Source organism: Nocardiopsis sp. CNS-639 (assembly GCF_000381685.1).
In the GTDB taxonomy this organism is placed as follows: domain Bacteria; phylum Actinomycetota; class Actinomycetes; order Streptosporangiales; family Streptosporangiaceae; genus Nocardiopsis; species Nocardiopsis dassonvillei.
The window spans coordinates 60,796-175,287 of the sequence record NZ_KB906867.1 but is presented as its reverse complement, the minus strand read 5'-3'; the positions used below and the strand labels follow the sequence as shown (position 1 = coordinate 175,287).

Sequence of the window (114,492 nt, the reverse complement as noted above, 5' to 3'; positions counted from 1 at the left end):
CGAGTGCAGGCGGATCCCGGTGAGCTGACGGCCGCTGAGCAGGGCGACCAGGGCGTGTCCGCCCTCGTGGGCGATGGTGACGACGTTGCGCCCGATCCGCCAGGGCGGTCCGAGCAGCACGGCCGCCAGGGCCAGCACCGCCGCGGTGACGATGGTCCACCGCTCCGGTTCGGGCTGGACCGACAGCACTTCCCGCCAGACGTCGCCCAAGGTTGTTCCCACGTGTGCCCCCGACTGTGGTTCGACCCGATCGTGCACGGGCCCACCGGTGCGCGCCGCGGTTGCCGGGAGACGCGTGGAACAGGGGCCCTTGCCGAACTTTAGGGCATGTGGGGAAGTTCCGTGTTCTGTCGCGGAATGCGAACGCTCCCCGAGAACAATGTGACTTCCTTGCGCCGATGAACTGGCCAAACGAGGGTCGCCAGCTTACATTCATCACTGTCAGTGATTTTCTGGCTACTCAAAGCAAGGATTATTGTGAAGCGTATCGCTGGACTCGCCCTTATGGCCCTGACCGCCGGCGCCGTCATCGGCGCTGCTTCCCCCGCCGTCGCGGACGAGGAGCACAACGGCTACCACGGTCACCACGACAACGGCTGGCACCACGATCACGGTGACAACGGGCACGACCACGGCGACAAGGGCAGGGACCACAAGGGCGAGGACGACGACGAGGGCAAGAAGGACAAGCGCGGGAAGGGCGACCGCGAGGGCCGCGACGGCCGCGACGGCGACGACCGGCGCAAGGGCGACCACGAGGACCGCGAGGGCCACGACCGCAAGAAGGGCGACCACGAGGACCGCGAGGGCGACGACCGCAAGAAGGGCGACCACGAGGACCGCGAGGGCGACGACCGGGGGAAGGGCGACCACGAGGACCGCGAGGGCCACGACCGCAAGAAGGGCGACCACGAGGACCGCGAGGGCGACGACCGGCGCAAGGGCGACGACCACGGCGACGAGGACCACAAGGGCAAGGACCACAAGGACGGCTACCACGAGGACGACGAGGACGAGGACAAGGACCACGACCGGCGCTAGTCGCCGGGTCCGCGCGTCCGGCTGAGCACGGCGCGCCCGCGCAGGAGGGGGCGCGCGGCGCCGACGCGGCGGACCCGCTCTCCTCATCGCAGCGCCGCCCGCGGCCCCCGATCCGCGGGCGGCGTCTGTCGTGTCGGCGTCCGGCCGGACAGCCGCTCAGTCCTCCCGCGACTCCGCCGCGGCCTTGAGGCGCACCAGGGTCTGCTCGATGCTCCGCGCGTTCCTCGCGGGCATCCCCATGAGGACGTAGAAGGCCGGCAGGCCCCTGGAGTAGTCGAAGGTCTCCGTGACGCGGGTGCCCCCCTCCGCCAGTTCCTCCAGCTCGTAGCGCCAGCGGTGCGGACCGAAGTGCCGCCAGGCGATGAGGCGGTCCTCCTCGTACTCCACCACCCGGTTGGTGATCCGGTAGCCGACGCCGAACATCCTCATGTCCATGCCGAACTCGCTGCCCCGCTCCAGCCGCTCCGGGCCGAAGAGGTTGGAGAGGACGGTGTCGGAGCCGTCGAACTCGGCGTGCCGCTCCGGCGCCGCGATGATGTCGAAGATCCGCTTGGCGGGAGCGTCGACCACGACGCTCCGCGCAACCCTGTGTTTGGCCATGACCGCATCATGGCAGCGCCGCGCGGACCGGCCCCGGCCACCCCGCCGGATCCGGGTTCAGGCCCGGACGGCGTGCCGCTCCACCGCCGCGAGCCCTCCGCCCTCCGCGGTGACGTGCACCACCCAGAAGGAGCCCTTGCGCAGCCCCAGCTGCTGGGAGAAGGGCGCGTCCAGCCGCGTGAGCGCCTCGGCCATGAGCTGCGGGACGAGTTCGCCGTGCGTGCACACGACGGTCGGCCTTCCCTCGGCCAGGACGCGCGCGAACGCTTCGCGGGCCTCCTCCACGCCGTACGGGGAGCCGTTGGAGGACGAGCGGATCGTGAACGCCCGCTCGGTGCGCGTGGGCACGTCGTACTCCACCGTGTAGGGCAGCAGCGACTCGGTGCACCGCGCCGCCGCCGACGTCACCACGCGGGGCCGCCCGTAGGCGCTCAGCACCCGGGGCAGGGCCAGGGCGTCGGCACGCCCGGTCCCGTCCAGGGGCCGTAGGAGGTCGTCGTCGGTCCAGGCGCCCTTGTCCCCCGCCGACAGGTGCCGCAGCAGGATGACGGGGAAGGTGGTCGCGGGCCCGGCCAGGAAGTTGTCGACCACCCGCACGTCGTGGTCGTAGGTGAGGCGGTCGCGGGCCTCCTCCACCGGCACCCACTCGACCAGGTCCACCTCCTCGTTGGGCGGGTAGTCGATCCCCGCGGCCGGGTCGGCGGTGGTGGCCGCCCACCACTCCACCTGCTTGGGCCAGCCGTCCTTGAGGTAGCGCTGCGGGGGGAGCCTGCGGCCCAGCACGGGGGTCAGGCCGGTCTCCTCGACCACCTCGCGGACCGCGCCGGTCACGGGGTGCTCGCGGCTCTTGAGCTTGCCCTTGGGGAGGGACCAGTCGGCCCGGTCGGGCCTGCGGACCAGGACGATCTCGGTGCCGCCCGGGCCCTCGCGCCACAGCAGGGCGCCCGCCGCGCGGATGGGTTCGAGGTAGCCGCCGACCGCCGTCTCGCGCAGGGGCCCGGCCCCGTGGGCCCCCTCGACCGATCCCTCCACGTCTCCCCCGTTCTGTACGGTGCTCACCCGCCCTCCACCACGCGCAGGTGGCGGTCGCCGCGCAGGCTGTCCTGGAGGTCGGTGAGCGGTCGTCCGTCGTCGTCGCGGGTGCACCGGGTCCACGTCCCGTCGGGTTCGAGCCTCCAGGACGAGGTGCCGTCGTCCATCGCCAGGTCCATGAGGCGCACCAGCCTGCGGCACTGCTCCGTGTCGGCCACGCGTACCAGGGCCTCGACCCGGCGGTCGAGGTTGCGGGGCATCAGGTCGGCGCTGCCGATCCACACCTGGGGCCGCCAGCCGTTGGCGAAGACGAAGATGCGGGAGTGCTCCAGGAAGCGGCCCAGGATGCTGCGCACCCGGATGTTGTCGGACAGTCCGGGCACCCCGGCGCGCAGGACGCAGCTGCCGCGCACCCACAGGTCGACGCTCACCCCGGCCTGGGAGGCCCGGTACAGGGCGTCGATGATCTCCAGGTCGACCAGGGAGTTGACCTTGATCCGGATGCGGGCGGGCTCGCCCTTGAGGCTGTTGTCGATCTCGACGGCGATCTGTTCGAGCAGGCTCTCGCGCAGGGCGCCGGGCGCCACGAGCAGGCGCTGGTAGTGCTTCTTGCGGGAGAAGCCGGTGAGGCTGTTGAACAGGTCGCTGACGTCCTCGCCCACCTCGGGGTCGGCGCTGAACAGGCCGAGGTCCTCGTACATGCGGGCGGTGCTCGGGTTGTAGTTGCCGGTGCCCACGTGGCAGTAGCGGCGCAGCAGCCCGTCGTCGTCGCGGCGCACGACCATCGACAGCTTGCAGTGGGTCTTGAGGCCGACGACGCCGTAGACGACGTGGCAGCCCGCCTGTTCGAGCTTGCGGGCCCACTGGATGTTGTTCTGCTCGTCGAAGCGGGCCTTGATCTCGACCAGGACCACGACCTCCTTGCCCTCGCGGGCGGCCTCGATGAGGGACTCCACGATGGGCGAGTCGCCGCTGGTGCGGTACAGGGTCTGCTTGATCGCCATGACCTCGGGGTCGGTGGCGGCCAGGGCCAGGAAGCGCTCGGTGGTGGTGGCGAAGGACTCGTAGGGGTGGTGGACGAGGACCTCGCTCTCGCGGACGGCGGCGAAGAGGTCGCCGGAGGTCAGGGCGCGCGGTTCGACGGGGACCATGGGCGGGTAGCGCAGCTCGGGCCGGTCGGTGTCGGCGATCTGGGACAGTCCGGCGAGGTTGAGCGGGCCGGGGACCCGGTAGATCTCCTCCTCCTCGGCGCCCAGCTCCTCGGTGAGTATGGCCAGGGCCTCGTCGCTGATGTCGTGTTCGACCTCCAGGCGCACGAGCGGGCCGAAGCGGCGGCGCAGCAGCTCGTTCTCCAGGGAGGTGACGAGGTCGTCGGTCTCGTCCTCGTCGACCTCCAGGTCGGCGTTGCGGGTGACCCGGAAGGCGTTGTGCTCCAGGATCTGCATGCCCTCGAAGAGCTGGGGCAGGTGGGCGGCGACGATGTCCTCGACGGGGACGAACCGGCCGCCCTCGCGGTCGCCCAGCTCGATGAAGCGGGGCAGGGAGCTGGGGATCTTGACCCGGGCGAACATGCGGCGCCCGTCGTGGGGGTCGCGGACGGCGACCGCGAGGTTGAGCGAGCGGCCGGAGATGTAGGGGAAGGGGTGCGCGGAGTCGACCGCGAAGGGTGTCAGCAGCGGGTAGACCGAGCGCTGGAAGTAGCCGCGCAGGTTCTCGCGCTCGACGGTCTCCAGCTCGTTCCAGCGCACGACGCGGATGCCGACCTCGCGCAGGGCGGGCGCGACGCTGTCATGGAAGCAGGCGGCCTGGCGGAGCATGAGTTCGCGGGTGAACCGGGAGATGCGCCCGAGCAGCGCGCGGGGGTGGTGTCCGCTGGAGGAGGCGACGGACAGGCCGGTGGCCAGGCGGCGTTTGAGCCCGGCCACGCGCACCATGAAGAACTCGTCCAGGTTGCTGGAGAAGATCGCCAGGAACCGCGCGCGTTCCAGGAGGGGGATGTCCTCGTCCTCGGCGAGTTCGAGCACGCGCTGGTTGAAGCGCAGCCACCCCTCCTCCCTGTCCATGAACCTGTCGGCGGGAAGCTCGGGCGTACCGGCGGCGGGCCCCTCGGGTGTTGGCGCTGTTTCCGTGCTCACAGTGGGCAGAATCCCCCTTTTCCATGACCGCAAGGTGACAACCCCGTGAGGGGAAAATGACCGCGACACGACTGGTGTGGTCCCTCTGTAGCCCTATGCCCTTTCCTGCCGCGGTTTCCCCTTCCGACCGCGGGTTTTACCGTTCGTCCGGTGGTCTGGCCCGGTCACATGACGCCGGTCTGGAGATCGGGTGGCATGAGCATCAGGAACATGCCGACGCGCATCACCACCTGGATCCACGTGTTGCGGAAGCACGTCCACAGGTAGCCGTAGAGGAGGCTGGCCGTGGCGTAGGTGAGCAGGGCCAGGCCGGTGTTGTACACCAGGTCGGCCCCCGGCAGCTGGGACACCGCGTCGTAGGGCTGGATGAGGGCGTAGGTGAGGGCGAAGACCACCGAGGTGGTGACGATGCCGCCCCAGCGGCCCATGAGGATCTCCAGGCGGGTCTGCACCATCCCCCGGAAGAAGATCTCCTCGCACACCGCCATGACGGTGAACGCGAGCACGTAGCCCAGCAGTTGGAGGGAGGGCCCCGGCAGCCCCAGGCGCGGGATGAGCAGGTAGCCGATCAGGACCAGCGCGATGGCGATCGGGACCATCCCGAGCCAGCGCCAGGGCTCGGACACCTTCAGCGCGACCGCGGGCATGGCGGTGCCCTTGCCGTCCAGGGTGATGCCGGAGCGGTCCATGACCAGCAACGGCAGGGTGAACAGGAACAGCAAGCGCGAGACCAGGGCCTCGGACATGGCCAGGTCGGCCCCGAACACGGCCTCGTAGGTGGCGAAGACCATCGACAGCAGTGCCATGGACACCACGAAGCCGGCGAGGAACAGTCCCAGCCAGCCCAGTTCCCGGCCGATGGGGTGGCCGTCCATCGCCTGGACGACGCGGCGGTCCAGCTGGTCGCGGGCGCCGAAGCCCCTGACCATGGCCCAGGCCAGGATGCCGCCGATCAGCATCGGGGACCAGGAGATCAGGAAGAGGACCAGGGAGTCGTCGAGGATGTCGGAGCGCAGTACGGGGTGGGCGAGCATCGGCACCGCGACGAACACCAGGGCGGCCAGCACCCCCCAGACGAGCCCCCATCTTCGCACCATAGTCACAAGAGTCCCCCCTGTCTCAGAACTCTCATTCTGCCCAAGGGGAAACTAAAAGCTACTTAATGACTACGGTATGTCGCCACTCGCCTCGACATGTCCCGTCGCGCCGAGGGGCCGCTCCCAAGGAGCGGCCCCGGCGGTACGCGGGTGCGGGGCCCCTTCAGAAACCGTTGTCGAGCACCGAGCGGAGGAAGGACTTGGTGCGCTCCTCCTTGGGGTCGCCGAAGATCTGCTCCGGTGTGCCCTCCTCGGCGATCTGGCCCTGGTCGAACATGAGCACCCGGTGCGAGACGTCGCGCGCGAAGCCCATCTCGTGCGTCACGCACAGCATCGTGATGTCCGTGGTCTCGGCGACCTCGCGCAGCACGTCCAGGACCCCGGCCACCAGCTCCGGGTCCAGGGCCGAGGTGACCTCGTCCAGGAGCAGGATCTCCGGCTGCATGGCCAGCGCGCGGGCGATCGCCACGCGCTGCTGCTGGCCGCCCGAGAGCTGGGTCGGGTGGGCGTCGATCTTGTCGCCGAGCCCGACCAGCTCCAGCAGTTCCTCGGCCTTGGCGTTGGCCTCGCCCTTGGAGGTGCCCAGCACGTGCACGGGCGCCTCGGTGACGTTCTGCCGGACGGTCATGTTCGGGAACAGGTTGAACTGCTGGAACACCATGCCGACACGCTTGCGGCGTGCGCGCAGGTAGGACTCGTTCGCCCGGGTCAGGCCCTGCCCCTTGCGCATGTGGCTGAAGGGCTCGCCGCCCACCCAGATGACGCCCTCGGTGACCTTCTCCAGGGTCATCAGCAGGCGCAGGATGGTGGTCTTGCCCGAACCGCTGGGGCCGATGAGCGTGACCCGCTCGCCGGGGGCGACGGAGAAGTTCAGGTGGTCGAGCACCGTGAGGTCGCCGAAGCGCTTCACCACGTCGTCGAAGACGATCAGGGACTGGTCCCGGGGGCCGCTGCCGACACCCTGGGGTTCTTCGTTCACGGGGGTGTCAGACGGCGGCATAGCGTCGCTCCAGTCGTCGGATGAGGATGGCGGACGGGATACTCACGAGCAGGAACAGGATCCCGACCAGGGTGTAGGCCTCCACGATGCGGAAGTCCGCGCTGCCGACCTGCTGGGCCTCGGTGAGCAGCTCGGGCACGCTGATCGCCAGCAGCAGCGGCGTGTCCTTGAACATGGCGATGAGGTAGTTGCCCAGTGCCGGGATGGTCCTGCGGATCGCCTGCGGCAGCACGATCGCGCCCCAGGTGCGGCTGGCGGGCAGGCTCAGCGCCCGGGCCGCCTCCCACTGCCCCTTGGCCACGCCCTCGATGCCCGAGCGGTAGACCTCGGCGGTGTAGGCCGCGTAGTGCACGCCGATCACGACCACGCCCACGGTCATCGCGGAGATGTCGGCCGGGGTCAGGAGGAAGACGAACACCAGCTGGATGATCAGCGGGGTCGTCCGGATGAACTCCATGACCGCGTGCAGGACGGGGCCGAAGAACGGCGTCCGGCGGGCGATGGCGATCGCCAGGCCCAGGACCAGCGCGATCAGGTAACCGAGCACGGTGATCTGGACGGTCACCCACAGTCCGCCCAGCAGGTCCGGCATGACCTCGAAGGTCCACTCGAAGTCCCAGAACATCACTTAGCCACCCCCGCCTTCGCGTCGACGGCCGGGGGCCGCAGGAGGGACACCAGACCTCCGCCGCCCGGCGCGGCGCGGCCCAGCTTGCGGTTGGCGCGGCGTTCGAGCAGTCGCATGCCGAGGATGAGCACCTGCGCGATCAGGTAGTAGAGGACGAAGGCGCCGATGAAGGCGATCACCGTCTCACCCGTGGCCTGGCGCATGTTCTGCGCCACGGCCGTCAGGTCGGCCACACCGATGAGGTAGGACACCGCGGTGGCCTTCATCAGCTCGATGTTGAGGTTGCCGAACGTGGGCAGCATCTGGGCCCAGGCCTGGGGCAGCACGACCAGGCGCGTCCGCTGGAACCAGGAGAGGTTCAGCGCGATGGTGGCCTCGACCTGCGGCCTGGGCACGGCGTTGATGGACGAGCGCACGACCTCGGCCCCGTAGGCGCCCAGGTTGAGCCCCACGGCGAGGATCGCGGCGAAGTTGTCGGCCAGCTGGTAACCGGTCAGCTGGGGCAGGGCGAACGCCATCCAGAACATCAGCACCAGGGCGGCGATGCCCCGGAACACCTCCACGTAGACCGTGGCGACGGCCCGGGGGAGCCAGTGGCGGATCGTCCCCATGATCCCGAAGACCATGGCGAGGACGAAGGCCAGCGCGATGCCTCCGAGGGTGAGCTGGATGGTGACCCACGCGCCCTCGGCGTAGAGCGGTAGCCGCTGGATCAGGAAGTCCACTGCGGGTTCATCCCTCGCAGAGTTCGGCGGTGGTCGTGTCGTCGGGCAGGTCGGCCTCGGTGAAGCCCCACTCCTCGCCCAGTTCCAGGAGGCGTCCGCTCTCCTTGAATTCGGCGATCACCCGGTTGACCTCCTCCAGGAGCTGGGTGTCCTGCTGGCGGAAGCACAGCCCGCCCCAGCCCTTCTCCTCCCGGCCGTCGATCTCGGGGAAGAAGGGCTCGGTGACCTCGAAGGGGCCGCCCCGGTCCTGGAGGAGGTAGGTGTGGGACACGCTGAGCATGGACATCGCGTCCACGCGCCCGGCCTCCAGCAGCTCGTAGCCCGCGGTCTGGTTGGGGATGAGCTCCATCTGGCTCTCGGGGACCTCGAAGTACTCGGCGTAGGTCTGCTCGACCGAGCCGTTGAGGACCGCGAGCACGAGGTCGGGGTTGTCCACGAAGTCCGTGAAGTGCTGGATGTTCTCCGGGTTGCCCTCCGCGACCATGAAGGCCTCGGGGGAGGTCGCGGTGGGTTCGCTGAAGGCGACCTGGCCGCAGCGCTCGGGGGTGATGAACATGCCCGCGGCGATGACGTCGAAGCGGTTCGCGTTCAGGCCGGGGATCAGTCCGTCCCAGTTCACCGAGGAGGCCTGGATCTCGGGGACGCCCAGCTCCTCGAAGACCGCCTTGGCCACGGCGGGGGACTGACCGGCCGGGTTGCCGGAGTCGTCGACGAAGCCGAAGGGGATCTCGTTGGCGAGGCCGACGGCCACGAAGCCCTGCTCGCGCAGCCGGTCCAGGGTCGAGGCGCCCTCCTCCCCCTCTCCCCCGCCGTCGACGCGGGTGCAGGCGGCCAGCCCGAGGGTGGCCAGTCCCACTCCTCCCAGGCGGAGTGCGTCACGGCGTCCCCAGGCTCCTCTGCGTACGGCGGGTACCTGCTTCTTCACGACTGCTCCTCGAAAGACTCGCGGGAGCGGCGCCCTCGCCTGGCTGGACGACAGCGCCGCGCATTCGGATCGGAATGCCTGGTGTGGGCGGTGCGCGGCACCGGGCCGCGGCTGGGGCCGCCGCCCGGGACAGGGTGCGGCGGCACAAGTACGGGGGTCTCCCTCCCCGGGCAGGACCGGCAGTAACGAGACCCGATTAGTCCGTTATGCACTGGTTATTCACGTGCACTCTCGGGGTGACCCGGCCTTTGACCTGCTCAGGGCGGGTTACCTGCTGATCGTGACTTTGGGTCCGATTGTCCGTCACCCTGGGGCGTCGCCCGCGCGACACTCCGGGGACACTCCGATGTCGCCTTCCGCGAACGCGAACGGGCGGGGCCGACCGGCCCCGCCCGCGTGGTCCGACAGTCCTGGGATCAGGCCTCAGACGTCTTCCTCGACGACGAGGGGGTAGACGCCGTTCTCGTCGTGCACCTCACGACCGGTGACGGGCGGGTTGAACACGCACAGCACGCGGAAGTCCGTCTTGGGGCGGACGGTGTGCCTCTCGTGGCCGTCGAGCAGGTAGAGGGTGCCCGGGGTGATGATGTGCTTCTCCCCGGTCTCCTCGTTGGTCAGCTCGGCCTCGCCCTCGATGCAGTGCACGAGCTCGACGTGGTTGGCGTACCAGAAGGTCGACTCGGTGCCCGCGTACAGGACGGTCTCGTGGAAGGAGAAGCCGACCTTGTCCTTGGCCAGGACGATCCGGCGGCTGCGCCAGTTCTCCGTCTTGATGTCGGCGTCGGTGTCGTTGACCTCGTCCATGCTGCGAACGATCACTGTGCTCCCCCTCTACGCGCTCTCGGCGCTCCTGTGGTGGTACGGCACACGGGGAGGGGCCGGACGACGTCCCGAGGGTCGCCGCCCGGCCCCGCACCGTGTGGTGTGGAAATCCCCCTGTGGGAGTCCCTAGGCGGGCTGGGCCGCCTTGACCGCGGCGCGGGCCGCGTCAGCCATGATGTCAAGACCGGCCGTGAGTTCCTCCTCGCTCGCCGTGAGCGGCGGCAGGAGTTTGGCCACCTCGTCCTCGGGGCCGGAGGTCTCCAGGAGCAGGCCCCGGTCGAAGGACTCGGCGGCGACCTTCTTGGCGATGCCGGTCTGCTCGAAGGCCAGGCCCCGGGCCAGGCCGCGACCGCGCACGTGCGCGCCGAACTCGGCGTGCTCGGCGGCCATCTCGGCCAGGCGGGCGGCGACCATGTCGCCCTTGGCCTTGACGGAGTCGGAGAAGGCCGAGTCGCTCCAGTAGCGGCGCAGGGCCTCGACGGCGGTCACCATGGCCGGGTTGAACCCGCGGAAGGTGCCGTTGTGCTCACCCGGCTCCCACACGTCCAGCTCGCGCTTGAACAGGGTGAGGGCCATGGGCAGACCGTAGCCGCTGATGGACTTGGACAGCGTGACGATGTCCGGGGTGATCCCGGCCTCCTCGAAGCTGAAGAAGTCGCCGGTGCGGCCGCAGCCCATCTGGATGTCGTCGACGATCATGAGGATCTCGTACTCGCGGCACAGGTCCGAGAGCTCGCGCAGCCACTGGGCGCTGGCGGCGTTGATGCCGCCCTCGCCCTGGACCGTCTCGACGATGACGGCCGCGGGCTTGTCCAGGCCGCTGCCGCTGTCGTCCAGCAGGCTGCGCAGCCACAGGAAGTCCGGCGTCTTGCCGTCCAGGTAGTTGTCGAACGGCATCGTGGCGACGTGACCCAGCGGCACGCCCGCGCCGCCGCGCTTCATCGAGTTGCCGGTGACGGCCAGGGCGCCCAGGGTCATGCCGTGGAAGCCGTTGGTGAAGTTGACGATGGTCTCGCGACCGGTGTACTTGCGGGCCAGCTTGAGCGCGGCCTCGACCGCGTTGTTGCCCGCGGGCCCGGGGAACTGGACCTTGTAGTCGAGGCCCCGGGGTTTGAGGATGATCTCCTCGAAGGTCTTCAGGAACTCGCGTTTGGCCACGCTGTAGGCGTCGAGGCTGTGCACGATCTTGTCGTCGGTCAGGTACTCGATGAGCGAGGTCTTCAGCTCGGGGTTGTTGTGCCCGTAGTTGAGCGACCCCGCCCCCGCGAAGAAGTCGAGGTAGGGCTTGCCGTCCTCGGAGTAGACGTGGCTACCGACGGCCCGGTCGAACACGACCGGCCAGTTCCGGCAGTATCCGCGGACTTCGGACTCCAGGCGCTGGAAGGTCTCCATCGTGTGTTCCTCGGTTCCTTTATCCCAGGTTCGTGGGCTCATGGCTTGGGCGACGGGGTGGGTCGAACGGGTCCGGTGCGGACGGTCGGTCATGCTCCGGGCCCGGCTCCGAGAGGTCCGATGCGTACGAGGTCCTCGGGGTCGTGGGGGGTGTCCTCCTGAGGGAAGTGTTCCCCGGTGAAGAGCGGACTCCACACCGCCTCGGCGCCCCGGTCCCGGGCGAACGAGGCGAACAGGGCGCGGGAGGCGGTGTTGTCGGCGGTGACGGTCGCTTCGAGGTAGCGCAGGCCGCGGTCGGTGATCCGGTCGCCGACGAAGTCGAGCATCCGGCGGGCCAGCCCCTGTCCGCGGTACGCGGAGTCGACGGCGACCTGCCAGAGGAAGTAGGTGTCGGGGTCGTCGGGCCGCACGTAGCCGGTGACGTAGGCCGCGACACGGCCCTCGTCGTCGCGGGCGACGACGCTGGTCGTGGCGAAGTCCCGGCACCAGAGCGCGTAGGCGTACGGGGAGTTGGCGTCCATGCCGTTCTCCCGCGCCAGCCGCCACATGTGCGGTCCGTCCTCCGGGGACGGGTGCGACAGGCGCACGCCTCCACGGCCCGCGGCACCTGGATTTTCCGAGGCCGTGGCCCCGGTGTCAGTCCGGTCGCGTGCTTGGAGGTTCGTTCGTAGATGTGGCACGTCGATCGAATTTAGCGAACGAATGTCAATGACATTTCGTGGAGGCCGCTCGCGGATGTTTGGGCAGACCGCCCACGGGTATGGCCTGTCCATTTAGCGGTGCCCCAAAGCTCTGACCTGGACTTTCGGGGGACGTCCGGGAGCGGACGGGACACACGCTCACGCCCCGCCCAACAGGGGGTTCGGCGCCGCGGCCGTGTGGAGCGGGCTCGGGGCTCCGCCGGGGAGGGCGGTCGCCGGTGCTCGGGGGACCGACAACCGTCAGGGTCAAACATAGATCCTCGCGGAGCAATATTAAGCGTGCGTTAAGTCACATCAATTCGGTGGAAAGCTCGCGACATAACGCCACTTGAGGGCTCCGCGCCCGCGCCACACGGTACGCCGGAAGGGGCTCCCGGCACACCCGAAACGCCGACACGCGCGAGGACGCGGCCTTTGGCGCGGCCGCGTGGGGGCAGGGGGAGGGTCGGGCCCCCGCCCCCACCCGGAGCGCACCCGCGGGCGGGGCGGCCCGCACCCCGGAGGCGCCCTTGAGATTTCCGGTCTTTTCGCGCAGACTCCGTGTAGTACTACGTTGGGTCGTACTACAATTGGTCGCATCGCCGCGCCGCAGTTCCCGGGTCGATCACCCGTGGGCGGTGGGGCGGAGAACCCCCCTGACCCGGCCGTGGTGACACGGCACCGGGACAGGGACCACCAGCCACGGATCGGAGGCGCCCGTGAACCGCCTGTACCACGAGAGCGAGGACTGGGTCCTGCAGGGCAACTGCCGCTCGCAGGATCCGGAGATCTTCTTTCCGGTGAGCAGCACCGGGATCGGGCGCGCCGACACCGAGCAGGCCATCGCCGTCTGCCGCAGCTGTACTGTTCGCCAAGAGTGCCTGCGGTGGGCCCTGCGGGCGGGAGAGGCTCACGGAGTCTGGGGTGGGACCACCCCCGAGGAGCGCCGCTACATGCGCCGCGAACTCGTCCCCGCCGGTCGTCACTGACGAGGGCGACGGGGACCGCCGGAGGGCGTCGGCCCGCCCGGCGGTCCAGCCCCTCGTTCCCTCCCCGGTCCGGCCCCGCCTCGTCCGCGGCCCGAGCGGCCGCGCCCCGCGCCGGTCCGCCCGCGCCGCGCGTCCGCTGCCCCCAGGGGATCTTGCGACCCTCCGGGGCACGGCCTAGGTTCTTTCTCGTGCGACCCGCTCACGGCACACTCCGCCTCCTGCGCACGGCCCTTCTGGCCGCTGCGTGCACGGGGCTTGCCTGGGGCGGGCACAACCTGTGGGCCGCGGCGCCCGCCTCCCTCGGAGGGCTGGCCGCGGCGACCGCGGTCCTGTTCCCCCTGCTGTGGTACTTCACCCGCACGATGCGCGGGTTCGGCGACATCTTCGCCGTCATGGCCTGCGTGCAGATCCTCCTGCACCTGGTGTTCCAGGGTTCGGGCGAACCCGTCCCCGGCGTCCTCGACACCGGCGCCGACCACACCGGGCACGGCCTGCTCACCCACACCCTCGGCCTCGCGCCCGGCATGCTGTTCGCGCACCTGTGGGCGGCCCTGCTGGCGTCGGCGCTGCTCGCCCACGGCGAGGCGGCCCTGTGGTTCCTGACCGCCCTGTTCACCCGGGCCCTACCGCCGCTGCGTGTGCCCGGCATCGCGTTCAGCGCCCGCGTACCGGTCTCCTGCGCCGCCTCCCGTACCGCTCCCCCGCCCGTCGCGCTCCCGGCGCACGGCCCGCGCGGACCTCCCCTCCCCCGGGGCGTCCTTCCACGACGCCCCCGCGCGCACGCCGGAACGTACCGAGAACTGAGGGAAGACATGACCACCACCCGCACCCCCGACACCGCGGCCCCCGCACGCGCGCTTCCGCGCGCGGCCGCCGCCGTACTCGCCCCCCTCGCCGCGGCCGCCCTGGCCCTGGCCCCCTCGCCCGCGCTGGCGCACGACGTCCTGACCGGGTCCAACCCGGAGGACGGGGCCACCCTGGACACCGTGCCCGAGGAGGTCGTGCTGAGCTTCAACAACTCGCCGATGGAGGGCGGCAGCGGCAGCGCCGTCGTCGTCACGGGGCCGGACGAGGAGACCACCTACGAGGAGGGGGACCTGACCTTCGACGGCACGGACGTGTCGGTGGGTCTGGCCCCGCTGGACCAGGCCGGTGAGTACACCATCGGGTTCCGCGTGGTCTCCTCCGACGGCCACCCGATCCAGGACACCCTGACGTTCTCGGTGACCGAGGAGGCCGTCGCCGCGGCGGCGCCGGAGCCCGAGGAGAGCGAGACCGAGCAGGAGCCCGCCGGGGAGACGGCGCAGGAGCAGGCGCCCTCCGACGAGGCGAACGCGGACGAGGCCGCGGCAGAGGAGGAGTCGGGCGGCGTGTCACCGGTGGCGCTGGCGGTCGTGGCCGTCGTCGCGGTCGCCGGCATCGCCGCGGTCGTGCTCGTGGCCGTGCGCATGCGCAGGCGCCCGGGCGGGGACGCCGGGCAGAAGTAGTACCGGAAGGCCGAGGGGCCCGTACGCGCCTCCCCGCGGGGAGGGCGTGCGGGCCCCTCGTCGTGTTCGGTGCCCGGTCCGCCCGCCCTGCGACGGGGAGGGCGGACACGGGGGCGTCGGCGGCGTCCGCTCGCGCGGGGGCCGTGCGTCGGGGGAGGCTGGTGGGTGGAGGGGGCGGGGGCCGGTGGGCGGAACCGGCTCGGTCGGGAACGCCGGCCGACCGTCGGGGCCGGCCCGGTCGGGACGGGTCAGACGCGGCGTGCCAGCAGGATGCTGATGTTGTCCTTGCCGCCCGCCTCCATGGCGGCCTGCCACAGGGCGTACACGGCGGCCTCGTCGCTGCCCGCCTCGGCGATCATCCGCTCCATCTCCTCGGGCAGGACCAGGTCGGACAGGCCGTCGCTGCACATGAGCCAGGCGCTGGGGTCGGCCGCGTCGTCCCGGCCCACGTGCGGGACCATCGTGCCGCCCGAACTGCCGCCCAGGGACTGGGTGATGAAGTTCGTGGTGACCGGACGGCCGTCCTCGGACGGGGGCAGCGCGGGCGAGTCGTCCTCCGAGAGCTGGCGCAGGCGGCGCCCCTCCAGGCGGTAGGTGCGGGAGTCGCCGACGTTGAACCAGAAGTTGCCGTCGTTGTTGAGCAGGACGCCCGCGACCGTGGTCCCCATGCCGGAGAACTCGGTGTGCTGGGTGGCGTGGTCCTTGATCTCCTCGTCGATGTTGCTCAGCAGCTGGGCTATCTCCTCGGGGCCGCTGAGCCGCGGCCCCATCTCGGCCATGCGGTGCACGGCGTGCTCGGAGGCGATCTCCCCCGCGGCCTGACCGCCGATCCCGTCGGCGACCGCCAGGATGACGGGCTCCCCGACCGGGAGGACGCAGCGCACCGGCGAGGTCATGTTCGCACTGGCGACGGTCAGGGCACCCATGACGACGGCGTCCTCGTTGGCGGGGCGGATAGCGCCCCGGTGCGTGAGGGCCGTGACAATGACTTCCCCACCAGCGACACCCATACGCCCTTCCTCCCGTTTCATCGGCCGTGGCCGGTTGCCCGGCGCCCCGCGCCGGGCCTTGGTCGAGTCCCGTTCAACGTCTGGATTCTGTCACCGTACCGAGCCACCGCCGGAGTGGGTCAAAATCCGCGTACATCATGGCGGAAAACACCCGGATACGCAGTTCCCGCCCCGGTTCCCGCCGCCGAACGTGTCGTGCCGGGCGATCCGCGGTGCGCGCCGGGCACTCCCGGTGTTCCGGTCTGACAGTAGCGGCGGTGCGGCCGACCCGACAGGGGCCACCCACGGGTACCGCGAAACCGCAGACCAACCGGGAGAACTCCGGGGTTACGGACAGCACCGAACCCCCGCGGTTCTTGGTGTCGGATTCGCGTCACGTTGTCGAGACGCGAACCGTCTGGCAGAATGAACCCCGTTGGGTGTCTAAGACGCAGACACACACGACCAGCCCCGTGCGGCATCATCCTGTCACGCACGGTGGCCCCAGTCTTCCCCGACCGGTCGTTTGGTGTGATCTCCGTGCGTCTTCCCTTCTTTCTTCCTCTCCCCCCTCCGTTCAGCCGCAGCCGTACGCGCCATGCGCCTACGGCTCCTCGTGCTGCCGGGAGGCCTCCACCGGCGCGCCGTCCGGCACCGTGTGCCGCCCTCCCCTGACCGCGCCCCGCCTCCCCCCGCAGCCACCTTCCCGCCGGACCCGGCCCCACGGCCCGGGAACCGGCGCCACGGCCCCAGCCCCGCCCGTGAGGACTCCGATCCCCGCTCCGGAGTCGCCTCGGGCACACCTACGACGGACACCGGATGAGACCGTGTCCAAGGAGTTCAGCCCAGTGAAGATCGCGATGGTCGCCGAACACGCCAACCCCCTTCCCGCCCACAGGGGCGAGCCCGCCTGCCCCGCCAGCCTGCACGTGTGCGCCCTGTCCCGGCAGCTGGCCAAGCGGGGCCACCGGGTGACGGTCTACGCCCGCCGCAGTGACCCCGACCAGCCCGACGGCCGCACCCGCATGGCGCGCGGCGTCTCCGTCGCCTACCTGGACGCCGGCCCGGCCCGGCCGCTGACCCCCGAGGAGCACGCCGAGCACACCGGCGCCTTCGGCAGCGCCCTGGCCTCCGTCCTGGACGAGGACCACCCCGACGTCCTGCACGCGATCGGCTGGACCAGCGGCCTGGCCGCCCTGCACGCGCAGGCGCACAGCGAGAGCGACCAGACCGGCACGCCCCTCGTGCAGACCTTCCACTCCCTCAACGCCAGCGAGCAGCGCTCCGGCCTCGGCCACCACCCCGAGCGCGCCCGCATGGAGACCATCCTCGCCTCGCGCGCCGACCGCGTGCTGGTCAACTCCACCGACCAGCAGGTCGAGCTGGCCCGCCTGGGCGTCCCCCGTCACCACGTCAACGTCGTGCCCTTCGGTGTGGACCCCGACCACTTCAGCGTGGAGGGCAGCGCCTCCGCCGAGCACTGGCACTCCCGGCGCGAGGAACGCGCCCGCCTGGTCTCGGTCACCTCCCTGACCGAGGCCGGCGGCGCCGACCGGCTCGTGGAGGCCATGACCCGCCTCCCCGAGGCGGAGCTGCTGCTCGTCTCCACCGCCGAGGACCTGGACGTGGCCCTGGACGAGAACGCCCGCCGGATCGAGCTCCTGGCCAAGGAGGCCGGGGTGAACGACCGCGTCCACCTGGCCGGGCCCGTGGAGCGCAAGGAGCTGCCGCGCCTGCTGCGCTCCGCGGACGTGTACGTGTCCGCCGCCTCCTACGACCCCTACGGCGGGGCCGTGCTGGAGGCCATGGCGTGCGGCCTGCCCGTGGTGGCCACCGCCACCGGCGCCACCCCGGGGGCCGTACTGCACCGCACCAGCGGTGTGCTGATGCGCTTCGGCCGCCCCGACGAGGTCGTGCGCTCCGTGCGCGCGGTCCTCAACACCCCGACCATGAGCACCGCGTACGGCATCGCCGCCGTGGACCGGGCCCGCTCCCGGTTCACCTGGCAGCGGATCGCCGTCGAGACGGAGCTCGCCTACGAGCGCTCCCGCCCGCAGCGGACGGAACAGGACCGCGCCGACGAGGACGAGGCGGACGGTCTGCTACTGTCCGGGACCGCGCACTGAGCCGTGCCCGCCCTCACAGCGTGCCCGGCCCACCGGCCCCCCGGGGTTCCCTCCGAGGGGCCGCAGCGGGTACACAGACAGTGGCGCCCGGCGGCCGGACGGTCGGCCCCGGGCGCGGACACCACGTACCGATGACCTTCGAACACCAGGGACTGCTCTTCCGCCGCGAGCAGCGGTTCCACGAGGTGGCCCGGCAGCGGTTGCGCTCAGCCGTACGCGAAAACGCCCACACGGTGCTCGCGGTCTCCGGCGAACGCGCGGCGGCGCTCACCGGGGCGCTGTCGGCCTCCGAGCGCGAGCGCGTGCACGTCCTGGAGCGGAACCGGTTCTACGACGCCCCGGGGCGCACCCTGGCCGCCCTGCACCGCCTGGCGCTGGTCAACGGCCCCGTGCCGGTGGTCGTGGTGGCCGAGCCGCCGCTGCCGGCCTCGGGGATGGAGCTGCGCGAGTGGCACCGGCTGGAGTCGGTGCTGTCCACGGCGCTGGCCCCGCAGCGGCTGAGCCTGCTGTGCGTCCACGACGACCGCGACCTGACCACGCGGACGCGGTCCGCGGTCGTGGCCACCCACCCGGTGCTGGTGGAGTCCGACGGGCCCCGCCCCAACCCCGCCTACCTGGGCACGGCCGCCTTCGGCACCCGGCCGGTCGCCCCGGAGCCGCTGCCGGTCAGCGGACCCGCGCACCGGTTGGAGATCGGGCTGTCCCTGCCGCGGCTGCGCGCCGACCTGGCGGCGCTCGGCGAGTCCATGGGGTTCCCGCCCGAGCGGATCGACAGCCTGGTGGTGGCGGTCAACGAGCTGGCCGCCAACGTGCTGGAGCACGGGGCGGGCAAGGGCACCGTGCAGGTCTGGCGCGCCCCCGGGCGGTGGGTGTGCGACGTGTTCGACGAGCGCGGCGGGCTCTTCGACCCGCTCACCGGCTACCGCCCGGCAGACAGCATGCGCCCGCGCGGGTACGGGCTGTGGATCACCCGGCAGACCTGCGACTTCCTGGAGATCAGCGGCAGCGGCGAGGGCTCCCTGGTACGGCTGCACTTCATGGACGGGGCCGGAGAGGCCGGGGCCGTCCGGGAGACCGGGACGCGGGCCCCGCTCAGCCCCTGAGGGAGTCCGCGGCGGCGCCGGTGCTGGCCGCGATCGGGATGACCTGGTCGATCCCGGCTATCACGAACAGGCGGTTGACCTGCGGCTGGGGCTCGGCGACCATCAGGCCCACGCCCAGGTCGCGCGCCTGCCGGTAGGCGGCGACGAGCACGCCGATGCAACGCGAGTCGCAGAAGGACACCTTGGCGAGGTCGACCACCACCCCCCGGGGCGGCTCGGCGGCCAGGAGGCCGTCGAGGACGTCGGCCAGCGCGGGAGAGGTCACCGCGTCCATCTCCCCCGCGGGGGTGACGACGACGACGTCATCCTCGCGACGGATCGAGATGTCTGACGTCACGGTCACTTCTCCTTCTTGTTCCGGGAGGGCCCCGAGCCCTCATCATGGCGCTTTTCGATCACGCTCGGGACTCATCGCCCGGTGTTGCCCGCCCGTTCACCTTCGGTCGGGGCGCATCCGGGGCTGGGGACCGGTGTTCTCCGCCACGAGGTCGCGGGCCACGTCCACCACCCGTTTGCGGTTGCGCTGGGCGACCTCGCGCAGCGCGGCGAAGGCGGTGTCGGCGTCGCAGCCGCGGGCGTGCATGATGATGCCCTTGGCCTGGTCGATCACCGTACGCGCGGACATGGCCCGGCGCATGTGGGCGGTCTCCCTGGCCACGTCGGCCTGGCGTCCGGCACTGTACAGCGACACGGCGGCGTGCTCGGCGAGCAGGGCGGTCAGCGGGGCGACGACCTCCTCGTCGAAGGCGTCGGCCCGGCCGGAGTGCACGCCGAAGGTGATCACCCGGTCGTCGCCCTCGCCGGGCAGCAGGCTGGGCAGGGTGATGGAGGAGCGGTCCCCGCACTGGACCGCCATGCTGGTGTAGCGGGGCCAGCGGTGGGGTTCGCGCAGGATGTCGCCCACCCGCACCCGGCCCATCTCGCGGACGGCCTCGACCGTGGGCCCCTGGTCGGTGGTGTACTGGTGCTCGAAGGCCGCGGACAGGTCCGCGTGGGAGGCTCCGTAGTCGGTGACCACGTGCCGCACGGAGCCGTCGGCCCCCTCGACCTCGCGCCAGACCACGACGAGCGCGGCCGAGCAGCCGGGGACGCCCAGGGCCGCGGCCCTGCTCATCTGGTCCAGGGCCCGTTCCAGGGTGGTGCCATCCGCCTGTCCCAGCGCGCCGATATCCCGGGCCAGGCGTTCGATCCACACAGTCGGGGCCTCCTTGCCGTTTCCGGGCTCGGACTAACCGTAACCTTGGAAGACCGCGGCAGCGGACATCCGCCCGCTTCGGGAAGACGCCATCCACGACGGGAGACCTGAGCGTGTCGGAGAACCTCGCCGGGTTGCAGCGTGAGATCACCGCACTGGGTGAACGCATCGCGGCCCTGCGCAACACGCACACCATGTATCCCGACGACGCCCAGGACACCGCCGAGGCGGCCCTGGCCGAACTGGAGTACGCCGAACGCCTGCTGGGCGACGCGGGGGCCGAGCTGGCCCGGGCCCACGCCCAGCCCGAGCCGCGCCGCCAGGGCGACGACGGCGACCGGGCCCTGCTGCGCGCGATGTTCCAGGAGCTGAGCGTCCCCACCGTGCTGCTGGACCACGAGGGCTACATCCGGCGCATCAACAACTCCGGGGCCACGCGGTTGGGCAGCGCGCCGGGCTACCTCACCGGCAAGCCCTTCGCCCACTTCGTCGACCTGCGCAAGCGCGCGGCCATGCAGTCCTGGCTGGCCGCGGTGCTGCGCGGCGACGGCGACGCCGCGCTGGAGTCCCGGCTGGCCCAGCGCGGCTGGGCCGAGGACGTGCACCTGACCCTGACGCGCCTGGAGCTGCCCACCGAGCCCAACCCGCTGGTGCTGGTGGCGATGTCGCCGCCGATGAACGGCGCCGAGGAGGAGGGCCCCGCCCCGCTGGAGACGGAGGTGGAGGACCAGGTGGTGGTGCTGGCCGCGCGCAGGCTGGACGTGCTGACCCGGATGACGCGGCTGCTGCTGCGCTCGGCCGGCCCGGGCGGTGCGGGCGAACCGCTCGCGCTCGCGGACGCGGCCGACCTGCTGGCCGACTCCTACGCCGACTGGGTGGTCGTGGACGTGTGCGACCTGCCCACCTCCTCCGTGGCGCCCCGCCGCGCCGTGGTCGCGGGTCCGGCCGACGCGCTCCCGGCGCAGAGGGAGGCGGTGGCCTCGGCGGCGCCCGGCGACTCCGACATCCCGGGGGAGGTGCTGGAGCGGGGCCAGTCCCTGCTGTTCCCGTTGATCGAGGACGAGGCCGTGCTGGGCCACGCCCCGTCCGGGGCGCCGTTGCTGTCGATGCTGGGCGCGGGGTCGCTGTTGTCGGTCCCCCTGCGGGGCAGCCGGGGCGTGCGCGGCGCGCTCACCCTGATCCGCCGCAGCAACCGGGGCAGCTTCCGCCTGGCCGACCTGGGCCTGATCGAGGAGATCGGCGAGCACATCGGCCTGGCGCTGCCGCCCCGGCCCTCCGCCTGAGGGGTGTCTCCTGGGGGCTCCGCTCCGCTTCTCCCACCCGTCGCCCGCCACCACCCTCAAACGACGCCTACGGCGCAGCCCTCCCGCGGAAACCCGCCTCCGCCCCCTCCAGGGCCCCGCGGGCGCCCGAGCCACCCCCCAAGGGGAATCCTCCCGGGACGAGGGCCCTCGTCATTCGGGGCCGTGGAGGGTGTCCACCAGGGTGGACAGGCGCGAGACCGCCCTGTCCACCCGGCGCACGCCGTCCACGAGGCTCTGGTCCACGTCCTGGTAGTTGGTCACGATGTGCTCGCGCAGCTGGGCGAGGTCGGTCTGGACCTGACGGGAGCGCTGCGCAAGCTGCTCGGCCAGGACCTTGCCGGGCTCGCCCGTCTCCTGGCCCAGGCCGCGCTGGAGGGCGCGGGCCTGTTCGCGCATCTGCGCCTTGAGCTGGTGCAGCTCCACGAACACCTCGACCTTGGAGCGCAGCACCCAGGGGTCGAACGGCTTGAGCAGGAAGTCCACCGCGCGTGAGGCGTAGCCGCGGAAGACCTGGTGCCGGTCGACCTCCTGGGCGGTCAGGAAGATGATCGGCACGTCCTTGGTCTTCTCGCGCTGCTTGATGTGCGCGGCGGTCTCGAAGCCGTCCATCCCCGGCATGACCACGTCGAGCAGGATGACCGCGAAGTCGGTGCCCAGAAGGTGCTTGAGCGCCTCCTCACCGGAGTTGGCCCTGACCAGGTTCTGGTCGAGTGAGGTGAGTGCGGCCTCCAGCGCGATCAGGTTCTCGTCGCGGTCGTCGACGAGAAGGATGTTGGCCTTCTGGGTCACGTCGGGTTACTCCAGGTCTTCGCTCGGGGTGCTGGTGCCAGTCTCCCCGTTCGGATCGTTGTCATGCCCGGCACCGGCCTCCTCCGGCCCGGACGTCGCGCGGCTGTGCCCGTCCGGGACCGCGCCGCCCCCGCCGTCGGCCGCCGCTCCGGCGATGGTCTCCTCGCGTCCCGCGGTGAGCCAGCGCCGCATGACGTCCAGCAGGTGGTCCAGGTCGACCGGCTTGGTCACGTAGTCCGTGGCGCCCGCCGCGAGGCTGCGCTCGCGGTCCCCCTGCATCGCCTTGGCGGTGAGCGAGATGATCGGCAGACCGGCGAACTGCGGCATCTCCCGGATCCGCTGGGTGGTCTGGTTGCCGTCCAGCTCGGGCATCATCACGTCCATCAGGACGAGAGCGATGTCCTCGTTGGCCTCCAGCTTGGCGATTCCGGCGTGTCCGTTGTCAGCGTAGAGGACCTCCAGACCCTGCGCCTCCAGGGCGCTGGTGAGCGCGAAGACGTTGCGGACGTCGTCGTCGACGATGAGGACCCGCTGGCCGCTCAGCACGGCCCGCCGCTCGGGGTCGGTGCGCGGCTCGGACTCGGCCGGCTGCTCGGGCGCCTCGCCCTCGGCGGCGGCCGCGTGGGTCTCGGGCGCCTTGAGCACCGGGACCGTGGGCAGCGGCTCGTCGCTGATGTCGGTGAGGGCGGCCAGTGCCGCGTCGAAGTCCTCGTCCGGCATGGAGAAGCCGTCGTCCAGCGGGGAGGAGTCGAAGCCGCCGGTGTCCGCACCCCGGCCCGAATCGAGCATCGACGCCGAGTCCATGCCGCTCAGGCTGCGGATCGGGGACCCGGCCTCCTCGGCCCGCTCCCCCGCGTCGTCGGGCAGGCGCACCGGGAGCAGCAGCGTGAAGGTGGAGCCCTGGTTGGGCACGCTCTGCACGCGGATCTCGCCGCCCAGCAGCCGGGCGAAGTTGCGGCTGATGGACAGGCCGAGGCCGGTTCCGCCGAAGCGCCGCGAGGTGCCGCCGTCGCCCTGGTGGAAGGCCTCGAAGATGACCTGGAGCTTGTCCTCGGCGATCCCGATGCCGGTGTCGGCGACGGTGAACGCGATGACCTCCTCGTTCTCGACGAACATCTCCAGGTCGGCGTCCTCCAGCGCCCACGCGGGCTCGATGAGCAGCCGCACCTCCCCCTGCGGGGTGAACTTGACGGCGTTGGAGAGCAGGTTGCGCAGTATCTGCTGGAGCCGCTGCTCGTCGGTCCACAGCGTGCCGGGGATGTCCGGCGACACGTCCACGGCGAAGGCGAGCCCCTGGTCCCCGGTGACCGGGCGGAAGGTGGCCTCGACGTAGTCGACCAGCTGGGCGATGGAGACCTCGCTGGGCTGCACCTCGGCGCGCCCGGCCTCCACCTTGGACAGGTCGAGGATCTCGTCGATGAGCAGCAGCAGGTCGCTGCCCGCCTTGTGGATGGTCTGGGCGAACTCGACCTGCTTGGCGGACAGGTTCTGCTCGGCGTTGTCGGCGAGCAGGCGGGCCAGGATCAGCAGGCTGTTGAGCGGCGTGCGCAGCTCGTGGGACATGTTCGCCAGGAACTCGGACTTGTACTTGGAGGAGACCTGGAGCTGGTGGGCGCGCTCCTCCAGGGCGTTGCGGGAGCGCTGGATCTGCTGGTTCTGGAGCTCGATCGCCCGGTTCTGGTTGGCGAGCTGGGTGGCCTTCTGGCGGAGCTCGGCGTTCTTGCCGCGCAGCTCCTCCTGCTGGCGCTGGAGCTCGTTGGAGCGTTCCCTGAGCTGGCTGGTGAGCTGCTGGGACTGTTCGAGCAGGTCCTCGGTGCGGTTGTTGGCCAGGATGGTGTTGATGGTGGTGCCGAGCAGGCTCACCAGCTGGCGCAGGAAGTTCTTGTGGCTCTCGCGGAAGTCGTCGTAGGAGGCGAACTCGATGGCGCCCAGCGAGCGCCCCTCGGAGACGATGGGCAGGATGTACAGGTTGCGCGGGGAGGCCTCGCCCAGGCCCGACCGGACCTTGATGTAGTCCGGCGGGATGTTGGAGACCTGCTGTTCCACCTGCTGGGCGAGGGCCTCGCCGACCAGGCCGATGCCCGCGCGGACGCGGCGGCGGTCCTCGTCGGGGTCGAAGCCGAAGCCCGCGTAGAACAGGAAGTTCTCCTGGTCGTCCTGGTCCTCGGGCAGGTAGCAGGCGCCGTGCTGGGCGCCGATGAGCGGCGTCACCTCGGTCATGATGAGGCGGGCCAGCTCCTTGAGGTCGCGGTGACCCTGAATGTGGCCGGAGATACGGGCCACGTTGGACTTGAGCCAGTCGGCGTCGCGCTGGGTGGCGGTGGTCTCGCGCAGGTTGGACACCATCAGGTTGATGTTGTGCTTGAGCTGCTCCATCTCACCGCGGGCGTCGACCTGGATGTTGCGGGTCAGGTCGCCCTTGGCGACGGCGTTGGCGACCTCGGCGATCGCCCGCACCTGCGTGGTCAGGTTGCCCGCCAGGCCGTTCACGCTGTCGGTGAGCTGCTTCCAGGTGCCGGTCACGCCCTCGACCTTGGCCTGGCCGCCCAGCTGGCCCTGGCTGCCCACCTCGTGGGCCACTCGGGTGACCTCGGTGGCGAACGCCGACAGCTGGTCGACCATGGTGTTGACCGTCGTCTTGAGCTCCAGGATCTCCCCCTGGGCGTTGACGTCGATCTTCTTGTTGAGGTCGCCCGCCGCCACCGCCGTGGTCACCTCGGAGATGTTGCGCACCTGCGTGGTGAGGTTGTGCGACATCGAGTTGACGTTCTCGGTGAGGTCGTTCCAGATGCCGGAGACGCCCTTGACGTCGGCTCGGCCGCCCAGTTTGCCCTCGGTGCCGACCTCGCGGGCCACACGGGTGACCTCGTCGGCGAACGCGGAGAGCTGGTCCACCATGACGTTGATGGTGTCCTTCAGCTCCAGGATCTCGCCCTTGGCGTTGACCGTGACCTTCTTGGTCAGGTCGCCCGCGGCCACCGCGCGCGTGACCATGGAGATCTGGCGCACCTGGTAGGTCAGGTTGTTGGCCATGGAGTTGACGTTGTCGGTCAGGTCCTTCCAGACCCCGGACACGTCGCGGACGTGGGCCTGTCCGGCCAGCTTGCCCTCCGTGCCCACCTCACGGGCGACCCTGGTCACCTCTCCGGCGAAGGAGTCCAGCTGGTCGACCATCTTGTTGATGGTGTCCTTGAGATCGAGCATCTCCCCCTGGGCGTCCACGGTGATCTTCTTGGTGAGGTCGCCGGTGGCGACCGCCGTCGTCACCTGGGAGATGTTGCGGACCTGGTAGGTGAGGCTGTTGGCCATGGAGTTGACGTTGTCGGTCAGGTCCTTCCAGATACCCGACACGCCCTTGACGTTGGCCCGGCCGCCCAGCTTGCCCTCCGTACCGACCTCGCGCGCCACGCGCGTGACCTCGTCGGCGAAGGAGTCGAGCTGGTCGACCATGGTGTTCACGGTGTTCTTCAGGGCGAGCATCTCGCCCTGCACGTCGACCTGGACCTTCTGGGTGAGGTCGCCGCGGGCCACGGAGGTCGTCACCTGGGAGATGTCGCGCACCTGGTTGGTGAGGTTGTCCGCCATCGAGTTGACGTTCTCGGTGAGGTCCTTCCAGATGCCCCGCACGCCGCGCACGTTGGCGCGGCCGCCGAGCTTGCCCTCGGTGCCCACCTCGCGGGCCACCCGGGTGACCTCGTCGGCGAAGGTGGACAGCTGGTCCACCATCGTGTTGACGGTGTCCTTGAGGTCGAGCATCTCGCCCTGTACGTCCACCGTGATCTTGCGGCTGAGGTCGCCGCGGGCGACGGCGGTGGTCACCTCGGAGATGTCGCGCATCTGGTCGGTCAGGCGCGAGGACATCTGGTTGACCGACTCGGTCACCTCGCGCCAGGCTCCGGAGACCCCCTCGACCTGCGCGGTGCCGCCGAGCTTGCCCTCGGTGCCCACCTCGCGGGCCACCCGGGTGACCTCCCCGGCGAAGCCGCTCATCTGGTCGGCCATGCGGTTGACCGTGGTGGCCAGGCGCAGCAGGTCGCCCTTGAGCTCGCCGCGGCGGCCCTCGGTGGAGGCGCGGCGGCTGAGCTGGCCCTCCGCGACCGAGTCCAGGACCCCGGCGACGTCGGTCACGGGTTCGGCGACCTCGTCGAGCAGGAGGTTGAGCGCCTGGGCGCTCTCGCCCCAGGCGCCCCGGGCGGGGTTGACGTTGACGCGCTCGTTGAGCCTGCCCTCGTTGCGGACGACGTCGCCGACGCGCTGGAGTTCGTCGCTGAGCTGTTCGCTGTGGTCGACCACCTCGTTGAAGACGGACGCGATCTCCCGCATGGTGCCGCCGCCGCGCTTGCGCAGACGGACGCTGAAGTCGCCGTCGCGCATGCGGTACAGGGCCCGCAGAATCTCGTCGAGCTGGTCGTCGGCCGCCAGTTCCTTGACCGCCTCGGGCATCGAACCCCCTCCTCAGCCTGCTCCGCCACCTCGGCCTCCCGTCCCGGCCCCCGTGGGCCGGGCGCCCGCGGGCGGATCGGCCCGCGGAGCGCGCACGGGACAGGGGGGCCACGCGGTGTCCGCCGCGCCGGCCCCCTGGTGGCACCCCGTCACGCTACCGGTGAGAGGTACCACCCGAAAGAAGCGCATGTGTCGACTTACACTAACCGCCCGGACCGCCCCGCACAGGTGGCTTGGTGATGTTGTCCGCCCGTCGCCGCGTCCGGAGGCGGGCCGGTTCTGCGCGGCCCCGGGCGCGCGGTCCGCCGGGCGGCCCCGGGAGCGCGGCCCCCGGGAGCACGGACCGTCGGGCGGAAGTGACGGTTCGCGCGGCACCGGTCACCCCGGCACGCGTATCGTGGCAGTGACCACCACCCCCCGCGCACGCACCCAGTGACGAAGGACACCGACGGCTTGCCAGCACACGACGCGTCGAAGGTCGCTCGACGAGAGTTCCCTCCCGCCCCGGAGACCGCGGCGGCGGCCCGCGAGTTCGTTCACGACACCCTCCTGTCCTGGGGTGTGACCGACCCCTCCGACGACGTGATCCTGCTGGTGAGCGAGCTGGTCACCAACGCCGTCATCCACGCGCGCTCGTCCCTGGACGTGACGGTGCGCCGGTCGGAGGGTGCGACCGAGGTGATGGTCACCGACTCCGTGCCCGAACGCGCGGTCCCGCAGGCCGGGCCCCTGTCGGTGGACACCTCCCCGTCCCGGGAGAACGGGCGCACCGGCGGTCTGGGGCTGGCCCTGGCGTCGGCGATCGCGTCGAGCTGGGGCGTGAGCTACGGGCGCAACGACAAGGCCGTGTGGTTCCGGATCGAGGACGACTCGGGGGAACGCGCCTCCCTGGAGTCCCCGCCGGTGCGCAGGAGCCCCTCCCGTACCGGGCGCCCCGCCCCGTGGTCGGCGCTGGACTCCGCCCTGGGCTCGCGGCTGTCCCTGCCGCAGCTGCTGGAGCGCACCGTGGAGCACTCGGCCACGGCGCTGGGCGCGGACGCGGCCTACATCACGCTGGCCACGTCCGACGAGACCATGTGGGAGGTGCGCGCCGCGGTCGGGCTGACCCGGGGCGGCGCCCCGTGGCGGCCGCTGCGCGTGCGCACGGAGGAGATCTTCCCGTCGTCGGCGCCGGAGCCGGGCGCGGTGATCAACGACGACCTGATGATCGCCCGCGCCAGCCGGGGGCGCCTGTCGCGGGCGGGGATGCGTTCGCTGGTCACGGCGCCGCTCATCGTGGACGGGCGGGTGGTCGGCCTGCTGGGGGTGGCCTCCCGGCGGGCCCGGCACTTCGGGGCGTCGGCGGCCAAGCGGCTCCAGGAGGGCGCGAACCTGATCGCGCTGCCGGTGGAGCGGGCCCGGCTGGCCGAGGTGGAGCTGAGCAGGCGGGCCTCGCTGAGCTTCCTGGCCGAGGCCAGCGACCTGCTCGCGGGCACGCTGGACGAGCGGATGACGGGCGCGCTGGCGGCGCAGCTGATCACCTCGCGGCTGGGCCGGTGGTGCGCCATCGAGACGATCAACGAGATGGGCGTCTCGCAGCTGACGCACGTGGTGCACAGCGACGAGAACTACAACGACATCCTGCGCGCGCTGCTGACCGGGCTGCCGCCGCACGAGCAGAGGGAGCCGCAGCCGCTGTGGTCCCCGGCCGAGCTGGCCAAGGAGGGACTGGACGAACAGCTCGTCCGGGAGCTGGCGAGCGGTCCGGCGATCTGTGTCCCGCTGGTGGCGCACGGGCGCGCGCTGGGGCGGATGACGATCGGCAAGAACGAGTCGGACGACTTCACCCGTGAGGAGGTGGACGTCGCCGACGACCTGAGCAGCCGGGTGGCGTCGGCGATGGAGAACGCGCGGCTGCACGAGAAGCAGGCCGCGATGAGCGACGCCCTCCAGCGCAGCCTGCTGCCGGCCAAGGAGAAGGAGCCGGTGATCCCGAACGTGGACCACGCGGTGTTCTACCGTCCGGCCGACGAGCGCAACGTGGTGGGCGGGGACTTCTACGACGTGTTCGCGGCGAGCGGCCGGTGGTGCTTCGCCATCGGCGACGTGTGCGGGACGGGCCCGGAGGCGGCGGCCGTGACCGGTCTGGCGCGGCACACGCTGCGGGCACTGGCCAAGGAGGGGTTCACGCCCTCGCACATCATGCAGCGGCTGAACATGGCGATCCTGGACGAGAACACCTCGACCCGGTTCCTGACGATGCTGTACGGGGAGATGACCCCGGCCACCGACGGCGGGGGCGGGATGCGGCTGCGGATGGTCTCGGCCGGGCACCCGCTGCCGCTGCGGCTGAACCAGAAGGGCGAGGTGCTGCCGTTCGGCACCTCGCAGCCGCTGCTGGGCGCGTTCGAGGACGTGGGGTTCACGACCGAGAACGTGGACATCCGCCCCGGCGAGGTGGTGCTGGCGGTGACCGACGGCGTGACCGAGCGGCGCAGCAACACGGACATGCTCGGCGACGAGGGGCTGATGGAGATCTTCTCCGGCTGCGCGGGGCTGACCGCCCAGGCGGTGATCAGCCGCATCGACCGTGAGCTGGAGGAGTACGCCCCGGGCGGGCGCAGCGACGACACCGCGATGCTGGTGCTGCGCTTCCTCTAGGCCGGGCCCCTTCGGGGCGGCCCGGCCGGGGGTGAGGGGACCCGCGCTCCGCACCGGCGACCGCTCCGGCCGGCGCCCCGGGCTGCCGGGACCCCGGCGGGGCCTACAGCCAGCCCATGTCCTGGGCGGTCCGGATGGCGGACATGCGGTTGTCGGCGCCGGTCTTGCCGATGGCGTTGGAGAGGTAGTTGCGCACGGTGCCCTCGGTCAGGTGGAGGGCGGCGGCGATCCTGGCGACGGTGGCGCCGTCGGAGGCGGCGCGCAGCACCTCGGTCTCGCGGTCGGTGAGCGGGCTCTCGCCGCCGACCATCGCGGCGGCGGCGAGGTCGGTGTCGATGTAGCGCCCGCCCTCGTGCACACGGCGGATGGCGCCCGCGAGCTGGTCGACGGGGGCGTCCTTGGCCAGGAAGCCGCGCGCGCCGGAGGACAGGGCGCGGCGCAGGTAGCCGGGACGGCCGAAGCTGGTGAGGATGACGACGCCGCAGTCGGGAGCGTCCGTCCGCAGCCGCGCGGCCACCTCCAGCCCGGTCGCGCCGGGCATCTCGATGTCCAGGACGGCGATCTCGGCGCCGTGCCGGAGGACGGCGTCGACCACCTCGTCGCCCCGGCCGACCTCGGCGACGACCTCCAGGTCGTCCTCCAGGCCGAGGAGGGCGGCGATGGCCCCCCGCACGAGGTGTTCGTCATCGGCCAGCACGATCTTGATCAAGGTCGGCTCTTCTCCGGTGTCTCGCTTGGGCTTCGGCACGATATCGTTTCGGGCATTGTGGTGCATACGGCGCCTACGGGAAGCGCGCCGGGGTAACGGGCGACGTGTCGGGTCGCAGTGTCGGGGTTCGGATGCTCTCACGGACCTCGGGGCCGGTCACCGACGGCCCGGTCCGACGGCGCTGGGCCACGGGACCGCCGACGCGGACCGGACGGGGGCACGGCAGGGGCGGAAGGACTCGAAACCCCGGCATATCGCGCTCTCACCCTGTTCTAACCCATGCGCCGCATGATGGAACACGTCACTGAACATCGTCCCGTCAGCCGGAGGATGAGTTGAACCCCAACGAACCGAGTGCAGGTACCGAGCCCGGTGCGGCGGCCGGGAACGGGCTTCCCGAGCACCGTCCCGCCGAGCCCGCCGACCAGGCGGGGCCATCCGGCCCGCACGAGGGCGGCTCCTCCACAGGTGACGGGACCGATGTCCGTGACACGTCCGGCGGGGAGCACGGGGGTGTCCCCGCCGGACAGGACGACCGGACCCACGGGGCCGAGCACGCCGGGCCCCAGCAGTCCTTCGGGGGCTCTGAGGCGCAGGGGACCGGTGGGGAGTCCGGGGCCGGGGAGCCGGGCGAGCACGTGGAGCGGCCCGCGCAGCACGAGCCCGGTGGGTACACCGGCGTATGGCAGAGCGGCGAGCAGCCCGGCGGCTACCCCGGCGCCGAGCGGAGCGGCGGGTACGCCGCGGCCGGACAGACGGGTGAGGGATTCCCGTCCCAGCAGGGCGGGCACCCGGGGGCCGAGCGGCACGGGTGGCCGGAGACCGGCCCCGCGGGGACGGGGCCGACCTTCTCCCCGCCCGGACAGCCGCCGAGGTGGGCCACCGGGCCCAACGACCCGGAGCACGCCTCCTACACCTTCCCGCCGCCCGGGGGCGGCTACGGCGCCGCCGCAGGCGGCCAGCACGAGCAGTTCTCCGCCCACCACCCCGCTCCCCCGCACGGCGGGCAGAACGGCCCCCACGGCCCGGTCGGGCACGGGCAGCCGCCGTACGGTGACGGCGGCGCGTTCGGGACGGGCGGCCCCGGCGGCCCCGGGGACCACGGCGGCCACGGGGGGCAGCCCCCGTTCGGCGGCGCCTTCCCCGGGTCGGTGCCCCCGCAGGGAAGCGGCGGGAAGCGCGGCTCCGGCAGGATCGTGACCGTCGCCGCGATCACCGCCCTGGTCACGAGCCTCATCGTGGGCCCGATGACGGCCCTGGGCACCGCCTACCTGTTCCCCAACGGTCTGAGCGGGCCGATCAGCTCTCTCAACCAGGAGCAGGAGAGCACGCAGACCGAGGGCGAGGTGGGCGAGGTCGCCGACACGGTCCTGCCGAGCGTGGTGTCCATCCGCACCGCCAACGGCGGCGGCAGCGGTGTGGTCATCTCCTCCGACGGCCAGATCCTCACCAACGCGCACGTCGTGGCCGCCGCGGAGGGCGGTCCGATCGAGGTGCTGTTCAACGACGGCAGCTCCGCGCGCGCCGAGGTCCTGGGATCGGACCCGGTCTCCGACATCGCGGTGATCCAGGCGGAGGGGCGCAACGACCTCACCCCGGCCACCCTCGGCGACTCCGAACAGGTCGGCGTGGGCGCCGAGGTGGTCGCGATCGGTTCCCCGCTGGGGCTGTCGGGCACGGTGACCACGGGTGTGGTCAGCGCGCTGAACCGTCCGGTGAACACCGGGCAGTCCGGGCAGACGTCCACGGTGATCAACGCGATCCAGACGGACGCGGCGATCAACCCCGGCAACTCGGGCGGCCCGCTGGTGAACATGAACGGCGAGGTCATCGGGATCAACACCGCGATCGCGGGCGTCTCGCAGGACAGCGGCTCGGTGGGGCTGGGCTTCGCCATCCCGATCAACCAGGTCCGCCCCATCGCGGAGCAGCTGGTCGAGGACGGCAGCGCGAGCTACCCGGCGATCGAGGCGACCATCACCAACTCCCGTGTCGGGGGCGCGGAGATCGTGGAGGTCACCGAGGGCGGCGCGGCCGCCGAGGCCGGGCTCCAGGCCGGTGACGTGGTGGTGTCCGTGGACGGCGAGCAGGTGTCCACGCCGGACGAGCTGATCGCGCAGATCCGGATCCGCCAGCCCGGCGAGGAGGTGACCCTGGGGGTCGTCCCCGACAGCGGCAGCGGCTCCGAGGAGGAGGTCACGGTGACGCTCGGGGAGCAGAGCGTGGAGGCGGCCCAGAACGAGGAGGGCGGGAACTGACGGGCGCGACCCCGGTTTCCCGCACACGGGCGGCCTCGGACCCTCGGGTCCGGGGCCGCCCGTCTTGTGCGCGGCGGCGGGCGGGGCGGTCACGGACCGAAGGCGCGGCGGGTCGGGGCCGCGTGGCGTGTGCGCGGCGGAGCGGGTCCGGGGCACGCGAGCCGCGGTCCGTTGTCTGTCGGCGCGGCCGGACTTGCGGGTAGGTGGAAGGGGCGCGGGGGTTCCCTTCCCCGCGCCGCGTGCCACCGAGCGGTCGCCCCGCGGCCACCGAGAGGTCGGCGGGGGTCAACGCGGGTGACCCACACTCGGGCGTACGCGGCGACCCGACAAAGGAGATCAGGTCATGTCCACGTCCTTCGCCTCCCCCGCGGTGGCGGCACCGCCCCGGCCCGCCGTCGGCGCGACGCGCCGCACCCGGGTCCTGATCGGTACCGACACCTATCCCCCCGACGTGAACGGCGCCGCGTACTTCACCGCCCGCCTCGCCCGCGGTCTGGCCGCGCGCGGCGCGCGGGTGCACGTGGTGTGCCCCTCCCCCGAGGGCGCCCCGTACACGGCGGAACGCGGCGGGGTGGTCGAGCACCGGCTGCGCTCGGTGTCCTCCCTGGTCCACGACAGCGTGCGGCTCGCGGTCCCGCTGGGCGTGCGCGGCCACCTGGACCGGCTCCTGGACCGGGTGCGCCCGGACGCCGTCCACATCCAGAACCACTTCCTCGTCGGCCGGATGCTGGCCGCCGCCGCGCACGCCCGAGGCGTGCCCGTGGTCGCCACCAACCACTTCATGCCGGAGAACCTCTTCGACTACGTGCACGTGCCCGCGCCGCTGCGCCCGCACGCGGCCCGGCTGGCCTGGTGGGACCTGGGCGCGGTGCTGTCCCGGGCCGAGCACGTGACCACGCCCACCCCGGCGGCGGCGCGGCTGCTGGTCGACCAGGGGTTCACCCGGCCGGTCGAACCGGTCTCGTGCGGGATCGACCTGGACCGGTTCAGCCCGCTGGACGGCGGCGCGGCCACCCGGCGGCGGCTGCGCGCCCGGCTGGGCGTGCCGGACCGCAGGACGGTGCTGTTCGTGGGGCGGCTGGACGAGGAGAAGCGCGTGGACGAACTCGTGCGCGCGGTGGCCCTGACCGACGGGGTGCAGCTCGTGCTGGCCGGGCACGGCGCGCACCGGACGCTGCTGGAGGAGCTGGCGGCGGAGGTGGGCGCGGCCGACCGGGTGGTGTTCCTGGGCTTCGTGCCGCACGCCGACCTGCCCGACGTGTACCGGTGCGCTGACGTGTGGGCCATCGCCGGGACCGCGGAACTCCAGAGCATCGCCACCCTGGAGGCGATGGCGAGCGGCCTGCCGGTGGTGGCGGCGGACGCCATGGCGCTGCCGCACCTGGTGGAGGAGGGCGGCAACGGGTACCTGTACCCGCCCGGCAGTCCGGGGGCGCTGGCCGCCCGCGTGGAGTCGGTGGTCGCCGACGAGGGCCGACGGCTCGGGATGGGCGCGCGCAGCCGCGACATGGCGGAGCTGCACCGGCTGGAGGACTCGCTGGAGCGGTTCGAGCGGATCTACCGCGAGGCGTCCGCCGGTGCGGGGGTCGGCGCCGGAGCCGGTGCGGCGCTCAGCGGGCGGTGACCGGCGGTTCCGACACGGCGTCCGCGTGAGCGCCGGATCCTCACCCCCGCGCCCTCGGCTCCTCGTCCCGCGGCGGTGTGAACAGCGGCAGGTGGAAGCCGATGGCGGTGCCGCCGCCCTCCCTGTTGCGGGCGAACACCCTGCCCCCGTGCGCCTGCGCGATCTCCCTGACCATGGACAGGCCGAGCCCCGAACCGGGCAGGCCGCGGGCGACGGCGGCCCTGTAGAAGCGCTCGAAGACGTGGTCGAGTTCGGCGGGGTCGATGCCGGGCCCCCGGTCCAGGACCTCCACCGTCCCCGCGCGCACGCGGATCTCGATGGGCGCGGTGCCCTCGGGGTCGAACTTGGCGGAGTTCTCGACCGGGTTGGAGACGGCGCGCTCCAGGGAGCCGGGGCGTCCCCACACGACGCTGTCGTCGGCGTCCACGACGATGTCGCGGCCGGTGCGGCGGCGGGTGCGCTTGGCGACCTTCTCGGCGATCCCGGCGAGGGGGACGGCGCTCATCTGCTCGTCCTCGTGGTCGCCGGTGGCCAGGCCGACCAGTTCGTTGACCAGGGCGGTGAGTTCGCGGGTCTCGCCGCGCAGGTCCTCGATGAGGCCGGCGCGCGCCTCCGGGCTGAGCCGGTCCACCCTGTCGAGCACCTGCACGTTGGTGTACAGGCTGGTCAGCGGGGTGCGGAGTTCGTGCGCGGCGTCCTGGACGAGGCGGCGCTGCTCGTCCTTGGAACGGGCCAGCCGGGCGAGCATGGCGTTGAACGCGCTGGTGAGGCGGCCTACCTCGTCGCGGCCGACGTCCTCCTCGCGGCTCTCGCCGCTCCGGCCGGGGTCCACGGGGTCGAGCCGCCCGGTGGAGCTGACGTACTCGGCCGCCTCGGTGAGGCGCACCAGGCGCCCGGTGGTGCGGTGGCCCACCAGCCAGCCCGCGGCGGCCGCGCACAGGGCGACGAACAGGCCCACCCACAGGATCTGCGTGGCCAGCCGGTCGATCATCAGCTCGGTCGGGGACAGGCGCTGGAGGAGCTGGAGGGCCCCGGCGCCGTCGCCGAGGGAGACCGTGGCCAGCCGGTACTCCTGTCCGCCGATGGCCTGCTCGCGCATGTCGACGATGCCGGGCCGGGCCTCCTCGGCGACCTCCAGGTCCCTCTGCGACGGCGCGAACAGGATGATCTCGGACGGGTCGGCGATGTTGACCGTCCTGCTGCCGTCGGGTTCGAGGAGCTGGAGCTGGAACTTGTCGCTGGGCAGGAACGGGCCGGGACCGGCGGAGCCGCCCCGCCCCTGCTGGTGGTAGTCGACGAGCTGGTCGGACAGGGCGGTGACGGTGCTCTCGAACTCGGTACGGGCGTCGGAGCGGATGAGCGCGGCGGCGGTGGTGTAGGCGAGGGTGCCGACCAGGGCGATCACGACGGTGGCGACCAGCGCGAAGATCACCGCGAAGCGGGTGCCCAGCCGCCAGTCGCCCGGTTGGAGCAGCGTCCGGCGCCACCTCGGGACGGCGGTGCGCGCGGCGGACACGAGGGCCCTGAGACCGGACGCGGCGCCAGAGCCGTGCGGGGCGCCGGGGCCGTGCGGGGCACCGGAGGCGGGCGGGACGCCGGCGCCGGATGGTGTCCCCGGGCCGGGCGAGGCGCCGCCGGAACCGGGCGGGGTTACAAAACCGTGCGGGGCTCCAGAACCATGCGGGGAGCCGGATGCGGGCGAGGCTCCAGGGCCGTGCGGAGTGCCGTGTCCGGGTTCCCGCGGGGTGCCGTCGTCGGGTCGCACGGGGCTCAACCCTGCGGCCGGAGCGTGTAGCCGACCCCGCGCACGGTCTGGATCAGCGGCGGACCGCCGTCCTCCAGCTTGCGGCGCAGGTAGCTGATGTAGACGGCGAGGTTCTTGGACTCGGGGCCGAAGTCGTAGCCCCAGATGCGGTCGTAGATGGTGGAGTGGTCCAGGACGATCCCGGCGTTGCGCACCAGGAGTTCGAGCAGGTCGAACTCGGTCTTGGACAGCTCGACCTCGCGGTCGCCGCGCCAGACCCGGCGGGAGGCCGGGTCCAGGGACAGCTCGCCGACGCGCAGCGGTCCCTGCTCCGAGGCATCCTCGGGAAAGGGCGCGGCCCGGCGCAGCAGGGCGCGCAGCCGGGCGAGGAGTTCCTCCAGCTCGAAGGGCTTGGCGAGGTAGTCGTCGGCCCCCGCGTCGAGCCCCGCCACACGGTCCGGCGTCTCCACGCGCGCGGTGAGCATGAGGATGGGCGTGCGGTCGCGCTCGGCGCGCAGCACGCGGGCCACCCCGAGCCCGTCCACTCCCGGCATCATCACGTCGAGGACGAGCAGGTCGACGGGGTCGGCGTGCACGGCGGCGAGTGCCTGGACCCCGTCCGGTACCGTCCTGACCCTGTAGCCCTCCAGTTGGAGCGCGCGTTCCAGTGAGTCCCTGATCGCGCGGTCGTCGTCGGCGACCAGAACCGTGGCGGTGGCTTCCATGGCGCCCATGGTTCCGTATGAGGGTGAGAGCGCGGTAAGAGCGGGGTGGGGCGCGTGTCAGACTCCGCGCCGGTCAGAGTCCGCGCGGACCGGGCGGGCCCGCACGGGCCCCGCCCGCCCTCCGCCGGGGTCCGGGTTCAGGACCCGGGGTCGAACGCGCGGGTCCGGGCCATCCCGGCCGCGCGCCCCTTGCCCGCGACCACGAGCGCCATCTTGCGGGAGGCCTCGTCGAGCATCTCCTCGCCGAGCATGACGGCGCCGCGCCGGTCCACGGTGGTGGCGTGGGCGTAGGCGTCCAGGATCAGCTCGGCGTGGTCGTAGTCCTCCTGGGAGGGCGCGAACACCTCGTTGGCGGCCTCCACCTGGAGCGGGTGCAGGACCCATTTGCCGTCGAAGCCGAGGGCGGCCGTGCGCCCGGCGGAGCGGCGGAACGCGTCCACGTCCCGGATCTGGAGGTAGGGGCCGTCGATGGCCTGGAGCCCGTGGGCGCGGGCGGCCGTGAGGATGCGCATGAGCACGTAGTGGTAGGCGTCACCGGTGTCGTAGCCGGGCGGCTGCTCGCCGACGACCAGGCTCTTCATGTTGATGGAGGCCATGAAGTCGGCGGGCCCGTAGACGAGGCTCTCCAGGCGGGGCGAGGCGGCGGCGATCCCGTCCACGGCCACCAGGCCGCGGGCGTCCTCGATCTGCGCCTCGATGCCGATCCGGCCGACCTCCAGCCCGACGGCGCGCTCGATCTGGGTGAGGAGGGTGTCGAGCCACTGGACGTCGCGGGCCGAGGTGACCTTGGGCAGGACCAGGGCGTCGAGTTCGGCCCCGGCTCCCTCGACGACGGTGATGACGTCGCGGTAGGCCCACTCGGTGGTGACGTCGTTCACGCGGACGGACCGCACCTTGCCGTCCCAGCCGCCGTCGTTGAGCGCCCGGACGACGGCGTGGCGGGCGGAGTCCTTCTCCAGGGGCGCGACCGCGTCCTCCAGGTCCAGGAAGAAGGCGTCCGCGTCCAGTTCCCGCGCCTTGTCCACGAACCGGGGGTTGGACCCCGGCACCGCGAGTACCGACCGCCGCGACCTGAGTTCGCCCATCGCTGTCCGTCCCCCTGCTCCACTCGTCCGCCTGCGCGCGGTCCGCACCGGTCGGCCGCCTCCGCCGGGCGGGACCGCGCCGCCCATCATCGCACCGTGCGGTGCATAGAGTGAGTCCGGGCCCCTGGTGGGGCGCAGGGGAATTCCAGGGGGGAAACGAGCATGTCCGGCACGTCGTCGTATCCGACCAGCGCCCACTGGGGCAGTTACCGGGTGGTCGTCGAGGACGGCCGGGTGGTCGGAACCCTCCCCGACCCGGACGACCCGGCGCCGTCCCCGGTGATCGCCAACACCCCCGCCGCCCAGCACCACGCCTCGCGGGTCGCGCGTCCGGCGGTGCGGCGGCGCTGGCTGGAGAACGGACCCGGCCCGGACCCGCTCCGGGGGGACCCGGACGACGCCTACGTCGAGGTGGAGTGGTCCACGGCGCTGGACCTGCTCGCCGGTGAGCTGGACCGGGTGCGCGGCGCGTACGGGAACGCGGCGATCTACGGCGGTTCGTACGGCTGGGGCAGCGCGGGGCGAATCCACCACGCGCAGAGCCAGCTGCACCGGTTCCTCAACGTGATCGGCGGGTACACGCGCTCGCGCACCACCTACAGCCACGGCGCGGTGGAGGTGCTCTTCCCTCGGATCATCGGCGTCCCGGCGGCGAACCGGCTGCTGCACCGGGCCCCGTCGTGGACGCGGATCCGCGAGCACACCGAGCTGCTGGTGAGCTTCGGCGGGCTGCGGGTGTCCAACACGTGGACCTCCTCGGGCGGGCGCGCCGCCCAGACCGCCGGTCCGGCGATGCGCGACGCGTCCGGGGCCGGGGTGGAGTTCGTGTCGGTGTCGCCGCTGCTGGACGACACCCCCGAGGACGTCAAGGCCGAGTGGGTCTCCCTCAACCCGGGGACCGACACGGCGGTGATGCTGGCGCTGATGCACGTGCTGTTCACCGAGGGCCTGGCCGACACCGCCTTCCTGGACCGCTACACCGTGGGCGCGGACGTGCTGCGCGCGTACGTGCTGGGCGAGCGCGACGAGCGGGGCGGCCCGGACGGGACCGCGCGGACGCCGGAGTGGGCCGAGCGGATCAGCGGGGTCGCGGCCGACGAGCTGCGGTCTCTGGCGCGGCGGATGGCGGCGCGGCGCACGCTGGTCAACGTGGGGTGGTCGGTGCAGCGGGCCCGGTACGGCGAGCAGCCGTTGTGGGCCGGGCTTGCGCTGGCGTGCTGCCTGGGGCAGGTGGGGCTGCCGGGCGGCGGTTTCGCGTCCGGGTACGGGTCCATGGGCAACTACGGGGGCGGCGCGACGCCGCTGGGGCTGCCGAGGATGCCGCAGGGCAACAACGCGGTGGACTCGTTCATCCCGGTGGCGCGGGTGGCCGACATGCTGCTGGAGCCGGGCGGGCGCTACGACCACGACGGCGAGGAGCGGCGGTACCCGGACATCCGGCTGGTGTACTGGGCCGGGGGCAACCCCTTCCACCACCACCAGGACCTGAGGCGGTTGACCGAGGCGTTCGGGCGGCCGGAGACGGTGGTGGTGAACGAGACGCACTGGACCGCGACGGCGCGGCACGCCGACATCGTGCTCCCGGCCACGACGGTGCTGGAGCGCGACGACGTGGCCGCGAGCCAGGGCGACCTGAGCGTGCGGGCGATGCCGCGCGCGGTGGCGCCGCACGGGCAGGCGCGCGACGAGTACGACACCTACGCCGACCTGGCCGAGAGGCTGGGGGTGCGCGAGGAGTTCACCGAGGGGCGCACGAGCGGCGAGTGGATGCGCGTGGTGTACGGGCGCTGGCGGTCGCTGGTGGCGCGGCGGGGCCTGGAGGTGCCGGAGTTCGAGGAGTTCTGGGAGCGCGGGCGGGTGGAGATGCCCGGCCGGGTGGAGGACGAGGCGCTGCTGGGCGAGTTCCGCGCCGACCCGGAAGGCCACGCCCTGCGTACGCCGAGCGGGCGGATCGAGCTGTTCTCGGAGACGATCGCGTCGTTCGGGTACGAGGACTGCCCGGGGCATCCGGTGTGGCTGGCGGGACCGGTGGTGACCGGTTCAGGACGTGGAGCCGGGGAACCGGTGGTGACCGGTTCCGGCGCCCAGGCCGGGGTTGGGGCCGGTGCCGGGGAGTCCGTGGCGACGGACTCGGTGCCTGGGGCCGGAGGGTCGGTGGTAGCGGGTTCCGGTGCCCACGCCGGAGCCGGAGAACCGGAGGCGACGGGCTCCACGTCTGGGGCCGGAGGGTCGGTGGCGGCGGGTTCCGGAGTCGGGGCACCCGTGGTGGACGGCTCCGCTGACCGGGCCGGGGAGTTCCCCCTGGTGCTGATCGCGAACCAGCCGAGCGGCAGGCTGCACAGCCAGCAGGACATGGGCGCGCACAGCATGTCGCAGAAGGTGCGCGGGAGGGCGCCGTTGCGGATGCGCCCTGAGGAGGCGCAGGCGTGCGGTGTGGCTGACGGGGATGTGGTGCGGGTGTCCAGCGCCACGGGCTCGTGCCTGGCGGGCGTGGTGGTGAGCGACGCGCTGCGGCCGGGGGTCGTGCAGCTGTCCACGGGGGCCTGGTACGACCCCTCGTCGGAGGACGTGACGTGCGTGCACGGGAACCCGAACGCGCTGACGGAGGACGTGGGGACGTCCTCGCTGAGTCAGGGGTGCACGGGTCAGCTGGTGCGCGTGCGCGTCGAACCGTTCACCGGAGAAGTGCCGCCCGTGCGCGCCTTCGAGCCGCCGAGGGGCGTCACCGCGGTCTGAGCGTGGCGGGGCCCTCCCCGAGCGCTTCGCGACGCGTGCCCGGCTCCACGACGTCGGAGGCCCTGTCCCCTCCCCGCGCGTCTCCCCGGGCCCCGGGGCCGCCCCACCCGCGTACCCACGCGGGCTTCCGGCGCCCCGGCCGCCGGAGTCTCCCACCCCGGCGGCGCGGGCACACGTGAGCGGCGCGGCCGGGAGAACGGGCCCGGGGCCGGGGGCAGGGTCCGTCACCGTACGAGGAACCGGTTCACGCGCCCGGGCAACAGCAGCCCCGCCCAGCCCAGGAGCGCGTACCCCACCTGGCCGGGCGCGAGCATGCCGAGGATCGCCCCGGTGTTCGCGGTCGGCGCGCGCAGGAACTCGCGCATCCGCGGGTGCGCGTGCGGCACCCCGTTCCCGGACAGCAGCAGCGTGAGCACCGCGACCAGCACCACGGCCGCCCAGATCACGTCCACGCCGGCCAGGCCGCCCAGCCACCCCTGGATCCGGTCGAGGGCAACGAACGCGTAGGCGGGCGTACCGGTCGCTTCCGGGCCGGGCGCGGTGGCGGCGGCGAACACCGCCGCCGCGCCCATCGCCGCCATCGCCCCGGTGACCCCTCCGGTGGCCGCCAGCCCCAGCCGCATCGCCAGTTCGCGCGCCTGCCGGGTCAGTTCCTCCTGTGAGGGGTAGCGGCGCCAGGGCCGCCCCGCCGACCGGGCCTCGCCCATGGCGTTCGCCCGCCGCCAGCGCAGGAACCGCCAGGTGTCGCAGAGCACCGAGGGGCCGCGCCGCGCCGCGATGGCCGCGACGGCCAGCTCGTGGGCGATCGTGGACACCGTGGTGGCCAGGGTGATCGGCAGGTCCACCCAGGACAGCGCCGTCCGGCGGAACAGCGGCGCGATGTCGGCGGGCACGCGGACCCGCATGGCCACCGAACGCCCCCGCGCCCGGCGGCGCAGGCGGGCCAGCGGCGGCTGCCCGGGCAGCGGCGGCGTGGACTCGGCCGCGGTCGCGATCATCCGGTAGTCCATGGCCACCGCGCACAGCAACAGCAGCACCAGCAACCACGGGGTGAGCACCCCGCCGCCGAGGAGGCCGTGCACGAGGTCGGAGGCCGGGTGCAGCTGGGCGTTGGCCAGCCGTGCGTTCAGGTTCAGGTGCTCCAGGAACGCCAGGGTCAGCGCGACCGGCGGCAGCAGCCACAGCCAGGCCCCGTAGCGGCGACCGACGACCGCCAGGCCGATCGCGGCGCCGACCAGGCCGGTGGTGACGGCGTGACCGGAGAAGACCGCGAGCACGGTGCCCGCGGGGTCGGTGACGGTGCTGCCGCCGGGCAGGAAGATGCCGGTCCCGGCGGACGGGCCGGCCCCTCCGAGGGCCACCTGCGTGAGCAGGCGCTCGGCCAGCTGGAACCCGGCCCCGGAGGCCGCGGCCAGCAGCAGGAAGTCCACCGCGGCCAGGCGGCGCAGCCTTCGGCGGGCCGCCAGGGCCAGGATCAGCAGCGGGAGGAGCTTGCCGACCTCCTCCACGGTCACGGCGACGTAGGTGTAGCCGAGGACGCCGTAGGGGTCGCCGCCCAGCAGCCCGGTGACGGCGGACTCGGCGAGCGCCAGGGGCCACAGCAGCAGCGCGCCGAACGCGGCCATCCGCAGCAGCGAGGCGAAGGAGACCGTGCGGGAGCGGGCCAGCAGGGCCAGCTGGAACAGCAGGACGAAGGAGGCGGCCAGCACGGGGAACGCGGCGCCCAGACCGGGGACGGCCAGGGGCGCCACGAGCAGCGCCGCCACCATGAGCCACCCCCAGGCCCCGCGCAGGGCCCGCAGGGAGCGGACCGCGCGCGGCGAACGCCGCCGCGCGCGTTCGGCGCTGCGGGCCAGGAGTTCGGCCGGGTCCGGGCCGGGCCCGCGCGAACCGCGGGCGTGGCGCGCGCCGGTCTCGGCGCAGTGGTAGAGCTGGGCGGCTCGGGTGAGGACCGGGCCGCCCTCCCGTCGGGCGCGCGCGGCGAAGTGGCTGCGGGCCTGGGGGATGTCGGCGCCGACGAGTTCGCGGACGAAGTCGGCGGGACCGGCCGCGACGGTGAGCTCGTCCGCGGTGACCAGGACGGCGGCGGAGAAGTCCTCGACGCAGACCAGGAAGTCGGTGGGCGCGGGCCCCCAGCCGCGGATGAGGTCGATGAGGGTGTCGGTGTCGAGGGGGACCTCGGTGACGGGGTCGTAGGAGAACTCGGGCCTGGTCCGGCACACCAGGAGCCGGTCCACGCCCATGGCGCGGCCCGCGGCGACGACCGCGCGGATGAGGTTGCGGTCGCGGGGGACCAGGAAGGGGGTGGTGACCTTGCCGTCGACCCGGATCCAGTGGGGGTCGAACTCGGTCGCTCCGGCGCAGACGCGCAGCACGAGGTCACGCGCGAGCATGGCCTGTTCTTCCATGGGTCACCTCGTGCCTGGGGGCTCACTCGGGGGCGGATAGGTGCTCACTCGGGGGCGGAGACCACGGGCCCGTTTCCGCCGCCTTCCGGACGGATCGGCCCGACCGAGCATAACGGTGGGCCGCCCGGCCGGGGAGGGCGCCGTGGGCCCTCCCCCGGCGGCGGAGGTCGGCGGCGGTCCCGTCGGCCGGGGGGCGTGTCGCTCATTCGTGTTCCTCGCGTCGTCGCTGGTCGACGCGGTGGCTGCGTCCCGGCGGTCTTCTCTCGGGACCCGGTGTGTTTGACAGGGCCCAACCCTTGGTATCTACTTTCCATATAGAAAGTAGATACCAAGAAGGAGATGACATGGCCAGCAACCCCGAGCTCGACCAGGTCGCCGACGCCCGCCGCAGGCTCGCCGACCACACCAACCCGCCCGCCGCCTTCTGGGTCCTCCTCGCCGCCGCGAGCGTGCTCATCGCCGGCCTGCCCATCTGGTCCGCCGTCCTGCCCGGCAGCGGCCCCTACTTCCAGTGGGCCGTCCTCGGCGTGGTCGTCATCGCCACCGCCTACTCGGTCGTCCAGCGCCGCCGCAGCGGCGTGTACATGCCGCGCTACGTCTTCTCCTACCCCGGCGCCCGACTGATGTGGATCGCCGCCCTGGCCGTCACGGGCGTGGGCTACATCGGCATCACCCTCCTGGTCGACCAGGGCATGACCGGCTTCGCGCTCGCCGCGCTGGTGCCCGTGTCCGCCCTCGTGCTCGCCGGACAGATGATGGTCCGCTCGGCCATGCGCCGCAGCATCGAGAACGGCAGGGTCAAGTAGTGACCACACTGCACCGCCCCGGCGGCGGCGCCTCCGGCGGAGGCGCCGCCGCCGCACGCCAACCGATCCTGGAGACCGGCCCGCGCCTGGCCATGTGCGCGCTGTTGCAGAGCGCCAAGTGGGTCGACTTCGCCACCGTGCGCGACCTGCTCGGCGTCAGCGATCCGATGGTCTCCAAGCACAGCCGCACCCTGGAGGACGCCGGACTGCTCGAAGTCCGCAAGGGAGCGGTCGGGCGCCGGCCCAAGACGTGGTTCCGCCTGACCCCGGTCGGACGCGCGGCCCTCCAGAGCCACCTGGCCTGGCTGACCGAACTGGGTTCGGCGGTCGAGCCCGACCCCGACACCTGAACCGGGGCGGGGGTCCGGACCGGCCGCAACCTCGGCGGCCCGCGCCGACTCCGACGCCGGGGAGGAGGGCCCCGGCCACGAAGAACACCAGGTGCCGCCCGCGCTCGACGCGGGCGGCGCTCTCCGCCGACTCACACCCGCGCGCCGGGCGCGGGCGCCCCGCCGCCGCGGGGAGCGCCCGCCTCCTCCCCTCCCCCTCCTTCGCCGAGGGGTTCGCGCGAGGGCCGCGGTCCGGCTCCGAAGGCATCCGCGCACAGCTGCGCGAAGTGCCGCACCCCCGGCAGGTCGAGCGCCCAGCCCGCGAGCGCCCACCCCAGGTGCAGGTGCTCCAGCGCCCGGGCCAGCGCCGACACCCCGCTCCAGCGCAGTCCCTCGGAGTTCTCGTAGGTGAGGCGGTACAGCACCTCGGGGTGCTCCGCCGCCGGTCGCGGCTCCAGCGCCACCGGCGCGCGGGCGGCCAGCCAGCCGCCCAGGCCCCGGCACATGGCGCAGTCCGCGGCCACGTACAGCGTGCCCGGCGCGCGGCCGGGCCACGGGCGCCACCGGGGCAGCCAGGACCGCACGCCCGCACGGTAGGCCTCCCAGTCCCCGCCGAACGCCGCCCGCAGCTGACCGCCCTCGTGCCAGGCGGCGAACCCCGCGCCGTAGGCGAAGGCCACGAGCGCGCCGAGCAGCAGCCACGGGTCGCCGGTCACCGGGGCCAGGACCAGGTACACCCCGGCGACGGTGGCCTGCATCGGGTTGCGCAGGTAGGCGTAGGGGCCGCTGGTGACCAGCCGCGACGGCGGGTCGAAGGGCAGCGGGGTGCCGCCGCCCACCCGCGCGAACTCGCGGGCCGCCGCCAGTCCCGGCAGACACACCGGGGCCAGGACCTGGGCGGCCACGAAGGCCGTGCCCGGACCGGGCAGGGCGTCCAGCGCGGCCAGCGGCAGGACCACCATGGCCCCGAAGGCCAGGAGCGCCTGCGCCCACATCCGGGCGTGCACCAGCTGGCCGGTGCGCGTCCAGTAGGCCAGCATCAGCGCGGGGATCAGGCACAGCGCGGAGCCGACGAACTCGCCGAGCAGCCAGAGCGGGCCCAGCACCACGACGGGTTCGGCTAGCGGCATGACGATGACGTCCACCCACACGAGCAGGCCGCTGAGCAGCGGCACCGGCAGCAGGCGCAGCAGCAGCGCGGGCAGCGCGCCCCACAGCACCGCCCAGGCCAGCAGCAGGTCCACGGGCATGCCCAGCCACACCGCGCCCTCGGCGTGGAAGGACCACCAGCCCGCGCGCAGCGCGTACAGGTTGAGCGGGACGAGCGTGAGCAGGGCCCACGCCCCGGCCACCAGCATCGCCGCAACCTCGCGCGGGCGGGGCGCGCGCCACAGGCACAGTCCGGCCAGCAGGAGCAGCGGGGCGAACAGGCCGACGCCGCGGACCAGCGCCGCGGGCAGTTCCGGGATCATCGGGAGCCCTCCAGGGCGGCGGCGCCGAAGGTGGCGGCGAGGTACTCGGCGGCCAGGTCGGTCGTATAGGACTGGATCGGCCCGAAGTACCACGAGGGCTCGTAGGTGCGTTCGTAGTCGATGGACCAGGCCAGGCGGGTTCCGTCGCCCTCTGCGCGCCACACGGCCTCGGCGCGGCGCATGTCCATCCAGTTCGCGAAGGCGGTGTCCTCGACCACCTCGAACACCACGCGCCCGCCGTCCCCGCGGACCTCGCTCCCGGTGATCCGGAGCTCCATGTGGCGCGGCGTGGGCTCGGCGCCCGGCTCCAGCGTGCGGCGCGGGGTGAAGCGGACGTGCCGGGTGTCGCCGACCTCCAGGCCCCCGCCGGAGGCCGAGACGGGCTCGGGGAAGGGCACGGCCCGCAGGAAGAGCGCGTCGGGAGCGGCGTAGGCGGGAGGGGCGGCCAGGGCGGCGGCGACCTCGTGCGGGGCGGCGGGAACCAGGACGTGGCCCTCGCCGCGGTCCCCCCGGGGCAGCAGGGAGGTTCCGGCGACGCCCTCCAGGGCGAGCACGAACAGCAGCGGCACCGCGAACAGGGCGTGCCGGGAGCGGTCCCGCCAGGCGACGAGCGCCCCGGCCGTCCAGGTGACCACGGCGACGACCCCGTAGATCAGCGGCGCGGCGATGAGCAGGCAGACCATGCCCTCACCGAGCAGGGGTCCGGCCAGGGCCAGGCAGAGGGTGGTGACGGCCATGGTGACGCCCATGGCGCTGCGGGCCCGCACGGTGAACACCACGAGCAGGGCGATCGTCGCGGGCAGGCCGACGTAGAACAGCGCGGTCTGGTCCAGGCCGCCCCAGTGGTGGATCCGGAGCGCCAGCAGGGCGGCGAAGGCGGCCAGGACCAGGGCCGCGAGCAGCAGGCGCGCCCTGGAGGGTGCGGGGGAGTCGCTTCGGGGCACGGGGGAACTCCTTCAGCATGCGATTAAATCGCTTGGTTTAATCACTCGATTAAACCGTATGCTGAAAACCTCCCCGAGAGCAAGGAGGGCCATGGCCAAGGGCGGCGGAGGACGGCGCACGAGCGAGGAGACCAGGGAGCGGCTCCTGGCGGCGGCCAGCGAGGTCGTGCGCGAGGAGGGCTACGCCGGGGCGTCGGCGCGCGCCATCGCCGCGCGCGCGGAGGCCAACTCGGCGCTGGTCTTCTACCACTTCGGCGGGGTCGACCAGCTGCTGCTGGCGGCACTGGACCGCTCCAGCGCCGAGCGCATGGCCATGTACCGGGAGATCGCGGCGCGGGCGAACACCCTGGAGGAGCTGGTGGAGGCGGCGATGCTCATCTACCGGACCGACCTGGAGCGCGGCTACATCACCGAGTTCTCCGAACTGGTGGCCGCCGCCGTCACCAAACCGGAGCTGCGCACGCAGATCCGGGACCGCTCGGAGCCGTGGATCGCCTTCATCGAGCAGGAGTGGAACCGGGTCCTGGGCGGATCCGCCCTCGGGAAGCTGCTGCCCGCCCGCGAGGTGGCCTACGGGGCGATCACGTTCTACCTGGGGGTGAACCTGTTCTCGGTGCTCGACGAGGACCACTCACGCACCGAGGCGGTGTTCGACCTGGCCCGCGGGCTGGCCCCCCGGGCCAGGCTCCTGACGCTGCGCCTGCCCCGCCGCGACCGGGGGGTAGGCTCGCCCGCGGACGAGGAGGACGCATGAGCACAGGCATCACGGTGGCCCCCGGGATCGAGTTCCCCGACACCGCCGACGGCCGGACCCACGTGGCGGCCGCGGTGATCGCCGACGACCGGGGAAGGGTCTTCGCCCAGCGCCGGTCCCCCACGCGCAAGGTGTTCCCGCACTGCTGGGACATCGTCGGCGGACACGTCGAGCAGGGCGAGACCATGCTGGAGGGGTTGGCGCGCGAGGTCGAGGAGGAGACCGGCTGGCGGCTGACCGGGGTGCTGGCGGAGCTGTTCCGGCTGGACTGGGACCCCGGGGACGGCTTGACCCGGCACGAGGTGGACTACCTGGTGCGGGTGGAGGGCGACCTGGACGCGCCCCGCCTGGAGCCGGGCAAGCACACCGAGTTCCTGTGGGTGGACGACTCCCTGGTGCACCGGTTGCACGACGACCGAGACCCGGGCGACTACTTCATCACCGACATCGTGCAGCGGGGCATCGACGCCGCCCGCGCGCTGAGCACTCGGACGACGCGGGATCGGGGTTAGTGCGTCAGGGCCTCGGTGACGTGGAGGGCGAGGGCCAGCCACAGCGCGCCCGCGCCCGCGCCCCAGGCTCCCCCGGGACTCACCATCACTTGGCGCCGCACCCCCTGGGGGAGGTTCCGCGGCATCTCGGGCACGTCGGGACGGACCCGGTCCACGAAGCGGATGATGCGTTCCGCACGGCGCCGATCCGCTTCGCCGCTGGTCCACCGGCCGTTCCGGGAGCCGAACAGCGAGAAGGCCGGATACACCCCGCCGTCGTTGGTGTGGATCAGCAGACCGCGCTCGGCACTGACCCCGCTGATCCGCTCCACCGGAATGACCACGAGGTTCCCGTCTCCGCGAGTGACGACGTGGGTCCCTTCCAGACGTACGTACACGAACAGGCTGCGGCCGAGCAGCCAGCCCCCGACCGCGGGCAGCGCGATGACCGCCACGAGGACTCCCAGCATCAGCAGCAGCGGTTGGAAGAACCCCTCCTCAGGGAGACGCACCCGGCCGAGCTGGAGGGTGAGCACAAGCAACGGCAGCGCCAGGAGTACGCCGCCGAGCATGCCCCACCAGCTACGCAGAACCACCGGTCGCGAACGGGGACGGTCCTCCCCACGGGGATCTGACCTGCCGTCAGGCCCCAGGCCGCGCCGGTGGCAGTCCAGAGGACGCTTGGAGCGATACGCCCCGATCATCCCCAGGATGGCGGCGGGCATCCATGCTCCGGTCTCCATGAACGCCAGGGACACCATGAGCACCACGCCCAGACCGACCCAGAAACGGACCAGCGACCAGGGCATGACGGAGGCGGTGAGGGTGTAGCGCACCAGCGCGGACCGGTTCGCCCACACGCCGATCCTGCGCTTACGCGCGATCAGCCAGAGTTCGCTGCCGAAGGCGACGGCGCATCCGGCCAGGGCGACGGACAGGAAGACGACCGCGGCCGTGCTCACACGGCACCGACCGGGGGTGCGGAGGCGGGGAACATGGGGGATGCCCGTCGTGTCCGGAGGAGGGGACCCCAGCATCCCACGGCGGTCCGGCACCCCTCCCCCGGCCCCGCACGCGAACGGCGGACAGACAGCGCTTGAGCCCGCACCCTTCTGCCTCGCCCCGCGCGCGGACCGCACCGGAGCGAACCCATGGGGGCTCGGCTGTGCGTGTTCCGGGGACGGCGTCCCGCGGCCGGGCGGGCGGCCCGATTCCACCCCGGTTCCGCCCCGGTTCCGTCCCGGCTCCGTCTCAGACCGCCCGGCGGACCTCGGCCACCGCGAGCGGCAGCGCGTCCAGCAGGTCGGACGCGCTGATCGGGGCACCGTCCCGGGCCAGCGAGGCGGCGCGTCCGTGCAGGTAGGCGCCGCACATCGCCGCCTCCCTCGCGGGCAGCCCGGCGGCCAGGAGCGCGCCGACCACCCCCGACAGCACGTCTCCGGTCCCGGCGGTGGCCAGCAGCGGCGTTCCGGTCGGGTTCACGACCACCGGGGCCCCCGGGTGCGCGATCACCGTGGTCGACCCCTTGAGCAGGACGGTGCACCCGAGACGGTCGCGGGCGCGGGCCGCGTGCTCCAGACGGCGCGCCTCGACGTCCCCCCGGTCCGCGCCCAGCATCCGGGCCAGCTCCCCGGCGTGCGGCGTCAGGAGCGTGTGCGCCTTCCGCTCCCGCAGCAGCTCGCACAGCGGTTCGCCCCACTGCCCGGTGAGCAGGGTGAGCCCGTCCGCGTCCACCAGCACCGGGACGTCGCTGTCCAGGACCGCTCGGAGCTCGTCGGCGTTGGCCGGGTGCGTGCCCCGGCCGGAGCCGACCACGACGGCGGACACCCGCCCGGGCGACAGGTCGGTGCTGTTCTGCGGGTCGAGGAGGCTGGCGACGGTCTCCGGCCAGCGGGCGAGCACCTGGTCGACCACGGCCGGGCCGCCCCCGTAGCGCACCATGCCGACCCCGGTGCGCAGCGCTCCGCCCACGCACAGGACGGCGGCGCCCCGGTAGCGGTCGGAGCCCGCGCGGACGGCGAGGACGCCCCGCCGGTACTTGTCCGACTCCGCCCCGGCGACCGGCAGGAGGGAGGCGATGTCCGCAGCCTGTGGACTGACCAGGTCGGGCCCTGGCAGTTCCGGGGTCAGCCCGATGTCCACGAGACGGACCCGGCCCGCGCGTTCGGCGCCCGGATCGACGAACAGGCCGGGCTTGTGGGTGCCGAAGGTGACCGTGACGTCGGCGCGGACGGCGTGCCCGGCCACCTCGCCGGTGTCGGCGTCCACCCCGCTGGGCAGGTCCACGGCGACCACGGGGACGGGCGCGTTGGCGGCGAGCAGGGCCAGGGTGGAGTGCGGCCTGCGCAGGCCTCCGCTGCCGCCGATGCCCACGAGCCCGTCCACGACGAGGTCGGCGTCGAACAGGTCGCTCTCGTCGGCGAGGGCGTCGGTGAACCAGCGGACCCGCCCGCCCGCCGACCGCAGGGCGGCGATCCCGCCCTCGTGGACGCGCCGCCCGGCGATCAGGGCGCGCACGGCCGCGCCCCGGGCGGCCAGCGCGGCGCCCGCGTACAGCGCGTCGCCCCCGTTGTCGCCGCCGCCGACCATGAGGACGACCCGCGCCCCGTACACGCGGGGCAGCAGCCGTGCGCACTCGGCGGCGAGTCCGGTGGCCGCCCTGCGCATGAGGGCCCCCTCGGGGAGGCGCGCCATGAGCGCGCGCTCGGCCTCGCGGACGGTGTCGGCGGTGTGTGCGGAGCGCACGGGTTACCTCCCAGGTTCGGGTCGGCCACCATCGTGCCGCAGAGGGCTCCGGGTACGGGGGCTCCGCCACACCGGGTGGCCGACAACAAGGAATTTTCTACACAAAGTGATCACCCCTCTACCCTTCGGAGTGTCGACTTGACACAATGGGGGGCATGCCTCGACCGAGCAAATACGTCTCTCGGTCCGATCTGGGATGGGGTTCCTCGCCCGCGACCCGGGCCAATCCCCGATCCGGACTGGTCATCCACTACGACAGCACCGATCAGGGGCTGGCCGCGAAGGACCACTCGGCCTGCCTCAAGTACTGGCGCGACACCCGCTCCTTCCACACCGGCCCCTCCCGCGGCTGGGCCGACGTCGGATATTCCTTTATGTCCTGTTCGCACGGATATGTCATTGAAGGCCGGGGGCTGTACAAGACCCAGGCCGCGCAGCCGGGGGGCAACACCTCCCACTACTCGGTGACCCTGGCCACCGGTCCCACGGACACCATCACCCCGGAGCAGATCAACGCCGTGCGCGCGCTCCGCCAGTGGCTGATGGAACCGGACACGTCGATCGCCGGAACGGTGCTCGGGCACCGCGACTTCGTCTCCACCTCGTGCCCGGGCGACAAGGCCTACGCCCTCGTCCGCGACGGCACGTTCGAAAAGCCCCCCGGGGAGATCACGGAGGTAAACGACATGCTCGGACTCGCGATCGGCAGTACGGGGGACGCGGTCAAGCTCCTCCAGCTCAAGGTCACCCGGGCGGGCTTCGGCGACACCCTGGGCGCGGGCGGAGTCGACGGCGACTACGGGGAGGCCACCGCCGAGGCCGTGCGACTGACCCGCAAGTACGTCGGCAGCCGCGCCCTGCCCGGGTACGGCGACAAGATGACCGCCCACGCCGTCGACCAGGTGGAGGCCGCCGTCATCAAACGCGCGCTGGCGGGGGGCGCCGCGAAGGCGGAGGCCCCCGCGGAGGAGGCCACCCCGGCGTAGGGGGAGCACCGACGGGTCGGGGCGCTCCGCGCTCCGGCCCGCTCCGACGCCGCCCCCGGAACCGGTCCCGGGCCGACCCCCTGTCACTCGCAGGCGACGCCGTCGCCGTCGCGGTCCAGGTGGGAGCCGTAGCCCGGGTCGCCGCGGCGTACGGGCGCCGCACCCGCGGCGCGCGCCGCGTCGCAGTTCTCGTAGTAGGCCGGGGCGCCGCCGGTGTCGCCTCCGCCGCCCCCGCCGCTGCCGCCGTCGTCCGGGCGCTCGGTCACCGTCTCCGTGACGGTCTCCGTGGCGGTGACCGTCACCTCCACCTCGACCTCCTCGGTCGCGGTGGCGGTCGGCTCCACCGTCTCGGACACGGTCGCGGTCACCGTGGCGGCCGGGGGCGGCGGCCCCGCCTGGTCGGAGCCGCCTCCGGCCAGCGCACTGGCGCAGGAGCCGATCATCACGGTCAGGACCAGGGCGCCGAGGCACCCCAGGCACCCGAGGCCGATCTTGCCGCCGGTGGACACGGTGGCGGGGGAACGCGGGGGCAGGGACATGGCGAGGCTCCGGGGGATGCGCAGGGAGCGGCGGAGCGGGAACCGCGCTGGACGGGCGCGTGCGGGCGGGGGCGCGCGCGTGCGGCGACGATATCCGAGCCAGCCGCGAAAAGGATCCCTTTTGCGGTAAAAAGCGGCTTCCGCCGGAACCGACCGCTCTGCCGCCGCCCCCGGACGCTCCGTCGTCGGGCCCGGACGCCCCACCGGAGACCACCGCACGCCCGGACGGACACCTCGGGAGACCCGACCGGGCACCGACGGAGGCCACCGAACACCGGACACCGGCGAACGCCGGGAACACAGCGCGAAGCCCCGGCCGCGGGGCGCGCGGCCGGGGCTTCGCGGTGCGTGTGTGGACTACTGGACCGTCGTGACGATCGGGTCCTCCATGCCGAAACTGGGGTCGTAGCGGACCTCGGTCACCACGACCTCGCCGACCACGGCGATCTGCCCCGAGACCGAGGAGCCGGGCGCGAGGGTGCCGACCTCGATGTGCTGGATGTCGGCGAAGATCGCGTCGGCCCAGTCGGTGCGCTCGGTTCCGTCGGAGAGCACCGTCGTGAAGTACAGCGGGTTGATGTCGAGCGGCTCGTCGCCGTTGTTGGTGAGCTCGACGTCGAGCACCGTGTAGACGGTGTCGTCGATGGTGTCACCGGCGGTGCCCGCGGCGGTGGCGGTCAGGGTGACGCCCTGCTCGTTGGCGGGCTCCTCGGCCGCGCCGCCCTCGGACTCCTGCGTGCCCTCCTGCTGGGTGGGGGCCGAGGACGTGGAGGTCGACGTGCTGTCGTCGCCGCCCGCCATGGAGGCGATGATCACGATGACGATGACCACGATGAGCACCAGGCCGAGGCAGCCGCCGCCGATGCCGAGGCCGACCTTGGCGCCGGTGGACATGCCCTTCTTCGGGGGCTGGCCGCCGGGCGGCGGGCTGTAGGGGTCTCCGGGACCGCCGGGGGGCATGCCGCCGTAGGGGGGCTGGCCGGGAGGCGGTCCGCCCGGGCCGCCGTAGGGCGGCTGGCCGCCGGACGGGTCGCCGTAGCCCCCGCCGGGAGCGCCGTAGCCGGGCTGGCCGCCGTAGGACTGGTAGCCGCCGGTGCCGTCACCGTGGGGAGGCTGCTGGGGGCCGGAAGGGTACTGGGGATAGGACAACGGGGTGCTCCGGTCTTCGTACACGATGCCTGAGGGAATGTGCCGCGGGCCTGAGCCGTGTACCGGCTGGAACACATGCGGCTTCGAGGACCATATCCGACGCGGGTGTACCGCCGCCTCGCAAGCCCCGTGTCAGAGTTGTCCGGAATCGGACGTTTCCGCTGGCGGCCGGGCCTGGACCCGGCCGCCGCCGGGGGACGGTGCGATCCGGTGACCCCGACGTACTACGCTGTGTCGTAGAAGCCCGCCGGCATGGCGTGAGGACGACGAGCGGAGGCGGCGTGGTCGACTGGCTGACCATGACGATTCAGATGGTGGCACTGGCGTTGGCCGGGTGGTGCCTCGTCTCGACCTTCCGCGACCAGCCCATGGTGGTCCCGCACCTGGTCGGCATGGCGGTCCTGTGGCTGCTCGTGCTCGGACAGGTGGCCGCCACCGTCGTCACCATGGTCGGCGGCGAGCGGCCCGCCGAGACGGCCATGTTCGTGTCCTACCTGGCCACGGTCGCCCTGCTGCCGCCCGCGTGCGCCGTGTGGGGCTTCATGGAGCGGAGCAGGTGGGGCCCGGCGGTGATCGCCTTCGCCTGCCTGATCCTGCCCGTCCTGTTCGTCCGCCTCGAACAGCTCTGGAGCCCCGTTGTCTGAGTCCGCCGCGACCCGGGACAGAACCCTGCGCACCGGCCCCGGCCGCCTGCTCGTCGCCGTGTACGGGGTTTTCGCGCTCGCCGCGACCGCGCGCGGGGGCTACCAGCTGGCCACGAGGTTCGACGAGGCACCGCTGGCCTACGGGCTCTCGCTGCTCGCCGGGGTGATCTACCTGGTGGCGGCGGTGGGCCTGGCCCGGGCCGGGCGGACCTCGCGCAGGGTCGCGCTGGTCTCGTGCAGCGTCGAACTGGTCGGTGTGCTGGCGGTGGGCACGGTCAGCCTGCTCCTGCCGGGGGTCTTCCCCGACGACACGGTGTGGTCGAACTTCGGCGCCGGGTACCTGTTCATCCCGCTGGTGCTGCCGGTGCTGGGCCTGTGGTGGATCCTGCGCGTCCACCGCATGGACCGGGGCGACGGGGTCCGCGGCGCCTGAACGGCGCCCCCGGGCCCGCTTCCGGCTCCCGCGTCCGGGCGCCCTCCCGCGGGCCGGTACGGCGGCGGACACCGGGCACACCCCTCCCCACCTGCCGGGACGGAACGCCTAGTGTGGTGCCCATGTCCGAACTCCTGACCCTGCCGGTGGCCGTGTCGGCCGACTGGCTCCGCGAACACCGCGACCGCGTGGTCCTCGTCGACTCCCGGTGGTACCTCGACGGGCGCTCCGGTCGCGACGCCCACCGCGCCGGACACCTGCCCGGCGCCGTCTTCACCGACCTGGACACCGACCTGGCCGCCCCGGCCAGTCCCGAGGGCGGACGCCACCCGCTGCCCTCCGCGGCCGACTTCGCCGACGCCCTCGGCCGCCTCGGCGTCGGCGACGACTCCTCCGTGGTGGTCTACGACGACGCGGGCGGTTCCGTGGCCGCCCGCCTGGTGTGGATGCTGCGCGTGCTGGGCACCCCGGCGGCCTTCCTCGACGGGGGCATCCAGGCGTGGACCGGCGAACTGGAGGAGGGCGACGTCACCCCCCGGCCAGTGCACCGCACCCCGCTGCCCTGGCCCGCCGACCGCGTCGTGCACACCGACACCGTCCGCGCCGAGACGGGCGATCCGGCGCACCTGCTGGTCGACGCACGCGCCCGCGAACGCTACACCGGTGAGCGGCCCGCACCCGTCGACGCCCGGCCGGGGCACGTGCCGGGCGCCCGCAGCGCCGAGTGGACCGCGAACCTGGGCGATGACGGGCTCCTGGCCGCCCCGGGAATCCTGCGTGAACGCTTCGCCGCCCTCGGCGCCGACTCCGCCGACACCATCACCGCCTACTGCGGGTCGGGGGTCACCGCCTGCCACGATCTGCTCGCCCTGGAGCACGCCGGGTACTCCGGTGCCCGCCTCTACCCGGGGTCGTGGAGCCGCTGGGGAGGCGACGACACCCTCCCGGTGGAGACCGGCGACCCCCGGGCCTGAGAACCCCGCGCACCGGGGCGTGGGCGCCTCGGCCCGAGCCGCCGGACGCGGGGCGCCGGTGTCCCGGGGACGGTTCCGGGAGCGCGCCGAGGCGCGCTCCCGAACACGGGTCCGTTCTCAACGACCACCGTCCGTGAGAGGTTCCCGGGCGGGACGTCTTTCGTGTCCTGATCTGGTCACATGTGGAACCGGCCCCTCGCACGCGGCGTCAGAGCGTCAGTAGGATTGCCCGGCCCCGGGGAACACGCAGGCAGGGGACGTACACGGCCTCGCTCCCCCATGCCCCACCGCGAAACGAGGAACATTGGCCATCGAACTCCTGCTGCTGCTCATCCTGATCGGCGTCGCCGTCGTGATCGGCGTCCTGGTCTACGCGCAGCGCGCCAAGAAACCGAAAACGGCCCCCGAGCCCCCCGCGCCGCCGCGGGACCCCTTCGCCGACACGGGCGACAGCACCGCGGGCGACCCGCGCGCCATCAAGGCGGGCGACATGATCGACTGGGGCACCGAGCGGACCTGGATCCGCGGCACCCTGCGCCTGTCCGAGGGCGGCTTCACCTGGTCCGAGCACTTCCTGGAGGTCGAGGGCGGCAAGCGCTGGCTCTCGGTGGAGGAGGACCCCGACGTGGAGCTGGCCCTGTGGACCGGCCGCCCCGACCTGGACATCATCCCCCAGGGCAAGAGCATCGAGCTGGAGGGCACCGTCTACCGGCTCCAGGAGAAGGGCACCGGCTCCTACCGCTCCGAGGGCACCACCGGGCTCAAGGCCTCCGGGGGCCTGGACTACGCCGACTACGAGTCCGACGACGGACGGCTGCTGTCCTTCGAGCGCTTCGACCACGGGCGCTGGGAGGCCAGCACGGGCACCAAGGTCGCCCCGGGCACCTTCACCATCTACCCGGGGAGCTGACCGGAACGTGCGCGCGAGCATCAGCGCCCCCTTCGTCGACACCAGCGCCGACGACCTGGTCTGGGCCCTGCGCCACCCGCTGGTCGACCCCCTGGCCGCCCGCACCGTCCGGGTGCCGGGAGCCCGGGTCGAGCTGAGGGTGCTCGGCGCCTCCCACCAGGTGGTCGTCACGCCGGAGCCGTCGCCCGGGGCCCTGGTGCCCGAGGAGCCGCTGGTGGAGACGGTGGCCTGCCTGCCCGGCCTCCCCGGCGGTCTGCCCGGCAGCGCCGACCGCCCCGACCTGGGCGGCTACCGTTTCGGCTCGCGCGTGGAGTCCCTGTCCCGCACCGAGCTGGCCCGCCGGGTGGAGGGGATCCACCGGGAGGTGGACGACTCCCCCGGCGGCCTGCTCGTCGCCTTCCCCGGCGATCCGCTGGCGGTCACCGCGCTGCACCTGGTCCCCGGCGGACCACTCGGCTGGCGCACCTGGCACGCCTACCCCCAGAGCGGCGAGCTGGTGACGACCACCTCGACCGTGACCCTTCCCCCCACTTCCGGGAGAACCGCACCATGAAGGCATACGAGGAGCCCGCGAACAACGGCAACAGGAACGTCATCATCACGGTGTTCGTCGTGATCGGCGTCATCCTGCTGCTCCTGATCCTGCTCAGCGCCTGCTCCAACAACAGCAACAACTACTGCCCGGACGACGACGTGGTCCAGATCGAGGGCTATGACGACGACGACTGCGACGGGTCCTCGGGATCCTCCGGCGGAGGAGGGTTCTTCTTCTTCGGCGGGGGCACCGGCGGCGGCAGCAGCTACAGGGACAACAACAGCAGCAGCTACAGCGGCGGCAGCAGCAGCAACGGCAGCGGCAGCAACTACCGCGGCGGCGGCAGCGGCTTCGGCAAGTAGTCTCCTTCCCCACACGTCACGAACACGTCAACCGAAATCCCCTACCTGCGAACAGGACCATGAACGAGATCCTCCTCAACGCGCTCGGAGCCCTCGCCTACGGCGGAGTGGGCATCGTCATCCTCGTGCTGGGCTACCTCCTCACCGACCTCCTCACCCCCGGCAAGCTGCACGTGCTGATCTGGGAGAACCGCAACCGCAACGCGGTCCTGCTCGTGTCGGCGAACACGCTGGGCTCGGCCATCGTCGTCACCTCGGCGATCCTCTCCAGCGAGTCCGAGATCGGCCTGGGCGCGGGCCTGCTCTCGACCGCCGTCTACGGCCTGATCGGCCTGGGCGTGATGGCGCTGTCGTTCGTGCTGATCGACCTCCTCGTCCCCGCCAAGATCGCCCAGATGATCAGCAACGACGAGCCGCACCCGGCCACCTGGGTGAGCGCCTCCGCGCACGTGGCGATCGCGGTCGTCATCGCCGCGGCCCTGACCTGACGCCCCTCCCCCCACCGGCCCCCTGCCCCGGGCAACCGCACCACCGCACCACCACACGAAGGCAGTTCCGTTGACTGAGACCACCGCCCGCACACGGCCCCGACTGCCGGTATCCGCCAGGGCGGCCCGGTTCCTCGTGTTGCTGGCGGTGTTCGTCTGCGCCGCCTGCGGCCTGGTGTACGAGCTCGCTCTGGTCGCCATCGGCAGCTACCTGCTGGGCGACAGCATCACCCAGGCCTCCGTGGTCCTGTCGGTGATGGTGTTCGCGATGGGCGTGGGCTCCCTGTTGTCCAAGCGCTTCCAGGCGCACCCCGCCGCGGCCTTCGCGGTGATCGAGGGGCTGCTCTCGCTGGTCGGCGGACTGTCCGTGCTGCTGCTGTACGGGGCGTTCGCCTGGTTCTCCGCCTACCAGCCCGCCCTGGTGGTGCTGTCGTTCCTCATCGGGCTCCTCATCGGCATGGAGATCCCGCTGCTGATGACGCTCATCCAGCGCATCCGCAGGCAGGAAGCCTCCGACGCGGTCGCCGACCTGTTCGCCGCCGACTACGTGGGCGGCCTGATCGGCGGCCTGGCCTTCCCGTTCCTGCTGCTTCCGCTGCTGGGCCTGCCCAAGGGCGCGCTGATGGTGGGCGCGCTCAACGCCGTCGTCGGCGTGGCGGTGGTGCTGTGGCTGTTCCGCTCGGAGCTGACCCGGCGGGCCTACGCGGGCCTGAGCGTGGGCCTGGCGTTCATCATCGCGGTGCTCGGTCTGGCCTACGCCTACGCCGACCAGTTCGAGGTGGACGCGCGCCAGGCGCTGTACCGCGACCCGATCGTGCACGCCGAGCGCTCGGAGTACCAGGAGATCGTGCTCACCCGGTCCCTGGACGGCCAGGACGTGCGCCTGTTCCTCAACGGGAGCCTCCAGTTCTCCAGCCTGGACGAGTACCGCTACCACGAGTCGCTGGTGCACCCGGCGATGGCGGGACCGCACGAGGACGTGCTGGTGCTGGGCGGCGGCGACGGCCTGGCCCTGCGCGAGATCCTGGCCTACGACGACGTGGCCTCGGCCACCCTCGTGGACCTGGACCCGGCCGTGATCGAGCTGGCCTCGACCGACCCGGTGATCAGCGGCCTCAACGGGGACTCCTTCGAGGACCCGCGCGTGGACGTGGTCAACGCCGACGCCTTCCAGTGGCTGCGCGAGAACCGCGAGGAGTTCGACGTCATCATCGCCGACCTCCCGGACGGGGACTCCGTGGGCACCGCCAAGCTCTACTCGGTGGAGTTCTACGCGCTCCTGCGCCACGCCCTGTCCCAGGAGGGCCGCATGGTCGTGCAGGCGGGTTCCCCCTTCTTCGCCCCGGAGGCCTACTGGGGCGTGGGCGACTCCCTGGAGGCGGCGGACCTGGCGGCCACCCCCTACAACGTGGACGTGCCGAGCTTCGGCAACTGGGGCTTCTACCTCACCTCGCCCGGGTCCGCGCCCGAGCTGCGCGTCCCCGACGACGCGCCGCCGCTGAGCTTCCTCGACCCGGCCCTGCTGGAGGCCGCGCAGGTCTTCCCCAAGGACCGCCGCGAGGAGGACGTGGAGGAGTCGACCCTCATGCACCCGAGGATCATCGGCTACCACCAGGGGGCCTGGCGGGGCTACTGACGCCGGTCCGCGGACCGGCGCCGCCCCGGCGAGAAAACACCGCGCGGCCTGAGGACTTGGGCCAGTGGGCGGCCACGCGGTGTGTCTGGGGAGGGGCTGTTCGGGGGCCCGGTCCCGTCCGGGGGACGGCGGTCGCGGGTGGAGAGGCGGACGGAAGGTCTGCGGCGCCGGACGGGGCAAGGGTGCGCTCCCCCGCGTTCCCCGACGACCTGGGCCCATCCTGACCTGCCGGTCGAAGTCGGCGAAACCGCCACGCCGCATCCGACACCGGCCCAGCCAACCCCTTACCCAGACTTTCCCGCCCTTTTCCGGCTTCCCGTCCGCCCCCGTGGCGGCGGGTCCGCGGAGCTGCCCGCGGGCCGTGTGCCGCGTCGGAGCCCCTGATCCGGAGCCACCGGCCCCGGTCCCCGTGGCGGGCCCGCTCAGGCGCGCTCCAGGGCGGCGAGGGCGGTGACGGCGCCCAGCTCCCAGCAGGCCTCGCGGTCCCGTGCCTCCGGGCGGCCGGTCACGATGACCGGCGGGCGGTGCCGCAGCCACCCCATGCCCTTGGCGATCGACTCGACCGCCCGGACCGCGCCGGAGGCGTCGTCGTCCCCGTGCACGTACAGCGCGTAGGGCAGTCCCTCGGTCGTCCCCTGGGCGGGGTAGAAGACCGTGTCGAAGAAGACCTTGAGGGCGCCCGACATGTACCCGATGTTGGCCGGGGTCCCCAGGACGACGGCGTCGGCGCCGAGCAGGTCGCTGGCCGTGGCCGACAGAGCCGCCTCCGCCCGCACCTCGACCCCCTCGATGTCGTCGTCGCGGGCGCCCTCCAGGACCGCCTCCAGCAACTGCCGGGTCGCGGGCGAGACCGTGTGGTGAACGATGAGCAGTCGTGCCATGTCCCCCACACTAGGAGGCGGCGGCGCGCCACCGCCGCCTCCCGCACGGCGCCACCCGGCGCCGGCGCCCAGCCGACGCCCGCAGCAGAAAGCCAGGCCCCGCCATGAGCCAGCCCCCGCACGGTCCCGGTGACGGATCCGCGGACCGCGACCAGCCGCCCACGGGCCCTCCCCCCGCAGGCATGCCGCCCACCGACTGGCAGCCGCCCCCGGGGCCGACGCCCGCGCCCGGCTTCGCCCGTTCGGGCCCTCCCTCCCCGGGAAAGCCAGGCGGCGCCGGGGAGTACTCCCCCTGGCTGTTCCTGAGCCTGGGCTGCGGCGCCCTGTTCCTCATCGGGATCCTCCTGGTGCTGCTCATCGTCCTCGTCTTCGACGACCGCGCCGAGCGGAGCGAGGGCGCGCTCGGGCACGGCGGCGCGTCCGTCACCGGGGACCGCACCACCGCCTGACCGCGCGGCGGCCGGGAGGAGTATGTGTCCTCATCCGAAATTCAGCGGGAAAAAGCCGGAAAACATGTCCTTTCCTCCGAATTCTCCGCGCCACAGAAAGGACACCGCACCCCGTAAGGGCATGATCGCGCAATTCCTTCACCCGGTCGCGCGCGGAGAACGCGGATGTCGGACATTGACCGGCCATTCGACGTTACCTAAGGTGCGACGGCACGCGCACCACCCGCTCGCACCACCGTGCCAGCAGGACATACGCGGACGTAACAACCGTTCTCGCCCGCCCCGGCGGCGCACACGCAGGAACGAGGAACACATGCCGCACAACGTCCGTGCCGCACTCGTCCAGACCGAATGGACGGGCGACACCGAATCCATGCTCGCCGTCCACGAGGAGCACGCGCGCGACGCCGCCGCACAGGGCGCGCGGGTGATCGGTTTCCAGGAGGTGTTCAACGCCCCCTACTTCTGCCAGGTGCAGGACCCCGAGCACCACCGCTGGGCCGAGGCCGTCCCCGACGGCCCCACCGTCACCCGGTTCAGAGCGCTGGCCCGGGAACTGGGCATCGTCATGGTCCTGCCGGTCTTCGAGGTGGAGTCCCCCGGCTTCTACTACAACACCGCCGCGGTCGTCGACGCCGACGGCAGCTACCTCGGCAAGTACCGCAAGCACCACATCCCGCAGGTCCACGGCTTCTGGGAGAAGTACTACTTCCGCCCCGGCAACCTCGGCTGGCCGGTCTTCGACACCGCCGCCGGGCGCATCGGCGTCTACATCTGCTACGACCGCCACTTCCCCGAGGGCTGGCGGGCCCTGGGGCTGGCCGGAGCCCAGCTGGTGTACAACCCGTCCGCGACCAGCCGCGGCCTGTCCGCCCACCTGTGGAAGCTGGAGCAGACCGCGGCGGCCGTGGCCAACGCCTACTTCGTCGCCGCGATCAACCGCGTGGGCGTGGAGGAGTACGGCGACAACGACTTCTACGGCACCAGCTACTTCGCCGACCCGCGCGGGCAGTTCGTCGGCGACGTCGCCTCCGACACCTCCGCCGAGCTGGTCGTGCGCGACCTGGACCTGGACCTGGTCGACGAGGTCCGCCGGCAGTGGGCCTTCTACCGCGACCGCAGGCCCGACGCCTACGGCCCGCTGGTCCAGGGCTGAGGGGGCACGGCATGGCACGACGCACCGTCATCCGCGGCGGCCTGGTCGTCACCGCGGCCGAGGAGACCGAGGCCGACGTCCTGGTGGAGGGTGAGAGGGTGGCCGCGCTCGCGCTGCGCGGCAGCGACGCCGCCCGCTCCTGGGCCGACAGCGGCGCCGAGGTCATCGACGCCGCCGGACACTACGTCGTCCCCGGCGGGGTGGACGGCCACACCCACATGGAGATGCCCTTCGGCGGCACCTCCTCCTCCGACACCTTCGAGACCGGTACCCGGGCCGCAGCCTGGGGCGGCACCACCACGATCGTCGACTTCGCCATCCAGCGGCCCGGGGAGTCGGCGCGCGCGGGCGTGGACGCGTGGATGGCCAAGGCCGAGGGCAACTGCGCGGTGGACTACGCCTTCCACGCGATCCTCTCCGACGTCAACGCGTCCTCGCTCGGGGAGATGGACGCCCTCGTCGACGAGGGCGTGACCTCGTTCAAGCTGTTCATGGCCTACCCGGGCGTGTTCTACAGCGACGACGGCCAGATCCTGCGGGCCATGCAGCGCGGCGCCGCCAACGGCGCGCTGACCATGGTGCACGCCGAGAACGGCATCGCCATCGACGTGCTGGTCGAGCAGGCCCTGGCCGAGGGCAGGACCGACCCGAGGTACCACGGCGAGGTGCGCAGGGCCCTGCTGGAGTCGGAGGCCACCCACCGCGCCGTCCAGCTCGCCCGGGTGGCGGGCGCGCCGCTGTACGTGGTGCACGTCTCGGCCCGGGAGGCGGTGGAGGAGCTGGCCCGGGCGCGCGGGATGGGGCTCAACGTGTTCGGCGAGACCTGCCCCCAGTACCTGTTCCTGTCCGCCGACAACCTCGCCGAGCCCGGTTTCGAGGGCGCCAAGTACGTGTGCTCCACACCTCTGCGGCCCCGGGAGCACCAGGAGCACCTGTGGCGGGCGCTGCGCACCAACGACCTGTCCGTGGTCTCCACCGACCACTGCCCGTTCTGCTTCGCCGGGCAGAAGGACCTGGGCCGGGGAGACTTCTCCAGGATCCCCAACGGCGTGCCCGGGGTCGAGCACCGCATGGACCTGCTGCACCAGGCCGTGGTGGAGGGCCGTATCGGCAGGCGCCGGTGGATCGAGATCGCCTGCGCCACCCCGGCCCGCATGTTCGGCCTGTACCCGGCCAAGGGCACGATCTGCCCGGGCTCGGACGCCGACATCGTGGTCTACGACCCCCGCGCCGAACAGGTCCTGTCGGCCGAGACGCACCACATGAACGTGGACTACTCGGCCTACGAGGGCAGACGGGTCACCGGCCGGGCCCGCACCGTGCTCTCGCGCGGCCGGGTCGTGGTGGACCGCGGCGCCTACCTGGGCGAGGCCGGGCACGGCCGGTACGTGCCCCGGTCCACCTGCCAGTACCTGGTCTGAACGAGAGGGCAGCACATGGACATCGGACTCGTCCTCCAGACCGACCCGCCCGCCGACCTGCTGGTCGAACGGATGGTCCGCGCGGAGGGCTACGGCTTCACCCACGGGTGGACCTTCGACTCGGTCGTGCTCTGGCAGGAGCCCTTCGTCGTCTACAGCCGGATCCTGGAGCGCACCAGCGGCCTGGTCGTGGGGCCCATGGTGACCAACCCGGGCACGCGCGCCTGGGAGGTGACCGCCTCGCTGTTCGCCACCCTGAACGACATGTTCGGCAACCGCACGGTGTGCGGGATCGGCCGGGGCGACTCGGCCATGCGGGTGGCGGGCCGCCGACCCGCCACCCTGGAACGCCTGTCCCGGGCGATGCGCGCGATCAAGGACCTGGCCGAGGGCCGGGAGGCCGACGTGGACGGCGCGGCCCTGCGCCTGCCGTGGGTCCGCGACGGCGCCCTGCCCGTGTGGATGGGCGCCTACGGGCCCCGGGCCCTGGAGCTGGCGGGCCGCCAGGCGGACGGTTTCATCCTCCAGCTGGCCGACCCCTACCTGACCGAGTGGATGGTCAGGGCGGTGCGCACGGCCGCGGCCGACGCCGGGCGCGACCCCGACGCGGTGACGGTGTGCGTGGCGGCGCCCGCCTACGTCACCGACGGCTCCGAGCGGGGTCTGGCCCACGCGCGGGAGCAGTGCCGCTGGTTCGGCGGGATGGTGGGCAACCACGTGGCCGACCTGGTCGCCCGCTACGGAGACTCCTCCGACGCGGTCCCGCGGGAGCTGACCGACTACGTCAGGGCCCGGCGGGGTTACGACTACAGCCACCACGGCCGGGCGGACAACCCCGACACCGCGTTCGTCCCGGACGGCATCGTCGACCGGTTCTGCCTGGTCGGACCGGTGGAGGAGCACGTGGAGAAGCTGGAGCGGCTCCGGGAGGCGGGTGTGGACCAGTTCGCGGTGTACGCGATGCACGACGACGTGGACGGGGTCATCGAGGCCTACGGGCGCCACGTCGTCCCGGCCGTGTCCTGACCCCCGCCACGGGGCCGCCGGGACGCGGGCGACCGCGCCGCGGCGGCCCCGTCCCCGGGGCGGAGAGCCGGAGAAGGCCGGGACGGGGAAGGCCGCGGCCCGGGACCGGCGCGCAGGTGGGGGACCGTCCGGACGGGACGGGCGTCCGGACGGTCCCCCGCCGCACGGGCGCGTCCTTGCCCGGGGCCAGGCGCATACCGTCGTGCAGGGGCGGCCCCCGCCGCACGGGGCCTCCCTTCGGGGTGCGCGGTCCCGTGGTAACCCTCCCGACCCGCCCGCGACACCTGTGCGCCCTGTGACGTGCGAGGATATTCGGCGGCCCGGAACGAATCCGGACTTTTCGCCGCCCTCCCCGGGGGTCCCCCGGTGGGTCCGGCAGCGCTCGTATCCCCCGCCCTCCCCGTCCGCCCACCGAGACCAGGTGACCCGTGACCCACAGCCCGACCCCGGCGGAACCCGCCGCCGTCACCCACCCCGACAGCCGGGTGTCCCTCGCCGAGGGGACCTCCCTGCCCGAGGGCCCCTACGTCAACGCCGACCTCCAACCCGTCCCGATGTCCCGGCGCACCTGGGGCACCGGCAGCTTCGGCGCCCTATGGGTGAGCATGTCGGTCAGCATCCCGGCCTGGACCCTGGCCAGCGGCCTGATCGCGGCGGGCATGGACTGGCGCCAGGCCATGCTCGCCGTGGTCCTGGGCAACCTCGTCGTCCTGCTGCCCATGGTGCTGACCGGCCACGCGGGCGCCAGGTACGGGATCCCCTTCCCCGTGTTCGCGCGCGCCTCCTTCGGCCTGCGCGGCGCCAACCTGCCCGCGCTGCTGCGCGGCGCGGTCGCCTGCGGCTGGTACGGCATCCAGACCTGGGTCGGCGGCCAGGGGGTGTACATCCTGCTCGGGCGGCTGCTCGGCGACGGGTGGACGGGGGCGGCGGCGCTGGGCGGCCAGCCGTGGACGCTGTGGCTGTCCTTCGGCCTGTTCTGGGTCGCCCAGCTCGCGATCATCCTGTGGGGCATGGAGGGCGTGCGCCGGACCCAGGTGTGGGCCGCGCCGCTGATGATCCTCGGCGGCGTCGCGCTGCTGGCCTGGATGGCCGTGGAGGCCGGGGGCCTGGCCCCGATGCTGTCCCTGGACTCGGGCGAGCCCCTGGACTGGGGGCCCTCCTTCTGGGCGCTGTTCTTCCCGTCGCTGATGGGCGTGATCGGCTACTGGGCGACCCTGACCCTCAACATCAGCGACTTCACCCGCTTCTCGTCCTCCCAGCGCGCCCAGGTGGTGGGCCAGACACTGGGCCTGCCCACCACGATGACGCTGTTCTCGCTGCTGGCCGTCATGGTCACGGCGGGCACCGCGGCCGTCTACGGCGAACCCCTGTGGAACCCGATCGACGTCGTGGCGCGGATGGACAGCGGGATCGGCCTGCTCTTCGCGGTCTTCGTCGTGCTGCTGGCCACGGTCTCCACCAACATCGCGGCCAACCTGGTCGGTCCGGCCTACGACCTGTCCAACCTCAGGCCCCGGCTGATCAGCTTCCGCGCCGGGGCGATCACCACCTGCGTGCTCAGCGTGCTGATCATGCCGTGGCGGCTGCTGGAGAACGAGAGCGTCTACATCTTCACCTGGCTGGGCACGGTGGGCGGCCTCCTGGGCACCGTGGCGGGCATCCTGCTCGCCGACTACTGGCTGCTGCGCCGCACGCGGATGAACCTGCCCGCGCTGTACGAGCGCGGCTCGGAGTACTGGTACCGGCACGGGTGGAACTGGCGCGCCCTGGTGGCCTTCGGCGTCGGCTCGGTGCTGGCCGTGGGCGGTTCGCACTCCCCCGAGGGGTCGGGCCCCTTCCCGGCCGAGGGCCTGGTCCCGTTCCTGGCGCCGCTGGCGGACTACGGGTGGCTCGTGGGGCTGGCCAGCGGCCTGCTGCTGCACTGGGGCCTGGGCGTGCTCCTGCCCCACCGGGACGCCGGGGAGCGGGCCGCGAGGAGGACGGAGGGGGCCGCCGCCCGCTGAGCGGACCCCGGTGACGGGCCCCCCGGGGTCAGTCCCGCCGGGTCCACTCCTCATGGGCGGACCCGGCCGTCAGCGGGAGCCCGACGCCGAAGGCGCCCTCATCGTCGTAGAAGTGCTCTTCGCCTTCTTCGTACTCTTCGAGCTCTTCGTCCCAGTCGTGTTCCATGCCCGGCTTTGCCCTTCTTTTGGCATCGTCTCATCGACGCTCGGCGCTTGGAGAAGGTTGTCCCGGCGGCGGGGCGCACCGGCGGTCCGGGAGCGCGGAGGGCGGCCTCACTCCGCGCTCCGCGGGGTCACCTGTAGCCGTCGGGGTTGGCCGACTGCCAGCGCCAGGCGTCGGCGCAGGCCTCGGCCACCGTGTGCTCGGCCTTCCAGCCCAGTTCGCGGTTGGCCAGCCCCGGGTCGGCGAAGCAGGTGGCGATGTCGCCGTCGCGGCGCGGACCCACCCGGAAAGGGATGGTGTGGCCGCAGGCCGCCTCGAAGGCGCGGATCGCCTCCAGGACGGAGGTGCCCCTCCCCGTCCCCAGGTTGAAGGCCCTGAGCCCCTTCTGCGAGGCCAGGTGGTCGAGCGCCGCGACGTGCCCCCGGGCCAGGTCCACCACGTGCAGGTAGTCCCGGACCCCCGTGCCGTCCGCGGTGTCGTAGTCGTCGCCGAAGACCGTCAGCTCGGGCAGCCTGCCCGCGGCGACCTTGGAGATGTAGGGGAAGAGGTTGTTGGGGATGTCGTTGGGGTCCTCCCCGATCAGGCCGCTGGAGTGCGCGCCGACCGGGTTGAAGTACCGCAGCACGGTGATCCGCCAGTCGGGCGCGCTCACCGCGAGGTCCTCCAGGATCCTCTCGCCGAACAGCTTGGTCGCGCCGTAGGGGTTGGTCACCCGCAGCGCGCTCCCCTCGGCGATCGGCACCGTGTCGGGGTCGCCGTAGACGGTGGCCGAGGAGCTGAACACCAGGTCGCGCACCCCGACCCGGTCCATCGTCTCGGCGAGCGTGAGCAGGGCGTCCAGGTTGTTGCGGTAGTACCGCAGCGGCTGGCTGACGGACTCCCCCACCGCCTTGAGCCCGGCGAAGTGCACCACGGCCTCGATGCCGTGCTCCACCAGGACGCGCTCGACGACGCCCTGCTCGGTGCAGTCGCCCCGCACGAACGGGATCCGCGCGCCGGTGATCTTCTCGACCCGGCGCACGGCCTCCTCGCTGCTGTTGACCAGGTTGTCCAGGACGACCACCTGGTGCCCGCGCGCGACCAGCTCGACCGCCGTGTGGGAGCCGATGTACCCGGCTCCTCCGGTGAGCAGAATCCTCAAGGCCCTCTTCACCCTCCCTGTCGTGGGGCCGCGCCGTCCGGCGCGGCCCCTGCCTTCCCCCGAACCGCCCGGTTCAGAGGAGCTTGCCGAAGACCTGCTCGACCACCCGGGCCGCGGCCTTGCCGTCGTCCAGGGGGCAGAACTGGTTCACGAAGGCCTCGTACCGCTCCCTGTGGGCCTCCTGGACCCCGTCGATGTCGCGGATCGAGTCGATGACCTCGTCGGAGGTGCGCAGCAGCGGGCCCGGGGCGGTCTCGGCGAAGTCGAAGTAGAACCCGCGCAGGCTGTCGCGGTACTCCTCCAGGTCGTAGGTGAAGAACAGCATCGGGCGGCCGGTGTTGGCGAAGTCGAACATCAGCGACGAGTAGTCGGTGATGAGGATGTCCGTGACCAGGAACAGCTCCTGGATCTCGGGGTAGGCCGAGACGTCGAAGACGAAGTCCTTGCCCACGTTCGGCACCCGGTCGACGATGTTGGGGTGCCTGCGGAAGAGCAGTACGTGGTCGTCGCCGAGGGCGTCGTACAGCCGCCGCAGGTCCAGGTGCAGGTCCAGCTTGTACTTGCCGACCGAGTAGAACTTGTCGTCGCGCCAGGTGGGCGCGTAGAGGATGACCTTCTTGCCCTCCGGCAGGCCCAGGCGCTCGCGGACCGTCTCCGTCACCGCCTCGCGCTCGGGGCGGTGGAAGATGTCGTTGCGCGGGTAGCCGGTCTCCAGGATCTCGTTCTCGAAGCCGAAGGCGCGGCGCAGGATCGGGGTCGCCCAGGGGCTCGGGGAGACCAGGTAGTCCCACTGGTTGGTCTCGTGCCGGAGCCGGTCGTGGTAGTTGCGGCCCGCGAACTGGACGTGCTCGATGTCGAAGCCGATGCGCTTGAGCATCGACCCGTGCCAGGTCTGCACGACCTTCTGCCCGGGCTGCTTCTCGAACCACATGGGCAGGTGGGCGTTGGAGACGATGAACTCCGAGCGCGCCAGCGCCTCGAAGTACTCGCGGCTCGTGTGCCGGACCTCGGTCAGCCCCGGGGGCAGCGTGATCTGGCGGTTGCGCACCATCCACGACATCGGCGTCTCCACGCCGCGGCGCCGCAGTTCCTCGTACATGTCCCGCGGGCTGTCGGAGAACTGCTTGCCGGTGTAGCTGTCGAAGACGATGCCCGGCTGCACCGGCTTGCGGCGCAGCTTGGGGTAGACCTCCTCGCGCAGGACCTGCTGCGCGTAGGACCCCTGCTCCTCCGGACGCAGCACCGAGCCCAGGCGCAGCACGGGCCACCCGCGGCCGTCCGGCTTGAGCTCCAGGTCGAAGCCGCCCTCCTTCTCGGGGGCGGGGAACTTGGCGGTGCGCAGCTCCTGCGAGAAGCCGATCCGGCGGTCGTCCCACTGGTTGTCGCCGGTGGCGGTGCGCAGCAGGAAGCGGTAGTTGCCGGGCGTGAGGGGCACCTTCGTGCCGAAGTTGGGGATCGCGGTGGGCGGGACGGAGGCCGAGAACCGGCCGTCCGCGGCCTCCACCGGGAACAGGTGCTCCTCCATACGACCGACGGCCTTGACCACCAGGGAGAGCTCTCCCGTGGAGGTCTCGGGGAAGTCGCCCCGCAGGTCGAGGACGTCGTCGTCCCAGGAGACGGCGGTGAGCAGGGGCTGGGGCCGCTCCACCCGGACCCTGGTCCGCCCGGCGAAGTCGGGGAGCACCCGCACGCTCAGGCCGGAGTGCGCGTAGCGGCCCTCGGGACCGTCCTCGGCGAAGGGGATCCACCGGGAGTGGCCGGAGCCGTCCCGGAGGTGGACCGACCAGTCCTCGTAGGGGTCGCTGCCCGCGATGGCGTCCCGGTCCTGGTAGCCGTCGGTGAGGGCGGCCAGGTCGACGAGCACGCGCACGGACGCGCCGTCGGTCTCCACCTTCGCGGGGACCTCGACGTCGCCGGGGAAGCGCTGGACGTAGGCGCTCAGGCCCTCGGACGGGGTTCCCGTCGCCCGGCCGCTCAGGACCAGGGAGGAGCCCTCGACCGCGGAGCCGTCCAGGACGACCGCCGGGCGCTCGACGGTCAGGCGGAGTTCGAAGTCGTCCACCCAGTGCGGGCGGGCCCACACGCCCGGCCGGACCTGCTCGGGGCCGAGCATCCGGACGTCGGCCGCGGCGGGCTTCTTGAGGCGGTCCACACGGCGGAAGCCGCGGTTGACCACGCCCAGCTCCACGTACCAGTCGCCCTCGTCCCCCAGCTCGGCGGGGTCGATGACGATCCGGTAGCCGCCCCAGTCCTTGCGGGAGGTGGCCACCGTCGGGGCGAGCCGGAACTCGTTGGCCTGGTGCGTGGTCGTGTTCAGCCGCACGCGCCTGCCGTCCTCGGCGTTGACCGCCCAGGCGCGGACCTGCTGTTGGAGGCGCTTGTTGGGCCGCAGGTACTTCAGGCAGACCCGGCCCCCGACGACGAGCTTGCCGTCGACCCAGGTGAGCTCCTCGGCCTTCTGGCGGAGCTTGAGCTCCGAGCGCACGCGGTAGACCGAGCGCGGCACGCCCTGGGCGGGGTCGTCCTTGAACGGGTAGTCCGCGTAGTAGCGGATCCCGTGCCGGACGATCTTGGCCTTCTTGTGCTCGGCGCTCTTGTTGAAGACGATGACCTCGCGCAGCTGCTCGACCTTGCGCTGCCGGATGAGGTGCCACTTGAGGCGCTCGATGGCGGGGAGGTCGCGCAGCACCTTGTCGTCCACCTGGTCCAGGTAGGCGTTGCCGAGCTCGACGAGCCGCCGGGTGAAGTCCGCGTCGGCCCGGTCGAGCACCTGGAGGAAGAGGCGCAGGTCGCTGCCGAGCGCCACCGCGTCCCACCGGCGCTTCTGGAGGGGCGGCTGGTTCTCCCTGAGGAAGTCGCTGACCTTGGTGACCGCGCTGACGCGGTCCTCCAGGGCCTGGGGTCGCAGCCGGTCCTGGGTGATGGACTTGTCGTCGCTCGGGCGCTCGCGCCAGAGGTAGACGGGCGCGGAGAGCACGTCCACCGACTCGGCGAGGAAGTGCAGGGGGATGGCCACGGGGATGTCCTCGTGCAGGACGCCGACGGGGAAGGTCATCCCGTGCCTGTCCCAGAAGGAGCGGCGCCAGACCTTGTTGGTGGCCAGCCGGTCCACCAGGAGCGTGTCCTCGCGCGTGATGTGCGTGCCGGTCTTCGCGGTGCGGAAGATCCTGCGGTGCATCGGCGACTGGCGCGTGCCCAGCTCGTTGAGGCGGTGGACGTTGCCGCTGGAGAAGTCCGAGCCGCTCCGGCGCAGGCTCTCCAGGTGGTAGCCGAACGCGTAGGACGGGATCACGTCGTCGCTGTCCACGAAGGTCAGGAAGTCGCCGCGCGCGTGCTCGATGCCGGTGTTGCGGGCGGCGCCCAGACCGCCGTTCTCCTGCTGGATCAGCCGGAAGCGGGGGTCCTGCTCGGCGTACCGGGCCGCGATGGCCGCGCTGCCGTCCGGGGACCCGTCGTCCACCATCACGACCTCGAGATCGTCCCACGTCTGCACCTGAAGGGAGCGCAGGCACTCGTCGAGATACCTCTCGACGTTGTAGATGGGTACGACGACACTGAGTGCGACCACAAATGACTCCAAGGCTCCGCGGATCCGAACACACCCGTCGCACAGCGGAGGTCGCGCCAGCGCGCGCCCGGTCTACCGGGTGTGGGGGGAGGGTGGATCAGGCTCCCGCTCCTGTCAGCCCGCAGAGACGGGACGACTGACAGGACAGGACAAGGTGGGCAAAGTAGAACCCAGGTTAACCCATGACTTCAAACCGTCTGGAATTGCGTGAACTTCCTCCCCGCCCGGACGGGAGGGGGCGCGGGGGAGGCCGCCGGGTCGGCGCGGGGGAGGCGAACCCTTCGCCTGCGGGCGCGAGGACGGGGGCACACGCCCGCGAAAGCGCTCCCACCTCGGATGTGTCGGCCTCGGCAGGGCCCGGCCGCGGTGTCCGCCGGGAACGCGTCGGGGGCGTCCGCCGCGGCGGTCCGCGGCCCGTACGCCCGGGGGCGGCGGCGCGCCTTGGATCCCGTCACTCCCGGCCGTGACGCACGACACTCCACGGCGGTTCGGGGTCCTCGGCAGGTCAGGACCCCCGAAAGCCCCGGAATCCCGCGGGGCCGGGGCGCGGGCGCGCACCGGCTCCCGTCGCCCCCGACAGCGGACGGCGGTCGTCCCCCGGACGGGGGGACGACCGCCGCACGACGCCCGGGGGCCTACTCACCCCTCCACACGGGGGCGCGCTTCTCGGCGAAGGCCGCCGCGCCCTCCATGGCGTCGTGGCTGACGAACACCGGGCCCGTCAGCTCGTTCTGCTTCTCCCACATCCGCTCGGTGGACCAGTCGCCGGAGGAGGTGATGACCTCCTTGGACACCCGCACCGCCAGCGGGCCGTTGGCGGTGATGCGGGCCGCCAGCTCGCGTGCGCCCTCCAGGGCCCCGCCACTGGCGGTGACCCGGTTGACCAGCCCGAGTTCGGCCAGGCGCGGGGTCTCGACGAAGTCGCCGGTCAGTGCGAGCTCCATCGCGATGTTGCGCGGGATGCGGTGCTGGAGGCGCAGCAGGCCGCCCGCACCGGCGACCAGGCCGCGCTTGACCTCGGGGATGCCGAACCTGGCGTCCTCGGCGGCCACGACCAGGTCGCAGGCCAGCACGGCCTCGAACCCGCCCGCGAGGGCGTACCCCTCCACGGCGGCGATCAGCGGCTTGCGCGGCGGGCGCTCGGCGAAGCCGCCGAACCCGCGCCCCTCCACCAGCGGGACCTCGCCGCGCATGAAGGCCTTGAGGTCCATCCCGGCGCAGAAGGTGCCGCCCGCGCCGGTGATGATGCCGACGCTCAGATCCTTGCGCGCGTCGAGGTCGTCGAGCGCCTCGGCGACGCGTGCGGCGACCGCGGCGTTGACCGCGTTCCTGGCCTGGGGCCGGTTGATGGTGATGACGGCGACGCCGTCCTCGGCGGTGTAGAGAACCTCGTCGGACACGGTGCCCTCCCTACTTCGGCGGCATGCGCAGCGCGCCGTCGATGCGGACGACCTCGCCGTTGACGTAGCTGATCTCCAGCAGGGCCCGGGCGAGCCGGCCGAACTCCTCGGCGGTGCCCAGGCGCTTGGGGAAGGGAACCGGCGCGGCCAGGCGCTGCTTGAACTCCTCGGCGGCCTCGCCCTCGCCGTAGATGGGCGTCTCCAGGATGCCGGGGGCGATGGTGTTGACGGTGATGCCGACGGCCGCGAGGTCGCGGGCGGCCGGGAGGGTCATGCCGATGACGCCGCCCTTGGAGGAGGAGTAGGCGATCTGGCCGATCTGGCCCTCGATGCCCGCGAGGGAGGCGGTGTTGACGATGGAGCCGCGCTCGCCGTCCTCGTTGACCGGCTCCGTCTTGGCGATCTCGGCCGCGGCCAGGCGCAGCACGTTGAAGGTGCCGATGAGGTTGACCTGGATGACCTTCTGGTAGCTGTCCAGGTCGTGGGGGTTTCCACTGCGGTCGACGGTGCGGGTGGCCCAGCCGATGCCCGCGCAGGACACGGCCACCCGGAAGGGTTTGCCGGTGTCGACGGCGGCCTGGACCGCGGCCTTGACCTGGTCCTCCTGGGAGACGTCGGTGCGCACGAAGACACCGCCGATCTCCTTGGCGACGGCCTCCCCGCGCTCGGCGTTGAGGTCGGCGACGACGACGGTCGCGCCCGCGGAGGCGAGCTCCCTGGCGGTGGCCTCACCCAGGCCACTCGCGCCGCCCGAGACGAGGGCGGAGATTGCGTTGAGATCCATGGCGGAACTCTACAGAGGATGCGACCTCCGCACTAGAACCAGGTTCGGTTAATTGCGGGTAGCCCCTCCGAACAGGACTTTCACCCGGAATCCGGAGTTCTTCGCGGAGCCTCCGCGCACCGTCGTCACGGAGCGCTACCGTCCTGTCATGGCGATGACGACCGCATTAGCATGGGCTCAGGAATCGACCCGGGAGGTTTCGATGACCGCTGAGCCGCTCCCCGACTGGTTCATGCCCCCGCCCGGCGGCTGGACCGCCGACGACATGGACAACCTTCCCCCGGGAGTGCCCCGGATGGAACTCATCGACGGAGCCCTTGTCTTGCTTTCCCCCCAGACCCGATTCCACGCCAAGGTCATGATCCGCCTCGCGGCCCGTCTGGAGGAAGCGGCGCCTCCCAACGTCGACGTCCTCTCGGAAATGACCATGAAGCTCGGCAAGCGCCAACGCCCGGAGCCCGATCTCATCGTCTACGAGTTCGCGGAGGGAGCCGAGGAGCACCTCGACTGGTACCAGGCCACCCACGTCCCTCCCGAAGATGTACTCCTCACTGTGGAGATCGTGTCCAAGGAGTCCCAGGACCGGGATCGCTCCACCAAACCGCTCAAGTACGCGCAGGCGGGTATCCCGCATTTCTGGCGGATAGAGCACGAGGAGAACGGACCCGCTGTCTACGTCTACGAGTTGGACGGCACGAAGGAACCCCGCTACATCCCTGTCACCGTCGCTCGAGAACGCCTCAAGCTGGACCTGCCGTTCCCGATCGACATCGACGTGAGGGCGCTGTCCCGCTAGGTCCCGCGCAACGCGGCGCGCGCCACGCTCCGGCCGCGCGCCGCCGCCCCCGACGGGACCGACCGGCCCTAACTCCTGCCGAAACGCCCCAGGCGGCGCTGTCGGCGCCGCTGGTGCCACCGGGGCAGCGCCTCCCGGGCCAGGTCCGCGGCGCCGATGAGGCCCGCCTCGTTGCCCAGCTCGGCCGCCGCCACCCGGGCCTCCGGACGGTAGCCGCGCCCCGTGAGGTTGCGCCCGAACGCCTCCCTCGCGGGCTCCAGCAGCAGTTCCCCCGCCTCGGACACGCCGCCGCCCACGATGAACAGCTCCGGGTCGAACGCCGCGGCCAGGTTGGCCAGACCCGAACCCAGCCACTGCCCGGCCTCGCGCATCAGCTCCACGCACGCGCGGTCGCCCTTGCGCGCCAGCTCGCTGACCAGTGGTCCGGTGATCTGGGCGGCGTCGCCGCCCACCGCCTGGTGCAGGGCGTCCGCCACCGGCGACTGCGAGGCCACCAGCTCCCGCGCCTCCCGCGTCAGCGCGTTGCCGCTGGCGTACTGCTCCCAGCAGCCCCGGTTCCCGCACTCGCAGCGGTGTCCGCCCGGCACCACCGTCATGTGCCCGAACTCCCCGGCCAGTCCGTACCGGCCCCGGTGCAGGTTCCCGTCGAGCACGACCGCACCGCCGATGCCCGTGCCCAGGTTCACCACCACGACGTTGTCCACGCCCCGGCCCGCCCCGGCGCGCACCTCGGCCCAGGCGGAGGCGTTCGCGTCGTTCTCCACCACCACGGGCAGCCCCAGCCGCAGGGCCAGGGCCTCGCGCAGCGGCTCCCGGCGCCAGGACAGGTGCGGGGCGAACAGCACGTTGGCCCGCCGCTCGTCGACGAAACCGGCGGCGCCCACGCCCACGGCGCGCACCCGGAACTCCCGGCGCAGCTCCCGCACCACCGAGACGATCGTGTCCTCCACGACCGCCGGGCTCTTGCTGCGTTCGGGGGTCTCCGTGCGCAGCCTGGCCAGGATGCGCCCGCCGGGCGTCACCACACCGGCGGCGACCTTCGTCCCGCCGATGTCCACCCCGATCGTCAGGGCGTGCCCGTACCGCGTGTCCGCCACCGTGACCAACTCCAGCGTCCCGGACCCGCGCTCCGCGGGTCAGCCACACATGAGAACGCGCGCCCGGCCGTCCGCGTGCCCGGACGCGCGTGGAGGCTCGGGCGCCGGTGGGGTCCTGGGGGTGTCGGACGCGCGATCGCCAGGAACGGGCCACCGCACGGCAGGCACCGGAGGTTCCCCCTCCGAGACGCCCGAGCACGGGGCGTTGAGCCCCCGAAGGAGTCCCGCCCTCAGCCGAGTGCGGAGCGCACCACGGCGGCCAGCCGCTCGGCCACCGCGGTGGCCTGCTCCTGCTCCGGCGCCTCGACCATGACCCTGACCTTGGGCTCGGTCCCGCTGGGCCGGATCAGCACCCGGCCGGTCTCGCCCAGCTCCTCCTCGGCCTCGCGCACGGCCGCCGCGAGCTCCGCGGAGTCCTTGGCGCGGGCCTTGTCCACGTCGGGCACGTTGACGAGCACCTGCGGCAGGCGGGTCATCACCTTGGCCAGCTCCGCCAGGCCCTGCTCGCGGTGGGCCATCGCGGCCAGCAGGTGCAGGCCGGTCAGGACGCCGTCTCCGGTGGTGGCGTGCTCCAGCAGGATCACGTGCCCGGACTGCTCACCGCCCAGGCCGAACCCGCCGCGCTTCATCTCCTCCAGCACGTAGCGGTCGCCCACCGCGGTCTCCACCACGGTGATGCTCTCCCGCTCCATCGCCAGCTTCAGGCCCAGGTTGGACATGACCGTGACCACGAGCGTGTCCTGGGTGAGCCTGCCCTCCTCCTTGGCCTCGGTGGCCAGGATCGCCAGGATCTGGTCGCCGTCCACCACGCGGCCCTCGGCGTCCACGGCCAGGCAGCGGTCGGCGTCGCCGTCGTTGGCGATACCGGCGTCCGCGCCGTGCAGGCGGACCGCCTCCTGGAGCACCTCCAGGTGGGTGGAGCCGCACCCGTCGTTGATGTTGTGGCCGTCCGGCTGGTCACCGATCGCCACGACCTCCGCGCCCGCGCGGCGCAGCGCCTCGGGCGCGACCAGGGCTGAGGCGCCGTTGGCGCAGTCCACCACGACCTTGAGGCCCTTGAGACTGTGGGGTACCGAGGCCAGCACGTGCTCGATGTAGCGCTCGGCGCCGTCGTCGGCGTCGGTGACCCGGCCGACGAGGTCGCCCACGGCGGGGGTGGAGGGCACGCCGAGCATGCCCTCGATCTCCTCCTCCAGGGCGTCCTCCAGCTTCTGGCCGCCCCGCGCGAAGAACTTGATGCCGTTGTCGGGGGCCGGGTTGTGGCTGGCGGAGAGCATCACGCCGAAGTCGGCGCCGAGCGCGCCGGTCAGGTAGGCCACGGCCGGGGTGGGCAGCACGCCCACGCGTACCACGTCCACACCGGTGCTGGCCAGGCCCGCGACGACGGCGGCCTCGAGGAACTCGCCGGAGGCGCGCGGGTCGCGGCCCACCACGGCCTTGGGCCGCGCCCCGTCGCCGCCGCGGGTCAGCACCCGCGCCGCCGCGACGGACAGCTCCAGCGCGAGAGCGGCGGTCAGGTCCCGACCGGCGACACCGCGTACACCATCTGTTCCGAACAGCCGAGCCACAGGCGGACAGCCCCTTTCGAAGACGGCGCCGGGTCACGGCGCCGGTGGAGTAGCGAGGGTGGCCCAGACAAGCCACCGGAAAAACCGAAAGCCCGTACGCCGTCCCCGGTGGTGGGAACGGCGTACGGGCCGAAGCTCAGCCGAGCGGGTGCCGGCGCATGAGCACTAGCGCTTGGAGAACTGGGGAGCCTTGCGCGCCTTCTTGAGACCGGCCTTCTTGCGCTCCACCTCGCGGGCGTCGCGGGTCAGGAAACCGGCCTTCTTGAGGGTCGGGCGGTTGTTCTCCGGGTCCAGGGACGCCAGCGCGCGGGCGATGCCGTGGCGCAGGGCGCCGGCCTGGCCGCTGGTGCCGCCGCCGTCGAGACGGGCGAAGACGTCGTAGGCGCCGTCGAACCCGAGGGAGACGAACGGCTCCTTGATGGTCTGCTGGTGGACCTTGTCCGGGAAGTACGCCTCAAGCGACTTGCCGTTGACCTTCCACTCGCCCGAACCGGGGGCGATGCGGACACGGGCGACGGCCTGCTTGCGGCGACCGGTACCGGCGCTGGGGCCGGACGCGGTGGGGACGTAGGCGGCGGCGTTCTCGTCGGACTCGCTGGTGTACTCGGAGGGGAACTCCTCCGGGTTCTCCACGTACTCCTGCTCGACGTCTTCGATGCCGGTGGGCTCGACCACGGTTCTCCTCGTGCTCTCTGTAAAAGTCTGCGAACGCCTAGGCGGGCTGCTCGATCTTGGTGATTTCGAACGCAACCGGCTGCTGGGCCTGGTGCGGGTGCTCCGGACCGGCGTACACCTTGAGCTTCTTGGCCATCTGGCGGCCCAGGGAGCCCTTGGGGAGCATGCCCTTGACGGCCTTCTCGATGGCCCGCTCGGGGTTCTTCTCCAGCAGGTCGGCGTAGGAGACGGAGCGCAGGCCGCCCGGGTAGCCGGAGTGGCGGTAGGCGCGCTTCTGCTCCAGCTTCTTGCCGGTCAGGGCGACCTTGTCGGCGTTCACGACGATCACGAAGTCGCCGGTGTCGATGTGGGGCGCGTAGTACGGCTTGTGCTTGCCCCGAAGCAGCGTGGCAACCTGGCTCGCCATACGCCCGAGCACGAGATCGGTAGCGTCGACAACGTGCCACTGACGCTGGACATCGTTTGGTTTGGGGCTGTATGTGCGCACGATCGTTTGCCTTCGCTCTTCAGTCGGCTGCCCCATCCCGTGCGGGAATGGGGGACTCGTATACACACCCGCGGTTGCGGGGGCGTCTGGCCGGATATCCCGTGCCATGTCACAGGACTCTCCGAATGGTGAGTGCGCAGACGATGGTGCGTGGATCGGCGCCCGGTGATCGGGGCCCACGGCAACTCAACGCACAACGACGGAATATCCTACCTGGCCACCGCCGCGCAGGTCAAAGCCAGCGGCGGGGCGGACCGGCCGGACCGCGCTCGGCGGGGAAAACACCGGCACGGGGTCACATCCGTGACCTCTCCGTCTTTTATTATGCCTGTTGCCGGGAGTGCTTCGTCCTGTTCCCGCCCCCGCGTTGGCTACGCTTGCACCGAAAGGCCGGTCTGCTCCCGTGATGACGGGCACTGACGCGACCTTGGAGACGCCCGTCACGGTCGCCGATACCACGGGAACCCGGAACGGACGGCACCGCGCGGCCCAGGCCACGTGCCGGTGGACCGCGGCCCAGTCCCACCCCCAGAGCCCTCGGAGACTCCCATCAGTACCCATCCGAACCAGCCACAGTACGGTCCCGACGGCAGACCCGTCGGACCGGAGGCCGGTGACGGCCAGGACCTGCTCGGGTCATCGCCCTCCCACGCCGAGGGCCAGCATCCCACATCGGGGCCGCAGCAGACACACGGCGCGCCCCCGTCCGGCCAGCATCCCCCGTACCCGCAGCACCACCACTCCCCCACGCAGCCGAGCGGCCCCCAGATCCCGCCGTACGGCCAGGGAGGGCAGCCCCAGGGCGCGCCCGGCTACCCCGGCGGCCAGGGCGGGCCGAGCGGCCCGCAGGCTCCGCCCCAGCCCCCGAGCGGCCCGCAGCACCCCCAGATCCCGCCGTACGGCCAGGGAGGGCAACCCCAGGGCGCGCCCGGCTACCCCGGCAGCCCGGTGGGCGCGCCCACCGGCGGGCAGCAGGCGCCCGCGCACCCCGGACAGCCGCAGCAGGGCACCGGCGGGCAGTTCCCGCCGCACGGCGCCCCCACCGGCGGCCAGGCGCCGATGCGGGCGCCCACGGGCGGGCACCCCTCGCACCCGGCCCCAGCCGGCGGCCACCCGTCACACCAGGCGCCCACGGGCGGCCACCCGGGCATGGGTCAGCCGTCGGGTCCGCACGTACCCCCCGGACAGAACGCCGCCCCGGGCCAGCCCGGACAGCACGGCCAGCCCCTTCCGCCCGGGGCCCTCCCGCCCGGCGCCCCCGTGCCGCCGCACGCCCCCGGCCAGCGGCCCGGGCCCCAGGGCCCCGTCCCGGGGTTCCCCCCCGGCACGCAGGGCGTACCGCAGGGCCGTCCCGGCGCTCCCGGCCACCCCGGAGCGCCCGTCGGCCCTCCCCCGGGCATGCCCCCCGGTTCGGCTCCCCCGTCCGCCCAGCAGGCCTTCCAGGCCCCGCAGCAGCCCCCCGCCGCGCTCCCGGCGCCCGGCCGGGAGGAGCCCGTGTTCCCCCCGGACGCGATGGGCGCCACGCAGCACATCAGCCCCGTCCCCGCCTCGCCCGGCGGCCGCCCCCTGTTCCGGGACGAGGTCCCCGACGACGCCGGTGTGGACACCGCGCAGTTCGATGCCCAGGGGATCAACGACTACGACGACTACGACGGCTACAACAACGACGACGACTACCGGTACGGTGACGGCGGCGCGGACGCGAGCGCCCGCAAGCGCCGGATCATGATGATCGCCGGTTTCGCCGTGCTGCTGGTCCTGGCGGGCGGCGGGACGTTCTTCCTCGCCACCAGCATGGGCTCGGGGGGCGCGAACGCCACGACCGTCGCCGACGAGGCCGACGACCCGGGCGCGCTCGACGTCGAGGCCCTCTTCCCCGAGAGCATGGAGGTCGAGGGCCAGGGCACGTTCACCCGCGTGGCCGTCGAGGACACCGAGGACTGCGCCGCCGGGGCCCACGGCGACTACGGCCAGGTGCTCGCCGACAACGAGTGCCGCCAGATGGTGCGCGCCTCCTACCTCAGCGAGGACGAGGGCCACGCGGTGACCGTGGGCGTCGCCGCCATGCCCACCGGCGAGGAGGCGGCCACCGCGATGGAGGCACAGGACCTGGTGGCCACCCAGTGGTTCGCCGGTCTGCCCGGCGAGGAGGGCAGCCCCGCCGAGCGCCTGGGTCACTCCGGCGGCCACGGCAGCAGCGGCCAGTGGGGCCGCTACCTGCTCTTCTCCCTGGCGGCCAACAGCGACGGCACCGAGGAGGGCGCCGAGAGCGAGTCCGCCACCGAGCTGCGCGCCATCAGCGAGGGCTTCCTCCAGGAGGCCCACACCAGCCTCAGTGAGAACCGCGGCTGAGCGGTCACCGGCACCCGCGAGGGGCACCCGGCGTCCGGGTGCCCCTCCTTCGTGTCCACGGGCGGGTTCCGTCGGCGCCCGCGGCGGGCAGGAGTCCAGGCGGGCCGGTCCGCGAGCCCCGGAGGAGAGCGTGACGATGACAGAACCCGCCGAACGGATCCGGCGCATCGCGATGGAGTTGACGGCGCAGTCGGAGTCGGGGCTGGCGTACAGCACCAACGAGTTCGACATCGGGCGGTTCCACCGCGTCGGTGCCCTGGCCCGCGACCTGATGCAGATGGTGGCCGCCGGGGAGCTCCCCGGGTACGAGCGCGAAGTGGCCTCGGCCGCCGGTTACACCACCCCCAAGCTCGACGTGCGCGGCGGCGTCTTCGACCCCTCCGGCCGGGTCCTGCTCGTCCGCGAGATCTCGGACGGCCACCGCTGGACCCTGCCCGGCGGGTGGTGCGACGTCCTGGAGAGCCCCAGGCAGGCGATCGAACGCGAGGTCCGTGAGGAGGCGGGGCTGGCCGTGCGGGCGGTCCACCTCGCCGGGGTCCTCGACCGCCACCTGTGGCCCCACGTGCCGGTCTACGACCGCCACATCTACAAGCTCCTCTTCGTGTGCGCGCCGCTGACCGACCCCGACCCCGCCTCCGGCGGCACCGGGACCGGCAGCCCCGCGTTCAGCGGCGACGGGACCAGCGACCGCGCCTTCAGCAGCGCCGAGACCAGCGCCAGAGCATGGTTCGACGTGGACGACCTGCCCGAGCTGTCGGTGTCGCGGGTGCTGCCCGAGCAGATCGCGCTGCTGCACCGGCACTGGATGGACCCGGGACCGGCACACATCGACTGAAGGGCCCGCGGGGCGCCCGACGCCCCTCCCCTCGTCCACAGGCCGGATTCCGCGCTTTCGCGGAGTCCGGCGCGGCTCTAGCCTGGTAAAAGGGGGGTTCCCTCCCCACCGCCTCGTGCTGCCCGCGCTCTCGGAACCGCCCCTCAGGCCGAGTGGCCCCGGCACGGCAGCTCCCGCACCCGGCGGGTCGCCGAGGCGCGTACGGCCAGCTCCTCGTCGGCCGGGTAGCGCACCTCCTCCAGGCTGAGCCCCTGCGGCCCCACCACGTGCACCGACGAGTCCCGCGTACCGGCGCCGAGCACCTTCCCCGGCCAGTCCGCGTCCCTGCGCCCGTCGCCCACCGCCAGGAGCGCGCCCACGAGCGCGCGCACCATGTTGTGGCAGAACGCGTCCGCCTGGATCGTCCCGTGCAGCAGGTGCTCGTCCACCCGGGTCCACTCCAGGCGCAGCAGCTCCCGGATGGTCGTCGCGCCCTCGCGCCTCTTGCAGAACGCCGCGAAGTCGTGCTCACCCACCAGGCGCTCCGCCGCCGCGTTCATCCGGTCCACGTCCAGCGGGCTGCGATGCCACAGCACGTCCCGCCGCAGCAGCGGGTCCACCCCGTAGGGCGCGTCGCTCACCCGGTACAGGTACCGCCGGAACAGCGGCGAGAACCGGGCGTCGAACCCGGGCGGCGCCAGCCGCGCCGCGCGCACCCGCACGTCCTTGGGCAGCACCCCGGCCAGGCGCCGGAGCACGCGCTCCCCCTCGCTCTCCCACGTCCGCGCGGGGATGTCGGCCTGCGCCACCTGCCCCCGCGCGTGCACACCGGCGTCCGTGCGCCCCGCGCACGTCAGCGACACCTCCGGCAGGCGCAGCACCCGCGCCAGAGCCGCCTCCAGCTCGCCCTGCACCGTGCGCCGGCCCGGCTGCGCGGCCCACCCGGAGAAGTCCGTGCCGTCGTAGGCCACGTCCAACCGCACCCGGACCGTCGTCTCGTCCATAACCCGCCACTCCTCCGCGTCCACGAAAAAGACGAGTGCCCGACCCCCGCGGGGATCGGGCACTCGCCGAGCGGTGCGTGCGCGGGACGCGTTCGCGTCCCCGCGCCCCGCACGCTACTTGTCGTCAGCCGGGCCCTCCGCCTGGGCCGTCTCGTCGGCCTTGGCGGTCTGGTCGGAGGTGGTGTCCTCCGCCGGCTGGTCGCCGGCCTCGTCCGCCACGGCGGTGGTCGCGTCGGCCTTGGGCTCCTCGGCCTCCTGCGCCGCCGACTTGGCGGCCGGGGCGGCGGCCTGGGCGCTCAGGGCCTCGACCAGCTCGATCACGGCCATCGGGGCGTTGTCACCCTTGCGCGGACCGATCTTGGTGATCCGGGTGTAGCCACCGGGACGGTTCTCGTAGCGCGGGCCGATCTCGGTGAAGAGCTCGTGCACGACGGCCTTGTCCGTGATCTTGGTCAGGACCTGGCGGCGGGCGTGCAGGTCACCGCGCTTGCCGAGGGTGATCAGCTTCTCCGCGTACGGGCGCAGGCGCTTGGCCTTGGCCTCGGTGGTGCGGATGCGGCCGTGCTGGAACAGCGAGGTGGCGAGGTTCGCCAGGATGTGCCGCTCGTGAGCGGGCCCGGAACCCAGACGGGCGCCCTTGGTAGGCGTGGGCATGGTGTCGTTCTCCTAGTGATGCGGTCCGCGGCCGCACTCGGCCGGGGACCATGTGGGCGACGAAGGTCGGTTAGTACTGCTCCGTCTCGACGAAGGACTCGCCCTCGTCGTCCTCGGAGCTGTAGGAGTCGGCCGCCGAGCTGGGGTCGAATCCGGGCGGGGAGTCCTTCAGCGACAGGCCCATGTCGACGAGCTTCTGCTTGACCTCGTCGATGGACTTGGCACCGAAGTTGCGGATGTCCAACAGGTCCTGCTCGGAGCGGGCAACCAGCTCACCGACGCTGTGGATGCCCTCACGCTTGAGGCAGTTGTAGGACCGGACCGTGAGGTTGAGGTCCTCGATCGGCAGCGCCAGGTCCGCCGCCAGGGCGGCGTCCGTGGGCGACGGGCCCATGTCGATGCCCTCGGCGTCGACGTTGAGCTCACGCGCCAGACCGAACAGCTCGACCAGGGTCTTGCCCGCGCTGGCGACCGCGTCCCGGGGACGGATGGCCGGCTTGGTCTCGATGTCCACGATCAGGCGGTCGAAGTCGGTGCGCTGCTCGACACGGGTGGCCTCGACCTTGTAGGTCACACGCAGGACCGGGGAGTAGATGGAGTCGATCGGGATGCGGCCGATCTCCTGTCCCGCCTGCTTGTTCTGCGTCGCCGAGACGTAGCCGCGGCCGCGCTCGACCGTCAGCTCCATCTCCAGCTTGCCCTTGCCGTTGAGCGTGGCGATGTGCAGGTCGGGGTTGTGCACCTCGACACCGGCCGGCGGAGCGATGTCCGCGGCGGTCACCACACCGGGGCCCTGCTTGCGCAGGTACATCAGCACCGGCTCGTCGTGCTCGGAGCTGACGACCAGGCCCTTGAGGTTGAGGATCATCTCGGTGACGTCCTCCTTGACACCGGGCACGGTGGTGAACTCGTGCTCGACGCCCTCGATGCGGATGCTCGTGACAGCCGCGCCGGGGATGGAGGACAGCAGGGTGCGCCGAAGCGAGTTGCCGATGGTGTAGCCGAAGCCCGGCTCCAGCGGCTCGATGACGAACTTCGAGCGCAGGTCCGAGGAGGCTTCCTCGGTGAGCGTGGGACGCTGTGCGATCAACATGGTCCGTGTCTTCCCTTCCACATGGCCGCCCGCTATTTGACGGCCACCCGGCGGACACCACATCGGTGTCCACTACTCGGATTCCTACCCCGTCCGCGCGGTCCCCCCGCAGGGGAGCGCGCGGAACCAGGCGCGGCGCCCGCGCGGGTAGGTGCGCGGGCGCCGGTGCGGGATCAGACCCGGCGGCGCTTGGGCGGACGGCAGCCGTTGTGCGGAACCGGCGTCACGTCCTGGATGGAGCCGACCTCCAGCCCGGTCGCCTGGAGCGAGCGGATGGCGGTCTCCCGGCCCGAGCCCGGGCCCTTCACGAAGACGTCCACCTTGCGGACGCCGTGCTCCTGGGCGCGGCGGGCAGCGGCCTCGGCGGCCATCTGCGCGGCGTAGGGGGTCGACTTGCGCGAACCCTTGAAGCCCACCTGGCCGGAGCTGGCCCACGAGATCACGGCACCGGTCGGGTCGGTGATGCTCACGATCGTGTTGTTGAACGTGCTCTTGATGTGAGCGTGCCCGTGGACAATGTTCTTCTTTTCCTTGCGGCGCACCTTGCGCGCGGCACCCTGACGGCCCTTAGGCGGCATGAGCGAAACTCCCAGAGATCATCGGTCCGTTGTCGTTCCCGGACGCGTGTTTACAGTCCAGTCCGAGCGGACTACTTCTTACCGGCCTTCTTCTTACCGGCCACGGTCTTCTTCTTGCCCTTGCGGGTGCGCGCGTTGGTCTGCGTGCGCTGACCGCGGACCGGGAGCCCACGGCGGTGGCGGATGCCCTGGTAGCTACCGATCTCCATCTTGCGGCGGATGTCGCCCTGCACCTCACGGCGCAGGTCACCCTCGACCTGGTAGTTCGAGCCGATCCACTCGCGCAGCTTGACGAGGTCTTCCTCGGTCAGCTCGTAGACGCGCGTGTTGCCGTCGACGCCGGTGCTCTTCAGGGTCTCCAGGGCGCGGGTGCGCCCGATCCCGAAGATGTACGTGAGAGCGATCTCCACCCGCTTGTCGCGGGGAAGGTCAACGCCTTCGATACGTGCCATGTGGGCGAGACTCCTAATGCCCTATGCGGAGGTCTGGCCCGTTCCACCCTCTCGTCGCCCAATCGACGAGGCCCCGGCCTCCGACCGGGGGTGGCTCCCGCGCCGCACTGGCGGCGGGAGTCGGAACAGGTTTTCGTTGTGTCGTGCGCCCGGTGCGGTGCTGACGCACCGGCCGGGCCGATCGCGGTGTGTGAAGCCGCGGCGAGCGGAGCGGGGGTGACTAACCCTGGCGCTGCTTGTGCCGCGGGTCCGAGCAAATGACCATGATCCGGCCGTTACGGCGGATCACGCGGCACTTCGCGCAGATCTTCTTCACGCTCGGCTTGACCTTCATGGTGACTCCGAACTCATACTCTCCCGGGCCGCGAGGCCCGTGAGGGGCTACTTGTAGCGGTAAACGATGCGCCCGCGCGTGAGGTCGTACGGGCTCAGCTCCACGACGACCCGGTCGTCGGGGAGAATACGGATGTAGTTCATCCGCATCTTGCCGCTGATGTGGGCAAGGACCTGGTGCCCGTTGTCGAGCTCTACCTTGAACATAGCGTTGGGTAGGGACTCGACAACGGAACCCTCGATCTCGATGGCGCCGTCTTTCTTGGCCATGTCCTTCCACGCCTCGCTCATCGTTTGGTTGATCAGGACAACCCGACGCGACCCCAGTGGCCCCGCATGACGCTACGGCCCCGGCAACGGCGGATGGCCGTCACCGACGCCGAGGGACACTGGAAGTTCAGGCCAACTGCAAAAGGCGAACGTCGGTTGGAGGACGTGGCGCGAAGAAGGCAGACTGACCCAACAGCCCGCGTATGGGCATGGACAGTCTATCCCCTTCCGGCAAGTGCTCCTAACCGCCGAACGGAGCACACTACCGCACCGGAACGCGGGCGGGCACGGGCCTGCGCCCTAGGGCGTCCCGTCGCCTTCGGAGTGGTACTTCTGCCCGGCCAGGACCCCCACGGTCACCATGCCCATCACGATGCCCCACGGCCCCATGACCCACAGGAACCACGGGTAGTCGTAGTCGGTGGTGAGGAACAGGATCAGCCAGATGACGAAGCACAGGATGTTGACCCCGGCGTAGAGGGCCCACGGCACCATCAGCGCCGGGTCGCGCATGCTGATCGGAGGGGCCACCGCGAACTCCTCGTCCCGGGAGGAGGCCCCGCGGATGTCCGCGAGGTCGCGCTCGGGGAGGTCGTTGGTGACCGTGGCCAGCTCATCCGTGGTCCTGGCCTTGTAGACGCGGCCGAGGCGGTCGGTGAACTCCTCGTGGTCCAGCCGCCCCTGGGCGAAGTGCTCCTGGAGGAGCTGGGCCACGCGGTCGCGTTCCGCGTCGGACGTTCGTATCGACGGCACCGGGTCGGACACTGCGCGCACCTCGCATCTTCACCCGGAAGCGGCCCCCGCGCTCCGCGCGGGACGAGACCCCTACCAGGTCGGCTGGACGAACCCCATGTCGGCGATTTTATCGCGATCGGACTCGCGCGCGGTCAGCACGACGGGCCCGTCCGCGGTCACCGCGACCGTGTGCTCGAAGTGCGCGGCGCGACCGCCGTCGCGCGTCACCACGGTCCAGCCGTCGTCGAGCTGCACCACGTCGTGGCGGCCCAGGGTGGTCATCGGCTCGATGGCCAGGCACATGCCCTCGACCAGCCGCATGCCCTTGCCGCGCTTGCCGTAGTTGAGCACGTGCGGGTCCATGTGCATCTCGGTGCCGATGCCGTGGCCGCCGTACTCGCGGACGTTGCCGTAGCCGCCGTTGCGGGAGATGTGGCCGCCGATCGCGTGGCCGATGTCACCCAAGCGCCTGCCCGGACGCAGTTCGGCGATCCCCTGCCACATGGACTCCTCGCAGACCTCCATCATGCGCAGGTCCTCGGGGCGGCCCTCGCCGACCGCGACGGTGATCGCCGAGTCGCCGTGCCAACCCTCCAGGATGGCCCCGCAGTCGACGGAGATGATGTCGCCCTCGGCCAGCACCCGCTGCGCGCTGGGGATGCCGTGGACGACCTCCTCGTTCACCGAGGCGCAGATGGAGCCCGGGAAACCGTGGTAGCCCTTGAAGGAGGGGACGGCGCCCGCGTCGCGGATGACCTTCTCCGCGAGGGAGTCCAGCTCCAGGGTCGACACCCCGGGCCGCACCGCGGCCCGGAGGGTGTCCAGGGCGCGGGCCACGACCTGGCCCGCCGCCCTCATCCTGGCGATCTGCTCCGGCGTCTTGATCTGCACGTCCGGATCGTTCTTGCCGAACATCAGGAGCCGGCCCCGACCTTGTCGATGGCGGCCTTGGCGCGGGCCGTCACCTCCTCCACGGACCCCGTGGCGGCGATGGTGGCCAGCAGGCCCTCGGCCTCGTAGAACTGCACCAGCGGAGCCGTCTGCTCCCGGTAGACCTCCAGGCGGTGCCGGATGGTCTCCTCGCGGTCGTCCTCGCGCTGGTACAGCTCGGCGCCCTCGTTGTCGCACCTGCCCTCGACCTTCGGGGCGTCGTACTCCACGTGGTACACCTGGCCGCACTCGGGGCACGAGCGGCGGCCCGAGAGGCGTTTGACGACCTCCTCCTCGTCCACCCTCAGCTCCAGGACGACGTCCAGGGTGGTGTCGAGGTCGGCGAGGATGCCCTTGAGCGTCTCGGCCTGCGGGACGTTGCGCGGGAAGCCGTCGAGCAGGAAGCCCGCGGCGGCGTCCTCCTGCGCCAGTCGGTCCCTGACCATGGCGTTGGTGACCTCGTCGGGGACGAGGTCACCGCGGTCCATGTACTCCTTGGCCTTCTTGCCGAGGTCGGTCTTGCCGCTGACGTTGGCCCGGAAGATGTCGCCCGTGGACACCTTGGGGATCGACAGCTCGGACGCGAGGATCTGGGCCTGGGTGCCCTTGCCGGCCCCAGGCGGCCCCACCAATACTGCTCGCATTTATCGCAGAAAACCTTCGTAGTTCCTCTGCTGGAGGTGACTCTCGATCTGCTTCACCGTGTCCAGCCCGACGCCGACCATGATCAGGATGCTCGTCCCTCCGAAGGGGAAGTTCGCACTGGCGCCGGTGGCGCCGAGGGCGACCATCGGCAGGAGAGCGATCACACCCAGGTACAGGGATCCGGGGGTCGTCAGCCTCGTCAGCACGTAGTCGAGGTACTCGGCGGTCGGACGCCCTGGTCGGATACCCGGGATGAACCCACCGTACTTCTTCATGTTGTCGGCGACCTCAGCGGGGTTGAAGGTAATCGCCACGTAGAAGAACGCGAAGCCGATGATCATGACGAAGAACGTCGCCATGTACACGGGGTGGGTGCCGGTGAGGAAGTAGTCCTGCACGAAGGTCACCACGGGATGGGTGGAGTCCTGTCCCATGAGTCCCACGAGCAGCTGCGGCAGGTACAGCAGCGAGGAGGCGAAGATCACGGGGATGATGCCCGCCTGGTTCACCTTCAGCGGGATGTAGGTCGAGCTGCCGCCGTACATGCGGCGGCCGACCATGCGCTTGGCGTACTGCACCGGGATGCGGCGCTGGGCCTGCTCCATGAAGACCACCGCGGTGATGAGCACCAGGCCGGCGATGCAGATGAGGGAGAAGACCCAGATCGAGCGCTCCTGGAACAGCGCGATCATGGAGGAGGGGAACATCGCGATGACCTGGGTGAAGATCAGCAGCGACATGCCGTTGCCCACGCCGCGCTCGGTGATGAGCTCGCCGAACCACATGATGATGGCGGTACCGGCCGTCATCGTGAACACGATGGTCACCAGGGTGAGGATGTCCTGGTTGGGCATGTAGGAGCTGACCGGGATGGCCCCCTGGAACAGGGCGCCCGTCCGGGCCATGGCGACGATGCTGGTGGCCTGGAGGACACCGAGCATGAGCGTCAGGTAGCGGGTGTACTGGGTGATCTTGCTCTGTCCGGACTGGCCCTCCTTCTTGAGGGCCTCCAGACGGGGGATCACCACCGTGAGCAGGTTGATGATGATGCTCGCGGTGATGTACGGCATGACCCCGAGCGCGAACACCGCCAGTTGCAGCAGGGCACCGCCGCTGAACAGGTTGACGAGCGCGTACACACCGGACTGGTCCGAGGAGGTGATCGCCTCCATCTGGTCCCTGATCGCCGCGGAGTTGATACCCGGCGCCGGGATCACCGAGCCCAGACGGAAGATCGTCAGGATGAACAGTGTGAACAGCAGCTTGTTGCGCAGGTCGGGCGTGCGGAATGCACGAACGAACGCACCTAGCACGTCTCCTCCTGCGCAGCTTCGGCGGCGGAACGGGTTCCAGACATCGCGGCCGATCCTGAATCGTCGTAGAACGTCAGCTCCGGGCGGTCGCCCGTTGCTCGGAAGTATTCACAGTACGTCAAGCGATGAACTCAAACAGATGGCACTGTAACAGTGATCACTCGGCAGTTGAGTTCGTGAGTCATAACGATCACCGCTCACAACGCGTGGGGGCGTCCGCCAGCCGGTCCTAGACCTGCCGGGCGAACGCCCCCAGTCGCTCATCGCGGGGAAGACCCCTACAGCTCGGTGGTGGAACCACCGGCGGCGGAGATCTTCTCCTTCGCCGAGGAGGAGAACGCGTGCGCGCTCACCTGCACGGCGACGGAGATCTCACCCGTGCCCAGCACCTTGACGGGCTGGTTCTTGCGAACCGCGCCCTTGGCGACCAGGCTCTCGACGGTGACCTCGCCACCCTCGGGGTAGAGCTCGCTCAGCCGGTCCAGGTTGACGACCTGGTAGGTCGTCTTGAACCGGGCGTTGCTGAAGCCCTTGAGCTTGGGCACCCGGCGGATGAGGGGCATCTGCCCGCCCTCGAAGCCGGGACGCACGGTGTTACGAGCCTTCGTGCCCTTGGTGCCGCGACCTGCGGTCTTGCCCTTGGACGCCTCGCCACGACCCTTGCGGATCTTGGCCTTGTTGGAGCCCGGGGCGGGACGCAGGTGGTGCAGCTTGAGCAGCTCGTCGGGGTTGTAGTCGCTCATTCGGCAACCTCCTCGACAGAGACGAGGTGCGCGACGATCGTGATCTGCCCGCGAACCTCAGGGCGGTCCTCACGGACGGTGGACTTGCCGATCCGGCCCAGGCCCAGCGACTGGAGAGCAGCGTGCTGCTTCACCTTGCCGCCGATCTTGGAGCGGGTCTGCGTGATCTTGAGCTTGGCCATGGTCAGGCTCCTGCCTTCGCCTCAGCGCGAGCACGCAGCATGGCAGCCGGGGCGACGTCCTCGATCGGCAGGCCACGGCGGGCGGCGATCTCCTCGGGCTGGTTGATGCCCTTCAGAGCCGCCACGGTGGCGTGCACGATGTTCAGCGGGTTGGACGAGCCGAGCGACTTGCTCAGCACGTCGTGGATGCCGGCGCACTCCAGCACGGCGCGCACGGGGCCACCGGCGATAACGCCGGTACCCGGGGCGGCCGGACGGAGCAGGACGACGCCGGCCGCGTCCTCGCCCTGGACCCGGTGCACGATCGTGCCCTGGATGCGGGGGACGCGGAAGAAGTTCTTCTTCGCCTCCTCGACACCCTTGGCGATCGCGGCCGGGACCTCCTTGGCCTTGCCGTAACCGACACCGACCATGCCGTTGCCGTCACCGACGACGACCAGGGCGGTGAAGGAGAAGCGACGGCCGCCCTTGACGACCTTCGCGACCCGGTTGATGGTCACGACCTTCTCGATGTAGGAGACACCCTTGTCTGCGGCGCCGCCGCGGCGATCGTCACGGCGATCACGCCGCTCGCCACCGGCGCCGCGCCGCGGTGCTGCAGCCATCAGTGGTTCCTCTTCTCGTGGTTGATCTTGGCCGTTGCAGAGGTCATCGCTAGAACTCCAGCCCGCCCTCGCGCGCCGCGTCGGCGAGCTTGGCGATACGACCGGCGTACTGGTTGCCGCCGCGGTCGAAGACGACCGTGGAGACACCGGCGGCCTTGGCGCGCTCGGCGATGAGCTGACCGACCTTGACGGACTTGTCGGACTTGGTGCCCTCGTCGGCGCGCAGGTCGGCCTCGACGCTGGAGGCGGCGGCCAGGGTGTGACCCCTGGTGTCGTCGATCACCTGCGCGACGATGTGCTTGGAGGAGCGGAAGACGGCCAGACGCGGACGCTCGGCGGTACCCACGACCTTCTTGCGGACGCGGAACTGGCGGCGCGCACGGGAGGTGGCGCGCTTGGTGGTCCGCTTGCGGCTCACGGTGCTACCCATGCCTACTTACCAGCCTTTCCGGCCTTGCGGCGGATGTGCTCACCCTGGTACCGCACGCCCTTGGCCTTGTACGGGTCAGGCTTACGCAGACCGCGGATGTTCGCGGCGACCTGGCCCACCAGCTGCTTGTCGATGCCCTCGACGTGGAGGATGGTCGGCTTCTCCACGCGGAAGCTGATGCCCGCGGGGGGCTCGACCACGACGGGGTGGCTGTAGCCCAGCGAGAACTCCAGGTTGGAGCCGCGGGCCTGGACGCGGTAACCCACGCCGTGGATCTCCAGCGTCTTGGTGTAGCCCTTGGCCACGCCCTCGACGAGGTTGGCGATGAGCGCACGGGTCAGACCGTGCAGCGAGCGGTTCTCCGGCTTGTCGTCCGGACGCGCCACCGTGACGACCCCGTCCTCCAGGGCCACGGTGATCGGCTCGGCGACGGTGTGCTTCAGCTCGCCCTTCGGACCCTTGACGGTGACGTCCTGCCCGTTAATCGTGACTTCGACGCCCTTGGGGACCGAGAGCGGCAGTCGACCGATTCGCGACATGCTTCAATCTCTCCCTGTTACCAGACGTAGGCGAGGACTTCGCCGCCCACGCCACGCTTCTTGGCCTGCTTTTCGGTCATCAGGCCGCCGGACGTCGAAATGATCGCCACGCCGAGGCCACCCAGCACCCGCGGCAGGTTCTCCTTCTTGGCGTACACCCGCAGACCGGGCTTGGAGACCCGGCGGATGCCCGCGATGGAACGCTCCCGGGTGGGGCCGTACTTCAGGTCCAGGACGAGGTTCTGGCCCACGGGGGCCTCCTCGGTCCGCCAGCCCTGAATGAAGCCCTCCTGCTGGAGGATCTCGGCGATGTGCGCCTTGATCTTGGAATACGGCATCGCCACGGTGTCGTGGTAAGCCGAATTCGCGTTGCGCAGACGCGTGAGCATGTCTGCGATCGGGTCGGTCATCGTCATGGCCGACTGGCCCTTCCTCACCGCGGTTTCCGAGTGCGGGCTTTCCCAGAGCCTGCCCTTGCGCGGGTACTCCCGCGAAGGTGCACAAACGGACCTACGGCGTGGTCGTGGGCACCGCGGTCCCCTTCGGGACTGCCGTGCCCTGGTGGTTGGATGTTGCCGGACCGTGCCGCATCGTGCGGTCACGGACGCTGTACGCGCCGAGGATGGCGCTTCGGGGGGCCGACTCCGTGCGCCCAGGGGTGGGCGAACGGTCGGCCCCGCCGGAAACTACCAGCTCGACTTGGTGATACCGGGCAGCTCGCCCCGGTGGGCCATCTCACGGAAGCAGATACGGCACAGGCCGAACTTCCGGAAGACGGCGCGCGGGCGGCCGCACCGCGAGCATCGAGTATACGCACGAACGCCGAACTTCGGCTTCCGCTGCGACTTCGCGATCAGGGACTTCTTAGCCATGTGTGCTTACCCCTCAGGCTTCCTTGAACGGGAAACCGAGCCGCTTGAGCAGGCTGCGGCCCTGTTCGTCGCTCGTGGCGGTGGTGACGACCGTGATGTCCATCCCACGCTGCCGGTCGACCTTGTCCGGGTCCACCTCGTGGAACATGACCTGCTCGGTCAGCCCGAAGGTGTAGTTGCCGTTCCCGTCGAACTGCTTCGGGGACAGGCCGCGGAAGTCCCGGATACGGGGCAGGGCCAGGGAGAGCAGCCGGTCGAGGAACTCCCACATCCGGTCGCCGCGCAGCGTGACGCTGGCGCCGATCGGCTGACCCTCGCGCAGCTTGAACTGCGCGATGGAGTTCTTGGCCCGGTTGATCCGCGGCTTCTGGCCGGTGATCGCCGACAGGTCGGCGATCGCGCCCTGGATCAGCTTCGCGTCACGAGCCGCTTCGCCAACACCCATGTTGACCACGATCTTCGTCAGACCGGGGACCTGCATGATGTTGCCGATGCCGTGCTCCTCCTTGAGGGCGGCAACGATCTCGTTACGGTACTTCTCCTTGAGCCGCGGCATCGGAGGGGCGGTGATGTCGTTGGTAACCGTCATCAGATGTCCTTACCGGTGCGGCGGGAGACGCGAACCTTGGTTCCGTCTTCCTCGAAGCGGTAGCCGACCCGGGTGGCCTTGCCGTCCTCCACGAGCGCAACGTTGCTCACGTGGATCGGGGCCTCCTTGGTGACGACCTCGCCCTGCTGGCCGCCCGCCGGGTTGGCCTTCCTGTGCTTCTTGACCAGGTTGACGCCCTCGACAACGACACGGTCTTCCTTCGGCAGGGCCTTGACGACCTTGCCGGTGGCACCCCGGTTCTTGCCGGCGAGAACGATGACCTCGTCGCCAGATTTGATCTTCATCGCTTAGAGCACCTCCGGCGCCAGCGAAATGATGCGCATGTACTTCTTGTCACGCAGCTCGCGGCCGACCGGGCCGAAGATGCGGGTGCCTCGCGGGTCCCCACCGTCCTTGATGAGCACGGCAGCGTTCTCATCGAAGCGGATGTAGGAGCCGTCGGGCCGGCGGCGCTCCTTGACGGTGCGCACGACAACGGCCTTGACGACGTCGCCCTTCTTGACTCCAGCGCCAGGCAGGGCGTCCTTCACCGTGGCGACGATCGTGTCGCCGATCCCGGCGTAGCGCCGACCCGAGCCACCGAGAACACGGATGGTGAGGATCTCCTTGGCACCCGTGTTGTCGGCGACCTTGAGTCGCGACTCCTGCTGAATCACGTCTGCTCCTGATGTGATGCGTGCGGTCCACTGCCGCACGGCTAGGTGGTCTCACCCCCGGGATCGGCGGCCGGCACGGGTGCCGGCCGCCGACAGGCTGGGGTTACTTAGCCTTCTCCAGGATCTCCACGACGCGCCAGCGCTTGGTCGCGGAGAGCGGCCTGGTCTCCATCAGTCGGACCAGGTCGCCCACGCCACAGGAGTTCGCCTCGTCGTGCGCCTTGTACTTGGACGTGCGACGGATGACCTTGCCGTACCTGGCGTGCGTGATGCGGTCCTCGACCTCGACGACGACGGTCTTGTCCATCTTGTCGCTGACGACGTAGCCCTCGCGCACCTTGCGGTAGTTGCGGGTCGCGGTCTGGTTCTCACTCATTCGGCTGCTTCCTTCTCCTGCGCCGACTCACCAGACAGCGGGGCGATACCCAGCTCGTGCTCACGCAGGATCGTGTAGATCCGGGCGATCTCGCGCTTGACGGTACGCAGTCGGCTGTGGTTGTCGAGCTGGCCGGTGGCGGCCTGGAAGCGGAGGTTGAACAGCTCTTCCTTGGCTTCCTTGAGCTTGGCGACCAGGTCCTCGACGGACTGGTCACGGAGCTCATGGGCAGTCACGGACTTGGCCATCACTCCCCCTCCCGCGTAACGAACTTGCACTTCATCGGGAGCTTGTGCATCGCACGGCGCATCGCCTCCTTGGCGATGGCCTCGGGCACGCCCGACAGCTCGAACATCACGCGACCGGGCTTGACCGGCGCGACCCACCACTCCGGGGAACCCTTACCGGAACCCATGCGGACCTCGGCGGGCTTCTTGGTCAGCGGGCGGTCCGGGAAGATGTTGATCCACACCTTGCCGCCACGCTTGATGTGACGCGTCATGGCGATACGAGCGGACTCGATCTGACGGTTCGTCACGTAGGCCGACTCCAGGGCCTGGATGCCGAACTCACCGAAAGTGACCGTCGTGCCGCCCTTGGCCTTGCCGCGCAGATCCGGGTGGTGCTGCTTGCGGTACTTGACCTTACGAGGAATAAGCACTGGTCAGCTCCCCTCGGACTTCGCGGACTCGGCCGGGGCCTTGGCCTCGGCGTTCTGCGGCTGGCCGCCACCGGCACCGCCGCGACGACGACGCTGGGGGCGCTCGCGGCGCTGACCGCCGCCACCGCCACCGCCGCCACCGGCGGAGCGCTGCGCGGCCTGGGCCGCCTCACGCTCGGCGCGGGTGGCGGGCGCGTCACCCTTGTAGATCCAGACCTTCACACCGATGCGGCCGAAGGTCGTACGGGCCTCGAAGAAGCCGTAGTCGATGTCGGCGCGCAGGGTGTGCAGGGGCACACGGCCCTCGCGGTAGAACTCCGAGCGCGACATCTCGGCCCCGCCCAGACGGCCACCGCACTGGATGCGGATGCCCTTGGCACCGCTCTTCATCGCGGTCTGCATGGCCTTGCGCATCGCGCGGCGGAAGGCCACGCGGCTGCTCAGCTGCTCGGCGACGCCCTGGGCGACGAGCTGCGCGTCGATCTCGGGGTTCTTGACCTCGAAGACGTTCAGCTGGACCTGCTTGCCGGTCAGCTTCTCCAGGTCGGTCCGGATGCGGTCGGCCTCGACGCCGCGGCGGCCGATGACGATGCCCGGCCGGGCGGTGTAGACGTCGACGCGGACGCGGTCACGGGTGCGCTCGATCTCCACCTTGGAGATGCCCGCGCGCTCCATGCCGCGGGTCAGCATCCGACGGATCGCGACGTCTTCCTTGACGTAGTCCTTGTAGGACTTGTCGGCGTACCAACGGCTCTTGAAGTCGGTGGTGACTCCGAGGCGGAACCCGTGCGGGTTTACCTTCTGCCCCACTATCGGGTCCTTTCCTTCGTCTTGGACGAGGCGCCCGAGCGCTCAGCGACGACCACGGTGATGTGGCTCGTGCGCTTGGTCACCCGGAAGGCGCGGCCGAAGCCTCGCGGACGAATGCGCTTCAGGGTCGGACCCTCGTCCACCCACGCGCGTTCGACCACCAGCGTCCCGCGGTCCAGCTTGTCGTTGTGCTCGGCGTTGGCGATGGCGCTAGCCAGCACCTTGCCAACAGGCTCGCTCGCCGACTGGGGCGCGAACCGGAGCACCGCCTGTGCCTCGTCAGCGGGCAACCCGCGAATAAGGTCCACCACCCGGCGGGCCTTTCGGGGCGTAACACGGACGAACCGTGCCTGTGCCCTCGTTCCCATCGCTTTTCCCTCGCTCACGGAAATTCATCTCCACTCACCGTGGAGAAATGGTTCTTTCTGCTGCTGCAACCGCTAACGGCGGCTACGGCGGTCTTCCTTGACGTGGCTGCGGAAAGTACGCGTGGGAGCGAACTCACCGAGCTTGTGGCCGACCATCGACTCGGACACGAACACGGGGACGTGCTTGCGGCCGTCGTGGACGGCGATCGTGTGACCGATCATCTCCGGAACGATCATGGACCGCCGGGACCACGTCTTGATGACGTTCTTGGTCCCCTTCTCGTTCTGCGACTCCACCTTCTTGATGAGGTGGTCGTCGACGAAGGGACCCTTCTTAAGGCTACGTGGCATCAGACGTGCTCCTTACCGCTTCTTCTTACCGCTACGCCGACGCCGCACGATGAGCTTGTCGCTGGCCTTGTTCTTGGCCCGGGTCCGGCCTTCCTTCTTACCCCAGGGGCTGACCGGGTGGCGGCCACCGGAGGTCTTGCCCTCACCACCACCGTGGGGGTGGTCGACCGGGTTCATCACGACACCGCGGACGGTCGGGCGCTTGCCCTTCCAGCGGGAGCGGCCGGCCTTGCCCCAGTTGATGTTGGACTGCTCGGCGTTGCCCACCTGGCCGACGGTGGCGCGGCAGGTGATCTCCACCATGCGCATCTCACCGGAGGGCATACGCAGCGTGGCGTACTTGCCCTCCTTGGCCAGGAGCTGGATCTGCGAGCCCGCGGAGCGGCCCAGCTTGGCGCCGCCGCCCGGCTTCAGCTCGACCGCGTGCACGAACGTACCCGTGGGGATGTTGCGCAGCGGGAGGCAGTTGCCGGGCTTGATGTCGGACTGCGGACCGTTCTCGATCCGGTCGCCCTGCTTGAGGCCGGCCGGAGCCAGGATGTAGCGCTTCTCGCCGTCCACGTAGTGGAGCAGCGCGATGCGCGCGGTGCGGTTCGGGTCGTACTCGATGTGGGCGACCTTGGCCGGCACGCCGTCCTTGTCGTGACGACGGAAGTCGATCACGCGGTAGGCGCGCTTGTGGCCACCGCCCTGGTGGCGGGCGGTGATCCGGCCGTGGCCGTTGCGACCGCCCTTGGAGTGGAGCGGACGCACCAGGGACTTCTCGGGCTCCGAGCGCGTGATCTCGACGAAGTCGCTCACGCTGGAGCCGCGACGACCCGGTGTCGTCGGCTTGTACTTACGAATGCCCATCTTCTTCGCGCATTCCTTTACGTGTTGCTTGGTGTGTAGCGGTCAGACCCGGGAGAGGTCAGACACCGAAGATGTCGATCCGGTCGCCCTCGGCGACGCTGACGATCGCGCGCTTGGTGTCGGGACGCTTCCCGTAACCGAAGCGGGTGCGCTTGCGCTTGCCCTTACGGTTGATCGTGTTCACGCTCGTGACCTTCACCTCGAAGATCTTCTCGATCGCGATCTTGATCTGGGTCTTGTTGGCGTCCGGGCGGACGATGAACGTGTACTTGTTCTCGTCCATGAGCCCGTAGCTCTTCTCGGAGATCACCGGCTCGACGATGATGTCCCGGTGGTCGGCGATCCTCACTGGTCGTCCTCCTCGGACTGCGCGGCCTTGGAGGCACCGGCCGCGTGGGCCAGGAACTCGGCGTAGCCCGCCTCGGTGAAGACCACGTCGTCCGAGTACAGGACGTCGTAGGTGTTCACCTGGTCCGCGTCGAGGATGTGCACCTCTTCGACGTTGCGCAGGGCGCGCCGGTTGTGCTCGTCGTCGCGGGCCAGCACCACCAGGACCTTGTCGGACTCGGTGACCTGGCGCAGCGCCTTCAGAGCGGTCTGCGTGAACTTGCTCTCCAGGTCCTCGGCCACGAACTGGCTGACGACGTGGATGCGGCCGTGGCGCGCCCGGTCCGAGAGGGCTCCGCGCAGGGCGGCGGCCTTCATCTTCTTGGGGGTGCGCTGGCTGTAGTCGCGCGGCTGGGGTCCGTGGACCGTGCCGCCGCCGGTGTACTGCGGGGCGCGGATGGAACCCTGGCGGGCCCGGCCCGTGCCCTTCTGGCGGTAGGGCTTCTTGCCACCGCCGCGGACGTCGCCGCGGGTCTTGGTGGCGTGCGTGCCCTGACGGCCAGCGGCGAGCTGGGCGTTCACGACCTGGTGGATCAGCGGGATGCTGACCTGCTGGGCGAAGACGGTGTCCGGCAGCTCGACGCTGCCCTTGGTGCCGCCCTCGGGGTTCTTGACCTCGATCTGGGCCATGGCTTACTTGTCCCCCTTCACAGCGGTGCGGACGAGCACCAGACCGCCGTTGGGACCGGGGACGGCACCCTTGACCAGGATGAGTCCCTTCTCCGCGTCGACGGAGTGAACGGTCAGGTTCTGGACGGTCTTGCGCACGTTGCCCATGCGACCGGCCATCCGCATGCCCTTGAACACGCGGCCGGGCGTGGCGCAACCGCCGATGGAGCCGGGCGAGCGGTGCTTGCGCTGGGTACCGTGCGAGGCGGAGAGGCCGCGGAAACCGTGGCGCTTCATCACACCCGCGAAGCCCTTGCCCTTGCTCTTGCCCGTGACGTCGACCTTCTGGCCGGTCTCGAAGCTGTCCGCGGTGACCTCCTGGCCGAGCGTGTACTCGGTGGCGTCGGTCGTGCGGACCTCGACGTAGTGGCGGCGCGGGGTCAGGTCGTGGCTGCGCAGGTAGTCGCCGAGCGGCTTGTTGACCTTGCGCGGGTTGATCTGCCCGTAGCCGAGCTGGATGGCGGAGTAGCCATCGGTGTCCGGAGTCCGGATGCGGCTCACGACGCACGGACCGGCCTTCAGAACCGTCACGGGCACCATCTTGCCCGCGTCGTCGAAGACCTGGGTCATGCCGAGCTTTTCGCCCAGAACTCCCTTGATCTGCTTGGTGGCCATGTCTGTGCGTCCTTAAAGCTTGATCTCGATGTCAACGCCCGCCGGGAGGTCGAGTCGCATGAGCGAGTCGACCGTCTTCGGCGTGGGGTCGATGATGTCGATCAGCCGCTTGTGCGTGCGCATCTCGAAGTGCTCGCGCGAGTCCTTGTACTTGTGCGGCGATCGGATGACGCAGTAAACGTTCTTCTCCGTCGGCAGCGGCACCGGGCCCGCGACCTGTGCGCCAGTTCGCGTCACAGTCTCGACGATCTTGCGAGCCGAGCTGTCGATGACCTCGTGGTCATAGGCCTTTAGCCGAATGCGGATCTTCTGTCCCGCCATGTGGCCTGTTCGTCCTTCGCTTCAGTGTCCGTAACGGTGAGCTGTTCCCGGTCACAGACGCCCAGGCCCGGCGGATCCGCCGTTGTAGCCGTGAGCCCCTATTCCCTTGAGAAACCGCAACAGGGCTTGCCCCTGCGGTGCGTCACCGTCACAGAGCCCGATGACGTCTTGTGTGCTGGTGGGCGGGCCGTGGACCCACGGCCCGCCCACCACGGCGGGGACGGCTCCGAAGGGGCCGCCCCCGCGCGGGTACTACTTGAGGATCTTCGTGACGCGACCCGCGCCCACGGTCCGGCCACCCTCGCGGATGGCGAACTTCAGGCCGTCCTCCATCGCGACGGGCTGGATGAGCTGGACGGTCATCTCGGTGTTGTCACCGGGCATGACCATCTCGGTGCCCTCCGGCAGCGTCACGACGCCGGTGACGTCCGTGGTGCGGAAGTAGAACTGCGGGCGGTAGTTGTTGAAGAACGGCGTGTGGCGGCCACCCTCGTCCTTGGACAGGATGACGACCTGGGCCTCGAACTCGGTGTGCGGGGTGGTCGTGCCGGGCTTGATGACGACCTGGCCGCGCTCGACGTCCTCGCGCTTGATGCCGCGCAGGAGCAGACCGACGTTGTCGCCGGCCTGGCCCTGGTCGAGCAGCTTGCGGAACATCTCGACACCGGTGACCGTGGTGGTCTGCTTCTCGTCCTTGATACCGACGATGTCGACGGTCTCGTTGACGTTGACGATGCCGCGCTCGATGCGACCGGTGACGACGGTGCCGCGACCGGTGATCGAGAAGACGTCCTCGATCGGCATGAGGAAGGGCTTCTCGGTGTCACGCTCGGGCTCGGGGATGAACTGGTCCACGGTGCCCATGAGCTCCAGGACGGACTTGCCCCACTCCTCGTCGCCCTCCAGCGCCTTGAGCGCGGAGACCTTGGTGACGGGAACGTCGTCGCCGGGGAACTCGTACTCGCTGAGGAGCTCACGGACCTCGAGCTCGACGAGCTCGAAGATCTCCTCGTCGTCCACCATGTCGGCCTTGTTCAGGGCCACCACGATGTAGGGCACGCCGACCTGGCGGGCCAGGAGCACGTGCTCCTTGGTCTGCGGCATCGGGCCGTCGGTGGCGGCCACGACCAGGATGGCGCCGTCCATCTGCGCCGCACCGGTGATCATGTTCTTCACGTAGTCGGCGTGACCGGGGCAGTCCACGTGGGCGTAGTGACGCGCCTCGGTCTGGTACTCGACGTGGGCGACGGAGATGGTGATACCGCGCTCGCGCTCCTCAGGAGCGTTGTCGATGTCCTCGAACGGCGTGAACGGGTTCAGGTCCGGGTACGCGTCGTGCAGCACCTTGGTGATGGCCGCGGTCAGCGTGGTCTTGCCGTGGTCGATGTGACCGATGGTGCCGATGTTGACGTGCGGCTTAGTCCGCTCGAACTTTGCTTTCGCCACTGGATGTCTCCTAGACGTACAGAGCTGTCTGGTGCTCGCTCCCCGCGTGGACGGGGAGCGGGCTGGTTACGTGTTCGCGACTATTCGCCGCGGACCTTCGCCACAATTTCTTGGGCGACAGCGGACGGAACCTCCGCGTAGGAGTCGAACACCATCGAGTAGTTGGCTCGACCCTGCGTGCGGCTGCGCAGGTCACCCACGTAGCCGAACATTTCGGAGAGGGGCACCTGGGCCTTGACGATACGGACGCCGGAACGCTCGTCCATGGACTGGATCTGTCCACGGCGGGAGTTCAGGTCGCCGATCACGTCACCCATGTACTCCTCGGGGGTGGTGACCTCGACAGCCATGACCGGCTCCAGGAGAGTCGGCTTGGCCAGCTTGACCGCCTCCTTGAAGGCGATCGAACCGGCGGTCTTGAAGGCCATCTCGGAGGAGTCGACCTCGTGGTACTGGCCGTCCTGGAGCGTCACCTTGACGCCGACGAGCGGGTAGTGCGCGAGCACGCCCAGCTCGGCGGCCTCCTGGCAGCCGGCGTCGACCGAGGGGATGTACTCCCTCGGGATGCGGCCACCGGTGACGGCGTTGACGAACTCGTAGCCCGAGGCGTCGCCGCTCTCGGTCTCCAGGGGCTCGATGTCGATCTTGACCTTGGCGAACTGGCCCGACCCACCGGTCTGCTTCTTGTGGGTGTAGGTGTGCCCCTCGACCTTCTTGCGAATGGTCTCGCGGTAGGCCACCTGCGGCTTGCCGATGTTCGCCTCGACCTTGAACTCGTCGCGCATGCGGTTGACGAGCACCTCGAGGTGCAGCTCGCCCATGCCCGAGATCACGGTCTGACCGGTCTGGTCGTCCGTGGCGACCTGGAACGAGGGGTCCTCGTCCGCGAGGCGCTGGATCGCGATGCCCAGCTTCTCCTGGTCGCTCTTGGTCTTGGGCTCGATGGCCACCTCGATGACCGGAGCCGGGAAGGTCATGGACTCCAGCACGATCGGGTTCGCCTGGTCGCACAGGGTCTCACCGGTCGTGGTGTCCTTGAGGCCCATGACGGCGACGATGTCGCCGGCGCCGACCTCGGAGATCTCCTCGCGCTTGTTGGAGTGCATGCGGTAGATCTTGCCGATGCGCTCCTTGCGGCCCTTGAGGCTGTTGAGCACCTGGGTGCCCGCCTGGAGAACGCCGGAGTAGACACGCACGTAGGTCAGCTTGCCCAGGTGCGGGTCGCTCATGATCTTGAAGACCAGGGCCGACAGCGGCTCGTCGTTGCTCGGCTTGCGGACGAGCTTGGTCTCCTCGGTCTCGTCCTTGGGGTCGTGACCCTCGACGCCCTCGACGTCCAGCGGCGAGGGGAGGTAGGCGGTGACCGCGTCGAGCAGGGGCTGCACGCCCTTGTTCTTGAACGCGGTGCCGCACACGACCGGGACGGCCGTACCGGCGATGGTCGCGCGGCGGATCGCGGGGACGAGCTGTTCCACGGTGGGCTCCTGGCCCTCCAGGTACATCTCCATGATCTCGTCGTCGGCCTCGGCCAGCGTCTCGATGAACTGGTCGCGGGCCTCGCGGGCGGCGTCGGCGTGGCTCTCGGGGATCTCGACCGTGTCGTACATCTCGCCGAGCGCGGCCTCGTCGTTCCAGACGTAGGCCTTCATGCGAACGAGGTCGATGACGCCCTTGAAGTCGCTCTCGGCGCCGATGTTGAGCTGGATCGGCATGGCGTTGGCGCCGAGGCGCTCACGGAACATGTCGACACAGCGCTGGAACTCGGCGCCGATCTTGTCCATCTTGTTGACGAAGCAGATACGCGGGACGCCGTAGCGGTCCGCCTGGCGCCAGACCTGCTCCGACTGGGGCTCAACGCCCTCCTTGGCGTCGAAGACCGCGACGGCACCGTCGAGCACACGCAGCGACCGCTCGACCTCGACCGTGAAGTCGACGTGGCCGGGCGTGTCGATGATGTTGATGGTGTGGTCGTCCCAGTGGGTGGTGGTAGCAGCCGAGGTAATGGTGATACCCCGCTCCTGCTCCTCCTTCATCCAGTCCATCGTGGCAGCGCCATCGTGGACCTCGCCCACCTTGTGGGTCACACCGGTGTAGTAGAGGATCCGCTCAGTCGTCGTGGTCTTACCAGCGTCGATGTGAGCCATGATCCCGATGTTGCGGACCTTGGCCAGGTCAAGAACAGTTTTGGCAGCCATGAGGCTCGTCGTCCCTCGGTCTGTTTCGAACCCGCCGGAATTACCAGCGGTAGTGCGCGAAGGCCTTGTTCGACTCGGCCATCTTGTGCGTGTCCTCACGCTTCTTGACGGCCGCGCCGAGACCGTTGCTGGCGTCGACCAGCTCGTTCATCAGGCGCTCGGTCATGGTCTTCTCGCGACGCTGGCGCGCGTAGGAGACCAGCCAGCGCAGGGCCAGCGTGGTGGACCGGGAGGCGCGAACCTCGACCGGCACCTGGTAGGTCGCGCCGCCGACGCGGCGGCTGCGGACCTCGAGCGCGGGCTTGACGTTGTCCAGACCCCGCTTCAGGACGACGAGCGGGTCCTGGCCGGTCTTCTCGCGAGCACCCTCCAGGGCGTCGTAGACGACGCTCTGGGCGATGGAGCGCTTGCCGTCGAGCAGCACCTTGTTGATCAGTGCGGTGACGAGCGGCGAGCCGTAGACCGGGTCGGTGATGAGCTGGCGCTTCGGCGCCGGGCCCTTGCGCGGCATGCTTACTTCTCCTTCTTGGCGCCGTAACGGCTACGCGCCTGCTTGCGGTTACGGACACCCTGAGTGTCGAGCGAGCCGCGCACGATGCGGTAACGGACACCCGGCAGGTCCTTCACACGACCACCGCGCACGAGCACGATGCTGTGCTCCTGCAGGTTGTGGCCGATGCCGGGGATGTAGGCCGTGACCTCGATCTGGCTGCTCAGCTTGACTCGGGCGACCTTGCGCAGAGCGGAGTTCGGCTTCTTGGGCGTGGTGGTGTAGACACGAGTGCACACACCACGACGCTGCGGACTCCCCTTCAGCGCCGGGGTCTTGTTCTTTGCGACCTTGTCCTGTCGGCCCTTGCGGACCAGCTGCTGGATGGTGGGCACCGCGTCTCCGTCTTCCTCGTGACCTACGCCGGTTCTCGTAGCCGATATCGCTATTGACCTGCTGGATTTCCCGAACCTCCCCGACCCCCGATGTCGGGCGTGTCGCGTTCGTTCCCGCGCATGGCGAAAACGAGATCACACCCGACCGAAAGGCCGAATCATGGGAGGGGGTTCACATGCGCCGCGCACCGTAGGTCCTCGTCTGCGGAACCGGGCGCCGCACACACATGTGCGACCCGTCGACTCACGGGCACAATCACACAGGCTACCGCTTGCCGTCAGGACGGTCAAAACGATGTGCGACATGGCGGGAACCGTCGGGACGGATCCTCGCTCAGCCGTGGGTCACCACCAGTCTACGCGGTCCCGGGGCTGCTCGGCCCCGCTTCACAGAGAGCGCGGACGAAGGCTGAAGGCCGCCTCCCAGGGACGATTGTCCCCGAGAGGCGGCTGTCGCGCTACAGGACCAGCCAGAGGGCGACGGAGATCACCGTCACCAGGATGCCGACGACGGCGAAGACCGTTCCGGTCGTGATCAGACCGAGGCCGTCGAGCTGCCCGCGGGACTCGCGGATCGCCCTCTTGGCCTTGGGCCCGGTGACCAGAAGGGCCAGGACGGCCGTGACCAGACCCACGCCGGGCAGCAGCGAGGCCACGCCCAGCCACAGGGTGAGCATCGCTCCCCGCTCGGTGTCGGCGAGGAAGTCGATGCTGTCGTAGCCGGGGTAGGCGTCACCGGCCTCGCCGCCCAGGGGGCGGTCGCCGAAGCCGGGGAACTCGTCGGCGATCGGGTCCTTGCGGCGCTTGCTGCGGCCCGCCGGGGCGGCGGGCATCCCGTAGTCGGCCGGGGTGAACCCGTCCTCGTACTCGGGGTCGTCGCGGTCATCGCGGTCGTCGCGCTCGTCACCGCGGGGCTCGGGGTCGTCGTCGTAGGCGTACTCCGGCTCCGGCCGGTCCACGTCCCCGTCGTGGCCGTACTCCGGCCCTTCGGGGTCGTCGTCGTAGTGGCCGTAGTCCGCCCCGTCGTCACCGCGCGGGGGGAGGTCGCGCCGGAACTCGTCGTCGTCCTCCCAGCCCCCCTCCCCGGCCAGGGCGCGGGCGTCGAACATCTGGGTGGCCCCGCCGGGGTCGTCCGGCAGGTCCTGGTCCCTGGACCGGGCGCGCGACTGCATGTCGGCGATCGCGCCCAGGGGGTCGTCCGCGCCGGGGACCGCCGCGGAGAGCTCACCGGTGTCGGGGCCTCCCCAGTCGACGGTCTCGGCCCGTCCGGAGGAGGACTCCCTGCGGCGCTGCTCCGCCTCGCGGACCACGTCCGGCAGCCGGGGGTCGTTGCGGTCGAACGCCCAGGTGTTGCCGCTGCCCGTACCCAGCCCGGAGGGCGAGAGCTCGTCGCCGTACCCGTCGCCCCACGAGCCGCCGGAGTCCGCGCCGGACCGGTCGCCGTTGCGGCCGGAGGGCTCCCAGGCGTCGGGGGCGTCGGCGCCCATGGGGGTGCTGTCGGCGCCCCGGAAGTCGCCGCCGAGTTCGTCGTCGTCCCAGGAGCGGCCGCGTGCGCGGTCTCCCCCGAGGGGGTCGTCGTCGTAGGGGCGGTCGTCCCAGGCGTCGGCACCGCGCTCGCCGGCCCCGTGCCGGGGGGCGCGGTCGTCCCAGGGCCGGTCCGCCGGGGCGTCGTCGTCCCAGGAACTGCCGTCGGGTCCGGGCACGTCGGTCCATGAGGCCGGGCCGCGGTCGCGGACGGGAGCGTCGTCGTCCCAGCCGGAGGAGGCGCGTGTGCCGTCCTCCCAGGGCTGACCGCCCCGCTGCTGGCCGGACGCACCGGAGGCCGGGGCTTCCCAGGACGCGGGGCCCAGACCGTCGTCGAGCGGGTCGCGCGTACCGCCCGCGGGGGCGTCGTCCCAGGGCTGGGCACCCCGGTCGGTGTTCCAGGTGCCGCGGTCACCGGCGGAGCCGGTGTCCCAGGGCCGGGTGCCCTCCGCCGGGCCGCCGCTGCCGGAGGCCTCCTGCCAGGGAGCGGGGTCCCGGTCGCTGCCGCCGGGAGCGTCGACGTCCCAGGAGGAGGGCGAACGGGTCTCGTCCTCCCACGGCCGGGCAGCGGCGGCGCCCGCCGCAGCGGAGGCCGGAGCGTCCCACGAGGCCGTGCCGAGACCGTCGTCGAGCGGATCGCGCCGATCGGCGACCGGAGCGTCCTCCCAGGGCTGGCCACCGGACACACCGGAGGAGGGGGCCTCCCACGACGCGGGACCCAGACCGTCGTCGGCGGTGTCCCGACCACGGGCCGGGGCGTCCTCCCAGGGCTGACCAGGCGCGGAGGGGGACGGAGTGTCCCAGGGCCGGGATCCCCCGGCCGGACCGCCCTCCAAGGAACCACCGGTTCCGGGGGAGTCCGACCACGGAGCCGACGCACCGCGGTCATCCCCGCGGACGGGGGCGTCGGCGTCCCAGGAAGAGGAAGAGCGAGTGTCGTCCTCCCACGGCCGGGCAGCGGCGGCGCCCGCCGCAGCGGAGGCCGGGGCGTCCCACGAGGCCGTGCCGAGACCGTCGTCGAGCGGATCGCGCCGATCGGCGACCGGAGCGTCCTCCCAGGGCTGGCCACCGGACACACCGGAGGCGGAAGCGTCGTCCCACGGCTGACCGGACGCACCGGAGGCCGGGGTGTCCCAGGACCGGGGCCCGTCGGCCGGACCGCCCTGCGCCGAACCCGCGGTCGCGGGAGGGTCGGGCCACGGCGCCGCCGCACCGCGGTCATCGCCGCGGGCGGGGGCGTCGGCGTCCCAGGCCGCGGAGCCGCGCGCGCCGCCGACGGTGTCGGACGGCGCCTCCCAGGAGGGCGCGTTCCGGTCGTCGTCCAGCGGTGCGCCGGAACCCCACGACTGTTCGGCGGCCGCGGAGGAGCCGGGTGCGGAGGAGGGCTCGTCCCGGGGCTGTCCGGCGTCCGGGGCGTCCCGGTCGTTCAGCGCGGGGATCTCCTGGGTCTGGGGACCGTCGGACCAGGCCTCGGGTCGGTCGGTGCCCCGCTCCGACGGGAGCGGCACCTGGGCGCTGGCCGCGACGCTCGGCAGGGAGGGCTCCTCGGCCTCCCCCGGAACCCTGGTCAGCGGCTGGTAGGCCGCGGACCCGGCGCCCGGGTAGGAGATCCCGTGGGAGACGGGGGGCGGCGGTCCGCCCAGCGCCTCCGGATAGGGCTCCACCATGGCCGGACGGGACGAACTCAGCCCCGCGTACCCCCCGCTGTCCGGGAAGACCGTGTCAGCGGTCCCCTCGGATTCGAGCGGGTCCTGGTAGTCCGACTGTGTGCGGTAGCGGTTCTCGCTCGGCTTGAACCACGAGTCCTCCGCGTCGGAGTCCCGCCGTTCGCCCCCGTTGTCAGTCACCTGTGCCTCTCCCGCCAGCGCAGTAGCGCCGTCTTCCGTCCGCGTCAGCGGACCCTGTGCGCGGAACGGCGGCGGTACCACCCCCCGCGAGGGGTGGCATACCGCCGCCGTCAGTCAAGCAAACCGCTTCTACCGGTTGTACGGTCCGAAGTCGTACTCCTCCAGCGGGACGGCCTCGCCCGAACCCTGTCCGAAGGTGTACTCGCTCGGCTCCTCGTACCCGGAGACCGAGTACATCGAGGCCTTGGCCTCCTCGGTCGGCTCCACCCGGATGTTGCGGTACTGCGGAATGCCGGTACCGGCCGGGATGAGCTTACCGATGATGACGTTCTCCTTGAGGCCGAGGAGCGGGTCGCTCTTGCCGTGGATCGCGTTCTCGGTGAGCACCCGGGTGGTCTCCTGGAAGGAGGCCGCGGACAGCCAGGACTCCGTGGCCAGCGAGGCCTTGGTGATACCCAGCAGCACCGGACGCCCGGCCGCGGGCTGGCCGCCCTCGGACACGACGCGGCGGTTGATCCGCTCGAACTTCGGCCGCTCGACCATCTCACCGGGCAGCAGCTCGGTGTCGCCCGACTCCAGGATGTTCACCCGTTTGAGCATCTGGCGGACGATGATCTCGATGTGCTTGTCGTGGATGGACACACCCTGCGACTTGTACACCTCCTGGACCTCGGACACCAGGTGCTGCTGCACCGCGCGCGGGCCCTGGATGCGCAGGACCTCGTGCGGGTTGATCGCACCCTGGATCAGCTGCTGGCCGACCTTGACGTGGTCGCCGTCGGTGACGAGCAGCTGGGCGCGCATCGGGACCGGGTAGGCGATCTCGTCCGTGCCGTCGTCGGGGATGACGACGATCTTGCGGCTCTTCTCGGTGTCGTCGATCCGGATCCGGCCCTCCATCTCGGAGATCGGGGCCACACCCTTGGGGATGCGGGCCTCGAAGAGCTCCTGGACACGGGGCAGACCGTGGGTGATGTCCTGACCGGCCGAACCACCCATGTGGAAGGTACGCATGGTCAGCTGGGTGCCGGGCTCACCGATGGACTGGGCCGCGATGATACCGATCGCCTCACCGACGTCCACCGGCTTGCCGGTCGCCATGGAGCGGCCGTAGCAGGTGGTGCAGACGCCGATCTTGGCCTCGCAGACCAGCGACGAGCGCACGCGGACGCGGGTGATCCCGGCCTCGATGAGCTTGTCGATGTTCTGCTCGGAGGTGTCGCTCAGGGCGGGGAGGACGACGTTGCCCTCCGCGTCCACCGCGTCCTCGGCGATGGTCCTGCCGAAACCGGTGTTCTCGACGTTGTGCTTGCGCACGACGACGCCGGCGGCGTTCTTCTCGCCGATCTCGTGCCAGAGCGAGCGCTCCGTGCCGCAGTCGATCTCGCGGACGATGACGTCCTGCGCCACGTCCACCAGACGACGGGTCAGGTAACCCGAGTCGGCGGTACGCAGGGCGGTGTCGGCCAGGCCCTTGCGCTGACCGTGCGTGGAGATGAAGTACTCCAGCACGGACAGGCCCTCGCGGTAGGAGGACTTGATCGGACGCGGGATCGTCTCACCCTTGGTGTTGGAGACCAGGCCGCGGATACCCGCGATCTGGCGCACCTGCATCGGGTTGCCTCGGGCACCGGACTGGACCATCATCCACACCGGGTTGTCGGCGGGGAAGTTCCTCTCCATGTCCTGGGCGACCTCGGTGGTCGCCTGGGTCCACACCTCGGTGAGCTCCTGACGGCGCTCGTCGTCGGTGATGAGACCGCGGTCGTACTCGCGCTGGATCTTGTCCGCCTTGCGCTCGTACCCCTCCAGGATCTCGGTCTTGCGCGGCGGCGCGACGACGTCCTCGATGCCGATGGTCAGACCGGACCGGGTGGCCCAGTGGTAACCGGCGTCCTTGAGGGCGTCCAGCGTCGTGGCGACCTGGACCTTGGGGTAGTTCTCGGCGAGGTCGTTGACCAGCGTCGAGACCTGCTTCTTGCCCACCTGGAAGTTGACGTACGGGTAGTCGACCGGGGTGGTCTCGTTGAACAGGTACCGACCCAGGGTGGTCTCCAGGGTGTACGGCTCCCCCGGCGTCCAGCCCTCCGGCGGCGTCCAGTCCTTCGGCGCCGGGGCGCCGTCGGCGATCCGGAGCTTGATCCTCGCCTGGAGGTCGAGGTCCCCCAGGTCGTAGGCCATGATGCCCTCGGCCGGGGAGAGGAACGAGCGCCCCTCGCCCTTGGCTCCGAGCTTCTCCGTCGTCAGGTAGAACAGGCCGATGATCATGTCCTGGGTGGGCATGGTCACGGGTTTGCCGTCGGACGGCTTGAGGATGTTGTTGGTGGCCAGCATCAGCAGCCGCGCCTCGGCCTGGGCCTCGGCGGACAGCGGCAGGTGCACGGCCATCTGGTCGCCGTCGAAGTCGGCGTTGAACGCCGTGCACACGAGCGGGTGGATCTGGATGGCCTTGCCCTCGACCAGCTGCGGCTCGAAGGCCTGGATGCCCAGGCGGTGCAGCGTCGGGGCGCGGTTGAGCAGAACCGGGTGCTCGGTGATGACCTCTTCGAGGACGTCCCACACGACCGGGCGGGACCGCTCGACCATGCGCTTGGCGCTCTTGATGTTCTGCGCGTGGTTCAGGTCCACCAGGCGCTTCATCACGAAGGGCTTGAACAGCTCCAGCGCCATCTGCTTGGGCAGGCCGCACTGGTGCAGCTTGAGCTGCGGGCCGACGACGATGACCGAACGGCCGGAGTAGTCGACGCGCTTGCCCAGCAGGTTCTGGCGGAAGCGGCCCTGCTTGCCCTTGAGCATGTCGGACAGCGACTTGAGCGGACGGTTGCCCGGACCGGTGACCGGGCGGCCCCGGCGGCCGTTGTCGAACAGCGCGTCGACGGCCTCCTGGAGCATCCGCTTCTCGTTGTTGACGATGATCTCGGGCGCGCCGAGGTCGAGCAGCCGCTTGAGGCGGTTGTTGCGGTTGATGACACGGCGGTACAGGTCGTTGAGGTCGGAGGTCGCGAAGCGGCCACCGTCCAGCTGCACCATCGGACGCAGGTCCGGCGGGATGACCGGGATGCAGTCCAGCACCATGCCCATGGGGCTGTTGGTGGTGTTGAGGAACGCCGAGACGACCTTGAGCCGCTTCAGGGCGCGGGCCTTCTTCTGGCCCTTGCCGGTGCGGATGATCTCCCGGAGCCTCTCGGCCTCCACGTCCAGCTCGAAGTTGGCCAGCCGGTCCTGGATGGCCTGGGCGCCCATGCCGCCGCGGAAGTACTTGCCGAAGCGGTCCCGCATCTCGCGGTAGAGCATCTCGTCGCCCTCGAGGTCCTGGACCTTGAGGTTCTTGAACCGGTTCCAGACCTCGTCGAGGCGGTCGATCTCACGCTGGGCGCGGTCGCGCAGCTGGCGCATCTCGCGCTCGGCGCCCTCGCGCACCTTGCGGCGGGCGTCGCCCTTGGCCCCCTGCTCCTCCAGCTCGGCGAGGTCGGCCTCCAGCTTGCGGTGGCGGTCCTCGACGGTGGAGTCGCGGCGCTGCTCCAGGTGCTGTTTCTCGACCGAGATCCGCGCCTCCAGGGACTGGAGGTCGCGCTCACGGGCCTCGGTGTCCACCCACGTGACCATGTAGGCGGCGAAGTAGATGATCTTCTCGAGATCCTTCGGCGCCAGGTCCAGCAGGTAGCCCAGGCGGGAGGGCACGCCCTTGAAGTACCAGATGTGCGTGACGGGAGCGGCCAGCTCGATGTGGCCCATCCGCTCACGGCGCACCTTGGCACGGGTCACCTCGACGCCGCAGCGCTCACAGATGATGCCCTTGAAGCGGACGCGCTTGTACTTGCCGCAGTAGCACTCCCAGTCACGGGTCGGACCGAAGATCTTCTCGCAGAAGAGTCCGTCCTTCTCGGGCTTGAGGGTGCGGTAGTTGATGGTCTCGGGCTTCTTGACCTCGCCGTGCGACCACTGGCGGATGTCGTCGGCCGTGGCCAGGCCGATGCGCAGCTCGTCGAAGAAGTTGACGTCGAGCACTTAATTCGTCCCCTGCTCTCGAAGAATGCGGAAGTTAGACCTCTTCGACACTGCTCGGCTCCCGCCGACCCAGGTCGATTCCCAGTTCTTCCGCCGCGCGGAAGACGTCCTCGTCGCTGTCCCGCATCTCGATGGACATACCGTCACTGGACAGCACCTCCACGTTCAGACAGAGCGACTGCATCTCCTTGATGAGCACCTTGAAGGACTCAGGGATGCCCGGCTCGGGGATGTTCTCGCCCTTGACGATGGCCTCGTAGACCTTGACCCGGCCCACCACGTCGTCGGACTTGATGGTGAGCAGCTCCTGGAGGGCGTAGGCGGCGCCGTAGGCCTCCAGCGCCCACACCTCCATCTCACCGAAGCGCTGACCGCCGAACTGCGCCTTACCGCCCAGCGGCTGCTGGGTGATCATGGAGTACGGGCCGGTGGAGCGCGCGTGGATCTTGTCGTCCACGAGGTGGTGGAGCTTGAGGATGTACTTGTAGCCGACGGAGATCGGCTCGGCGAAGGGCTCGCCGGTGCGGCCGTCGAACAGGCGCGCCTTGCCGTCCTCGTTGATCAGGCGGTTGCCGTCCGCGTTGGGGCGCACCGACCTGATCAGGCCGCTGAGCTCGTCGCCGCGCAGGCCGTCGAAGACCGGCGTGGCCACGCGGGAGTCCGGCGGCACGTCGGTGGCGCCGATGGCCTCCAGCGACTTCTGCCACTCCTCCTCGACCCCCTCGACCAGCCAGCCGTTCTTGGCCAGCCAGCCCAGGTGGACCTCCAGGACCTGGCCGACGTTCATACGGCCGGGCACGCCCAGCGGGTTGAGGATGATGTCGACCGGCGTCCCGTCCTCCAGGAAGGGCATGTCCTCCTGGGGCAGGATCTTGGAGATGACGCCCTTGTTGCCGTGGCGGCCCGCGAGCTTGTCACCGTCGGTGATCTTGCGCTTCTGGGCCACGTAGACGCGGACCATCTCGTTGACGCCGGGGGCGAGCTCGTCGCCGTCCTCGCGGCTGAACACGCGGACGCCGATGACCTTGCCGGTCTCGCCGTGCGGCACCTTGAGCGAGGTGTCGCGGACCTCGCGCGCCTTCTCGCCGAAGATCGCGCGCAGCAGGCGCTCCTCCGGGGTCAGCTCGGTCTCGCCCTTGGGCGTGACCTTGCCGACGAGGATGTCGCCGTCCACGACCTCGGCGCCGATGCGGATGATGCCCCGGTCGTCGAGGTCGGCCAGGACCTCCTCGCTGACGTTGGGGATCTCGCGGGTGATCTCCTCCGGGCCCAGCTTGGTGTCGCGGGCGTCGACCTCGTGCTCCTCGATGTGGATCGAGGACAGGACGTCGTCCTGCACCAGGCGCTGGGAGAGGATGATCGCGTCCTCGTAGTTGTGGCCCTCCCAGGACATGTACGCCACGAGCAGGTTCTTGCCCAGCGACATCTCACCCTGGTCGGTGGAGGGGCCGTCCGCGAGGACCTGGCGCTCCTCGACCCGCTGGCCCTCGGCCACGATCGGCCGCTGGTTGAAGCAGGTGCCCTGGTTGGAGCGCTGGAACTTGCCCATGCGGTACGTCTTGCGCGTGCCGTCGTCGGCCATGACGGTGACGTAGTCGGCGGTGACGTCCTCGACGACACCGGCCTTCTGCGCCAGGACGACCTCACCGGCGTCGGTGGCGGCGCGGTACTCCATGCCGGTGCCGACGAACGGCGACTCGGCCATGAGCAGCGGCACGGCCTGGCGCTGCATGTTCGAGCCCATGAGGGCGCGGTTGGCGTCGTCGTGCTCCAGGAACGGGATCATGGCGGTGGCGACCGACACCATCTGGCGCGGCGACACGTCCATGTAGTCGACCTCGTCCGTGCTGACCTGCTCGAACTCACCGCCCTTGCGGCGCACGAGCACACCGGCCTCGGCGAAGGAGCCGTCGGGGTTCATCGGCGTGTTGGCCTGCGCGATGACGTGGAGGTCCTCCTCGTCCGCGGTCAGGTAGTCGACCTGGTCGGAGACCTTGCCGTCGATGATGCGGCGGTACGGGGTCTCCACGAAGCCGAAGGAGTTGACCCGGCCGTAGGCGGCGAGCGAGCCGATCAGACCGATGTTCGGTCCCTCGGGCGTCTCGATCGGGCACATGCGGCCGTAGTGCGAGGGGTGCACGTCGCGGACCTCGAAGCCCGCGCGCTCGCGGGACAGGCCGCCCGGGCCCAGCGCGGAGAGGCGGCGCTTGTGCGTCAGGCCCTCCAGCGGGTTGGTCTGGCCCATGAACTGCGACAGCTGCGAGGTGCCGAAGAACTCCTTGATGGAGGCCACGACCGGACGGATGTTGATCAGGGTCTGCGGCGTGATCGCCTCGACGTCCTGGGTGGTCATCCGCTCGCGGACGACGCGCTCCATGCGGGCCAGGCCCAGGCGGACCTGGTTCTGGATGAGCTCTCCGACGGTGCGCAGGCGGCGGTTGCCGAAGTGGTCGATGTCGTCGGTCTCGATCGGACGGGGACCGTTGACGGTCTCCTTCTCGGTCTCACCCGCGTGCAGGCGGACGAGGTAGTCGATCGTGGCGACGATGTCCTCTTCGGTGAGGGTGCCCTGCCGGTAGTCGGTGTCCAGGCCGAGCTTCTTGTTGATCTTGTAACGGCCGACCTTGGCCAGGTCGTAGCGCTTGGGGTTGAAGTACAGGTTCTCCAGCAGCGCCTGGGCCGACTCCTTCGTGGGCGGCTCGCCGGGGCGCAGCTTGCGGTAGATGTCCAGCAGCGCGTCGTCGGTGCCGGCGGTGGGGTCCTTCTCCAGCGTGTTGCGGATGGACTCGTACTGGCCGAAGCGCTCCAGGATCTGGTCGGTGGTCCAGCCCAGCGCCTTGAGCAGGACGGTGACGCCCTGCTTGCGCTTGCGGTCGATGCGGACGCCGACGAAGTCGCGCTTGTCGACCTCGAACTCCAGCCAGGCGCCGCGGGACGGGATGACCTTGCAGCCGTAGAGGTCCTTGTCCGAGGTCTTGTCGACGGACTTGTCGAAGTACACGCCCGGGGAGCGCACCAGCTGGGACACGACGACGCGCTCGGTGCCGTTGATGATGAAGGTGCCGGTCTCGGTCATGAGCGGGAAGTCGCCCATGAACACCGTCTGGCTCTTGATCTCACCGGTGTCGTTGTTGATGAACTCCGCCGTGACGAACATCGGGGCGGAGTAGGTCATGTCCCTGTCCTTGCACTCATCCTCTGAGTACTTGGGCGGCTCGAACCGGTGGTCGCGGAACGACAGGGACATCGTGCCCGAGAAGTCCTCGATCGGGCTGATCTCCTCGAAGATCTCTTCGAGACCGGACTGCTCCGGAACGTCCTTGCGGCCAGCGTTTCGGGCCGTCTCAACCCGGGTCTTCCACCTGTCGTTGCCCAGCAGCCAGTCGAACGACTCGGTCTGAAGGGCGAGGAGGTTCGGGACCTCCAGTGGTTCCTGGATACGGGCGAAGGAAACGCGGTGCGGACCAAGGGCGTTAGCGGAGGCGTTGCGCGAGGCTGCCAACAGGGGTCCTTCCGAAGGCTTGTGGCGGTTGAAGCGCGCACGCCAGACGATCCGTCACGAGAAGGACCGCCGCAACGCGGTTGAGACGGTCACATCGAGCGGGAGCGGGCCACCGGAATGTCCGGAAAAATGGAGTGGCGGCAGCCTTCACCGGCACAGGGATCACCAAAGGGCAGCGCAAAAGAGCAGTGTAGCCGAACACCACACCGCTGTCCACTCACGGTCCACAGCGCCACTCACGACACCGGCAGGATCACCCCTGGAGGGCGATCCGTCAAGCCCGCTCCCGGCGGAGGAGCCCGGATTCCGGCTGCCCGGAACGGTCGGGTGACCTCGTCGGTGGACTGGTGCGCCTGCCCTGGCCCGGGGGTCGGGAGCCAACGACATCCGAAGGATTCCCCCGCCTCAGGCGGGTAAACACGTCCTCCGGGCCTCAGCGGGTTTCCCGGGACGGGAGATTAGCGCGTCCGGGGGACAGTTCGCACACGCACCCCCGGTTCCGGGACCTGCCGGATCCCCCTCAGCTTCGCACAGGGGACGGGGCGAGCGGTGACGGACACGGCGGGGCGCGGGGAAAGGACTCCGGGCCCGCCCCAGGTCAGCGCGCCGTCGGAGGCGCCGC

Annotated in this window: 109 protein-coding genes (1 of these 109 only partly in view); 31 read left to right on the top strand and 78 right to left on the bottom strand. The window is 71.3% G+C overall.

All coding sequences use genetic code 11. The features are described from left to right. Positions 1 to 210, bottom strand: partial view of a M50 family metallopeptidase gene (locus tag G011_RS0120830; RefSeq protein ID WP_019610163.1) — the beginning only. 486 nt of this gene lie to the left of the window's left edge; the window shows 210 of its 696 coding nt (coding positions 1-210); the start codon lies at positions 208 to 210; its stop codon lies off the left edge, out of view. Positions 211 to 477: 267 nt separating this feature from the next. Here G011_RS0120830 and G011_RS30640 point away from each other — a divergent pair, with 267 nt between their 5' ends. Beyond that, a complete protein-coding gene (locus G011_RS30640; RefSeq protein ID WP_231391543.1) occupies positions 478 to 1,041 on the top strand; it encodes a hypothetical protein in 564 nt (187 codons plus the stop codon). Between the two features lie 156 nt (positions 1,042 to 1,197). Here G011_RS30640 and G011_RS0120820 read toward each other — a convergent pair whose 3' ends face one another. The 11 genes from G011_RS0120820 to ectA form a co-directional block, all read right to left on the bottom strand. Continuing rightward, entirely contained in the window at positions 1,198 to 1,641 is a 444-nt protein-coding gene (locus G011_RS0120820; RefSeq protein ID WP_026338491.1) for an SRPBCC family protein, read from the bottom strand. 57 nt (positions 1,642 to 1,698) lie between these two features. Continuing rightward, positions 1,699 to 2,700 carry an NUDIX hydrolase gene (locus G011_RS0120815; protein ID WP_019610160.1) on the bottom strand — a complete coding sequence of 334 codons (1,002 nt, stop codon included), beginning with the start codon at positions 2,698 to 2,700 and terminating at the stop codon, positions 1,699 to 1,701. Then, positions 2,697 to 4,808 (bottom strand): RNA degradosome polyphosphate kinase, encoded by a 2,112-nt coding sequence (locus tag G011_RS0120810; protein ID WP_081643003.1) that lies wholly within the window; start codon positions 4,806 to 4,808, stop codon positions 2,697 to 2,699. The genes G011_RS0120815 and G011_RS0120810 overlap by 4 nt, the downstream gene beginning before the upstream one ends. Positions 4,809 to 4,972: 164 nt before the next feature. Further along, positions 4,973 to 5,905 (bottom strand): CPBP family intramembrane glutamic endopeptidase, encoded by a 933-nt coding sequence (locus tag G011_RS0120805; protein WP_013156206.1) that lies wholly within the window; start codon positions 5,903 to 5,905, stop codon positions 4,973 to 4,975. A 163-nt stretch (positions 5,906 to 6,068) separates the two neighbouring features. Next, positions 6,069 to 6,905, bottom strand: a complete 837-nt coding sequence (ehuA, locus tag G011_RS0120800; RefSeq protein ID WP_019610157.1) for an ectoine/hydroxyectoine ABC transporter ATP-binding protein EhuA — start codon at positions 6,903 to 6,905, stop codon at positions 6,069 to 6,071. Beyond that, the gene (gene ehuD, locus G011_RS0120795) at positions 6,892 to 7,530 is read right to left on the bottom strand and encodes an ectoine/hydroxyectoine ABC transporter permease subunit EhuD (RefSeq protein WP_013156204.1); all 639 of its coding nucleotides are present in this window, start codon (positions 7,528 to 7,530) and stop codon (positions 6,892 to 6,894) included. The genes ehuA and ehuD overlap by 14 nt, the downstream gene beginning before the upstream one ends. After that, entirely contained in the window at positions 7,530 to 8,258 is a 729-nt protein-coding gene (gene ehuC, locus G011_RS0120790; RefSeq protein ID WP_019610156.1) for an ectoine/hydroxyectoine ABC transporter permease subunit EhuC, read from the bottom strand. Before ehuC ends, ehuD begins: the two co-directional genes overlap by 1 nt. Before the next feature lie 7 nt (positions 8,259 to 8,265). Continuing rightward, positions 8,266 to 9,114: an ectoine/hydroxyectoine ABC transporter substrate-binding protein EhuB gene (gene ehuB, locus G011_RS0120785; protein ID WP_019610155.1), complete on the bottom strand. Its 849-nt coding sequence runs from the start codon at positions 9,112 to 9,114 to the stop codon at positions 8,266 to 8,268. 492 nt (positions 9,115 to 9,606) lie between these two features. Beyond that, a complete protein-coding gene (locus G011_RS0120780) occupies positions 9,607 to 10,002 on the bottom strand; it encodes an ectoine synthase (protein WP_019610154.1) in 396 nt (131 codons plus the stop codon). 129 nt (positions 10,003 to 10,131) lie between these two features. Further along, on the bottom strand, positions 10,132 to 11,397 hold the full coding sequence (gene ectB, locus G011_RS0120775; protein ID WP_019610153.1) for a diaminobutyrate--2-oxoglutarate transaminase: 1,266 nt from the start codon (positions 11,395 to 11,397) through the stop codon (positions 10,132 to 10,134). 89 nt (positions 11,398 to 11,486) lie between these two features. After that, positions 11,487 to 11,984 carry a diaminobutyrate acetyltransferase gene (gene ectA, locus G011_RS0120770; RefSeq protein ID WP_019610152.1) on the bottom strand — a complete coding sequence of 166 codons (498 nt, stop codon included), beginning with the start codon at positions 11,982 to 11,984 and terminating at the stop codon, positions 11,487 to 11,489. Positions 11,985 to 12,796: 812 nt separating this feature from the next. Here ectA and G011_RS0120765 point away from each other — a divergent pair. Then, positions 12,797 to 13,066 carry a WhiB family transcriptional regulator gene (locus G011_RS0120765; RefSeq protein ID WP_013156198.1) on the top strand — a complete coding sequence of 90 codons (270 nt, stop codon included), beginning with the start codon at positions 12,797 to 12,799 and terminating at the stop codon, positions 13,064 to 13,066. A 188-nt stretch (positions 13,067 to 13,254) separates the two neighbouring features. After that, positions 13,255 to 14,553, top strand: coding sequence for a copper resistance protein CopC (locus G011_RS33040; protein WP_019610151.1), 1,299 nt, complete (start codon positions 13,255 to 13,257; stop codon positions 14,551 to 14,553). Between the two features lie 248 nt (positions 14,554 to 14,801). On the opposite strand, the gene G011_RS0120755 is transcribed toward G011_RS33040, so the two are convergent. Then, a complete protein-coding gene (locus G011_RS0120755) occupies positions 14,802 to 15,563 on the bottom strand; it encodes a PP2C family serine/threonine-protein phosphatase (protein ID WP_013156196.1) in 762 nt (253 codons plus the stop codon). Positions 15,564 to 16,390: 827 nt separating this feature from the next. Here G011_RS0120755 and G011_RS0120750 point away from each other — a divergent pair. Together G011_RS0120750 and G011_RS0120745 are read left to right on the top strand one after the other, a co-directional pair. Further along, positions 16,391 to 17,668 carry a glycosyltransferase gene (locus G011_RS0120750; RefSeq protein WP_019610149.1) on the top strand — a complete coding sequence of 426 codons (1,278 nt, stop codon included), beginning with the start codon at positions 16,391 to 16,393 and terminating at the stop codon, positions 17,666 to 17,668. 131 nt (positions 17,669 to 17,799) lie between these two features. Continuing rightward, positions 17,800 to 18,771 (top strand): anti-sigma factor RsbA family regulatory protein, encoded by a 972-nt coding sequence (locus tag G011_RS0120745; RefSeq protein ID WP_019610148.1) that lies wholly within the window; start codon positions 17,800 to 17,802, stop codon positions 18,769 to 18,771. Here G011_RS0120745 and G011_RS0120740 read toward each other — a convergent pair. Both G011_RS0120740 and G011_RS0120735 read right to left on the bottom strand, forming a co-directional pair. Further along, positions 18,761 to 19,108 carry an STAS domain-containing protein gene (locus G011_RS0120740; protein ID WP_026338487.1) on the bottom strand — a complete coding sequence of 116 codons (348 nt, stop codon included), beginning with the start codon at positions 19,106 to 19,108 and terminating at the stop codon, positions 18,761 to 18,763. The two genes, G011_RS0120745 and G011_RS0120740, sit on opposite strands and share 11 nt — an antisense overlap. A 96-nt stretch (positions 19,109 to 19,204) precedes the next feature. Then, positions 19,205 to 19,966, bottom strand: a complete 762-nt coding sequence (locus tag G011_RS0120735; protein ID WP_013156192.1) for a GAF and ANTAR domain-containing protein — start codon at positions 19,964 to 19,966, stop codon at positions 19,205 to 19,207. 113 nt (positions 19,967 to 20,079) lie between these two features. Between G011_RS0120735 and G011_RS0120730 the strand changes: the two genes are divergently transcribed. Continuing rightward, complete coding sequence (locus G011_RS0120730) at positions 20,080 to 21,249, top strand: GAF domain-containing protein (protein WP_019610146.1); 1,170 nt, start codon at positions 20,080 to 20,082, stop codon at positions 21,247 to 21,249. Between the two features lie 171 nt (positions 21,250 to 21,420). Here the strand turns inward: G011_RS0120730 and G011_RS0120725 are convergent, their stop codons facing one another. Together G011_RS0120725 and G011_RS0120720 are read right to left on the bottom strand one after the other, a co-directional pair. Next, positions 21,421 to 22,059, bottom strand: a complete 639-nt coding sequence (locus tag G011_RS0120725; protein ID WP_019610145.1) for a two-component system response regulator — start codon at positions 22,057 to 22,059, stop codon at positions 21,421 to 21,423. A gap of 6 nt (positions 22,060 to 22,065) precedes the next feature. After that, complete coding sequence (locus tag G011_RS0120720) at positions 22,066 to 26,502, bottom strand: HAMP domain-containing protein (protein ID WP_019610144.1); 4,437 nt, start codon at positions 26,500 to 26,502, stop codon at positions 22,066 to 22,068. Between the two features lie 453 nt (positions 26,503 to 26,955). Here G011_RS0120720 and G011_RS0120715 point away from each other — a divergent pair, with 453 nt between their 5' ends. Next, positions 26,956 to 29,142, top strand: a complete 2,187-nt coding sequence (locus G011_RS0120715; protein WP_026338486.1) for a SpoIIE family protein phosphatase — start codon at positions 26,956 to 26,958, stop codon at positions 29,140 to 29,142. A 103-nt stretch (positions 29,143 to 29,245) separates the two neighbouring features. Here the strand turns inward: G011_RS0120715 and G011_RS0120710 are convergent, their stop codons facing one another. Next, positions 29,246 to 29,851: a response regulator transcription factor gene (locus G011_RS0120710; RefSeq protein ID WP_019610142.1), complete on the bottom strand. Its 606-nt coding sequence runs from the start codon at positions 29,849 to 29,851 to the stop codon at positions 29,246 to 29,248. 335 nt (positions 29,852 to 30,186) lie between these two features. Here G011_RS0120710 and G011_RS0120705 point away from each other — a divergent pair, with 335 nt between their 5' ends. Then, on the top strand, positions 30,187 to 32,109 hold the full coding sequence (locus tag G011_RS0120705; protein ID WP_019610141.1) for a trypsin-like peptidase domain-containing protein: 1,923 nt from the start codon (positions 30,187 to 30,189) through the stop codon (positions 32,107 to 32,109). 343 nt (positions 32,110 to 32,452) lie between these two features. Next, entirely contained in the window at positions 32,453 to 33,733 is a 1,281-nt protein-coding gene (locus tag G011_RS0120700; RefSeq protein WP_019610140.1) for a glycosyltransferase, read from the top strand. 40 nt (positions 33,734 to 33,773) lie between these two features. Here the strand turns inward: G011_RS0120700 and G011_RS0120695 are convergent, their stop codons facing one another. The 3 genes from G011_RS0120695 to G011_RS0120685 form a co-directional block, all read right to left on the bottom strand. After that, positions 33,774 to 35,249 carry a HAMP domain-containing sensor histidine kinase gene (locus G011_RS0120695; protein ID WP_019610139.1) on the bottom strand — a complete coding sequence of 492 codons (1,476 nt, stop codon included), beginning with the start codon at positions 35,247 to 35,249 and terminating at the stop codon, positions 33,774 to 33,776. A 254-nt stretch (positions 35,250 to 35,503) separates the two neighbouring features. Further along, entirely contained in the window at positions 35,504 to 36,202 is a 699-nt protein-coding gene (locus G011_RS0120690; RefSeq protein WP_013156183.1) for a response regulator transcription factor, read from the bottom strand. A 137-nt stretch (positions 36,203 to 36,339) separates the two neighbouring features. Then, complete coding sequence (locus G011_RS0120685; RefSeq protein WP_019610138.1) at positions 36,340 to 37,287, bottom strand: CoA ester lyase; 948 nt, start codon at positions 37,285 to 37,287, stop codon at positions 36,340 to 36,342. 162 nt (positions 37,288 to 37,449) lie between these two features. Between G011_RS0120685 and G011_RS0120680 the strand changes: the two genes are divergently transcribed. Further along, a complete protein-coding gene (locus tag G011_RS0120680) occupies positions 37,450 to 40,023 on the top strand; it encodes a molybdopterin-dependent oxidoreductase (protein ID WP_019610137.1) in 2,574 nt (857 codons plus the stop codon). 224 nt (positions 40,024 to 40,247) lie between these two features. Here G011_RS0120680 and G011_RS0120675 read toward each other — a convergent pair whose 3' ends face one another. Further along, positions 40,248 to 42,431, bottom strand: a complete 2,184-nt coding sequence (locus G011_RS0120675; RefSeq protein ID WP_020722862.1) for a protease PrsW — start codon at positions 42,429 to 42,431, stop codon at positions 40,248 to 40,250. A 344-nt stretch (positions 42,432 to 42,775) separates the two neighbouring features. On the opposite strand from G011_RS0120675, the gene G011_RS0120670 reads away from it, so the two are divergent. Both G011_RS0120670 and G011_RS0120665 read left to right on the top strand, forming a co-directional pair. Next, complete coding sequence (locus G011_RS0120670) at positions 42,776 to 43,237, top strand: hypothetical protein (protein WP_019610136.1); 462 nt, start codon at positions 42,776 to 42,778, stop codon at positions 43,235 to 43,237. Continuing rightward, entirely contained in the window at positions 43,237 to 43,587 is a 351-nt protein-coding gene (locus tag G011_RS0120665) for a transcriptional regulator (protein WP_019610135.1), read from the top strand. The genes G011_RS0120670 and G011_RS0120665 overlap by 1 nt, the downstream gene beginning before the upstream one ends. 131 nt (positions 43,588 to 43,718) lie before the next feature. On the opposite strand, the gene G011_RS0120660 is transcribed toward G011_RS0120665, so the two are convergent. Both G011_RS0120660 and G011_RS0120655 read right to left on the bottom strand, forming a co-directional pair. After that, positions 43,719 to 45,038: a methyltransferase gene (locus G011_RS0120660; protein WP_019610134.1), complete on the bottom strand. Its 1,320-nt coding sequence runs from the start codon at positions 45,036 to 45,038 to the stop codon at positions 43,719 to 43,721. Further along, on the bottom strand, positions 45,035 to 45,982 hold the full coding sequence (locus G011_RS0120655) for a hypothetical protein (RefSeq protein WP_019610133.1): 948 nt from the start codon (positions 45,980 to 45,982) through the stop codon (positions 45,035 to 45,037). The genes G011_RS0120660 and G011_RS0120655 overlap by 4 nt, the downstream gene beginning before the upstream one ends. A gap of 91 nt (positions 45,983 to 46,073) precedes the next feature. Here G011_RS0120655 and G011_RS0120650 point away from each other — a divergent pair, with 91 nt between their 5' ends. After that, positions 46,074 to 46,736: a TetR/AcrR family transcriptional regulator gene (locus G011_RS0120650; RefSeq protein ID WP_019610132.1), complete on the top strand. Its 663-nt coding sequence runs from the start codon at positions 46,074 to 46,076 to the stop codon at positions 46,734 to 46,736. Then, positions 46,733 to 47,248, top strand: a complete 516-nt coding sequence (locus G011_RS0120645; protein WP_019610131.1) for an NUDIX hydrolase — start codon at positions 46,733 to 46,735, stop codon at positions 47,246 to 47,248. The genes G011_RS0120650 and G011_RS0120645 overlap by 4 nt, the downstream gene beginning before the upstream one ends. Here G011_RS0120645 and G011_RS0120640 read toward each other — a convergent pair. Then, the gene (locus G011_RS0120640; protein ID WP_019610130.1) at positions 47,245 to 48,189 is read right to left on the bottom strand and encodes a hypothetical protein; all 945 of its coding nucleotides are present in this window, start codon (positions 48,187 to 48,189) and stop codon (positions 47,245 to 47,247) included. The two genes, G011_RS0120645 and G011_RS0120640, sit on opposite strands and share 4 nt — an antisense overlap. 289 nt (positions 48,190 to 48,478) lie before the next feature. Then, the gene (locus tag G011_RS0120635) at positions 48,479 to 49,972 is read right to left on the bottom strand and encodes an NAD(P)H-hydrate dehydratase (protein ID WP_019610129.1); all 1,494 of its coding nucleotides are present in this window, start codon (positions 49,970 to 49,972) and stop codon (positions 48,479 to 48,481) included. A gap of 155 nt (positions 49,973 to 50,127) precedes the next feature. Here G011_RS0120635 and G011_RS0120630 point away from each other — a divergent pair, with 155 nt between their 5' ends. Continuing rightward, positions 50,128 to 50,958, top strand: coding sequence for an N-acetylmuramoyl-L-alanine amidase (locus G011_RS0120630; RefSeq protein ID WP_051104391.1), 831 nt, complete (start codon positions 50,128 to 50,130; stop codon positions 50,956 to 50,958). An 83-nt stretch (positions 50,959 to 51,041) separates the two neighbouring features. Here G011_RS0120630 and G011_RS0120625 read toward each other — a convergent pair whose 3' ends face one another. Then, a complete protein-coding gene (locus G011_RS0120625) occupies positions 51,042 to 51,497 on the bottom strand; it encodes an excalibur calcium-binding domain-containing protein (RefSeq protein ID WP_019610127.1) in 456 nt (151 codons plus the stop codon). 357 nt (positions 51,498 to 51,854) lie between these two features. Then, positions 51,855 to 52,646: a DUF4352 domain-containing protein gene (locus tag G011_RS0120620; RefSeq protein ID WP_019610126.1), complete on the bottom strand. Its 792-nt coding sequence runs from the start codon at positions 52,644 to 52,646 to the stop codon at positions 51,855 to 51,857. A gap of 281 nt (positions 52,647 to 52,927) precedes the next feature. On the opposite strand from G011_RS0120620, the gene G011_RS0120615 reads away from it, so the two are divergent. The 8 genes from G011_RS0120615 to G011_RS0120580 all read left to right on the top strand — a co-directional run bounded on the left by G011_RS0120615 (position 52,928) and on the right by G011_RS0120580 (position 58,628). Further along, entirely contained in the window at positions 52,928 to 53,290 is a 363-nt protein-coding gene (locus G011_RS0120615) for a hypothetical protein (protein ID WP_019610125.1), read from the top strand. Next, entirely contained in the window at positions 53,283 to 53,723 is a 441-nt protein-coding gene (locus G011_RS0120610; protein WP_019610124.1) for a hypothetical protein, read from the top strand. Before G011_RS0120615 ends, G011_RS0120610 begins: the two co-directional genes overlap by 8 nt. 122 nt (positions 53,724 to 53,845) lie before the next feature. Next, positions 53,846 to 54,697, top strand: a complete 852-nt coding sequence (locus G011_RS0120605; protein WP_026338484.1) for a sulfurtransferase — start codon at positions 53,846 to 53,848, stop codon at positions 54,695 to 54,697. A 304-nt stretch (positions 54,698 to 55,001) separates the two neighbouring features. Further along, on the top strand, positions 55,002 to 55,607 hold the full coding sequence (locus G011_RS0120600) for a DUF4178 domain-containing protein (RefSeq protein WP_019610122.1): 606 nt from the start codon (positions 55,002 to 55,004) through the stop codon (positions 55,605 to 55,607). Between the two features lie 7 nt (positions 55,608 to 55,614). Continuing rightward, entirely contained in the window at positions 55,615 to 56,160 is a 546-nt protein-coding gene (locus G011_RS0120595) for a DUF2617 family protein (RefSeq protein ID WP_013156164.1), read from the top strand. Then, a complete protein-coding gene (locus tag G011_RS0120590; protein ID WP_019610121.1) occupies positions 56,157 to 56,504 on the top strand; it encodes a hypothetical protein in 348 nt (115 codons plus the stop codon). The genes G011_RS0120595 and G011_RS0120590 overlap by 4 nt, the downstream gene beginning before the upstream one ends. Before the next feature lie 59 nt (positions 56,505 to 56,563). After that, on the top strand, positions 56,564 to 56,992 hold the full coding sequence (locus tag G011_RS0120585) for a DUF350 domain-containing protein (protein WP_013156162.1): 429 nt from the start codon (positions 56,564 to 56,566) through the stop codon (positions 56,990 to 56,992). Positions 56,993 to 57,062: 70 nt separating this feature from the next. After that, on the top strand, positions 57,063 to 58,628 hold the full coding sequence (locus G011_RS0120580; RefSeq protein WP_026338483.1) for a polyamine aminopropyltransferase: 1,566 nt from the start codon (positions 57,063 to 57,065) through the stop codon (positions 58,626 to 58,628). A gap of 422 nt (positions 58,629 to 59,050) precedes the next feature. Here the strand turns inward: G011_RS0120580 and G011_RS0120575 are convergent, their stop codons facing one another. Beyond that, positions 59,051 to 59,509: a flavodoxin family protein gene (locus G011_RS0120575; protein WP_026338482.1), complete on the bottom strand. Its 459-nt coding sequence runs from the start codon at positions 59,507 to 59,509 to the stop codon at positions 59,051 to 59,053. 104 nt (positions 59,510 to 59,613) lie between these two features. On the opposite strand from G011_RS0120575, the gene G011_RS0120570 reads away from it, so the two are divergent. From G011_RS0120570 to G011_RS0120550, 5 genes are all read left to right on the top strand, one after another. After that, complete coding sequence (locus G011_RS0120570) at positions 59,614 to 59,958, top strand: hypothetical protein (RefSeq protein ID WP_155979810.1); 345 nt, start codon at positions 59,614 to 59,616, stop codon at positions 59,956 to 59,958. Between the two features lie 313 nt (positions 59,959 to 60,271). Further along, positions 60,272 to 61,114: a nitrilase-related carbon-nitrogen hydrolase gene (locus tag G011_RS0120565; RefSeq protein WP_019610117.1), complete on the top strand. Its 843-nt coding sequence runs from the start codon at positions 60,272 to 60,274 to the stop codon at positions 61,112 to 61,114. 11 nt (positions 61,115 to 61,125) lie between these two features. Beyond that, positions 61,126 to 62,535: a dihydropyrimidinase gene (gene hydA, locus G011_RS0120560; RefSeq protein ID WP_019610116.1), complete on the top strand. Its 1,410-nt coding sequence runs from the start codon at positions 61,126 to 61,128 to the stop codon at positions 62,533 to 62,535. A gap of 15 nt (positions 62,536 to 62,550) precedes the next feature. Then, on the top strand, positions 62,551 to 63,561 hold the full coding sequence (locus G011_RS0120555; RefSeq protein ID WP_019610115.1) for a TIGR03842 family LLM class F420-dependent oxidoreductase: 1,011 nt from the start codon (positions 62,551 to 62,553) through the stop codon (positions 63,559 to 63,561). A gap of 428 nt (positions 63,562 to 63,989) precedes the next feature. After that, a complete protein-coding gene (locus G011_RS0120550; protein WP_019610114.1) occupies positions 63,990 to 65,564 on the top strand; it encodes an NCS1 family nucleobase:cation symporter-1 in 1,575 nt (524 codons plus the stop codon). Positions 65,565 to 65,592: 28 nt separating this feature from the next. Here G011_RS0120550 and G011_RS32160 read toward each other — a convergent pair whose 3' ends face one another. The 5 genes from G011_RS32160 to G011_RS0120525 all read right to left on the bottom strand — a co-directional run bounded on the left by G011_RS32160 (position 65,593) and on the right by G011_RS0120525 (position 72,620). Then, entirely contained in the window at positions 65,593 to 65,730 is a 138-nt protein-coding gene (locus tag G011_RS32160) for a hypothetical protein (protein ID WP_019610113.1), read from the bottom strand. A 127-nt stretch (positions 65,731 to 65,857) separates the two neighbouring features. Then, a complete protein-coding gene (galE, locus tag G011_RS0120540) occupies positions 65,858 to 66,868 on the bottom strand; it encodes a UDP-glucose 4-epimerase GalE (protein ID WP_019610112.1) in 1,011 nt (336 codons plus the stop codon). Between the two features lie 73 nt (positions 66,869 to 66,941). Beyond that, positions 66,942 to 70,436, bottom strand: a complete 3,495-nt coding sequence (locus G011_RS0120535; RefSeq protein WP_019610111.1) for a bifunctional glycosyltransferase/CDP-glycerol:glycerophosphate glycerophosphotransferase — start codon at positions 70,434 to 70,436, stop codon at positions 66,942 to 66,944. Between the two features lie 635 nt (positions 70,437 to 71,071). Beyond that, positions 71,072 to 71,836, bottom strand: coding sequence for a crotonase/enoyl-CoA hydratase family protein (locus G011_RS0120530; RefSeq protein ID WP_019610110.1), 765 nt, complete (start codon positions 71,834 to 71,836; stop codon positions 71,072 to 71,074). A gap of 10 nt (positions 71,837 to 71,846) precedes the next feature. Continuing rightward, entirely contained in the window at positions 71,847 to 72,620 is a 774-nt protein-coding gene (locus tag G011_RS0120525) for an SDR family NAD(P)-dependent oxidoreductase (protein ID WP_019610109.1), read from the bottom strand. A gap of 202 nt (positions 72,621 to 72,822) precedes the next feature. Here G011_RS0120525 and G011_RS0120520 point away from each other — a divergent pair, with 202 nt between their 5' ends. Next, positions 72,823 to 73,416, top strand: a complete 594-nt coding sequence (locus G011_RS0120520; RefSeq protein ID WP_013156149.1) for a Uma2 family endonuclease — start codon at positions 72,823 to 72,825, stop codon at positions 73,414 to 73,416. A gap of 68 nt (positions 73,417 to 73,484) precedes the next feature. Here the strand turns inward: G011_RS0120520 and G011_RS0120515 are convergent, their stop codons facing one another. The 5 genes from G011_RS0120515 to G011_RS31860 form a co-directional block, all read right to left on the bottom strand. Beyond that, positions 73,485 to 74,513 carry an ROK family glucokinase gene (locus G011_RS0120515; protein ID WP_026338481.1) on the bottom strand — a complete coding sequence of 343 codons (1,029 nt, stop codon included), beginning with the start codon at positions 74,511 to 74,513 and terminating at the stop codon, positions 73,485 to 73,487. Between the two features lie 230 nt (positions 74,514 to 74,743). After that, a complete protein-coding gene (gene glmM / locus G011_RS0120510; RefSeq protein ID WP_026338480.1) occupies positions 74,744 to 76,081 on the bottom strand; it encodes a phosphoglucosamine mutase in 1,338 nt (445 codons plus the stop codon). 165 nt (positions 76,082 to 76,246) lie between these two features. Beyond that, positions 76,247 to 76,756, bottom strand: coding sequence for a 30S ribosomal protein S9 (gene rpsI, locus G011_RS0120505; protein ID WP_013156146.1), 510 nt, complete (start codon positions 76,754 to 76,756; stop codon positions 76,247 to 76,249). 37 nt (positions 76,757 to 76,793) lie between these two features. Beyond that, the gene (gene rplM / locus G011_RS0120500; RefSeq protein ID WP_019610106.1) at positions 76,794 to 77,243 is read right to left on the bottom strand and encodes a 50S ribosomal protein L13; all 450 of its coding nucleotides are present in this window, start codon (positions 77,241 to 77,243) and stop codon (positions 76,794 to 76,796) included. Between the two features lie 636 nt (positions 77,244 to 77,879). Beyond that, positions 77,880 to 78,275: a hypothetical protein gene (locus G011_RS31860; protein ID WP_155979809.1), complete on the bottom strand. Its 396-nt coding sequence runs from the start codon at positions 78,273 to 78,275 to the stop codon at positions 77,880 to 77,882. A 366-nt stretch (positions 78,276 to 78,641) separates the two neighbouring features. On the opposite strand from G011_RS31860, the gene G011_RS0120490 reads away from it, so the two are divergent. Next, positions 78,642 to 79,595 carry a hypothetical protein gene (locus G011_RS0120490; protein ID WP_019610104.1) on the top strand — a complete coding sequence of 318 codons (954 nt, stop codon included), beginning with the start codon at positions 78,642 to 78,644 and terminating at the stop codon, positions 79,593 to 79,595. Between the two features lie 136 nt (positions 79,596 to 79,731). Further along, a complete protein-coding gene (locus G011_RS0120485; protein WP_019610103.1) occupies positions 79,732 to 80,430 on the top strand; it encodes an NUDIX hydrolase N-terminal domain-containing protein in 699 nt (232 codons plus the stop codon). Positions 80,431 to 80,573: 143 nt separating this feature from the next. Here G011_RS0120485 and truA read toward each other — a convergent pair whose 3' ends face one another. The 39 genes from truA to rpoB form a co-directional block, all read right to left on the bottom strand. Next, positions 80,574 to 81,413 carry a tRNA pseudouridine(38-40) synthase TruA gene (gene truA / locus G011_RS0120480; RefSeq protein WP_019610102.1) on the bottom strand — a complete coding sequence of 280 codons (840 nt, stop codon included), beginning with the start codon at positions 81,411 to 81,413 and terminating at the stop codon, positions 80,574 to 80,576. Between the two features lie 114 nt (positions 81,414 to 81,527). Beyond that, positions 81,528 to 82,067 carry a 50S ribosomal protein L17 gene (rplQ, locus tag G011_RS0120475; RefSeq protein WP_019610101.1) on the bottom strand — a complete coding sequence of 180 codons (540 nt, stop codon included), beginning with the start codon at positions 82,065 to 82,067 and terminating at the stop codon, positions 81,528 to 81,530. Between the two features lie 70 nt (positions 82,068 to 82,137). Next, positions 82,138 to 83,160: a DNA-directed RNA polymerase subunit alpha gene (locus tag G011_RS0120470; protein WP_013156139.1), complete on the bottom strand. Its 1,023-nt coding sequence runs from the start codon at positions 83,158 to 83,160 to the stop codon at positions 82,138 to 82,140. Positions 83,161 to 83,333: 173 nt separating this feature from the next. Beyond that, positions 83,334 to 83,738, bottom strand: a complete 405-nt coding sequence (gene rpsK / locus G011_RS0120465) for a 30S ribosomal protein S11 (RefSeq protein ID WP_013156138.1) — start codon at positions 83,736 to 83,738, stop codon at positions 83,334 to 83,336. Positions 83,739 to 83,809: 71 nt separating this feature from the next. Next, positions 83,810 to 84,190 (bottom strand): 30S ribosomal protein S13, encoded by a 381-nt coding sequence (gene rpsM / locus G011_RS0120460; protein ID WP_013156137.1) that lies wholly within the window; start codon positions 84,188 to 84,190, stop codon positions 83,810 to 83,812. Positions 84,191 to 84,410: 220 nt separating this feature from the next. Further along, positions 84,411 to 84,524, bottom strand: a complete 114-nt coding sequence (gene rpmJ, locus G011_RS31265) for a 50S ribosomal protein L36 (protein ID WP_013156136.1) — start codon at positions 84,522 to 84,524, stop codon at positions 84,411 to 84,413. A gap of 47 nt (positions 84,525 to 84,571) precedes the next feature. Next, positions 84,572 to 84,793, bottom strand: a complete 222-nt coding sequence (infA, locus tag G011_RS0120455) for a translation initiation factor IF-1 (RefSeq protein ID WP_013156135.1) — start codon at positions 84,791 to 84,793, stop codon at positions 84,572 to 84,574. A gap of 300 nt (positions 84,794 to 85,093) precedes the next feature. Next, positions 85,094 to 85,558, bottom strand: a complete 465-nt coding sequence (locus G011_RS0120450) for a DUF1707 domain-containing protein (RefSeq protein ID WP_019610099.1) — start codon at positions 85,556 to 85,558, stop codon at positions 85,094 to 85,096. A 60-nt stretch (positions 85,559 to 85,618) separates the two neighbouring features. Beyond that, entirely contained in the window at positions 85,619 to 86,443 is an 825-nt protein-coding gene (map, locus tag G011_RS0120445) for a type I methionyl aminopeptidase (protein ID WP_013156133.1), read from the bottom strand. Next, complete coding sequence (locus G011_RS0120440; RefSeq protein WP_174547181.1) at positions 86,443 to 87,102, bottom strand: adenylate kinase; 660 nt, start codon at positions 87,100 to 87,102, stop codon at positions 86,443 to 86,445. Before G011_RS0120440 ends, map begins: the two co-directional genes overlap by 1 nt. Next, the gene (gene secY / locus G011_RS0120435) at positions 87,103 to 88,416 is read right to left on the bottom strand and encodes a preprotein translocase subunit SecY (RefSeq protein WP_019610097.1); all 1,314 of its coding nucleotides are present in this window, start codon (positions 88,414 to 88,416) and stop codon (positions 87,103 to 87,105) included. A 278-nt stretch (positions 88,417 to 88,694) separates the two neighbouring features. Next, a complete protein-coding gene (gene rplO / locus G011_RS0120430; RefSeq protein ID WP_013156130.1) occupies positions 88,695 to 89,159 on the bottom strand; it encodes a 50S ribosomal protein L15 in 465 nt (154 codons plus the stop codon). After that, entirely contained in the window at positions 89,156 to 89,341 is a 186-nt protein-coding gene (gene rpmD, locus G011_RS0120425; RefSeq protein WP_013156129.1) for a 50S ribosomal protein L30, read from the bottom strand. The genes rplO and rpmD overlap by 4 nt, the downstream gene beginning before the upstream one ends. A 2-nt stretch (positions 89,342 to 89,343) precedes the next feature. Continuing rightward, positions 89,344 to 89,946, bottom strand: a complete 603-nt coding sequence (gene rpsE / locus G011_RS0120420; RefSeq protein ID WP_013156128.1) for a 30S ribosomal protein S5 — start codon at positions 89,944 to 89,946, stop codon at positions 89,344 to 89,346. A gap of 49 nt (positions 89,947 to 89,995) precedes the next feature. Next, positions 89,996 to 90,376: a 50S ribosomal protein L18 gene (gene rplR / locus G011_RS0120415; RefSeq protein WP_019610096.1), complete on the bottom strand. Its 381-nt coding sequence runs from the start codon at positions 90,374 to 90,376 to the stop codon at positions 89,996 to 89,998. Between the two features lie 2 nt (positions 90,377 to 90,378). Further along, positions 90,379 to 90,915 (bottom strand): 50S ribosomal protein L6, encoded by a 537-nt coding sequence (rplF, locus tag G011_RS0120410; protein ID WP_013156126.1) that lies wholly within the window; start codon positions 90,913 to 90,915, stop codon positions 90,379 to 90,381. A gap of 17 nt (positions 90,916 to 90,932) precedes the next feature. After that, positions 90,933 to 91,331: a 30S ribosomal protein S8 gene (rpsH, locus tag G011_RS0120405; protein ID WP_013156125.1), complete on the bottom strand. Its 399-nt coding sequence runs from the start codon at positions 91,329 to 91,331 to the stop codon at positions 90,933 to 90,935. Positions 91,332 to 91,601: 270 nt separating this feature from the next. After that, positions 91,602 to 91,787, bottom strand: coding sequence for a type Z 30S ribosomal protein S14 (locus G011_RS0120400; RefSeq protein ID WP_013156124.1), 186 nt, complete (start codon positions 91,785 to 91,787; stop codon positions 91,602 to 91,604). A 13-nt stretch (positions 91,788 to 91,800) separates the two neighbouring features. After that, a complete protein-coding gene (gene rplE, locus G011_RS0120395) occupies positions 91,801 to 92,376 on the bottom strand; it encodes a 50S ribosomal protein L5 (protein WP_013156123.1) in 576 nt (191 codons plus the stop codon). Beyond that, positions 92,376 to 92,681, bottom strand: coding sequence for a 50S ribosomal protein L24 (rplX, locus tag G011_RS0120390; RefSeq protein ID WP_013156122.1), 306 nt, complete (start codon positions 92,679 to 92,681; stop codon positions 92,376 to 92,378). Before rplX ends, rplE begins: the two co-directional genes overlap by 1 nt. A gap of 3 nt (positions 92,682 to 92,684) precedes the next feature. Then, positions 92,685 to 93,053, bottom strand: coding sequence for a 50S ribosomal protein L14 (rplN, locus tag G011_RS0120385; RefSeq protein WP_013156121.1), 369 nt, complete (start codon positions 93,051 to 93,053; stop codon positions 92,685 to 92,687). 103 nt (positions 93,054 to 93,156) lie between these two features. Further along, positions 93,157 to 93,429, bottom strand: coding sequence for a 30S ribosomal protein S17 (gene rpsQ / locus G011_RS0120380; RefSeq protein WP_013156120.1), 273 nt, complete (start codon positions 93,427 to 93,429; stop codon positions 93,157 to 93,159). Further along, positions 93,426 to 93,677 carry a 50S ribosomal protein L29 gene (gene rpmC / locus G011_RS0120375; protein ID WP_013156119.1) on the bottom strand — a complete coding sequence of 84 codons (252 nt, stop codon included), beginning with the start codon at positions 93,675 to 93,677 and terminating at the stop codon, positions 93,426 to 93,428. The genes rpsQ and rpmC overlap by 4 nt, the downstream gene beginning before the upstream one ends. Next, positions 93,677 to 94,090, bottom strand: coding sequence for a 50S ribosomal protein L16 (rplP, locus tag G011_RS0120370; RefSeq protein ID WP_013156118.1), 414 nt, complete (start codon positions 94,088 to 94,090; stop codon positions 93,677 to 93,679). Before rplP ends, rpmC begins: the two co-directional genes overlap by 1 nt. Positions 94,091 to 94,093: 3 nt before the next feature. Further along, positions 94,094 to 94,900 (bottom strand): 30S ribosomal protein S3, encoded by an 807-nt coding sequence (gene rpsC / locus G011_RS0120365; RefSeq protein WP_013156117.1) that lies wholly within the window; start codon positions 94,898 to 94,900, stop codon positions 94,094 to 94,096. Further along, positions 94,900 to 95,268, bottom strand: coding sequence for a 50S ribosomal protein L22 (gene rplV / locus G011_RS0120360; RefSeq protein ID WP_013156116.1), 369 nt, complete (start codon positions 95,266 to 95,268; stop codon positions 94,900 to 94,902). The genes rpsC and rplV overlap by 1 nt, the downstream gene beginning before the upstream one ends. A gap of 72 nt (positions 95,269 to 95,340) precedes the next feature. After that, on the bottom strand, positions 95,341 to 95,619 hold the full coding sequence (gene rpsS, locus G011_RS0120355; protein ID WP_013156115.1) for a 30S ribosomal protein S19: 279 nt from the start codon (positions 95,617 to 95,619) through the stop codon (positions 95,341 to 95,343). Between the two features lie 12 nt (positions 95,620 to 95,631). Next, positions 95,632 to 96,471: a 50S ribosomal protein L2 gene (rplB, locus tag G011_RS0120350; RefSeq protein WP_026115213.1), complete on the bottom strand. Its 840-nt coding sequence runs from the start codon at positions 96,469 to 96,471 to the stop codon at positions 95,632 to 95,634. Positions 96,472 to 96,529: 58 nt separating this feature from the next. Beyond that, the gene (gene rplW / locus G011_RS0120345; RefSeq protein ID WP_013156113.1) at positions 96,530 to 96,820 is read right to left on the bottom strand and encodes a 50S ribosomal protein L23; all 291 of its coding nucleotides are present in this window, start codon (positions 96,818 to 96,820) and stop codon (positions 96,530 to 96,532) included. Beyond that, entirely contained in the window at positions 96,817 to 97,488 is a 672-nt protein-coding gene (gene rplD / locus G011_RS0120340; protein WP_013156112.1) for a 50S ribosomal protein L4, read from the bottom strand. The genes rplW and rplD overlap by 4 nt, the downstream gene beginning before the upstream one ends. Before the next feature lie 3 nt (positions 97,489 to 97,491). Then, positions 97,492 to 98,142 carry a 50S ribosomal protein L3 gene (rplC, locus tag G011_RS0120335; protein ID WP_019610094.1) on the bottom strand — a complete coding sequence of 217 codons (651 nt, stop codon included), beginning with the start codon at positions 98,140 to 98,142 and terminating at the stop codon, positions 97,492 to 97,494. 12 nt (positions 98,143 to 98,154) lie between these two features. Further along, positions 98,155 to 98,463 carry a 30S ribosomal protein S10 gene (rpsJ, locus tag G011_RS0120330; RefSeq protein ID WP_013156110.1) on the bottom strand — a complete coding sequence of 103 codons (309 nt, stop codon included), beginning with the start codon at positions 98,461 to 98,463 and terminating at the stop codon, positions 98,155 to 98,157. A 252-nt stretch (positions 98,464 to 98,715) separates the two neighbouring features. After that, complete coding sequence (gene tuf, locus G011_RS0120325) at positions 98,716 to 99,909, bottom strand: elongation factor Tu (protein ID WP_019610093.1); 1,194 nt, start codon at positions 99,907 to 99,909, stop codon at positions 98,716 to 98,718. An 80-nt stretch (positions 99,910 to 99,989) separates the two neighbouring features. Next, positions 99,990 to 102,104 (bottom strand): elongation factor G, encoded by a 2,115-nt coding sequence (gene fusA, locus G011_RS0120320; RefSeq protein WP_026338479.1) that lies wholly within the window; start codon positions 102,102 to 102,104, stop codon positions 99,990 to 99,992. A gap of 40 nt (positions 102,105 to 102,144) precedes the next feature. After that, positions 102,145 to 102,615 (bottom strand): 30S ribosomal protein S7, encoded by a 471-nt coding sequence (rpsG, locus tag G011_RS0120315; protein WP_013156107.1) that lies wholly within the window; start codon positions 102,613 to 102,615, stop codon positions 102,145 to 102,147. 2 nt (positions 102,616 to 102,617) lie between these two features. Then, positions 102,618 to 102,989: a 30S ribosomal protein S12 gene (gene rpsL / locus G011_RS0120310; protein ID WP_013156106.1), complete on the bottom strand. Its 372-nt coding sequence runs from the start codon at positions 102,987 to 102,989 to the stop codon at positions 102,618 to 102,620. A 458-nt stretch (positions 102,990 to 103,447) separates the two neighbouring features. Continuing rightward, positions 103,448 to 106,360 (bottom strand): hypothetical protein, encoded by a 2,913-nt coding sequence (locus G011_RS0120305; RefSeq protein ID WP_026338478.1) that lies wholly within the window; start codon positions 106,358 to 106,360, stop codon positions 103,448 to 103,450. A gap of 129 nt (positions 106,361 to 106,489) precedes the next feature. Next, complete coding sequence (locus tag G011_RS0120300; protein WP_019610091.1) at positions 106,490 to 110,368, bottom strand: DNA-directed RNA polymerase subunit beta'; 3,879 nt, start codon at positions 110,366 to 110,368, stop codon at positions 106,490 to 106,492. Between the two features lie 34 nt (positions 110,369 to 110,402). Continuing rightward, positions 110,403 to 113,870, bottom strand: a complete 3,468-nt coding sequence (gene rpoB, locus G011_RS0120295) for a DNA-directed RNA polymerase subunit beta (protein ID WP_019610090.1) — start codon at positions 113,868 to 113,870, stop codon at positions 110,403 to 110,405. Positions 113,871 to 114,492: the final 622 nt, after the last annotated feature.

Excerpts from the sequence above, each read along its gene's own strand:
- G011_RS0120820 (WP_026338491.1), bottom strand. The coding sequence starts at position 1,641 with ATGGCCAAACACAGGGTTGCGCGGAGCGTCGTGGTCGACGCTCCCGCC.
- G011_RS0120805 (WP_013156206.1), bottom strand. The coding sequence starts at position 5,905 with ATGGTGCGAAGATGGGGGCTCGTCTGGGGGGTGCTGGCCGCCCTGGTG.
- ehuA (WP_019610157.1), bottom strand. The coding sequence starts at position 6,905 with ATGCCGCCGTCTGACACCCCCGTGAACGAAGAACCCCAGGGTGTCGGC.
- ehuD (WP_013156204.1), bottom strand. The coding sequence starts at position 7,530 with ATGTTCTGGGACTTCGAGTGGACCTTCGAGGTCATGCCGGACCTGCTG.
- ectB (WP_019610153.1), bottom strand. The coding sequence starts at position 11,397 with ATGGAGACCTTCCAGCGCCTGGAGTCCGAAGTCCGCGGATACTGCCGG.
- G011_RS0120755 (WP_013156196.1), bottom strand. The coding sequence starts at position 15,563 with ATGGGTGTCGCTGGTGGGGAAGTCATTGTCACGGCCCTCACGCACCGG.
- G011_RS0120745 (WP_019610148.1), top strand. The coding sequence starts at position 17,800 with ATGACCTTCGAACACCAGGGACTGCTCTTCCGCCGCGAGCAGCGGTTC.
- G011_RS0120720 (WP_019610144.1), bottom strand. The coding sequence starts at position 26,502 with ATGCCCGAGGCGGTCAAGGAACTGGCGGCCGACGACCAGCTCGACGAG.
- G011_RS0120700 (WP_019610140.1), top strand. The coding sequence starts at position 32,453 with ATGTCCACGTCCTTCGCCTCCCCCGCGGTGGCGGCACCGCCCCGGCCC.
- G011_RS0120690 (WP_013156183.1), bottom strand. The coding sequence starts at position 36,202 with ATGGAAGCCACCGCCACGGTTCTGGTCGCCGACGACGACCGCGCGATC.
- G011_RS0120685 (WP_019610138.1), bottom strand. The coding sequence starts at position 37,287 with ATGGGCGAACTCAGGTCGCGGCGGTCGGTACTCGCGGTGCCGGGGTCC.
- G011_RS0120680 (WP_019610137.1), top strand. The coding sequence starts at position 37,450 with ATGTCCGGCACGTCGTCGTATCCGACCAGCGCCCACTGGGGCAGTTAC.
- G011_RS0120675 (WP_020722862.1), bottom strand. The coding sequence starts at position 42,431 with ATGGAAGAACAGGCCATGCTCGCGCGTGACCTCGTGCTGCGCGTCTGC.
- G011_RS0120670 (WP_019610136.1), top strand. The coding sequence starts at position 42,776 with ATGGCCAGCAACCCCGAGCTCGACCAGGTCGCCGACGCCCGCCGCAGG.
- G011_RS0120660 (WP_019610134.1), bottom strand. The coding sequence starts at position 45,038 with ATGATCCCGGAACTGCCCGCGGCGCTGGTCCGCGGCGTCGGCCTGTTC.
- G011_RS0120650 (WP_019610132.1), top strand. The coding sequence starts at position 46,074 with ATGGCCAAGGGCGGCGGAGGACGGCGCACGAGCGAGGAGACCAGGGAG.
- G011_RS0120645 (WP_019610131.1), top strand. The coding sequence starts at position 46,733 with ATGAGCACAGGCATCACGGTGGCCCCCGGGATCGAGTTCCCCGACACC.
- G011_RS0120630 (WP_051104391.1), top strand. The coding sequence starts at position 50,128 with ATGCCTCGACCGAGCAAATACGTCTCTCGGTCCGATCTGGGATGGGGT.
- G011_RS0120625 (WP_019610127.1), bottom strand. The coding sequence starts at position 51,497 with ATGTCCCTGCCCCCGCGTTCCCCCGCCACCGTGTCCACCGGCGGCAAG.
- G011_RS0120605 (WP_026338484.1), top strand. The coding sequence starts at position 53,846 with ATGTCCGAACTCCTGACCCTGCCGGTGGCCGTGTCGGCCGACTGGCTC.
- G011_RS0120590 (WP_019610121.1), top strand. The coding sequence starts at position 56,157 with ATGAAGGCATACGAGGAGCCCGCGAACAACGGCAACAGGAACGTCATC.
- G011_RS0120585 (WP_013156162.1), top strand. The coding sequence starts at position 56,564 with ATGAACGAGATCCTCCTCAACGCGCTCGGAGCCCTCGCCTACGGCGGA.
- G011_RS0120575 (WP_026338482.1), bottom strand. The coding sequence starts at position 59,509 with ATGGCACGACTGCTCATCGTTCACCACACGGTCTCGCCCGCGACCCGG.
- G011_RS0120570 (WP_155979810.1), top strand. The coding sequence starts at position 59,614 with ATGAGCCAGCCCCCGCACGGTCCCGGTGACGGATCCGCGGACCGCGAC.
- G011_RS0120565 (WP_019610117.1), top strand. The coding sequence starts at position 60,272 with ATGCCGCACAACGTCCGTGCCGCACTCGTCCAGACCGAATGGACGGGC.
- hydA (WP_019610116.1), top strand. The coding sequence starts at position 61,126 with ATGGCACGACGCACCGTCATCCGCGGCGGCCTGGTCGTCACCGCGGCC.
- G011_RS0120555 (WP_019610115.1), top strand. The coding sequence starts at position 62,551 with ATGGACATCGGACTCGTCCTCCAGACCGACCCGCCCGCCGACCTGCTG.
- G011_RS32160 (WP_019610113.1), bottom strand. The coding sequence starts at position 65,730 with ATGGAACACGACTGGGACGAAGAGCTCGAAGAGTACGAAGAAGGCGAA.
- G011_RS0120525 (WP_019610109.1), bottom strand. The coding sequence starts at position 72,620 with ATGGATCTCAACGCAATCTCCGCCCTCGTCTCGGGCGGCGCGAGTGGC.
- G011_RS0120520 (WP_013156149.1), top strand. The coding sequence starts at position 72,823 with ATGACCGCTGAGCCGCTCCCCGACTGGTTCATGCCCCCGCCCGGCGGC.
- G011_RS0120490 (WP_019610104.1), top strand. The coding sequence starts at position 78,642 with ATGCCCCCCGGTTCGGCTCCCCCGTCCGCCCAGCAGGCCTTCCAGGCC.
- G011_RS0120485 (WP_019610103.1), top strand. The coding sequence starts at position 79,732 with ATGACAGAACCCGCCGAACGGATCCGGCGCATCGCGATGGAGTTGACG.
- truA (WP_019610102.1), bottom strand. The coding sequence starts at position 81,413 with ATGGACGAGACGACGGTCCGGGTGCGGTTGGACGTGGCCTACGACGGC.
- rplQ (WP_019610101.1), bottom strand. The coding sequence starts at position 82,067 with ATGCCCACGCCTACCAAGGGCGCCCGTCTGGGTTCCGGGCCCGCTCAC.
- G011_RS0120470 (WP_013156139.1), bottom strand. The coding sequence starts at position 83,160 with ATGTTGATCGCACAGCGTCCCACGCTCACCGAGGAAGCCTCCTCGGAC.
- rpsK (WP_013156138.1), bottom strand. The coding sequence starts at position 83,738 with ATGCCGCCTAAGGGCCGTCAGGGTGCCGCGCGCAAGGTGCGCCGCAAG.
- rpsM (WP_013156137.1), bottom strand. The coding sequence starts at position 84,190 with ATGGCACGTATCGAAGGCGTTGACCTTCCCCGCGACAAGCGGGTGGAG.
- rpmJ (WP_013156136.1), bottom strand. The coding sequence starts at position 84,524 with ATGAAGGTCAAGCCGAGCGTGAAGAAGATCTGCGCGAAGTGCCGCGTG.
- infA (WP_013156135.1), bottom strand. The coding sequence starts at position 84,793 with ATGGCCAAGAAAGACGGCGCCATCGAGATCGAGGGTTCCGTTGTCGAG.
- map (WP_013156133.1), bottom strand. The coding sequence starts at position 86,443 with ATGTTCGGCAAGAACGATCCGGACGTGCAGATCAAGACGCCGGAGCAG.
- G011_RS0120440 (WP_174547181.1), bottom strand. The coding sequence starts at position 87,102 with ATGCGAGCAGTATTGGTGGGGCCGCCTGGGGCCGGCAAGGGCACCCAG.
- rplO (WP_013156130.1), bottom strand. The coding sequence starts at position 89,159 with ATGAGCGACTACAACCCCGACGAGCTGCTCAAGCTGCACCACCTGCGT.
- rpmD (WP_013156129.1), bottom strand. The coding sequence starts at position 89,341 with ATGGCCAAGCTCAAGATCACGCAGACCCGCTCCAAGATCGGCGGCAAG.
- rpsE (WP_013156128.1), bottom strand. The coding sequence starts at position 89,946 with ATGGCTGCAGCACCGCGGCGCGGCGCCGGTGGCGAGCGGCGTGATCGC.
- rplR (WP_019610096.1), bottom strand. The coding sequence starts at position 90,376 with ATGGGTAGCACCGTGAGCCGCAAGCGGACCACCAAGCGCGCCACCTCC.
- rplF (WP_013156126.1), bottom strand. The coding sequence starts at position 90,915 with ATGTCGCGAATCGGTCGACTGCCGCTCTCGGTCCCCAAGGGCGTCGAA.
- rpsH (WP_013156125.1), bottom strand. The coding sequence starts at position 91,331 with ATGACGATGACCGACCCGATCGCAGACATGCTCACGCGTCTGCGCAAC.
- G011_RS0120400 (WP_013156124.1), bottom strand. The coding sequence starts at position 91,787 with ATGGCTAAGAAGTCCCTGATCGCGAAGTCGCAGCGGAAGCCGAAGTTC.
- rplE (WP_013156123.1), bottom strand. The coding sequence starts at position 92,376 with ATGACGGTTACCAACGACATCACCGCCCCTCCGATGCCGCGGCTCAAG.
- rplX (WP_013156122.1), bottom strand. The coding sequence starts at position 92,681 with ATGAAGATCAAATCTGGCGACGAGGTCATCGTTCTCGCCGGCAAGAAC.
- rpsQ (WP_013156120.1), bottom strand. The coding sequence starts at position 93,429 with ATGAGTGAGAACCAGACCGCGACCCGCAACTACCGCAAGGTGCGCGAG.
- rpmC (WP_013156119.1), bottom strand. The coding sequence starts at position 93,677 with ATGGCCAAGTCCGTGACTGCCCATGAGCTCCGTGACCAGTCCGTCGAG.
- rplV (WP_013156116.1), bottom strand. The coding sequence starts at position 95,268 with ATGGGAACGAGGGCACAGGCACGGTTCGTCCGTGTTACGCCCCGAAAG.
- rpsS (WP_013156115.1), bottom strand. The coding sequence starts at position 95,619 with ATGCCACGTAGCCTTAAGAAGGGTCCCTTCGTCGACGACCACCTCATC.
- rplB (WP_026115213.1), bottom strand. The coding sequence starts at position 96,471 with ATGGGCATTCGTAAGTACAAGCCGACGACACCGGGTCGTCGCGGCTCC.
- rplD (WP_013156112.1), bottom strand. The coding sequence starts at position 97,488 with ATGGCCCAGATCGAGGTCAAGAACCCCGAGGGCGGCACCAAGGGCAGC.
- rplC (WP_019610094.1), bottom strand. The coding sequence starts at position 98,142 with ATGGCCACCAAGCAGATCAAGGGAGTTCTGGGCGAAAAGCTCGGCATG.
- rpsJ (WP_013156110.1), bottom strand. The coding sequence starts at position 98,463 with ATGGCGGGACAGAAGATCCGCATTCGGCTAAAGGCCTATGACCACGAG.
- fusA (WP_026338479.1), bottom strand. The coding sequence starts at position 102,104 with ATGGCTGCCAAAACTGTTCTTGACCTGGCCAAGGTCCGCAACATCGGG.
- rpsG (WP_013156107.1), bottom strand. The coding sequence starts at position 102,615 with ATGCCGCGCAAGGGCCCGGCGCCGAAGCGCCAGCTCATCACCGACCCG.